Consider the following 115,343-nt stretch of genomic DNA (forward strand, 5'->3'; position numbering starts at 1 on the left):
AATAAAAGCATTTTTTTATGATTTAGCTTCTCAGTATCCATCAGGGTTAAATACTCAAAATTTACTGGCAGGTAAAATGTTTGGTATTGAGTCAGAAAATATATTAGTTGGCAATGGTGCTGCAGAGATAATTAAAGTAATTGGAGATGTTATCGAAGGGTCTTTTGGTATGATGTTTCCAACTTTTAATGAGTATCCAGAAAGCTTAAGCCTTGATAGAATAGTTAAGTTTATTCCAGATAACCAATCATTTGTTTACGGAATAGATGAACTAAAGTTGTTATCTGATAAGAGCGATAATCTTATTTTAATAAACCCTGATAATCCTAGTGGACATTTTAATAGAAAAGAAGATTTAATTGAACTTATTGACTATATGAAAAAAAGTAATAAGTTATTAATCATAGATGAATCATTTGTTGATTTTACAGATGGTGGTGAAAAAGAAACATTAATTGAACAAAACTTAATTGATAAATATGATAATCTTTTAATTATAAAAAGTATCAGTAAGAGTTATGGAGTTCCAGGGATCAGGCTAGGTGTAGTTGTATCGTCGAATACAGACCTTTTAAAAAAAATTAGAAGAGAAATTTGCATTTGGAACGTTAATTCATTTGGGGAGTATTTTCTTCAAATAATAGGTAAGTATCAAAAAGATTATTTGATGGCGTGTGAACTTATAAGAAAGGAAAGGTCGAGATTTATTAAAAATTTACAACAAATAAGTTTCTTAGAAGTATTTCCATCTGGAGCAAATTATTTTTTATGTGAAGTAAAGGCTAAATTTAGTGCTACAGAATTAACTGAATTGCTAATAGATAAAAATTTTTATATAAAAGACTTAACTTGCAAAATAGGATTTGAAGGTAAAGAGTATGTGAGAATAGCAGTTAGAGATAGTGAAGATAATGATTCTCTCATACTAGTTTTAAAAGGAATGGATTAATATGATGAATAACTGGAAAAGAGTATGGAGTAAACGTGAGATTGATGCAGATAATGATTCTCTCATACTAGTTTTAAAAGGAATGGATTAATATGATGAATAACTGGAAAAGAGTATGGAGTAAACGTGAGATTGATGCAGATAATGATTCTATTTTAGGAAGATTAATAGCTGTAGATGGTTTTGATACTGGATATGGAAATATAAGTGAAATTGATTGGTTAGATTATGTTGATTATATATCAACAAAGTTAAATTTATCCATTAATGATAAAATATATGAAGTTGGTTGTGGCGCAGGTGCTTTTTTATATCCATTATATAAAAAAGGTCATAATGTTGGCGGTATAGATTATTCGATGAATTTAATAAATATTGCAAAGAAATATTTTAATAAAGGCGATTTTATAATATCTGAAGCATCAGAGATTAATGTTGATATAAAATATGATTATGTTATTTCGAATAGCGTATTTTTTTATTTCCCAAATTATGAGTATGCAGAAGAAGTAATAAATAGGATGATTTCTAAGGCAATTAAAGGTATTGCTATTCTAGAAGTAAATGATCTTGATTTTAAAGAAGAATCAATGGTTATAAGAAGAGAGTATCTAAGTAATAAAGAATATGAGGAAAGATATACTGGTTTGGAGCACTTATATTATAGTAAGCAGTGGTTTATAAATATAGCGCATAAAAATAATTTAAGAGTTGAAATTGAACAGCAGAATATTAACAACTATAAAAATAATATTTATAGATTTAATGTTTTTATGTATAAGATTGATTTGTGAACAATTTTAAATATCGTTAAAAGGAGTTAGTGTTTTAATTTCTAAAAATATTTCGTGGATTCATAGCGATGTATTGGTAAAAGAGCCCTTAATGGTTATCTTATTAAAATGCAAATGTGTTTTGTGATGTCGTTAAATCTTGTGGTTTAGTTATCATTTTACTGATGGGACCTGACCGTATTGCAGGAATAATATAGAGAAATTTATCAAACATGATGTAGATATTAATATTTAAAATGCAACAAAAGTACAGATGAAAAATTTAAAAAAGTTACTGAAGATTGAAAATATTTAGAGAAGTTTATTCCAATGGTAAAATTCAACAAATATGAATTAAGAAGTCTACTTATAATAATGTATTTAATTGGTGAAATTGGTTTTGATTGTAAAAAAAGTATGTAAAGATAGTGCAGGTAGTGATTATTAAGATGGATGTTAAAAAAATGGAGAACTAATGTATATGTTAAAAAAATGGAGAACTAATGTATATGTTAAAAAAACTTAGACATTTAATGAAAGATTATTTATTCGTATTGAAGCATGGAAAATTTGTAGAGTTCCATTCATTTCCATTTGATACAAATCAAAAATTACCTAATGGAGCAGAGAAAGTAATGGAAAAATGTTGTAACATTATTAAAAAGTTAGGTGTAGGCTATAGGCTTACTGATGGAACTATATTGGGGCTGTATAGAGATGGTAATTTTATTCCTCATGATAATGACATAGATATTGATATTATTGGTGATAGTAAAGTAAAAGATATAGAAAGAAATTTTACAAAACTTGGAATGAAGCTTGGTAGAAAAGTAATTTATAAGGGCAAGGTGCAACAGTTCATCTACTATACATCAGAACATATTATTATTGATATTGTTGTATGGCGTCAAAAGAATAATTTTATCTATAATTACTGTGAACGCAACTATGAAAGAAAGCAGGATATTAAGTTCTTTGATATAGATAATTTGGATGTTATAGAGTTTAAAGGAAATAAATACCCAATGCCTACTCCAATAGAGGAGTGGTTAGAAATGAGATATGGAAAAGCTTGGAGGATTCCAAAAACCTATAAAGGTGATTGGAAGGAAGAATGTTTTGATATGAAAAGAGTTTAACTATATACTTTTGAAGTATGGTGAAGAAGAGTATCCTAGAAAATTTTAAAATATCTCCTATTGTTGGTTCATTCATGAATGACTATGTGGCATTTCACCTTGAACTTGATGTTGATGATATTTTTCCTTGTGGCATATACCATATGGCAGTTGATTCAAAATATGATTCATTGTTGATGAAAATTCCAAATCGTCTTTTATCTAAAATAAAAACACATGAAGGTGTAAGTGAAGATAGAGTTAATAGAATTCAAGAGGCCACTAGTAAGTCTATGTATGTTTCTATACCAGCGACAATCTTTGTTAAGGATTTTATATTTTCTGTTTTAGAAACATTTGTTGTTGGTGATAAGAAGTTATCAAGAGTTAATGTTAGTGAAAATTTTCTTGATAATGATTTTTATTTGATGGATGGTCATCATAGGTTAGAGGTATGCAAAAGGTTGAATTTAGATCTATTTGTTATGGTGTTTAAAGAGAAAGATGTTTCCATATTGCCAATGCATAGAGTTTTAAACAAGAACTTAATTGATCTGGATGTAAAATGTCGGGATTGTTACGATAAATTAACAATTTGCGATCACGCCACTTTATGTGATCAGAATTATGGTATGGTTAAGATTTATGGTAATAGAGTTGATTTATATAACATAGTAAATACAATGATTGACATTTCTTGCAGAAAAGACGACCAGTTAAATGTGTCGTATGTGGGCAGCAGGCATCTAAGCTTAAATGATTTTCATGATTGTTATTGTTTAAACTCTACTGGTTTTTTTATGCCAAGTATTAGTATGGAAATTTTTTACAAATATGTTCAAGCTGGAATGCATTTTCCTATAAAGTCAACATGTTTTTCACCAAAGGTAGGATATTTAAATATCTTTATTAAAGTGGAGTGATGGAAATTTAGTATTTACCATAAGTGTGGATCTTTAACACTAAAGTTTAGTAGAGCTAGCTATTTTTCTACAGTCAAAGTACAAGCTTAAATATTACTCAAGTCATGTTGCTTCAACATGCTGAAAGCTGTCAATTTGATGGCTTAACTAAGATAAATGTATTTGCTATATGCTAAAAATGGCAAATATAAATACAAAATTATTAACTTATACTTGAATTTAGACAAAATATATAACATTAAGAAAATGGTCTATATAAACTTTAGCTTGTCAGTAATAATTGATGAGGCTATATTTTATCTATGTTTGGAAGGTATAAAAAAACGTTCGTATATTAAAGATGCTAAAATTAGAGAAATTTCAAAGTGTTTTTGCTGAGATTTAACAGTAACAAATCCAAGTAAAATCATATAAACCAGGCTTTTTAAAATAATGTATTTCTAGAGATCATTTTTATTTGTTTTTAAAGGAATGGAATGGAGTTTTAATTATAGTGATTCTAAAGAGCAATTAAAGCTAATTAGACATTGGGTTAGAGAAAGTTTAAAGTAGGATTATCTAGAACAACCACTATTTTAAAAATTTGCGATATTATGTGGCGGTTAGAATAATAAGGATTACATTTATGGTTTTAAATAATGATATGACTGGTTTAATATTAGAAAAAGATATTATTGAAAACTGGCAAAGTGACGATATTTTAGTAAGTGTATGTTGTACAGCATATAATCATAAACTATATATAGAAGATGCACTTAGAGGATTTTTAAGTCAAAAAACAAATTTCGCTTTTGAGATAGTGATTAGTGATGATTGTTCAACAGATGGCACAACTGAGGTAATACAAAGATATTTGGAGATGTTTCCCAATATTATTAAGTTTATATATCAGGAAGAAAATCAATATTCAAAAGGAGCACTACCTATAAGGGACTTTATTTTACCTAATGTGTCAGGTAAATACATAGCACTATGCGAGGGAGACGATTATTGGATAGATTCAACTAAATTACAAAAACAAGTAGATTTTCTAGAGTTAAATCCACAATTTATGGGGTGCGGACATAATACTAGTTTTTTAGAAAGAAATGAGGAGATAACTAAAGCATTCATAGATTTTAAAAATTATAATGAGGTTTATACTTTTGATAATTTTATTGAGTTATCTTATCTTCATACTAGTTCTATTATTTATAGGTACGAATCTAAATTTAAAGAACAGATTAATGAGTATCTGAAATTGTATTCAAATGTTGATAGAAATGATTATTACATGTTGTTAGTATTTTCATATTTTGGGCCAATAAAATATATAAATCAGGTAATGTCTGTATATAGAGTTAACGATGGAGGGATATGGAATGGTGTAAATAAAGAACAACAGCTTTTAATGTTTCTTAAAGGGTGCCTAGATTTTAGTCATATTTTTGACAGAAAATATACAGAAAAATTTGTATATTCATTTATAAATGTTCTTAGTGAGAATTCTGAGAGTTGCTCTAATCACTTTTTTAATAAGTTGCTAGATAGTATTTATAATAAAGATTTAGCATTATTGATAAGTTATTTTGCAAAATTTAGAAATAGTGATATTAAAAAAATTAAAGAAAGTAGATGTTATATTAATGAGTTAGAAAGGCAATTAAATGATAATAGCATTAGGTCACTTTTTACTAAGTTTTTAAAAACTATAAAAGTGTATAGTTTTTTGAAAAATATTAAAAAGTAAAAAAATCTAATTTTTCACAAGATATATTAACTTATGGAAATGACGAGTCATCTTCAAGTTTTAGGATCGTATATATCATTTAACTTTCAAATAGCTTATTTTTCTCATCTATAATTTTAATTGCTTTTTCTAATAAGAACTAGTCCTTTATGGGCTCTAAATTACAAATACCTCAATATTCAATTTTTTAAAAATAATATTGTGGAGATTAAATCAACATCCTTTAAAATGTGGTGAAATTGGGTTAAGTAAAGTCAATAGGTGTAACTTTTACAGCTTTAAAGCTATAAGGTTTTAGGTTGACTATATTTATATAGGTTTAGAATTTTTGCCTATAAAATAATCTTGCTTATGATATACTGTTTCGTTATGTGAGGTTTTAAGGCTTATTTTTATTATGAAAGTAAAGAAATCTAAAGCTTTACTTATTGTTTATGATTATGGTGAATCTGGAGATTTTTTTTTAGAATGTTTAACCGAAGAGTTTGCACGAAAAAAAAACTTAGATCTTCAGGCAATTTCGTTTGAAAAGCTTTTTGAGAGTGTAAAGTCAAATAAGATTAATAAGTATTTTTATGGTTTTATCTCAGTATTAAGGTTACTGCTAACTCTATTGGTTAAAGGTAGGCGGTCAAAACTACTATATAAAATGAGAAATTTGAAATACAAAAAAATAGATGTTGGGGTTTTTATTTTTTCTAGCTACTTGAGGTCTTCAAATTCTGATGGCTTTATGAAAATGTCGCCTGGCTTTATGAAATTTTACTTCGTGGCATTTCTTTCGTTGTTATATAAGTTTAGAGCACTTGATAAAATTATAAAGAAAGCCGAGTATGATGAGATCTACTTTTATAATAGTGAGATTGTTTACCATTATGGTGCTATAAGAGATTTTCTTGTTAGTAGAGGTATTAAAGAGTTAAAATTTGATAAATGCAATCAAAAGTATATTTTATCTTTGAGTAAAAGCTATAGCTCTTTTGATGAAAAGGTAAAAATGTTATGTTTGTCTGATAAGCAAGTGATGGAAGGGCTTAATCATTTGAAATCACTTGTTTATAGAGAAAAAACGTATTTTTATATGAAAGATGTAGATATTAGCATATCTACCGAATTTGATTATTCTGGAATAAGTTTGAGTAAAAATGTTGCAGTAATTTGCATGCATGCTGTTTCAGATGATCAATATGTTTATGGTCCAGATGGCTTCCTAGATTTGCATGATTGGTTAATGTCTTCGATTCAGGTTTTAAGAAAAAACGGTTATACGGTTTTGATAAAACCACACCCTGCATATTTTCCAAGAAATGTTAAGCAGTTTTATATTGCTGATCACAGATATTTGGTTCACCTAATGGCAATTTTTAATACATATATCTCTTTTGATTCAAAAAATATTTTTAGTACAAGTATTGAAGGTGTTTTTTTCTTGCCTGCAAATCTTTCCTTAATTGAGATGCAGGAAAATTTAGGTGACTTCTTGGTGTTGACTCATCATGGTAGTATTGCTGTTGAAGCTGCTTATTTAGGATTGTGGGTATTAGTTAGTACTTCATCACCTTATTCAAAATATGATTCGTTTGTTTCATTTTATAGTGATAGATATACATTAGAGCAACAATTAATTAAACAAAATAGTGAATCCATAAGAGATTCATCAAGTATTATGAGATCACTTGGTACTTATATGTTTATTAAAGATTTACTTGGTGAAGGTCGATCTTCTTCATACTATTTTAGAAAAGCGGCTTTTCATGATGTTGATGGACGAAAAGCTAATTTAGATATGATTTCTGAGTGGTTAAAAAAAATACCTGTTACTGAGAAAAAAATATTGTCGAAGCAAATTAGAGCACTTATCAAAGAAGAAATGGTTGAGGTTTGAGAGTTTAGGTTAAAATTTGTTATAAAAGCTATCACTGCTATTAATTTTAATATATCTTAACAAAGATAATGTGATTTTATATAGAAAATTATTATCTTTTTATTCTATCTAGATACATATTCTTTAAAAACTGAGATGAACTTTATTTTACTCATTAAGTACCTAAAATACCAGATATTAGTGCTTTATTTATAGCTTTACGACTATATTATGTTTATTACTACTCTTTATTCTAAAATATGATTGATTTAGCCTATAATTAGAGCATTTTTGCCATCATATAAATTTATCTATGGTTTTGAAAGACTAAAAGTTTATTTGTGTATGGTGTAAAAATATTGATTTAAGGACCTTGCAATATCTAGATATGATATAGAGTTTAATTGTTAATTATGTTATATTTGTTGGCGTGAGATATCGTTTTACGGGGGTTTATGGTCTACATTAAAGAGTTTTATAGGTTTATAAAACATATAATTAACAGTAGGAAAATGTTATTTGCTTTGGCGTATAATGGTTTTAAAGAAGAGTTTTTAGGCTCTTATTTGGGTATTATTTGGGCTGTTGCAAGACCTGGGATGTTTATTTTCGTTATTTGGGTGATTTTTACTTTCGGTATTAGGCATACAGAAAGTACTGTAGGACCTCCGTTTATATTATATCTTTTGTGTGGAATGATTCCTTGGTTTTTTTTCACAGACTCAATAGTAAAAGCTTGTAGTTGTATAGTTTCTAATGAGTTTTTAGTTAAGAAAGTATCATTTAGTGTTAATATTTTGCCTTTAGTCAGTATACTTTCATGTCTAATTGTCCATTTAATATTGATTCTGTTTTTGATAATAGTAGTAGTATCTAATGGTTTTTATCCTAGTATTTATTGGCTACAATTACCTTACTACATATTTTGTAGTATTATTTTACTTCTTGGTTTAGGGTGGCTCACATCTGCTATACGGGTATTTATTAAAGATGTTAGTGAAGTGGTTGGACTAGTGGTTCAGTTTGGATTTTGGTTTACTCCTATATTTTGGTCACCATATATGATTTCAGAAAAGTATAGGTTTTTACTTAATATAAATCCTATGGTATATATAATTGAAGGGTTTCGAGGTACTTTTCTAAATAAAGTTTGGTTTTGGCAACACACCTTTAGTACTTTTCTATTTTTTGCTCTGGCCTCGTTAATTTTATTCTTTGGGGCAATAGTTTTTAAGAGATTGTCACCACACTTTGGAGATGTGATCTAATGAGAAAAAATTTGGCAATTAAGGTAGACAATGTATCAAAATTTTATAAGATCTACAATCGAGCTAGAGATAGGGTTAAAGAAGCTTTTAATCCTTTAAAGAAAAAGTATTATAATGAGCATTATGTTCTAGAAAACTTAAATTTAGAAATTGAAAAAGGTGATGTTTTAGGTATATTTGGTCTTAATGGTGCTGGTAAATCAACCCTTTTAAAGATAATTGCTGGAGTTGTTACTCCTTCAAAAGGTAGAGTTACTGTTAGTGGTAGTATTAATGCTATGCTTGAGGTAACTGGATCTTTGAATCCTGAGTTAACAGGGACTCAGAACATAAACTTTAATTTGGATTTAAATAGAATTAAGGGAGAAGATAGGGCAAGTATAACTAAAGATATAGTAGATTTTGCAGAAATTGGCTCCTATATTGAGCAGCCTGTCAAGAGCTATAGTAGTGGTATGAAAGCAAGGTTGGGTTTTGGTATTGCAACATCTATAGAGCCAGATATTCTTATTGTCGATGAGGTTTTAGCTGTTGGTGATGCAGTATTTCAGCAAAAGTGCTTTCTTAGAATTAGGAAGCTATTAGAAAAAAATAAGACGGTTGTTTTTGTGTCGCATAGTGTTGAACTTATGGTAGAGTTTTGTAATAGAGCAATTTTTTTGTATGATAGGAATATAGTTTTTGATGGGCCCGCTGTAGATGTGGCTAATTATTATAGAAGAGTTTTACTCAGTGAAGATAAGCATAAAGAAATTTTGTCTATCCAAAATAAATTGAATATAGGCTTGGAAGCACAAAAAAATATTTTTACGAAAAGAGTCATAGGAGATATTCCAGACAATTTTGTAGGTTATAAAGATGCTAATATTGTAATTCATAATGTTATGATATGTGACGCTCATGGTAATGAAAAAAGTTATCTTAGTTCATTTCAAGAATATTTCTTTAAATTTGCAATAGATTTTAAACAAGATTTTAATAATGTTGAAATATTTTGTATCATGATGGATGTTACAGGTAAAAAATTGCCATGGGTAAGTCATGGTGATTGTAATGTTATACCTAGCGTTAGAGCAGGCGATAAATATATAATAAAGAATAGCTTTAAGTGTAATGTTTATAACGGATTTTATACTTTGAGCATAGTAATAAAAAGTATTGATTTAGAAAATAATCATATAGTTTTAGTTGATACTTCTGATAAATATAAGTATAAATTTGAGGTGGCTAATATAGTCAAACCAGAGTCACGTTTGAGCTTTCAGAAAATATAAAGTTTACTATCGAGTTGTAATGTTGAAGAAGAAAATATCAATAATTACTATAGTATGTGAAGATAGTCTTAATATTGATAAGACCTTAAAGAGTGTTTTTTCTCAGAAATTATTTCATGAGATTGAATATATAGTTGTAGATATTAGTATGGCTAAGTCTGCTTTAAATATTCTTAACAATGATATTGATAAAATTGATAGTCTTTTGCTTTTAGAAAATGCAAATAAGGTAGATGCTATAAAAAAAGCTATTGAAATTGCTAGTGGAGAATGGTTGAATGTCCATTTTTCTGGAGATATTTTTGTTGGAAGCAACTTAGTAGAGAATATTTTATCTAATATATCAAGTTTGCAAAATATAAGTATTATTTCTAATTTACCTTTTGAAAGTAATAAAGAGAAAATAAGTATTCTTGGGCTGGAGGAGCTTCAAGTACAGTTAACTTTTTTTCGAAAAACGATAGTGGAAAGATATGGTTTGAATTATTTGTATTCTGAACAAGCTATTTATGACCTAATAATTAAGTGTTATAAGGAGAACTCTAATATATTTAAGATATATAACGAAACTATAGGTGATGACTTAGAAAAGAGTACTTTTCGATCAGAGATTGAAAGATTACATATCTTGTTAAGAAGTTTTGGTGAGAGTTTTTTATGTGATAGTCTCAGATTTGGATGGATATACCAAGAAGGTTTAAAAAATCAAAAAGCTAAAATAAAAGTTAAATCACAACTTCTAGAGTTAAGGAAGAGAGAATTAGAAGAAATACGTAGTACTAATGTATATAAGTTAGGTTTATTTTTTGAGAGATTTTTTTTAAAAAAAAAAGAAAAAAAGTATAGATTTTAATGAAGAAATTAATAAGTGTTGTAACAGTCGTATATAATTCTGAGAATTTAATAGAAAGAACTATAAAAAGTGTAATTGGACAGTCTTCCTTATCTAATATCGAGTTTATAATAATTGATGGTAATTCTTCTGATAGGACCTTAGATATTATAGATAAGTATAAAAACAAAATAGATATTGTTGTTTCAGAGCCTGATAATGGTATATATGATGCCATGAACAAAGCTATAAGGCTTGCTTCGGGAGTTTGGATAAATTTTATGAATGCAGGAGATACTTTCTTTAGTAATAAAACAGTAGAGTTAGTAATAAAAAAAGTGAATTTAGATATCGATATTTTTTATGGTTCAAGGTATATTGTTGATGAAGAAATAGGTGATAGTAAAGTTGAATTAGCTGATAAAATAGAAACAATTAGTAAAAAGATGCCATTTGGACATCAAGCAGCATTTGCAAAAACAGAATTGTTAAGAATGTATAAGTTCAATACTTTTTATAGGCTTTCTGCTGACTACGATTTTTTTATAAAATGTTATGAAAAAAAACACAAATTTTTAAAGTTAGATTTGCCTGTATGTTATTTCTATGAAGGAGGATTAACAACTACTAAACAGATATTCTCCTTTGTAGAAACTCTTAAGGTATTGCTTGATTATTTTGATGAGAATCTTGTTAAGAATAATGTTGCATATACTGATTTACTAAATTCAGGAAGTGTTCAAAATAGGAATCAAATAAAGTTACTAGAATATGAAATTCATAAGAGAGATAAGCAAATAACATCTTTTTATAGTGATTTCCCATACAGGGTTGCTAGATTTTTAACATATCCTATAAATAAGTATAGATTAATAAAGAGAAAAAAATGAAATTTTCTATAGTGACAGTATCATATAATTCCGAGAAATATATTGAAGAAACTATTTTAAGCGTAATCTCTCAGAGGGGCGATTTTGATATTGAGTATATTCTTGTTGATGGTAAGTCAAAAGATAGTACTTGTGATATTATCCAAAAGTATGTTGATAGGCATGAGAAAGGTGAGCTTGACATATATTGTAATAATTTAGATATCAAGTTTATATGTGAGCCTGATCATGGTATGTATGATGCTTTATCAAAGGGTCTTTCTCTAGTTACAGGTGATATTGTTGCATATATAAATTCAGATGATTTTTATTTACCAAATGCTTTTAAGGCAATAGTAGCTGAAATGAAGAAGTATGGTGATAAAGCTCAGTGGATAAATGCTAAAAATACTTGGTATAATAAAGATGGTGTTATTGAAAATTGTATGTTGCCTTTGGTGCCTTCAAGAAAAAGAATTTTGAAAGGTATTCATGGGACTAGTTTGCCATCAATACAACAAGAGTCAACTTTTTGGACAAAATCATTACAAGATAAAATGGATATGAGGAAATTTGCTGAGTATAAATTGGCAGGTGACTTTTTCATGTGGCATGAGTTCGCAAAGCACGCAAATTTACATATATGTAATAGTAATGTTTCAGGTTTTAGACATCATGAAACTAACAAAAGCCACGATCTAAGTGGCTATATGAATGAATTCTATAATATTGTTGGTGGTAAGCCAAGAAGAAATATTTTTGATTTATGGCATATCTTTATATATAAATTTTATGTTAAATATACATCTGATAACATGATCAGAAGACATAATGAGTATGTAAGGATATTTAGGCATATAGTTTTTAAACTTAGAGAAAAGCTTGGTAAAAAGAATCATTAATATCTTAGGAGTTATTTTTGTCAAATTCTCAAACTCAAAATAAAAAAGCTAATTATCCATTAGTAACGATTGTAACTGTTGTATATAATGCCAAAGAACTTTTAGAAGAGACTATTCTAAGTATATTAAACCAATCATATCAAAATATTGAATATATTATTATCGATGGTGGTTCTATAGATGGTACTTTAGATGTTATCAAAAAATATCAAAATCATATTAGTCAGTATATAAGTGAGTCAGACAAAGGTATTTATGACGCTATGAATAAAGGTATAGCTTTAGCTAAAGGTCAATGGCTAAACTTTATGAATGCTGGGGATAGCTTTTATTCTAATGATGTTTTACAAGATGTCTTTAGTCAAGAATTCAATCAAAATATAAGTGTCGTTTATGGCAATACTTATATTGGACACAAAATCTTAACATATAAGCCTAATTTAGATTTAAAAGATATGGCACAGGGGATGATGTTATGTCATCAGTCAACTTTTTATAAATTAAGTAGCTCAATAAAGTACAATCTTAAATATAGAATATGTGGTGATCAAGATTTTACAATGCAATATTTTAAGCTTGGTAGAAAATCTAAATATTTAGATATTACTATTTCTAAATATGACCTTGATGGTATTTCATATAAAAGCTTAAATAAAATTCTAAAAGAAAAGATTCAAATAAATAAATCTTATGGTCTTTCATATATCCCCGTAATAAAAAGTTACATCATTTCTATATTAGTTAAGTTAAGAAGATACTTTAAGGGTTACTAAAGGCTTGTATTGCTATATTATATTATTTATAAGTCTAAGTTTGATAAAAGGCAGCATAGAATATTATGTATGATTATGTCATAGTTACTCACATTCCAGCTTTTTATAAAGTTAACTTGTATAATCAATTGGCAAAGAAACTAAATATCTTTATTATTTTTTTAGCTGCAAATACTAATGAAAAAAGGGCCAATGATTTTGTTGGTTTAGATAATGCCTGTTTTGAGTATAAAGTTCTGTACTCTGGTAACCTACAGGAGAGAAGTTCTTCAGCAAATATCAGATGTTTAAAGAATATTTTTAAAAGCCTAAAATATAAAAAAGTATTAATAAGTGGCTGGGATTTACGTGAATTTTGGTATCTTATTTTTGCGAATCGCAAGAGTAAAAATTGTTTGGCTCTTGAGTCAACTATTAATGAAAGTAAGACAACAGGTCTGCAAGGTATAATAAAAAAAATATTTTTATCAAGAATCTCCACAGTTTTTGCTTCAGGAACACTTCATCGACAATTGCTAATGAAGCTTGGATATAGCGGAGATATCAAAATTACTAAAGGAGTTGGTATTATTAATAAGCCGAGTTTTAATAAAGAGGCTAAAGTGTATAATAAAAAAATTCTTTATGTGGGAAGATTGTCTGTAATTAAAAACTTAGAAAGATTAGTCCAAGTATTTAATCGTTTAGAAGACCTTAGCCTAACTATAATTGGTGTAGGTGAGCAAAAAGAATATTTACAAAAAATTTCTAATAAGAATATTATAATCAAGCCTGCTATTGAGAATAAAAAACTTAAAGAAGAATTTATTAGTCACGATGTTTTTATTTTGCCTAGTCTAGTCGAGCCATGGGGATTAGTAGTTGAAGAAGCACTTTATTTTGGTTTACCTGTGATCATAAGTCAAAATTGTGGTGCTAGAGATATTATTAATAATGGTATAAATGGATATTGGATAGACCCAGAGAATGTGGACGAGTTAACTTCAGTAATACAAAAAATTGATTCAAATAAATATTATGAGCTTATTTCGGGAGTTGAAAAGTTCTCTATAAATGCAAAAGATGTTCAGCAAATTGAGGCTTATTTATGAAAATTTTGATTGTTCATAATAGATATCAATCGAATAATATTGGCGGTGAAGATATAGTCTATGAAAATGAGTTAAAGTCTCTACAAAATCTTCGTGGCAAAGATAATGTTTTAGCTTATGAAGCTTCTAATGATAATATTAGCAAGTTTAGTCTATTATTGTGGATATGGTTTTCGTGTAAGCATTATAAGAATATTAAAAAAATAGTCAAAGATAATAGTATTGATATAGTTCACGTACATAATTTTTTCCCCTTGTTGACACCAAGTATTTTTAAGGCTGCAAAGATAGCCGGAGCTAAAGTGGTGCATACACTCCATAACTATAGATTATGGTGTATATCTGGGATATTTTATAGAGATAGTTATGGCATATGTGAGTTATGTACTAAAAATAAATTGCCTTTTTTCGGTATAAAAAATAAATGCTATAGAAAGTCTACGTTACAAAGCTTTGTAGCTCAGTTGGCATTTAGTTTTTATAAGTTTTTGAAAATGTTTAAAAATATTGATTACTTTTTTGTATTGACTGATTTTCAAAATCAAAAAGTTAAAGAACTTGGAATTCCGGCTGAAAAAATTATTTTAAAACCTAATAGTATGCCTTTGATTACTCAACAGCATATTTCAAGAGAAAAGCAAAATTATATTTATGTTGGTAGACTTGAAGAGTCTAAGGGTATATTTGAGCTTTTAGATACTTGGAGTTCTTTAGATGATAAGTTTGTACTAATAGTCGTAGGTGATAGTCTTGATAGTGATAAGATAATTAGTAAATACTCATCAAAAAATATCATTTTTAAGGGAAAGTGTTCGAGAGAAGAGACTTTATTACTTATATTCCAATCAAAATATTTGATCCAACCAGCTCTGTTATATGAAACATTTGGTTTAACAATAATAGAGGCTATGAGTTTAGGTGTTCCTGTTATTGGTTTTGATATAGGCACACGCAAAGATTTCATCAAAAATGAACAAAATGGTTTTTTAACTACTAAACAAGATTTACAAAAAACTATAGAAAAATCATATTATTATAGTAATTATAAGCAGATGAGTGAAAATGCAAAAAATACTGCAAAGCAATATCAGAATGATTATATAATAGCTAAGCAGTTAGAGATTTATAAAAAGATTTTAGAAGGCTTATAGTTTGAAAGTGTCAATAATTACAGTTTGTTATAATTCTGTGGAAACTATTGAAAATACTATAAATTCAGTATTATCACAAACTTATCAAAATATTGAATATATTATAATAGATGGTGGTAGTGATGATGGTACTTTAGATCTTTTAGCTAAGTATGGTTCTAAGCTATCAAAAATTATTAGTGAACGAGATAATGGCATATATGATGCTATGAATAAGGGTATTAGTTTAGCTACTGGAGATATTATTGGAATTTTAAATAGTGATGATTGCTATAGTGATATTGATATTATAAATATTATTGTAGATGAGTTTAAGTACAATGATAAAGATATGCTTTTTGCTGATCTAATGTTTGTAAATAAAGATAATAGAATTCTTCGTTATTATTCTGCTAAGAGATTCTCTCCAAATAAATTAAAGTTTGGTATTATGCCACCACATCCAACACTTTTTGTCAAAAAAAATATCTATGATAAGTATGGTGTATACCGATTGGATTTTAAGATTGCTGCAGACTATGAAATATTTGTAAGATTTTTATTGGTAAATAGACTTTCGTATATATATTTAGATAAATGTATAATAAAGATGTTAGTAGGTGGTCTAAGTACGAGTAGCTTAGAGAGTAAAAAAATTATTAACCAAGAGGCAATAAAAGCACTTGAGTCAAATGGAATTAAAGCTAATTACTGGTGTATTTCAACTAAATATGTGACTAAGCTACTAGAAATATTTAAAGGCCGGCTATTAAACTACTACAAGGAAAAATAAATTTGTAGATATGCAAAACTGATCTGGGAGATTTGTATGGAAAAAGTAGTAATTAAGGATGTTATTACGTCTAGTGGTGTAAAGTTTGGTACTAGCGGAGTTAGAGGTTTAGTAGTAGCTATGACTGATAAGATTTGTTGGTTATATACTAAGGCATTTATTCAGTTTTTAGAGCAGAAATACTCTATGTCAAAAGGTGTTAAAGTTGCAATTGCTCATGATTTGCGTGAAAGTAGTCCTAGAATAACAAAAGCGGTTATTAAAGCAGTTATAGATAGTGACTATGAACCTGTATATTGTGGTGAGATACCATCGCCGGCGGTGATGCTGTATGGTATATCTAATGAAATTCCTTCGGTTATGGTTACAGGTAGTCATATTCCAGAAGATAGAAATGGTATTAAATTTAATACTCCTTATGGTGAAGTCCTCAAAGAGGATGAGGAAATGATAGTCAGTCAAGCTATTATACTTGGTGAAGGTATTTTTGATAAAAATGATATGTTCTTACAAAAAACAGAACTTCCTAAAGTTTGTAACCAAGCACATTTTCAGTATGTGGAGCGATACATAGACTTTTTTCCTAAAAATTGCCTAACAGGTAAAGCTATAGGACTCTATGAACATTCTTCTGTAGGGCGTAAGATAGTAAAAGAGATTCTTGAGAAATTAGGTGCTAAGGTTATCTTGTTAGGATTCTCAGAAAAATTTGTATCTGTTGATACTGAGGCAATTAGACAAGAAGATGTAAGGCTTGCAAAGCAGTGGGCGAGTGAGTATAAAATTGATAGTATAGTTTCTACTGATGGTGATGCTGATAGACCTCTAGTGAGTGATGAGTCTGGTAATTGGCTAAAAGGTGATATTTTAGGTGTATTAACAGCTAAATATTTACAAGCTAATGTTGTCGCAACACCTGTTAGTAGTAATACTATGGCTGAAAAGATAGGCTATTTTAATAATGTAATTAGAACTAAAATAGGTTCTCCATACGTTATTGCTGCAATGAATGAATTACTTTCAAATAATCAAAATACTGTAGTTGGCTATGAGGCAAATGGTGGATTTATGTTAGCTAGTGATATATCTAGAGATGGAAAAGAGTTAAAGGCATTGGTAACAAGAGATGCTGTGATTCCTATTCTTGCTGTAATTATGTTGTCTATTGACTCTAATAAAACAATATCAGAGCTTTTATTTGACTTACCACCACGATATACGGCAAGTAGTAAGATAGATGATTTTACAACCGATAAAAACCAAGAAATTTTGAAATCAATACTAGTTAGTGAATCTGGCTTGTTGAATAAGTTTATATTAGAGTATTTTGATGGTAATAACAGTATAGAAAGTATAGATACTACTGACGGTGTGAGAGTAACTCTGGCAAATCAAGATATTGTTCATCTAAGACCTTCAGGTAATGCTCCAGAATTAAGATGCTATACAGAAGCGGCTAATGAAGAATGTGCAAAGAAGCTTAATCAATGTTGTGTAGATTTAATTAATAATTACTTAAATAAGAAGAGATCTAATTTTGTTAATAGTTACAAGTAATTACTTCTCCATGGACTTTAATTTCATGAATTAATTTATATTCTCTTAGTGTATCTTTATCATTTTTAATTGTTTGTGGGCGATATATCAATATTATTCGTAATAAATATAGTCTGGTTTACCTGAAAGTAGATATATTACTTATTATTCTTTGTTGCTCAGGATTACTTAGCATAAAAGTAGAAATATTATCTATCCAGAAGCCTTGAAGCACCAATAGAAATTTTGCTGTGATTGTCATGTATTAATATAGATGTTTTAATATATTATTTCAAGGCGCGGCTTGATAAACCTCAGTAGTCAACGTTACATCTTTCTTTACAATTCTTTCCTACTAATATACTGCTAATATATTGAAGTATACATTTGATAGAGGGTGCGATAATGCTATCTCAATAAGCATTCTAAGTAAAGGAACAGATTACTGCAATATATAGTAACATAGTAAATTTCTTAACTTTTGTTTCAAGTTGTTAAATAAATACATAAAAGCCTTTAAAAGCTATTAAAACAAATGCTTGCTAAATAAAGTATAATTGTCTCCGGCCATTATATAGTGTTGAAGATAAAACAATAATCCTAACTATAAGAGTGATAAGTAATGCTAGATAAATTAAATTATGTATCTCTATTTTATTTGGCCATAAAAATCTATTTTATAAACTCCTTAGCTTGTTGTATTAACTTAAATAATCATTAGTAGAGTATACATTATTGGGGTTGTTATAGTTATCAAGTTATTGAGTAATACCAAGGTATCCTTTTGTTATACCATACTTCGGTTAAAGAATGAGTAACACTGCCATCTAGTGAAGTATGACATGTCATCTGAAAACACATAGTAATGAATAGGGAAATACCATAGTGATGTGACCATGGCGGTAACTAATAGCTATGTTAGTATGAAGTATCCGATTATAAAAACTTACGTTCTTAAGGAACGGTCATTTTTGAATATGTTAATAGTAATTGTTAGCATAGTCGAAAAGATAACTATGACTTCCATTATTCTTACATAAATGCTATATATGCGGATGCGAAAGAGTGTATTAATAGCTATTAAATTACATTTTTCTAATAAATTGTGGTGTACATATGTACAGCAATTGTGGCCATAAAAACGATATCTTTATTCAGCAAAAAGTCTTGGTGATAGAATCAATAAATAAAGCGGCTAAAAGTCCTGCTAGATAATCGGAATAAATACTTTTAGCAATGGCGTAGATAGCTAATACAATATAAAAAATAAATTTTAAAAGTCATTAGGTGTCTTAATTGATATAACTTCTTAGAAGTCTTAGGGGGTAATAGCTTGTTCAGCTATTACTCAAGGTATTTCAAATACTGGTCTATAATCTTTATCATTTAGACTAATGTATTTCATTATTGTGTTGAGCTAAAAAAGTTTATCTTTTATATCTTGCACATTAACAACATCAATCCATCGTTTACTCATCAAGAGAAATTCCATAATCTTTTATAAAAGAAGAGTCCAATAAATAAATTGCAAAGAAACAAAAAACTATTGCTCGCTATTTTTTTACGGCACTAAAAATAATGTCATGATAATCCATAACAGTGATGTATATCTTTTACTTGTTCCAATTGTAATGTTTTTGTTTGGAGTTATCTAGAGTTACACTTGCTTTATGATATTTAAAGTCTATAAGCTGTAATGATTATAGATAATTTATATATAACTAGTTACAATTTGTTGGTGGAGCTATATAAAAGCAAGTAATTAGTAGTTGAACGGTTATGGTATTTTTAAATTACTTTTTCTAAAAAAATAATGAAATTGCTGATAAAACCTAGTAGTAGGATTGAAGATTGTTTAAATTAGGTGCTATTTGTAATAGCAACTATAAATAACTACATTGAAGTATTATATAACAGAGAATTTTAAAGAAGCTAGATAGCGCCTCTTTTCATAGTTTCAAAGAATTCTTCATTGGTTAATGATCCTTTCATCTTCTCTGTTAAGAATTCCATAGCTTGGACATCTTCCATACCACCAAGAATCTTACGCAGCACCCAAAGTTTTTGTAGTACTTCTGGGGTAGTAAGTAACTCTTCTCTACGCGTACCAGATCTATCAAAGCTAATAGCAGGGAAGACGCGACGCTCAGCAATTTTACGATCAAGATGAAGTTCCATATTACCTGTACCTTTGAATTCCTCAAAGATAACTTCATCCATCTTTGAACCGGTCTCGACAAGAGCAGTAGCGATAATTGTCAAGCTACCACCTTCAGCAGTGTTACGCGCAGCACCAAAGAATCTTTTTGGCTTTTGTAAAGCGTTTGCCTCAACACCACCAGATAATACACGACCAGAAGCAGGTGATACCGTATTGTATGCGCGAGCAAGTCTTGTGATAGAGTCAAGTAGGATTATAACATCTTGTTTGTGCTCAACAAGCCTTTTAGCTTTTTCAATTACAATCTCAGCAAGTTGTACATGGCGTGCTGCTGGTTCATCAAAGGTGCTAGCTACTACTTCACCGCGTACTGAGCGTTGCATTTCAGTAACTTCCTCAGGACGTTCATCAATTAGTAGCATGATTAGGTTACATTCTGGATGGTTTTTGGCAATAGATGTGGCAATATTTTGCATCATGATTGTTTTACCAGTTTTAGGTGGTGCCACAATCAAACCACGCTGACCTTTACCAAATGGTGCAGCTAAATCTATAACTCTAGCAGTAATATCTTCATTTGAGCCGTTACCAATTTCCATAGTTAGTCTTTCTTTGGCATATTCTGGAGTTAGATTCTCAAATAAAATTTTCTTTCTAGCTAATTCTGGCGAGTCAAAGTTAACGCTATCGATGTGCTTAACAGCAAAGTATTTCTCATTTTCACGCGGAGGGCGAATTTTACCTACGATGCTATCACCAGTACGCAGATTTAATTTTCTAATAAAAGCAGGTGAAACATAAATATCATCTGGAGATGCGAAGTATGAGCTATCGGAAGATCTTAGAAAGCCATAGCCATCTTGGAGAACTTCTAAAATACCTTCACCATAAATGTCTTCGCCTTTATCAGCATGATATTTTAGGATTGAAAAGATCAACTCTTGCTTTCTTGCGCGAAGTGATTCAAGATCTAGACTTTGAGCTATGTCCATTAGCTCATTAACAGATTTATACTTTAATTCATTTAAGTTCATTGGGTTCTCTATTTTTTTTAAAAAAATCAATATGTTGATATAATTAATTATAGATATTTGTCTACGATTGAGATTAACTGAGTCTTTTGTATTACACCAACTTTAGTTTCTTTATTTTCACCATCTTTGAAAACCATAAGTGTAGGTACACCACGCACACCAAATTTCATTGCTGTCTCTTCATTATCATCGATATTTATTTTGCAGACTTTGATTTTGTCATAGTAGTGCTCTGCAACTTGGTCAAGTATTGGAGAAAGCATTTTGCAAGGACCGCACCATGGTGCCCAAAAGTCTAATAACACTGGGATATCACTATTTACTACTTCATTCTCAAATTGACTATCTGATATATCGATACATTTTGACATGCTTTGACTTTCCTTTAAGTTTTTTGATTTTAAAATTGATTAAGCAGAATCTACTGCTGTATAATATTAGATAATTTTATAAGAAGTTAAACTAATTGCTAGTTATTATAAACAAAAAAACTTCTTAGACAAATTTTATTTAGCTATTTTACAGATATTTTTTTATAATGGTGAGTAGTTAAGAAATGAGCTTTTGTTTTATATGTCAAAGATAGTAGCAACGATAGATTTAGGTTCAAATAGTTTTCATATGCTTATAAGTGAAATCAAGCCTGATGGCGAGGTTGTTACATTATCTAAGCAGAAGCAGAAAGTGCAACTAAGAGCTGGTCTTAATAATAATCTAACAATTAGTAAGGATGCCCAAGAAAGAGCTATTGAATGTCTTGAGTTCTTTGCACAAGAAATCAAAAAATACAAAGTTGAGTATGTCCGTGCTGTAGGGACATATACTCTTAGAAAATCAAAAAATAAAATAAAAGGTTTTAAAAAGAAGTTAGATAAAGCTCTTGGCACTAAGATTAAGATTATTTCAGGTCAGGAGGAAGCTAGGCTTGTCTATGTTGGAGCTAGAGATAATCATGATATTAAACAAAAAACATTAGTTATAGATATTGGTGGCGGCTCGACAGAATTTGTAGTTGGTAGAGGTGATAAGATATTAATTGCGCGCAGTTTAGATATAGGCTGTGTCGGTATGCAGAAGGACTTTTTTGCGAATGAAAAGCTTGATTTTGCTAATTTTCATGCAGCAGCAACTAAAGCTAGAGAAATAATTGCACCAATCCTATATAAATATAGGAGAATAGGCTGGAGTACTGTTTTGGGTTCTTCTGGAACAATTATTTCTGTTACAAATATTTGTCAAGAACTTACTGGTGACACTAATATTACTAGAGAGTTTCTTAATAATCTGATAACGATGATGATGGATAAGCGTCAAGTCGAAAATATCAGTTTTGAAGGTCTTAGAGAAGATCGTGAAAGTGTCCTTGCTGGTGGTGTTGTTATTTTATATACAATATTTGACTGTTTAAACATTTCGCAAATGAAGCTTTCAAATGGTGCTGTGCGCGAGGGTATGCTTTACGAGCTTGTTAAAAGTAAATATAAGATTGTGATTAAATAAACTATCTTGCTGTATCTCTTAGTGAGAGATAGTTAAGATGAAATACTCCTTTATCGTAGAGGAGGTTTTAGGCAGAATTTATTACCTAAAGGATTTAAATGAAATACATCCCATTAGCAGCAAGAATAAGACCTCAAACTATTGATGAAATAGTAGGTCAAGAACATTTATTATCACAAGATGGTATTTTAACAAAAATACTTGCTAGTGATGGAATTTGTTCTTTAGTACTGTTTGGAAAACCAGGAGTTGGTAAGACAAGCTTGGCTAGAATTATTGCAAGCTCAAAAAAACTAGAGTTTTTTGAGTTATCAGCGGTTGATTCTGGTGTTAAAGATGTTAAAAAAATAATAGCAGATAATCAATATTTAGATAGTTTTGTGTTATTTCTAGATGAGATTCATCGCTTTAATAAATCACAACAAGATTTACTTTTGCCTTATGTTGAATCAGGTAAAATTATTTTAATTGGTGCTACTACAGAGAATCCAACATATTACTTAAACGATGCTTTAGTTTCGCGGCTATTTATTTTACGCCTTAAAAGATTAAACATAGCAGCTACTCAAAAACTTATCCAAAAAGCATTATCACAAGATGAGGTGCTAGTGAAACATAAATTCAAAATTGATGATAGTTTATATAATGCTATCCATAATTATAGTGAAGGTGATTGCCGTAAGATTTTAAATCTACTTGAGAGAATGTTTTTGATTAGCGCTAGAGACGATGAAATTTATCTAACTAAAGAGCTTTTTAATCAAGCAGTAGGTGAGGCTTCACGATATTTTCATCGTGAGGGTAAGGATTTTTATGAGCATTTATCGGCTTTTCATAAATCTGTGCGAGGAACAGATCCTAATGCAGCTATTTTTTGGTTAAGTGTGATGTTAGATAATGGTGTTGATCCATTAGTTATTGCTAGAAGAATGCTATGTATTGCTTCTGAAGATATTGGTAATGCCGATCTGCAAGCGCTAAGAGTAGCTATAGACGCTTGGAATGCCTATGAAAAGCTAGGTTTACCAGAGGGAAGTTTAGTATTAGCACAAGCAGCTATTTATTTAGCAGTAGCACCAAAGAGTAATGCTTGTTATAAAGCATTAGTACAAGCTCAACAGCTTGTTAAAAGCTTAGGTAACATAGAAGTGCCACAGCATCTTAAAAACTATAAGGATAGTAACTACCTTTACCCACATAACTACCAAAACTCATATGTTATTCAACAATATATGCCAGATAATATCACACAGAATTTTTATCAACCTTCAGTAAGTGGGTTTGAAGCAAAGATAAAAACTAAGCTTGATAGTATAGACAAAATCAAGAAGTTATAAAATTAAGTTATTAAATTTTTACATTTTTTTACATTTGTATGTTATAATTCTCGGAGTTAAGTTTTACTTATAATAATATAACTAGGTTTTAAATTGCTATGGCATTAGAAAATTTACTACATCCTACTAATATTAAAATTGATGAATATGCTAAAAATGCTACTAAGTTTTCTTTTGAAGCCTTAGAAAGAGGAGTGGGTTATACACTTGGGTTTGCTATTAAGCAAACTATGCTTTACTCTATTGCCGGTGCATGTGTTACTAGTATAAAAATTAATGATGGTAAAGTTACTTCTTTAGAAGATGTTATTCCATGTTATGAGACAGTTGCTGATATTATTCTAAATGTCAAATCTCTTCCTGTGACTTTAGCAGATGGAGTTGATTCAGGTACGATAACTTTTGAATTATCAGGCTCAGAAGAAGAAATTTTCTCAGAGGAAGCAAAATTATCTGAAGGTTTAACTATAACAGAAGAAGTATTTATCTGTAGTTATAATGGTGGTAAAAAGCTAAAAATCAAAGCTAAGGTTGAAAAAGGGGTAGGCTTTAGACCTGCACAGGATAATTTTAAAGACGGTGAATTCCTTCTAGATGCGACTTTCTCACCAGTTACTTTTTGTGATTTTGAGATTAAAGATGCTCGTGTCGGTAGACGTACAGACCTTGATAAACTTGAGCTTAATATTAAGACTAATGGTAATTTAAGCTGTGAAGAAGCATTAAGGCTAGCAGCTACTAAAATCCAAAATCAGTTAAGAAATATCGTAGATGTTGAAGAGATTAATAAGGGTATTTTTGTAGAGGATCCTACTAAAGATATAAATCCTTTACTATTAAAACATGTCGAGGAATTAAATCTAACGGCTAGGTCTTCTAACTGCTTGAAAGCAGTAAATATTAGATTAATCGGTGAGCTAGTACAGAAGACAGAAAATGAGCTTCTTAAAGCGCCAAATTTTGGTAAAAAATCATTAACAGAAATCAAAGACAAGTTATCTGAGCTTGGCTTGTTTTTGGGTACGGCAATTGATAACTGGCCTGAAGATTTATAAATAACTTACTGCCGGAGTGGTGAAATTGGTAGACGCGCCGGATTCAAAATCCGGTTCTGGCAACAGAGTGCCGGTTCGAGTCCGGCTTCCGGCACCATTTTTTTCAATTTTAAAATGCCAGTGATACAGAACCAAATATGATAGGCTATCTCTAAAGTTGATAAAAATAATAACAAAATAGTTTATATTTATATAGGCTTTCTTAACATTTTTTCTACTTCGCCAATGTGAGTTTCTTCATCAACTATTAATTTTTTAGCATATTCTTCTAATATTATTGATTTTCCATTTACAAGCTTCAGAAGCTCATAGTATGCTAAAACAGCTTTTTTCTCATGTTCTAGACTTTCAATTAATATATCATTAATATTGTGCTGATAAGTCTCTGTTAAGTCTGCTATTTTAAGAGATGGGTGTGCGCCAAAATGAGTTATCATTTCTCCAGCAGCTGTTGCATGAGTTAAACTTTCCTTTGCTTGAGATTGCATCCAACTAATTATAGGAATTCTATTATGGCCTATAATCATTAAAGAATAGTGAGTATAACGTACAACACCAGACATTTCGAGTTCTAAAATTTTATTTAACTGATCAATAATTTCTTGCTTATTTTCTAATTGAAGTTCCATATAATCTATTTCCTTTATCTAAAATTTTAATCTATTGCAAGTAAAATAGTAACATAATAGTATTTACATTAGCAATATAGTTATCATGCAAAACGAAATTTAATTTATATACGGCTTGATAATGTTTTTAAATGATCATAAATTTCTTAATATAGTACTGAGTTATTTCATAAGTCATGTAGAGTAAAATTCTTAAGTATGCTTTTAATATCAATTTTATTTAGTTTTATCTATCATATATTTATGGCTTAGTTTATCAAATGCTTAGAATGATCTTTCTAGTAGTCTGTATTTTAAACAGGAGTAGTTAGTTTAATATCAAAGTATTTAAGGATTAAGCTTAGATATTTTAATAAAAATGATATTATGTTATTTTATTAAATAATTTAAATTTAGAGAAAATTGATTTTGTTGATTACTTGGGTTATCGATATAAACACTTTTTATACTAAGTGAAGTACTTATAAAAGATGTGGCTATAACAACAAAACTTGTTTTAACTATGCTTATAATAATTTTCATATCTTTATATGCTTTTAGTTACAACAAAATAAAAAATCCAATAATCGATCTTAGTATATTTTAAAATAAGGACTTTATAGTCTATTTTATGACAAACTTTTTTTGTCGATTAACTATATCATAATTGGATATTTTTTACTTGGTCTGTAGTTTTGAAGTATTACTAAAAAGCTAGTTTATATATGGTTATAAGATTTGTATTAAACAGTAGTGATATTAATATCTATAATTTTTGATACTCACTATATAGTTATATAACTTTTTGTATCGTTGCTATGGAATATTGTTTTGTATTAGGAATGTATCAAACCTCATGAAATGCGGTATATACTCAGTAATTAATAATAAGAAATTAGATAGTGTTAATACAATAAACAATTCTGGCAATGTGACTTCTTCGGCTTTTGCATTTAACTATTTTTACATTAGTTTATGATATTCATAACTATGGAATCTATCATCATTGGTTACAAATATTTGAGCAGGCATATTTCTGTATAGTATCTACTAGTGCTGTAGTTTAGATTATAATTGTAGTATGGATAGCTTTGAGAATGGATAATATTAGAGAAAAATCCTATTTATCTAATAACTTTGCAAATAGTTTTTATACTAAAAAAAAATTATAATACTCTAAATATGATATATTTGATAAATTATGATAATAGATTCACATTGTCACCTTAATTATCTAAAGCTTGAGGATATAACTCTTGAGCAAGTTATTAATAATGCAAAAAATGTCGGTATTGATAAAATTCTCTCAATAGCAGTAGCATGGCATGAAATTGAGGATATACAGAAAATAACTGAAGATTATAGTGACGTTTATTTTTCTGTAGGGGTGCATCCTAGCGAATTAGATACACATCAGCCAAGTGTTGATGAGATTATAGCACGATCACAACCTCAAAAATGTGTTGCTATTGGCGAGACAGGCTTAGATTATTACTATAATGCTAGCGATAGTAAAAAAGCACAAATAAATAAATTTGCTAGACATATCCAAGCAGCTAATCAAGTAAATAAGCCTGTAATTGTACATACTCGGGCGGCAAAACAAGATACATTAACTATTTTAAAAGCTGAAGGTATCGAAAAATGTGGTGGTATTTTGCATTGTTTCACGGAAGACTACGATATGGCAAAAAAAGCTCTAGATATGGGGATGTATATATCTTTTTCAGGGATTTTGACTTTCAAAAATGCTAAAGCTATTCAAGAAACAGCAAAAAAAATACCACTAGACAGAATCTTGATCGAGACAGATGCTCCGTATCTAACACCGGTACCGTTGCGTGGAAGACCAAACTATCCAGAATATGTCAAATATGTAGCACAGTTTTTGGCTGATTTAAAATCTATATCTTACCAGCAAGTAGCAACACAGACTTATCAAAATACTTGTGAAATTTTCAAATTTTAAGATTAGGCTCTTAAGTATCAAACAGATTTTGTGCTAATACATAGTTGAGTTGCTAGCAGTTTTTTCAGTATTCTTATTAATATTACTGATGATTGTTAGCATAGTGATGGTAAACCATATAAGTATCTGAGTATAACTAAACAAACTAGCATTAGTATCTATATATTTAGAACCTAAATCTAATCAAGAAGTATTTGCTGATTTACTTTAAAGTGGTGATCTATATTGAAAAAATAATTTCCTATGTGCAAGTAACTCCAGTCGACCAGCCATATATTACAAGATCATGATGAATGGGTTGTGGTATTAAGAGGTCAAGCGCAACTTAAACTAGAAGATGAGCACTATAATTTCAAACAAGAACAACATTTATTTATTGCTAAAAACACAAGGCATTGAGTTACTTTTATAACTAATCATACTATCTAGTTTACTGTTATTTTGGGAGATTATGATGCAACATTTCTTTGCGGATCATTTTTATATCTTATGTATCTTTATTATATCAATTGACTTTTTGGCAAGTTTTATCGATACCATATCAGGTGGTGGAGGTTTAATTAGTATTACAGCATTAAGTTTGACATATTTACCAATTGTTACTGTCTTAGGAACAAATAAGTTTCAAGCTAGCATTGGTACAGGTATGGCAGTTCTTAAATACTATAAAAGTGGTCTTATTGATATCAAAACAGTAATAAGAGGTTTGGTGGTAAGTTTTATAGGTGCTTATTGTGGGGCACTGCTGACTTTACTGATAAACAATGATTTTATTAATAATATTGTGCTGATATTGCTAATTATTGTTTTTATTTTTAGTATAGTTAACAAAAATCTTGGAGTGGCTTAGGGCAAAAAAAAAGAATGTAAGAAGTATTTTTACTCTATTTGGTTTTGTTTTAGGTGCTTATTATGGTTTTTTTGGACCTGGTACGGGTAATTTCTGGATTATTGCAATTGTATATTTTATTGGCTATATATTTTTGCGAGCTTCAGGTTATGCTAATAAGGCTTAATTTGAAAAATAATGTTTTTGCTCTGACTGTTTTTGCGTTAGGATAGGTTAATATCGCTTTTGGACTTTTAATGGTATTAGAAAGTTTCTTTGGTGGTATCACTGGCTCAAGAATGGTTATTTTAAAGGGTTCAAAATTAGTTAGATCAATATTTATAATTGTTGTTGGTGCCAAGCATTTTGCTTATAATCAAAATTATATATTTTGTATAGTTGCATTTTGTGCTCAAATTATTTAAATAAATCTTAATGTTAATGATTATCTAGTAATGTTATAATGTGTCAATATATTTATAACATATGTTAATTGCTATGGATAATCAAAAAGCATTAGAAATAAAAAATCTTACCAAAATTTATAAAGATGGTTTTAAGGCTGTTGATGATATCAGTTTTGAAGTCAAAAAAGGTGATTTTTTTGCACTTTTGGGACCAAATGGTGCTGGTAAGTCGACAACCCTAGGAATGATATCCTCACTTGTAAATAAAACATCTGGTCAAATCAAGATTTTTGGTCACGATATAGATACTAATTATATCCAAGCTAGGAAGTACCTAGGTGTAATGACTCAAGAAATAAACCTTAATATCTTTGAAAAACCAATAGATGTACTCATTACCCAAGCAGGATTTTTTGGGATTGCTAAAAAAGAAGCAATTGTGTATGCTGAAGAGTTATTAAAAAAGTTGATCTTTATGATAAGCATAATACCCAAGTAAGATTCCTATCTGGAGGGATGAAAAGAAGGTTAATGGTGGTGCGTGCGCTAATTCACAAACCAAAGCTATTAATCTTAGATGAGCCAACTGCAGGAGTTGATGTTGAGCTTAGAAATTCATTGTGGGAGATGATTTCAGAATTTCATAGAGAAGGTTTGACAATAATTTTGACAACTCACTATCTAGAAGAGGCTGAATCGATGTGTAAACATGTCGCGCTTATTAACAAGGGTAAGTTATGTGTTAATACAGATATGAGGACTTTCTTAAAATCAGCAGATAAGTATACTTATATCTTTGACCTTAAAGATAAATGTCAGCAAGAGATAAAACTAGACTTAGGTGAGGTTAAGCGTGTTGATGATTATACAATCGAGGTTGAAGTTTCAAAAGGAGTAGTACTTAATCAAATATTTGCTGAACTAACTAGCAAGTATGATTTAGATGTTTTATATGTGCGTACAAAATCAGCTAAGTTAGAGAAGTTATTTATTGAATTAGCAAGAAATAAATAGGTAAATTTATGAATTTAAGAGATTATTGGATAACATACATAACGATTTTTAATCGTGAGTGTAAAAGGGTCTTTAGAATATGGCCACAAACTTTACTTCCTTCGGTGGTAACAATAGTTTTATATTTTTTGATTTTTGGTAAGGTTGTCGGGTCGCGTATAGGTAGTATGGGAGATGGGGTTACTTATATGCATTTTATTACTCCAGGCCTTATAATTATGGCAGTAATTCAAAACTCATATGGTAATGTTGTTAGCTCTTTCTTTGGTATTCGTTTTAGTAAAGCTATAGAAGAATTGTTAGTGTCACCTGTTAGTAATCATGTAATAGTGCTAGGATATATTTCTGGTGGTATATTTAGAGGTTTTATTGTTGGAATGTTTGTTAGTATAGTAGCATTTCTATTAGGTGGCTTTACTACTATACACAACGTAACTTTGGTTTTATCTGGCTTTATATTTTGTGGTGCTTTATTTTCTCTAGGTGGCTTGATAAATGCGATATTTTCACAAAAGTTTGATGATACTACAATATTTCCTACATTTATACTTACACCACTTATCTATTTAGGCGGAGTATTTTATAATATAAATAATTTAACTAGCTTTTGGCATTTTTTATCATCTTGTAATCCATTATTTTATATAGTTGATTTCGTGAGATATGGTTTTATAGGTGTCTCTACAGTTAATCCATATTTTGCATTTTCAGCAATAGTTATTTTCACATTTTTATTATACTATCTATGTTGGTATTTACTTGAGAAAGGTATTAGATTGAAAGCTTAGTTTAGAGCTCTTATTTATCTTTTACTCTATGTACTTGACGAATAATATATAGTGGTCTGTGCTTTGTTTCGATAAATATTCTTCCTATATAACTACCTAGCATCCCAATACCTATCATTTGTAAACCACTAAAGAATAATATAAAGGTCACTAATGATGGGTAACCTGGAACATCAGCACCGAATAATAATGATTTTAGAACTATTATAGAACCATAGATAAAGCTTATAAGTGCGACAAAAACACCAATATATGACCATATCTCTAGAGGAGCACGACTAAAACTAGTGATGCCATCTATAGAAAACTTAAAGAGCTTCCAATAATTCCATTTAGTTTGCCCAGCAGCTCTTTCTTCTCTGGCGTGGTAAACTATTTTTTCTTTAAAACCTATCCAAGTAAGTAGCCCTTTATTAAAGCGTATTTTCTCTTTGAGTTCTAAAAAAGCATTAACAGCAGCTCTATTTAACAATCTATAGTCACCAGCATTAGGAGTTAGTTTAGTGTCACTAATTCTATTCATAACTCTATAAAAAAGCCCAGCAGTGTGTTTTTTAGTTGAAGTATCTGTATCACGATTTTCTCTAACAGCGGTTACAACCTCATAGCCATCTAACCAATGATGTACCATTTCTAAAATAAGCTCTGGTGGATCCTGTAGATCAGCATCTATTGATATTGCAGCATCACCTTTACAGTTTGCAAAACCAGCAAACAAGGCTGCTTCTTTACCAAAATTGCGTGATAAATCAACTACAGCAATCTCAGGAATGTTTTTTTGTTTTTCTAAAAGTAGTTCAAGAGTATTATCATTACTACCATCGTTTACAAATACAAGTTCGTACTTGGTTGGAAGTTTTTCAAGGATTGGCATAAGTCTAGTAAACAAATGTTCTATGCCTTCTGATTCATCTTTTACGGGTATTATTATACTTGTTAGCTTATCTTTATTATCCATAGAATTAATGTACTTATAACTATTTTGTTAGTTATTTTAAATGTATCAGTAGCGTTGGGCAACTTTATTTGTTTAATAAAACTATAATTTATTTTTGTTTGTAAATATAAGTCAAACGATTATTATGCTAACAAGTCTTTTTGCTATAATACAATTCAAGTTTGTTTTAAAGTATATAAAAGATGGTTTTCAAATATAATAAGGTTGCAATTATTGGTAAGCATTATAAAAAAGAAGTAAGTCAAATGATTGAAATCTTATATGTTTTTTTACAGCAACAAAACTTAGAAATAACTATAGAAAATGATACAGCAGCTGATACTTCACTTGTAAATATTGCCACTGCAAGCCTAAAAGAGATTGCGTTAAGGTGTGATGTTGCAATAGTGGTTGGTGGAGATGGTAATTTTCTTAAAGCATCTAGAGTTTTAGCTTTGTATAGTAATATTCCAATTATAGGTATAAATAAAGGCAAACTAGGTTTTTTGACAACCCTTGCTGCAAATGATAATACATTAAAAAATGACCTTTATGCAATATTAAAGGGTGATAGCTCAGTGACAAAGATAAGTATGCTAAAGTGCCGTGTTGATAATAATTTACGCGCACCATTAGAGGCATCTATCGCCTTAAATGAAATAGCAATAACAGCTAGCAGAGGTTTGATGTTTGGCCTGAAAGTGTTTATCGATGGTCGGTATGCTTTTGATCAAAAAGGTGATGGACTTATTGTATCTACACCTACTGGTTCAACAGCACATGCAATGTCAGCTGGTGGACCAATTTTAAATCCTAATCAAAATAGTGTAGTTTTGGTACCAATATGTTCACATTCATTAAATAGTAGGCCTTTAGTTATCTCAGATGAAAGTATTATTGATATTTATATAACAGAATATAATGACCCTGAACCAGTTTTGAGTATTGATGGTAGACATGATACTATCCTCAAATCTCATCAGAAAGTAACTATCCAGAAAGCGCGGAAGAAAGTTACAGTCTTGCATACAAAAGATTATAGCTATTATGACACTCTAAGAGAAAAATTAGGTTGGAGTAAGGTACTGTTCTAAAAAAGTTTAACTAATATAATTACTACAAAAATAGTGATAAAAATAGCTGAAGTAAATTTATATCTTTAAAATATTTTTTAAAAAATACTTGTCTAAGCTTAAACAACAATAGCAAACCAAATAAATGTACTAAGAACTATGGATATCCCGATGGCTAATCAGATTATGCGACCCTTTTGATTATGAATGGCAAATTTTTTAGAGAAAGAGCTACTAGATAATGGTATTGCTATTACTTGGTGAAAAAGTTGTCTGCTTTGAATCTGATAAAGTCTTATTTGAGTCTTGTAAAGAGATAAAAACAAATTTGGCTGTTTTTAGCTATAAGTAGGTATTGATTTAAACTGATCATATTATTATAAATAATAATTATCAAACATTTGATAAAAATATTTATGCTGCTGGTGATGCTATTTTGGTTAAAAATGCTCTTACAGCTTATGATTTTAACTCGCCTTTGACAGGTCCTGCTAACAGGTCATCTGATAGCAGATCATATCAATAGCCATAATAGTAAATAAAAAGGCTATATTACTCATCTATTATTATAATATACTAGTGCTGCAACAGGTCTAAACAAGGCTTGGATTAAGTTTTATAACTTAGATATTGACTATAAGGTCGCTTATACTGCACCATTTGATAGAGTCAGCATTATGCCAAATGCAGTAAATGCTTTTACAAAAATATTATTTGAGAAAAATATAGGTAAGCTGCTAGGAGCACGAGTTATAGTTAGAGAAATTGTTGATAAAAGAGCAGATGTATTTGCTACAGCTATCAAAGCAGGGATGAAAGTTGAGGATTTACAAGATTTTTAGTATACTATGCACTAGGTGCTTAAATAGTAAAGACATAGTCAACCATGCATGTTATGTTGCCAATAACTTGCTTAAAGGTGATTTTAAGCAAGTTGCTTTTACCCAAGTTGAAGAATTATTAGCACAAAGTGCACAAATTATCGATGTAAGAGTAAGAGAGAGTAGCGAAACTCGTCGAGGTATGCTAACAAAATGTAACATATCTTTGTCTGAAATAAGAACTAGACTATCAGAATTTGATAAAATAAGCCTGTATATGTGCATTGTAAAACATGGAGAGAGATCATATAATGTCGTTTTAATGCTACAACAACACGGCTACAATGCATATAATATTGCCAGTGGCTATAATTATGATCTTAACATTTAATAATGTTAAGATCATAATTGATACTATTGAGCGTATGACAGGTAAAAAAATCCTTTACTAAATCAAAAAAGTATTTTAAAGTAATGTGGTGGTTACATACTAAGGAGAATTATGATTTTCAGACAACTAATCAACAGAGATACTTATACTTTAGCACTAGATAAGCAGTAATGATTAATGTATCTTAGCTGCTAAAAAAGCTAGACCTTAAACTGGTCTACGTAATAGAACTTATGTTCGCGCTGAGCGCATGTTACTGTCGGTGGTGAAGGGTATGCAACCAAAAAAAGTATAAAAAGTATTTGATGGAGATATCCTAGAGTTTGGTAACTATCAACTAAAAGCTTTATATGCTCTAGGTCATATGATGGCTCGTATGCAGCATATGATAGCATTATTAATAAGATAATGACTTCCAGGTAGTACAATTATTTGTCCTGGTCATGACTATATGGTATAACTGTAGTAATGTTGCGGAAGAGAGACAAAAATAATCTAAGATTAAAGGCCTAAATCACTAGATGAGTACGCTAGGTTAATGGCTTATTTAAAGCTGCCACTGCCAAACTATATAGATATTGCAAGTTCTAGCAAATTTAAAATGTGGTAAGGAAGAATAAAATGTTTTTGATAATTTTTGGCTTTATTTGTGTAATTGCACTAGGACTGACAGGCGGCGGCTCAATTTTAGCAGTTCTTTTACTTACTATGGTGTTTAGATTTTCATAGCGCTGTTTTACAATATCTTTGCTTGTGGTTGGTTTTAAGCAATTTTTAGTCTTGTAGTAAATTATAAGCAGTATGATATACACACTAAATAGCGGCGGCTATAATGATTATTACATGGGTTATTTTTACACCAATAGGTAGTTATATCTCTCAAGGTTTGTCAGATAAACTATTAATATTAAGCTTTTCGATACTTATGATTTTTATATGTGTTTGGAACTTAATAAAAATGTAAGTAATGTTAGGATCAGAGAAATCAGTTTGTAAGAATATAGGTCCAAGATTTATAGTAGCATTATTTTAATTAGGTGGTGTTTTATTGGTACATTAACTGGTTTTTTTGCGTTGGTGACGGTTTTAAATCGTGCCTACATTAGTTTTTTATAACAGTACTGCCATTTAAAGAGCTTTTTAGTGATATTTGTTGTATCAATATATCTGATTTGTATCTCATTATGATGAGACTATTATGAACTGGTATATCTTGACTATGTTTGTAGTTTAGTGGTACTATTGGGATGCTTTTAGCAACTAAAGTCAAAAAAAAGTCTCAATTATAAAGTTTTATAAACAATATTCGCTATTATTTTAGTGATATTAGGTGTAATAATTTATTTAATTTAATTAGTTTTTAGCCAACCCGTAATACTAAATCTTTTATTCTCGGTAAGTACTGGTAAGACTTCATGTTCAATACTTTTACTATCAAAAAGAATTATTTTGCCATCAGTTGGAAATATCTCTAGTGTTTGATCTTTAAAGTATAGTTTTAGTTGTCCACCAAAACAATCTTGCCAATCTTTATTAAGGTAGCAAACTATTGATATGGTGCGACAATCATCGTTTTGAAAAGTATCAATGTGTTTTTTGTAAAATGATCCTTGAGGATAAATAGCATAATGAAACTCTTTAGTAACAATTCCAGCAAAGCAGGTTTTATTAATATACTCAATAAAGCTATTTATTTTTTCAAAAAATACTTGCGCATATTTTGTCTCGTCTAGCCAAAAAATAAAATCATTTCGTATTGATCTTTCGAGATTTTCATTTAAACGATTACCGACAGCAGATTTTTTGAAATAATCTTCCTGATAAAGCTTTTCTAGCTGTTGTCTTAATTTACTGGTTTCATAAGTTGTTAGCCAGTTATCAATGATGCAGAAACCATTGTTGAGATAATCATTAATTATTTTTTCATAGAAAGGATTAATAGCAAGTAAATCAGACATTACTATGCCTAATAATATAGAGTAAGCGAATTATATACTAGAAATATTAACTTAGTTATCTATTTTTATTATAAAGTCTTCTAAATACTCATCGACATATAATTCATATTAAGAAATAGCTAAATGCTTTACTGATTTTTTCTGCTTGTGCATTTCTTCAGTTTAACAAGTATTTAGATGATGCCAGTCAGGTTAAATATTTACCTTCAAATAAAAATTTATAGCTACAGCTGTTAGGCAACCATTTGTGAGTATGATTTTTAGTTGTTTGTAGGTTAGATTTACACACTCATGTAAGCTGTTTTCTTTTGATACATGTTTCATTGACATTTGTCAATATAAAGAAAGTTTACAACTAACTCTAGTGTAGTAAACTTCATCTGTTTAATCATCTTTAAGTTTGTTTAAACAACAAAGTCAGCATCTATCACAGATTGACTCCCATTTGTTCACTAGACATATCTTTTAAATCAATTTATTGCCACTATTTACTCATCTGTAGACTCTTTTTTAGCTAAAATTTAAAAATTTAGAACTAATTTTTTAATAATTAATAATTTCTAAACTATTTTATAAGACTTCTTGAACTGGTTGGCTTAATACAGGATATATTCCAGTTTCAACAAAGACTTGCTGTTGGATTTTTGCAAAAGCATTTTTGTATGCTTGTGGATCAAGTATTGCTGAAGAAGTATTTATCAGAGCTCCACCTAGATTTTATCAGATTGTTTATATAGTATGAATAAAGGCAGTAAACTCTGCATATTGAGTATCTCCCCAAAAAAATGCAGTTTGAGTACTCTTTGCAGTAATTATTCCAGTGCTAAAATTAGCATCCTGAATTATATAATCAAGGTTTTGTATAAATGTTACATTGCATTGAAAGCTGTAAGCTTGCTTATCAACATTAAATACTTTTGTTTGCATTAGCTGGATTTACAGATGAGTAAGGCTTGATGCTTGATTTGTAGCGCACCCAGATAAAAATATAATCATTAGCAAGATTACAGGGTTAAAGATTTTTTTTAACATTTCTAAGCTCCATCTTTAGAACTTGTTGATAATGATTTTAATTAGAAACTACATCACCTTTGAATATAATTAATTGTCATGTTTTTTGTGATTGCAATTTTGCTGAGAACTGTCAGCAAGGATAAGAGTTAATAATTCTTCATTTTGTGAAATATTCTCAATAGTTGTGTTTGTTTGATATGTCCAAACTGAATCACTTTCTGCATTTTGTGTCACAATATCCGGTGTGCCCAAAGCTTGTATTACTTACTCTTTAGTAATTTCACCTTTTAAAAAAATTATAGAAACATTACCAGATGTGTATAAGGTTTGGAAATTATTGTGAATTTGTATTATTGCTACATGCTGCTAGTACTATCGCTATAAGCGCTAATATGATAATTTGGATATTCTTTTTCATCGATCTATTTTAAACAATATTATTTGGGTAGTATTTTATTACAGAATTTAATAATTGGTATCAAAAAATTTGCCATTCAAATGAATTAATCAATCATAATAGCTATATATATTATTGCTAATATGGTATAATTCAATGTCTGTAAGACTCAGTTAAGAAATTATATTATAAAGACCTATGAAAACTACAGTAAGAGCTCGAAATAATGCTCGTTTATATACTGTACAAGCTTTGTACCAAAAGAAAGTTGCTAATAATACATTTGCTGAGCTTAAGACTCAGTATTATGCTGATAATGCTGATAGACACTCTACAGATTGGGATCTTTTTTATAGACTTGTGGATGCGGTTAAGTCAAATCAAGACTCTATAAACAAATACATTCAAGAAAACTCAAATAATGGTATAGAGTCAATTAATTATGTCGATTATGCAGTTTTACAAGCAGCTATAGCAGAATTGATAGAGTGTCTTGAAAACCCGTATCAGGTTATTATAAAAGAGTATGTTGGTATATGTTATAGTATGGGTACTGAAGAAGGCTATAAGTTTGTTAATGCAGTATTACAAAAACTAGCCAAAAGTATTAGAGGTGAAGAGTAAATTTATCTTGAGATGCAAGAAAATTAAATTTACTGAGATGTTGTTTACTGTTTATCTTTATCTAAATTCGTTCTTAAGGTTGCTTATTTTAATTCTTGATGAGCTAGTATACGTCAACATTATAATCAATAATCATGCTGTTATCAGCATAACTGAAATTAGGATAATTACCACTCTATTACATACTATGATAAAAGCTGGTTTTCTATAGCTCGAGCTTTTAGTAATGCTTACCAATGTTGATGGCGAGATTATGGCCAGCATGCGACATTAATAAGGATATCATAATCGTTATTATTGCAATTAAAGATTGGGAATATATAAATCAAAGCAGACTATTACAAGGATATTAAAACATTTATAATTGATAATTTGACGTTTATTACCTGCTGTATACTTTTTGTCTTAGCCTGCATGGGGACAGAGGTGGTTTTATTGTATGTATAAACCTGTTTATCAAGCGTTACAAATAATAGAGTCGATTGAAATTTTATCATCACTATAAGTAGCAAGCACTGCCGACTATCACATAGTTTTGCCTTTTACTTGATTGTAATCCAATTAAGATGTCTTATTGCGTGCTTATTTCATTAGTTTAATTCATTATAAAACCAGTATTAAACATCCCACATACATCACATAACATAGTATATCGGTCAATATCTGCAATTGTATTTTCTAGATTACATTAGTTGGCTTGTTTATTATCCCAAATAATATCTGATTGGATTATACTAACTTTTAGTTTTGACATAGTTATTATCCTTATATAAAAAGATGATCGATGTATTTTTATAAAGAGTTTAGAAAATTATTGTAAGTAAATTTATGTTACTGTAAAGGTATGTTGACAAATAATTAAGGCAATAAGATAATAGCATTTAGTTAAAATATATATAAAAAAATACTATGAAAGGAATAAAAACAAAGATATATATAATTTTTTTGGTTGTAACATTAGCTGTTATTTCAGGTTGTGCTAATGACAAAGGAACTCAATATGAAAATGGTTATTACATCACTACCCTTAACTATAATTTTGATACAGTTTATAATGCTGCTCTTCAAGCAATACAAAATGGTCAAACATTTGATTACAAAGGTAATCCATATAACATATTAGTTAACAAAAATAATGATACTGATGCTGAGATAGACTCTGCTAGCGATAGTGATCCTACTGACTCACTAAAAGTAGCAATGAAGAAATTATCTGATAATACTACAAGAATTTTGATTAAATATAGTAGTCAAGGAAATTCAATTAGATCATCAGCTCTAGTAAGTATAATAGAAGGAAATATTCGCTACGGCTAATACTTAGCATTCTATTAAGCTATGATTCTATTACTAGAAAAATTTAATTTCTTGTTATAATCAAATTTAGTTAACTATGTTTACTTATGGCTATCTATTCTAAATATGTATATCTCTATATAAGTTATGTTGAACTTACTTAGTATAGCTAATAATCAATCTAAGTAAAAATATTGCTGATAGTAATATATTGAATAAATTCAGTATGATATTTTATAGTGGCCTGACTAGATTTAGATACTTGCTAAGATTTTAGCTCCTTTGATTGTGTCATTATCTTTTTTAGCAAAACATAGTTTTGTCCATTTTGAGGAGTCCTAAAAAGTGATTATATGGGTAATAAAATAACGTACTCTTTAATTATGATTTACTATCAATATTTATCATAACCTTGATTGCTTATCTCACGATAATCAAGAATTTGAAAATGTGAGCCTTGCCAATCAACGATTTTAAATCTTTAGTCTTCTAAAGTTCTATCTTAGTAACTGATTTTGCTTTTTGTAGAGTTTATGCAGATTTTTATAATATTCAGGATGTTCTAAGATACCATCAGCTAGGGCTAGTTGCATTGGGTATATCACATAGAATGTTGCAAACTGCTTTATTGCTAGCATATTTTCTATCATTTGCGAAGGTGAAATAGTTACACCTTGGCGTGGCCAGCTAGTGAAATTATAAGTTTTGCCAAAAGATTAAAACACTACTAGCTTATGGTGTAGCTCCGATATTTGTATAGCACTTGTAAATTTCTCTCCAGCATATATATGCTCATAAACCTCATCAGAAATTACAAGTAGATCTTTATCTTTGACGGTCTTTGCGATTTCTTTGAATTGCTCCCATAGGATTGAGGAGAGTTTAGGATTATAAGCTTAGTACGATTTGTAAATAGCATTTACAATAGCGTTTGTATCTATATTACCATTTGGTAGTAGTTTAAGTCTAACACATTTACCTTGATTAAATTTTGTAACTTCGGTGTAAGTATCAAATATTGGATCCAACATGATAACTTCATTACATTGACCAACATAAGCAGAAATTAATATAGAACAAGCCTTACTGTGTACCTGCAGTAATTGTGACATTATCAATATTTATATTCTATGTCTTAGCATTGCTTAGTTTTTGTACTATTGCTTTGCGTAGTGCAGCAATCCACTGGAATTGGAGAGTATGGATTTTTACTTTGCTGCATGTAAAAAAATGTGTATGTTCAATTAGGACATCTTTTTGAGTATCAAAATCAGGAGCTCCTTTAGTGAAATTTACAGTTTTATTGCTCAGAAGCTATCAAAGCAAATTTGCTATATACAGATGGCATGGTGTCAATATTTAAGGTTTTGTTGAATCATATTTTCTTTTGGAAATAAGTACTGATAATTAAAGTATATAAATATTAAAATATAAGTATGTACAGAATTTGTATGAAAAAGTTAGATTAATTGATGTTGATTTAATGTAAAAATTATATTGATTACTTAACAAATTCAAATGGGTTACCATACTTTTCCATATATTTTTCCCCTAACAATTCTGAGCCAATATAATTAAGATGATTAGAATCTGCATATATAGGTATATTATTTATTGCAATATCACAGTATTTATCATTACATATTGCTTTTTGGGGATCTATAACTATTAACTGAGGAAATTCTTTTTTTAGTTTCATTACTAAACTTAAAAAAGAAGTTTTCTGTTGTTTTACAAAACTTATGCTTAGCTGGCATGAGTGTAATTTAAACAAGAACGGTAGTTTAATTTTCTCCAATGGACAAAGGTTCGTCATGTCAGTAGTGAGTGTTGGAGTATCTAAAATTAGTATTGGTGTACTACCATTTTCTATTATTAGTCTTATAGATTCTCCTAATGAATTAATAGAGTTTGAATAAATTGGGTTAGACCATGCACCAGCAAGAATTACATATTTGTATTTTTTTGATTTTATTAATTGTGATATAGCTTTGTTTCTATCAGTAACAGAAACATATTCGACAACATTTTGAAAATCAAGTAAGAAAGGAGTAGTTTTTTGTGTTACAACATAAGCTTTCTGGTTTGCATGTTGAAGCCATGTACTTAACATAGGTATTTCTGATCTTGCATGCGAGTCACCAACTAGAAGGAAGTCAGTTTTTTTAGAGTTTGTATTCCCAATTGAACATTTGCTTAAACTTGGGAGTTGCTTTGATTTAAAGCTAAAAGATTGAATCATAAGAAAGCAGTTGTTTTGATCTATTTTTTCAAAGCCATAATTATAGGTTAGCTTATTTTGGTTAAAAAGATCTAAAGAATTAAAGCCAAACTTATGATTTGTTGAGGCAATGTAAAAACAAAAAGCTAATATTAAAGGTAATAACCATAATGCTATAAAACTTTTAATAAAGCTAAACTTATATTTATATCTAAAGGGTTTTTCAATAAATAGGTATGTTAAAGAAGCAAGTATGATACTAATAATGAATATAATAGCGCAAACAATGCTAGTTTTTTCAATACTTAGGTAATTAATATAAGCAATAATAGGCCAATGCCATAAATATAGAGAATATGAAATTATTCCTATTGCAACAAAAGGCTTTAAACAAAGTATTTTACTTATGATAGGAGTAAAGTTGGTATTATTACTACAGTAGATATAAAGAGTCGCTCCAAAACATGTGGTTATAGTCCAAAAGCTAGGAAAGCTGACATTAATAAAAAATATAGGTATTGTCATCATTATAGTAGCAATTATTGAAAGAATATTAAGAGCTAGTTTGTTGTTTATAGATGTTTTTAAGTTGTCATTTAGAAAAATAGCTAAACAACCTCCAAATAATAATTCAAATGCTCTATGAGTCGGGAAGTAATACCATCTTTGTGAGCTTAAAACATATAGTTTAAATTCTCCTGATAAGAAGATAGTAGCAGAAATTACTAAAAAGATTGATGAAATAATAAAAAGTTTCTTTTTCGTAGCAAATTTTAAATGAAATAATAAGATTAATACTAAAGGCCAAATCATATAAAATTGTTCCTCTGCACCTAAAGACCATGTATTAAGTAGTGGAATTATCTGAGAGTCCTGACCAAAGTATCCAAAATCAAGTTTTAGAAAGAAGAAAATATTAGGTATTGATACAATAGCACTTATAAGTGATTCACAATAGTCTATTAAATCTTGAGGTAGAAGTATTAACCATGCAAAAAATGTTGAGACACTAAGAACAACAATTAAAGCAGGCAATATTCTTCTAATCCTTCTAATATAAAAGTTTTTTAAAGAAAATGAGTTGTTTTGTAAATCTCTAATTATTATTGATGTAATAAGATATCCTGAAATTACGAAGAAAATATCTACACCTAGAAAACCAGATTTAATCCAGCTAACATTAAAATGGAAGAAAATCACAGACAGAACGGCAAAAGCTCTTAAACCATCTATATCTTTTCTGTATTTAATGTTAATCATTAGTTATTTATTTTAAAAACAACGTATTTTTATAATACATTTTTCTTACTTATTAATAAAACATATAGCTTAATATTTTTATATATTTTAAACTTAAACTATTATTTGAAAGTATAAAAGATCTTTAGCTTAGTTTTATATTTTTGTTTGTACTTTAATTTAAGTTTATAAATAATATAAGCTACTTAGAAACTTGTTTGTTTAATGTTACTTATGAAAATCACATGTACAAATATATTAATAGCTATTTTAATAATAACTTTTTTCTTTATCATAAATTATTTACAGCCATTAAGAGCAGATGATTTTGGCAGAGCTTATACGGATGCTCTTAGCAAGGGCTTCATTATGTATATTCGAGGTATTGCGTCAAATTATATTCATTGGACAGGGCGTGTGTCTGCACAAGCATTAATTTATTTATTCTTGAGTAAGAAGTATATTCATTTATCTGTATTTTTGATCAATATAATAAATTCCGTATGCTTTTATTTGTTTATCTTGTATTCATATAAGATAGTAACTTTTAGAAGTATGGTACAATTATTTTCGAGAGATTTCTTAGTATATTTATTCTTTTTTATTTTTATTTTTTATCAGACAGGATTTATTGCTAATGTTGTATGGAAGACCGCTGCAGTACAATATTTTTGGGGGATAACTTTATTAACTATTTTCTATTATCTATCAATAATAAAAAACAAACAAACTATTTGTTTTAGTTTATTTGTAGGTTTCTTTATTGGTTTATATAATGAAATATTCATGGGTGTGGCAATTATTTTATCTTTAGCTTATTTTTTAGATAAGAAAGTTTCTCGAGAAACTATAAATAAGAATATTTTATACTTTTTTGTAGCATGTACGTTAGGAGGAGTTATCTTAATACTAGCTCCTGGTAATTATGTCAGACTAGATACTATATCATCTGGAAGGTTTGATGCTACTATTTTTGGTAATATTATATATTTAATAATTGAAATTATAACAAAACCAAGTGATACAGTAATCCTTTTAGTTTTGATGTTTATTTTTTTGATTTTAATATTTTCTAATAAAAATATTCCAAAAACGAAGTCTTTTATTTATGGTGGAGCAATTATTTGCTCAATATTTGTATTAACACCAGTTTCAAAATCATATAATTTAAATCAAAGAGTTTTGTTAATATATGATGCTATTTTCTTTATAGCTATGATGCAACAGTTTTATAATCATAGTAGTTATATTGTTAATAGGCTCAATCATCAGCTTACGAAATTAAGCTGGTTATTTTTAATATATCTAGCTATACAGCTTTATTTAATGATAAGTATTTATTTGATGATATATAGATTTGAAGAGTATCGAAATACTTTAGTTACTTATTACCAACGAAATAATGTTTCCGAACCAGTTTTGCCAATGCTCCTAGAGTATAGTCAAATAATGTTTATTGATGACATTACTTTAGATGAAAATACTTATAATAATGATGCGTTTGCTAAATTTTATGATTTTGATAAAGTCTATGGTAGAGAATTAAACTAATATATTTAATAGTTCTTCAATTGTTATTTGCTGTTTTTCTTGAGTTTTACGATTTTTGTATTCAATTAAACCTTGTTCTAGTAGCCTATCACCGATTACTACATGATGAGAGTAGCCTATTAAATCAGCATCGGCGAACATCACACCAGGTCTAGCACCTCGATCATCTAAAAGGACATCGATACCATTTGCAAGCAAATCTTGATAAATTTTATCTGCTACTTTTTTAACCTTATCAGATTTGTTGTAGTTGATAGGTAATACAGCAACCTGGTATGGAGCAATAGCTTCTGGCCATATGATTCCATTATCGTCATGAGATTGTTCAATCGCAGCAGCCATCACCCGAGATACACCAAAACCATAACAACCCATAAGCATAGGTTTACATTTACCATCTTGACCAATTATATTAGCATTCATGGGTCTTGAGTAAATATCATCAAGCTCAAAGATATGACCAACTTCAATACCATTTGTAAGCTCTAGAGTTCCTTTACCATCAGGGGAGATATCACCAGATATTACATTTCTAATGTCAGCAACTTGATAGTTAGCTACATCTCTATCCCAGTTTACATTTGTAAAGTGATAATTATCTTGATTAGCACCACAAACTAGATCTGTAATTGCAACTGCACTATAGTCAGCAATTATACCAATATGGCAGTTATATATACCAAGTGAACCAGGATTTGCATTAAATAGTGAGAAAATCTCTTCTTTAGTTGCTAATTTATACGGTGCAACGATTTGCTCAAGCTTATTAATTTTAGTTTCATTTAGTTCATGATCACCACGTATAACTAAAGCAAAGAAGTTACCTTTAGCATCCTTGATAACCATAGTTTTAACAGTCTGTTTGATATCAAAATTCATTTGATTACAAAGTTTATCAATGGTTTTGATATTAGGTGTATGGATAATTGTAATTGGCTTTTGAGAGTTTTTTTTTTGACTTAAATCAGGTTTTGCATAAGTAGCTAACTCAATATTTGCAGCATAGTCAGAACCATTACTATAACAAATAATATCTTCACCAGAATTTGCTAATACTTGAAACTCGTGACTGTTATCACCGCCTATAGCTCCAGTGTCAGCCTTAATAGGGCGATAAGCTAAGCCTATTTTATCAAGGATGTTGCAATAGGTTGTGTACATGGTATTGTAAGTATTGCGTAAACATTGACTATTTTCATGAAATGAATAAGCATCTTTCATAATAAATTCACGCGCTCGCATTACACCAAAACGAGGGCGAATCTCGTCTCTAAATTTGGTCTGGATTTGGTAGAGATTTAAAGGTAATTGTTTGTAGCTTTTGATAGTATCTCTAGCCATATCAACAATTGGCTCTTCGTGTGTTGGACCATAACAGAAATCTCTATTATGTCTATCGTGTAATTTTAAAAGCTCTGGACCAAATTTGTCCCAGCGATGAGTTTCTTGTAAAAGCTTCGAAGGTAGTACACTTGGTAAGAGTAGCTCACTAGCACCAGCCTTATTCATCTCAGCACGCACGATGCCTTGAATTTTTTGGAGTACCTTGAGACCTAGTGGCATCCATGTATAGATACCAGAGGCTAGTTTTTTTATAAGACCAGCTTTAAGCATATATTGATGACTAATTAGAACCGCTTCTTTTGGAAGTTCTTTTGTCGTAGCAATTAGAGTTTGTGTTGCTTTCATGAGATTTGTAAATGCTAAAAATAAAAATATGAGCTAAATTATAGCAAAAAATAATTATAAAACATAAAAAACGACTCTAGATAGAATGAAGTTAAGGAGATATGAAAAACTAATGAGTACCACCTAGAGTCATTTTTTATAGCTAGTAAATGCATCTTTTTGGCTACTGCTATAACAATTTTCAATGCTGAGTATTGAAATTATACCTAGGAGAAATATTATACGCATATTATTTTTTTTATCAATATTATTTTATAAATTTTTTAGTGATTAAAGAGCCAATAATTATTTGGATCAGATGGACATTAAGTGTGGGCCGTATTCAACAATACATTTAGTGTATTTGCTAATGTTATGATCATATAAGATAAAAATAATACTTACTATGAAATTCTAAGTATACATATGTAGTGAAAACACCGCATCACCATAATTTCCAGTGCCTGGAACAAAATTGTTATAGTTGCATTTAACAACGCAACTAAAAATTATAAGCAGATAGTGTGCTTATAGCTATTACCATGAGTTAGGTTTAGTAACAAGCTAAAAGTTAGTAAACTTAAAGCCATTCTTTGAAAGACACATAATACAAAAGGTAATTCCTGAAGAAATAGCTTATAATAAAAAGCTATAACTAAGCTTGTTTTATATTGATCTCCTTAAACTTGAATATTTATATATCTGATAGTGTAAGGGGTATAAATACCACTAATAATAATCCTAGTGATATAAAAAAGAGTATTTTAGCTATTTTATACTTTACTGTTATCATAAATATTAAGCTAAGTAGTATTATTGAGAATATTAGTAGTACCATATTATTAAAACTAATTGTTTCTAGATAATGCGATTATATTCTAGTTTATCTTAATATATAAGTAAGCACACTTAGGGCTATTTAGAATCATAAATTTATATAGATAAGAAAGGAGGAGAAAAATATAAACTACCAAATAGCCCTAAGTAAAACTTTTTATTTATGAATTTTTTTATGGCTCCCCGAGACGGACTTGAACCGCCGGCCAATTGATTAACAGTCAACTGCTCTACCGACTGAGCTATCGGGGAACTTGTGGAACAGTATATGGGTGATTTTTAAGACTGTCAACTAGTTTTTATATTTTTTTATAATTTTTTCTCTGTAATAGCAATTTTTTAATCTTGCCTAAAAGATTATGATATTCACCAAGTATCAATAGTATTTTTTTGTCTCTTAATATTAAGTTTTTAACAAGTTTATATACTTATATGTATATGGTAAGATATTCTAAATCAAAAAAATACTACTAGTAATACTTAATAAAGTTATGAAAAGTCAAGTTGTTCAAAAACAGCAAGAATTAGTCGAAGAATTATCGTTTTTTGAAAATTGGGAAGATAAGTATGATTATGTCATTTCATTAGCTAAGCAGCTACCAGAATTTCCTGAGGACAAAAAGACTGAAGAAAACTTAGTCAAAGGTTGCCAATCGCAGGTTTGGTTTGATAGTAATATAGATCAAGGTAAGTTAAACTTCATAGCCACAAGTGATGCTTTGATAGTCACTGGTTTAATTGGAATGCTTTTAAGAGTTTATAATAATGCTACTCCTGCAGAAATATTAGCTTCAAATACTGATTTTATCAAACAAATAGGTTTTGGTAATAATTTAAGTGCGACGCGTGCGAATGGCTTAAGCTCGATGCTTGATTATATATATGCTACAGCTAAAAAAAATCAGTAAATGAAAATACTAGTTTGTCGACCTCAGGATGATGCTATTAGTTTAACAGAGCAACTCTGCCTAAATGGTTTTTTAGCTGTAAGTTTACCAACTATCAAAATTTGTTATCAAAAAATTACTAATAATGTTGTTGACGACTACACCAGTTTAATATTCACTAGTAAATATGCTGTTGAAAGTCTATTTGATCAATATCCTGCTGATTTGTTTAAAAACAAAAAAATCTATAGTGTCGGTTCTAGTACTGCTGCCGTGCTGAAAAAATATCGATTTGATGCTATATATCCAGTTAGGCATGGTTCAAAAGAGCTTTTGAATATTATATTAAAGGATGATATTTCAACAGATAAGTTTGCAATTATTTCAGGAGTTTCTGGTAATGATCTTTTGCTTGAAGAGTTATCTAAGTTGACAGATTGTCATAAATTTGAGACATATTCGCGAGTTTTTGTAGATCTTGATGAATTGATAGATGCTTATAATAAAGTTTTTTTGTATCAGCAGCCGAATATCATTATTGTTACAAGTCTTGATGTTTTTAAATCACTAAATAGAGTTTTTGAAAAAATAACTACTCCAAAGGCTGCAACAATTACCATAACAAGCCCAAAGATGCTAAAATTTGTTAATCAACAAGGCTTTAAACACACCTTAAAACTTGAAAAAATAGATAATAATTATATCTGTCAAAGGATTATTAGAATTTACAGGGCAAAAGTATGTTAGTAGAAAAAAACAACCAGCAACAAAATAGCACTCAAGATAAATTAGCTCAAAAAACAATAGTAGCAAATAATAAATCTTCAATAGGAGCATTTGCTAAGATTACTCTAGTAATATCTATAGTAGCGTTAGCTATGTCTAGCTATGCGCTTATTAACTCGATATCTCAGTCTAAAAATTCTAATGCTAATTTTCAGGCGTATACAGCCCTTGATAAACAGTTTAAAGCAATCAAATCAACTCAAGACCAGCAAAAAAATATCTCGGACGACTTAAATGCACAAAATGATACCCTGACACAGAGTGTTAAGGCTCTTCAATTGCAACTCACAACTATTAATAATCAAATGGCTATTCCTGCAAAAGATTTCTATATGCAAATGAGTGTGATAAATATTCAATCAGCTATAAATTATTTAATTTTAGCTAAAGATGTGATGATTTTTGATGGAGAGTCTCAAAAAGCATCTGAGTTAGTAGATAGCGCCTGTGATAAAATACAAGTTAGTAGGGTGGCAACTGTAAGTTTCAGTGAGTGTCAGAATATAAATAGTGCTTTAGAGCAATACTCATCAAGAGATAATACTTTAAAAGAATTTATCTCAATTGAGCAGCAGTTTTCTAAACTTGAGTATTTAACGCCAGAAAATATCTCCACTACAGTTAAGTCACAAGATTCACAAAATAAATATATCAAGCTTTTAAGCGCTATTGTTGAAATTCAAGATATACCAAAAAATCAAAATCTAGTGGCAACTATACAGGCTAAAGAGTTTGTTACTGATAGTTTATACAGATCTTTGATTTCACTACAAAATGCTATGTATATTAACAATCAAGATGCTATAGATCAGGCTAAAAATAATCTTGTTGATATTGTTAAAAAATATTTTGTCCAAAATGATAATGCTAAAAAACTTGAAAATGCTATACAAAGTATTAAGGCTAAAAATCTTGATAGCTTTTATACTAGTATTGATAAGCTTATTAGTCAGTTATCAAAGCAACAAAATCAACTTATAGCTCAACAATCAAATTTAAATAAAACTAATATCAGAAGGAAGTGAAAATGATAAAAGTTTTTAAACTTGTAATAGCTGTTGCTTTAGCTACTTTAGTTGGAATATGGGCGACTAAATATCATGGTTATATCATGCTGGTTTTAGCAGATAAAACTATCAAAATGAACCTAGTTACGTTTGTATTTATAGCTTTTATAGTACTTTTTATGTTAATCCTTGGTGTTAGAATCTTTAGATCAGCTTTTAGGTTTCCATATTTGTTATTTAGCTGGATTATAGGATTATTTAGTGTAGATAAGCAGGAGAAGTTTGTTGATATTGTTGCGGATATGGCTTTAGAGAATAATAGACTGATTAAAAAGTTTAGTATTGGTCATATCTTGAGATTGACTCCTAAACACTTTAAAGATTATGTTCTCTTTAGGAAAATAAATGTAATTGCAGCTACTCAAGGCATCAAAGAATTAGAAAAAGCTCTTAAGCATATTGATTCCAAAACCTTTACATATAAGTTTTTCGAAGTATACAAGCTTTATCTAGTGCAGAAATTTAGTGAAGCTCGAGCAAAAATAGCTGTAATGCTAGAAAAAAATTACCCAAGATTTAGGCCTAATATTGTCAATCTTGCTGGTTATATTGCCTTAGCAGATGGTGATGATGATTTTGCGTTAAAGATTCTAGAAAAGTATGATGCCTACTTAAAAGAGGATCTTGAGGAAAAACTTATAATCCTAGCTTTAACAGCAGCAAAAGATGTTAATAAGCTAGCAGATATTTATAATAAATCTGATACTACCAAGTCTCTAAGTAGAGTGTATTTAGAACAACTGATTAAATTCGGTGAAATGGTTAGTGCAGAGAAGTTTGCAAAGAAACAATTAGCAAGTTTAAATATATCTGCTGAAATGCTTAAGCTTTATATCAATGCCTTTAATATGCCAATTAGCAGACTTTGTTATAAGGTACTTGATAGAGCAAATCATGATTATAACAGTATTCTTACTTTGTTAGATTTTGCGATGCTTAAATCTGATAATTACTGTTTTAAGATGATTTATGATTATATTGAGATATATATTAAGGACTTCTTATCTACTGCAGAATTAGAAAAATACTCTCATACGCTATGTAAGTTTTTTATAAAAAATGGTGAAGTATCAGGCTTAGACTTATCAGTAGCAAGATTAGTTTATGCCAATAACTAGAGAGGTTATCAGTATGCAAATTAAAAGGTGGTTTTTAAATAATAGCTTAAGAAACTATCAGTATCTCTTATATAATAAGAGTCATGCTATTGTTGCAGATCCTTTAAAGTTTAATATCTTTGTCGAATTTATTGCACAGAATAAATTACAGCTTGAGGCTATATTGATTACACACAAACATGGTGATCATATTGCCGGAGTTAAAAAATTATTGACATTATATCCAAATGCAAAAGTCTATGCATATACTGAAAATGAGTTATTTAAGCCAGATATTTATGTCAAGGATGGAAGTTTTATAAATCTTGGTTTTACTAGCTTTAGGGTTATCTATACGCCTGGCCATATAGATGATCATGTATGTTTTTTATTTGAGCAAGAGCGTGCTCTTTTCTGTGGTGATACATTATTTAATGCTGGGGTCGGTGGTACCCAAGCTGAATCAGCGGATGTAAATCAATTATATGACTCGTTAGTAAAAATTACTAAGCTAGATGGTGATATTAAGCCATATCCTGCTCATGATTACTGGCTTGATAATCTCGATTTTGCATTAAGTATCCTTACTGATGATAGTTATTTTAATTATTATAGAAATCTGGTTGCTGAGCTAGCTGCTGAGGATAAACCAGTGGTTAATTTAGCTGAAGAGGCTAAATTAAATATTTTTATCAGGGCGATAACAGATAAGACGCTTTTGAAAGTCTTAAATGATTATAGTTTAGGTAGAGAAATGTTTGTCAAATTAAGAGAATTAAAAAATAATTTTTAAGACTATTGGTTTGATTGTATAAAGAGTACTGAATACTTCGACAAACTCAGCCAACTTATATAAAGTTTTTATTTATTAAATCAACAGTTTTCTTTTAGTTAAGTGATTTATATTTGAGTTATAATCTTTATTGTTATCTTTAGGCTCTATTTTGGTGCGACTAATTTCACGAGGGAAACCACCATTTAGGCCAATTCTTTGTAGCTTGATGATATCCGGAGCCATTGCTCGCTTACTGTCATAAGGACCTATGTACATTCTAATCCAGTTGCCTACATGTTCAAATTGAGGGTTAAGACCATCTTCTTTCATTTTTTTGACATACCAAGTGGCTTCATCCATATTTCTGAAAGAGGCAATTTGATAGATATAAGTGTATTTATATTGTGCTCTTTGCGTTTCTGGTACTACATCTACCTCAACACTATTATGTTTGAGATTGTTATAAAATGTAAACACCATTTTATCATTTGAACCATTTTCTTTAGCAGTTAAATAAGCTGATTGATCACTAGTTGCTTTTGAACTTTGTTTATTATCTAGTATTTTTGATGTTTGGTTTTTTTCTGCTTGTAGTTCTATTTTGGCTTTTTCTTGTTCAGCTTTTACCTTCTTTAAATGCTTATTTGTAAGTTTAGATGCTACAGCTACAACTAAAAGACATACAATTAAGACTATTAAAATCTTTTTTTTCTTAGTATTTTTGTATTGTTGAGGATTTTGTGAGTTGTCTTTGGCTATTTTTTTTGTAATATCAAGTCTTGATAGATCTTTCATAAGTATTATTTTTCAATAAATTTATTAAACTTGGTAAGTGTTTAATATGTTAATGTTATAATAGATAAGATTATAATTAATAGTTATGTAAATATATAGGGTTTTATTATGACTTATAACAAAAATGATAAATTTATTGTTAGAGGTTTTCACACAAATTGTCCGACTGCATTCAAAGATAAAATAATCGCAATGGGCGTGATGGAAGGCCAGCAAATGACTGTGACAAACAAATCAATCTTAGGTGGACCAATAGCTTTTGAAACTAATTGTGGCTCATTTTCACTGCGTAAAAAAGATCTAGAGTTCTTAAAATTAGAAAAAATAAATTAACAAAAAGAGACTATAATATGCGCTTACAAAAAATATTCTTATTAACATTGATATGTACTGCTACACTTGCTACAGTCTTATATGCTGCACCAACTACTAATACTCAGCATTTAAGTAGCCAACAGCAGGATAATATTAAAAGTATACTAAAAAGTAACCTTGATTCTCTATTCCCATATCAAACACAGATAACTATAGGTGAAATTAATCAAGATGATAAGGGTAGTATTGTAGCATCAGATATTCTAATAATGAACAGCGACTCAAAAAATCCAAATATAACTATAAATAAAATTATTTTCAAAGGCTTATATGCTAATCAATCTATCAAAAATAATTTTACTATCAAAGTAGAAGGTTTGAGTATAGCTAATTTAGCAGCAGCTGTGGCTAACAGTAATCTAGTCAGTGCAAAAGTAGATCCTAAACAGTTGTCTGAAAATCAAGGATTATTTAGTATTGCTATGACCAGTTTAGGACAAGCTATCTATAATTTAGAAATTAATTATAATTATAACAATAGTACAATTAACTATAGTCTTGACTCTAAGATAAATAATAAGCCAATGCTAAAAGCAGATGCTAAATTAAGAGATATCGACTTACCTAACACTAATGTTAACACAGACTTTATAGCAACTTTACTTGGTAAATCTATGGATACTAAGATCAAAGCTATTGAGTTTGATGCTAATTTATCAGTAGTTCTAAAAGATATCACTAATAAATATCTTGGTAAAGATTATAAGCAAATGCCTATTTTAGATATTAATGCTAAGTTGGGTAAAAATCCTGGTCAGTTGATATTAAAAGTTGATGGTAAGTTAGGTTCACAAAACTATGCTAAGTATAATATTGTTATTCATGGGGTTGATTTAGCTAATACAACAATCAATGATATTGTTGATGGCTCTAGTAATGCTTTAGATAATGCTTACATACAGTCAAACACTTTTAGCTCTATGATTGAGCTTAATTTTGAAAAAACCTTTTTCCCTAAAGGTTCACCTATAATCGAAGTATTTTCAGCTTTAGATAAAAACAATATAAATTTTACAATAGTTTCACAGCATCAGTTTGAGGGCACTAGTTGTAATACTAACTTTTATCTAAAAGCAGATGGCTTAGCTAGCTTAAGTACAAGCGCTAATGCAGTAGTAGATGGCAAGTTAAATTTACTGCCGTATCTCGGCACAAATGCACAAAATCAAACTAATCTCTATGATTGTACTAATCAGTTATGTTTAAATAATGTCGATATTAAATTTGCTAATTCTGGATTGCTTGAAAAAGTAGCTCGTTATACAAATAAGGATCCAAATACAACACCACAGCAAATCTTAGGATCTTATGGAGCTTTATTACAACTTTTTGCAGTACAACAGCAAGACAAACTCTTACAACAGATATTATCAGCTTTTGCAATATTTTTACAAAATCCAAAAAATATAGCTATTCATATTAAAGCAAATAAGCCAGTTAATGAAACTGCTTTGTTGAATATGTTAATTGCTGATGCTAAAACACTCAAGAAGTACAAGCCAGTCAATAATAATGGTAATGTTGATCTTAATAGTAACCCTAATGTTAAGTTTATAAACAATATTCAAAATATATTCAAAATTAGTTTTTATGTTAATAATTAGTTAAAAATAATTTAGATTTTTTTAAAATAAATTCTTATTAATTAAAAGCGATATCACTATTGACAACTACTCAAAATAAGGTAATATATGACTATAATAAAGCGGGAATAGCTCAGTGGTAGAGCACAACCTTGCCAAGGTTGGGGTCGCGAGTTCGAGCCTCGTTTCCCGCTCCATGCTTTTGAATGTGTGGCTGGGTAGCAAAGTGGTTATGCAGGGGCCTGCAAAGCCTTAGACGCCGGTTCGAGTCCGGCCTCAGCCTCCATACTAGCCCGGGTGGTGAAATTGGTAGACACAAGGGACTTAAAATTCCTCGGAGCTTAACCTCCGTGCCGGTTCGAGTCCGGCCCCGGGCACCATATTATTGTTTTAATAAATATCATCACGTGTTACAAATATAATAAAAATAATCTTTCAAAAGGTTTGTTATGCTATCTTGTATCATAAAATGTCATCTAAACCTAAAAAAAATACATACTATAGTATTTGTACATACTGAGATATTTTATTAATAACAATCATAAGTATTTTTGGATTATGATGGAAAGTTAACAGATACAAAAATCAAAAAGCTTACCTTGTTAAAAATGGTAAGCCATGGAGATGGTAATAGGCTCTATTTAAAAGCAACACCTTCAAATACTAAATCATGGGTATATAGTATAAATTGAATAAAGGATGCTATACTATGTGATTATGGGCCTATTCTGATGTATATCTAAAACAATCTAGATAGAAAGCTTTAAAGTATAATAGCTTACTTAGCTAACAATGAAAACTCTAGAATACATAGAGATCTTACTAAAACTAAAGATGAGTGTCTATTTATGAATATAGCAATAAAAGCTATAGATAAGTTATATATTGGAGATGATAGTAAGAAAATAAAGTTAAGAGTATTAGATATTAAAATCTTAACCTAGAAAGTAGTAGCTAACTGTGATTTTTGCAGCAATCAAAAAATGTCAAAATAGGAGATTACTTTTAACAAAGTACATATTGTAATTATTACTTATGTATTAAGTTGTTGATAATAAGGGTTGTAGTTGTATACATTAATTCCAGCCTCGGTTTCAGCAAGTATCATTACATATCACAATAATAAATTCAATACTTTGAGATATATTGACTTTCTTATACCGTGTCAAATTTGTATTGTCCAATATCTGACTTTGTGGTGCCTTAAGATTTTTTGTTTGTCATTGGGTATGTTAGCTAAACAATTTCATATAAAAAGAAATAAAAAAATTAAAAAAAGATAAAGCTTATATAAATGGTGATGGATTATAGCTATTAGCCAGGCCTTAAGGGCAATCATATTTAGTACTATAGATATTACATATAATTGCACTATGGACAAAATAAACTATTGGACAAATAGCAGAAGCAAGAGAGAAAGTCTCTGAATATAATAACTTGTAGCAAGTTGCAAGAATCATAAAATAGAGAAAGAAAAACAAAAATTACAAGATACAGATATTTAGATGTTAAATACCCAGTCAGAGGATACTTATCAGCAGAATAAAAAGTTACTTGATAAATTATATATACTACCAAGACTTAAATATCGCAAAATAGATGAGAGCCGTGGGAGAGTTAGTATATTTGATAAAGAGACTCCAAATATTTCATGTCAAATATGAAGTTAGATTCTATTAATCAACTTTAGTTATAGTTGAGAATATCCACCAATAGCTTCCTAAGCTCACTACTTATCTCTATCTCTTAATACTAAAATATCTCAATGTACCGTTATGATGCATTAATTTGATCAGGTACTTCAATGCTTGCCAATACGTAAACCAAACACTTTAGCTGTATATATTTTACTATTAATATTTTGTAATTTAAATGCATCACATAAAGAAGCATCTGTCAATATACAAATCACAGATGGTAAGAATTATTCAAATCCAAGTCTAGAAGATCTTTGTAAATATTTTTCATTGTTGTATGTGATAATTTATAGAAAACTTTATATGCTTGATTTATAATATCATCAGACGTCTGAATAAAAGATTCTTCAGTTAATTGCTTTGCATATACTTCTTGATAACCATATCTAATTCAAGTAAATAATACTGCTCTATGAATGATTTTATTTCATTTTAAATTAGTATAGGTGGATCTATCATAATAATGTTTGATACTAGTAATGGCTTTTGGTTAATATTTCTAATGCAACATTACCACCATAGTTTAGGCTCTATTATTGTAGTAGAATAGGTATTTATCTGGATACATACTCGATAATATCATTTGCGTTAGGTACAATAGTTAAAGATTTTTCTTCTAGTATTTCACTTGCCATGGCCTGCAAAATCAAATATAGTGACACAACAAAATTCCATATTCAATAATATTTCAAATTGAGGCTATAAAAGACTATGATCACCTCCTGCATTGTGCAATAAAAGATATTTTTTCCATTATTTTTTGATTGTTTATACTAATTTTATGATTAATATCAAGTAATGACATTAAATAAATCTCAATCTTAATCCACAGAATCTTGACACACATTATAATATATAAGGTTCAAACCCTTCATAACTATAATAATTTAGCTTCTATAGAGATGGTTTTAAGAACAGCTTTTGGGTGAGGCTCTATAAGCTAAAGCAAATTGTAGTATTAAGAAATTACATAAAGTATTTTAACAGAATGCTTTTAGCTACTTATTAATTCTGCATTGGATATCCATTAATTTCATTTTTGCAGCAAATATAGATTGCAGAGCTATAAATATAAGTTTTCAGGTATTCCCATGGCTTAATAATTTACACTTAAGTTAGTACAAGACTACGTTTTTGACCATTATAAAAATAAAGATAAAACTTAAGGTTTTACAAAGAGTTTTTCCAAAATTAAAGAAGTATTGTGAAAAAAATCATAAATTTTAAATGCTTACTCAAAAAAATAGTAACCGTGGGCAATAAAGTAATAATTTATACCTTCCTCCATAAAGAAAATGTAAGCAAATAATGATTTATAATAAAGGTATACTAAGAACCATCAATTAGTTTCTGCTAATTCTTTCATACCTTAAGTATTAAAAATCAGAATTTTAACTGTAAAAATGTCAAAATATAGGAGTCAATTTTGATAAAGTACATAGCTAAAATAGTCTGGCTTTTAAACTTCTTATATTTAAAAGAGTTAACAACTCTGCCAATTATAATCGCCTCATCAAGATTGAATTTCATCATTGTTTTGAAATTTTGAATTTAGCGGCATTAAACATAAACTATTATTTTCTCTGTATAAAAGTTTAACATAGTCCCATCACAGAGTTTCTAGCTACTACAAATTTATCAATTAAATTTTGCGGATTAACTTGATTATGATCGACTAAGATATTCTCTCCTTCATACAGAGTTATATTTTGAGTTAAGTAGCTGAGACCCAGAGGAATCATATAGCATGCTCTCATTTTGTAACCTTTAAAGGAAGCCATTTTTTGGAACAAGAGTATCTGGGATTTACAAATAATCTATGGGATCTATATTTTCTTGGGATTCGGTAAATTTGCCAGCTTGAAAATAACTTAATACTATGACATTAGAGAACAGCTATTACAGCAATATTATTAGGGCAGTAGTTACCCTTTAAACCTAAATTTCATTACTTGTATATGCCCATCATAAGAAGGGCAGTTCGTACCAGCAACCAAACCTTTGATAGTTTGATTACTTTTTCCAAGCTTTTGTGTTAGTTCTATTTGTTTTATACCTATTCTTTTAAAGGCAGGTTTTAGATAATTTTTGTAGTCAAACATACCTAATACTAAAATATAATAACCTATTTATAGGTATCTTCCTTAGAAGATAGTTAATCAATAAATATTTCTAAGAATGGTGTAATACTTCCATTTATAGCAAAAGTGATTAATATTTGAAAGTGTAATAAAACTGCGCTTTATATAAAATGAAGGAGTTAAAAAAATGATAAGAAAAAGTATCTTAGTAGAAAATCAAAAAATCAAAGATTTATTATATGTTATAAAACACTACGTATATGATAATAAATACTGTTCAAGAAGTAAGTTTGAATCATGTAGTTAATAATTTTTATAAACAAGATATAAAGAATAAATATTAGAGAGCGGTGGGTATGCTCTTGAAACTAAAGTTGGACATCAAGTTGCTTCTTTTAGAAAATAACCATAAAAAAGTATTATTAAAATAAGTTATATAAAAAAGCTCGAGACCTTAATTTTGTGATTTAAACTAGACCTGATGACTCATCACAAGAGTTACATGATTCAATTTTTAAAGCATCATATATATAGTAATAAAAGAGTTTTCGTTTTTTATAAAAATATTAACAAACGTTTACGCCTTTTTGTCTTGTTTATTATTTAGCATTTTTTTTACCTAAATAAACTGAAGCTATTATGATAAACATTCCTGCTAGTTGCTGTATTGAGAAAGTCTCTCTAAATAAATAACTATAAAGCAAATGACTAATTAGTAAAACTAAAAGAGCTCATAGCTAATGAAATATGTTAAATACGGCTGATATAAAGTATATTTCCAAGTAGATGACCAATAAAGCTATATATGAAAAGGACTACTGAGCCACTTAAAGATGCAGTAAACATCATTCTAAAAGTAGAGCATTTCTAAGTTGCTTAGAAAATATTATAAAAATTGCGTAAAATACAGCCTGATTCAATAGCAAGCAAATTTTTCAAAAGATGCTAGGCAATTATACCATTTTGGCTCATTAACAGCAGCAAACCCAAAAATGCTAGTAAAATAACAAATAATATTTTAAAGAAACTTTCTCTTTTAGAAAATATAATTGCTATAAAAGTTGTGATAAATGGACATAAATTTGTCAAAAGACTAGCTTCTGCGATAGATGTACATATCAAAGATATACTAAGAAAGCAAGTCTAATGCTAAAAACAAACCAGTCTTAAAAAGATTTTTTTTGAGAGTTTTTCTTCATTTTTTGAAATAGCTAAAATATGAATACAGAAATACACAAGTGATTAATAAATCTATAGACAAAACTTGAGATTGGACCAACTTCAGAATGCCTAATTAATAGAGATGCTACAATAAGGTTAGAAAGAGCAAATACTATTATGAAAAAAGTCTTTATTCATAATGTCCTTAGCAAGCAACTCTTAAGCAGATGATATTATGAAAACAAATAATCTTTATGTTAATTAGTTGAAAAATATTTGATTAAAACTGTATACTAAAAAAATAGATAATTCCTATAAGAGCAGAATTTAGAGATTTTATCTTGTTAAGATACATGCTAAATTACCCAAAATATAATTTATTAAATTTAAGGAATAAGTTAATGTATATTAGTGAGCGTTGCAAATGGTATATAGGCTTTGCTATTATTGTTATAATAGTACTATTATCACTTTCATTACTACATGCTCCAATATGGGTTAGTATTGGTTTTATTACAATTTTATCAGTGATAGCTATATATGATGTCACTCAGAAAAAGCATTCTATTCTAAGAAACTTTCCTATAGTTGGGCATATGCGCTATATACTTGAGTTCTTGCGTCCAGAAATTCAGCAGTTTTTTATAGCTGATAACGAGGGTGAAAAACCTTTTAGTAGAGAGTTGCGTTCAACAATTTATCGTCGTGCTAAGGGTATTAATGATACTATTGCATTTGGTACAGGGAAAGATATTGATAGAGTTGGTTATGAATGGGTAACACATTCACTCATGCCTAAGAAACTTAATGAGATTGAGACACGAGTTAAATTTGGTGGTTCTGATTGTAAACAACCGTATATGGTATCGCATCTGAACATATCAGCAATGAGTTTTGGTGCATTATCTTCAAATGCTGTTATGGCTTTGAATAAAGGTGCTAAGCTTGGTGGTTTCTATCAATGTACAGGTGAGGGTGGCTTGACTAAGTATCATTTACAAGGTGGCGATCTTGTATTTCAAATTGGCACAGGCTATTTTGGTTGTCGAACTGAAGATGGTAAGTTCTCAGCAGAGAAATTTGCTGAAAAAGCAAATTTAGATAGCGTTAAAATGATAGAAATTAAGTTATCTCAAGGGGCTAAACCATCTTATGGTAGGGTTTTACCAGCAGCTAAGATAACTCCAGAAATTGCCGAAATTATGGGTGTTGGAATGGATAAAGATGTACTATCACCACCTGCGCATAGTGCTTTTTCGACGCCACTAGAATTTTGCCATTTTATTAAACAGCTAAGAGATCTTTCTAATGGAAAACCAATTGGCTTTAAGCTATGTATTGGTAGTCATGTCGAGTTTTTGGCCATCTGTAAAGCAATGCTTGAGACAGAGATAAAACCTGATTTTATAACGGTAGATGGAGCTGCTGGCGGAACTGGAGCAGCACCACTTGAGTTTTCTAACCATATCGGCATGCCTTTAGAAGATAGCTTAATCTTTGTACATAATGCTTTAGTTGGTTGTGGCCTACGCAATGAGATTCGTATAATCGCAAGTAGTAAAGTAGCTACAGGTTTTGATATGGTTAGGTTATTTGCTATGGGAGCAGATATTTGTAACTCAGCTAGAGCAATGATGCTTGCTATTGGATGTATTCAGTCACGACAATGTAATAACAACACTTGTCCGGTTGGTGTGGCGACACAAAATCCACGCCTTAAAAAAGCTTTAGTAGTTGAAGACAAAATGTATCGAGTTTATAACTTTCATAAAGCTACAATTCAATCTTGCTTAGAAATTATTGGAGCTATGGGGCTTACTTCAGCTGATGATGTTGGACCTGAAAATCTTAAAAAGCGTATATCTGTTAATGAAATTAAATCATACGCAGATTTGTATGATTTTATTCCAGAGAATTGTTTAGTTGATGGTAACATTCCAGCAAGTTTTGCTAGAGCTTGGCAAAAAGCTTATGCTAACTCTTTTTAGCTTATTCAAACTTTCAAACCTAAAAATTCATTTTTAAGATAAATATTAATCTTTGTAGTGTTGATTTGCTAAAATAGCTTATATAACTATTATGATTGACAAAACATGGCATTATATACTTACCCTTCAAACAAATTAGAGTATCTTGTACAGGTTTTATCCAAGCTTTTAGATGTTGAACAGAAAGATATTTTTACACCGACACAGTTAATTATTGGTAGCCGTGGTATGCAACATTGGCTAAGTATGCAACTAGCGGAAAATCGTAATATTGCAATGAACCTTAAATATGATATGATCAATGGTTATATTTTAGATATTTGTTATAAAATAACTGGCAAAAAAGAATATAAAAAAGCGTATACAAAGGATATTCTTGTTTGGCGAGTCTTTAAAAGCTTAGATAATATAGATATCCTTAAACTTAGAGAATATTATCAAGATAGTGACCTTAAAAAATATAAATTAGCAGTTAAAATAGCCGAGGTTTTTTCAAAATATCTATCGTACCGTACAGACTGGTTAGAAGCTTGGGAGCAAAATAAATTCATAAACTTATCTAACCCTGAAGATGATGAGGATTGGCAGATGCAGTTGTGGCAAAATCTAGTTGCACAAGTGCCTGATACACCTTATAAAGTGAAAACACAAGCAATACAAAAGCTTGGTAAACAAAACCTACGAGAGTTAAATATATCAAATGATATTTATATCTTCGGGGTCAATACAATATCACCCAAAAATCTTAAATTTATATTTGAATTAGCTAAGTATATTAATTTACATATTTTGTATATTAATCCATGCAGTGAGTATTGGTATGACTTACGCAAAGATAAAATCTCAGTATGGCTAGATAATGATGATTACGAAATTCAGCCACTTTTAGCAAACCTTGGTCAGCAAGGGAAAGAATTTTTTAGAGAACTACTTTTAAATGAAGGTAAACAAGAACTAGAAGTTTTTGAACAGTTTGATACGGGTGAATTAGATTTTACAAAACTTGAGAATAATAATCAAAGTCAGTTAGTTAGCTTACAAAGAAATTTACTTGAGTTAGATTGCCAAAATCACACTAAACAAAAAGATTTAACTATAAGTATTAACTCTTGTCATAGCCAACTTAGAGAAGTGCAAGTTTTGCATGATAAGCTTTTGGATATGATAAAAGCCGATCCAAGTATTAAGCCTCGTGACATTTTGGTAATGTGTCCAAATATTGAAGATTATTCACCATATATTGATAGTGTTTTCTCAAGATATCCAACAGATAAAAAGCTCCATTGTTCAATAGCAGATAGGACACTTCTCGATTCAGAACCTTTAGCAGCTAGCTTTATTGAGCTTTTACAGTTACCAGAGAGTAATTTTGAAGTTAATAAAATACTAGATTATTTATCTGTGCCAGCAATTCAACAGAAGTTTAAAATCTTTGATGAGCAGCTAGAAACTATTCGTTATTGGTTAAAGCAGGCATGTATTCACCATAGTAATAATGATCAAACATTTTCATGGAGCTGGGGATTAAAAAGACTGATTTTTGGTTTTAGCTATAGTGATAGTAGCTATATTATTGATGATAAATTAATGACTGTACCAGTTATTGAGGGAAGTGAGATTGCCGAGCTTGGTAGGTTATATGAGTTACTAGAGCTTTTAGGAGAGTACTCTCAAGAGTTACTTAAAACAAGAAGTTTTGCAGCATGGCAAGATTATCTTTTAGAAATGTTTGATAATATTTTTGATATCACCCAAGAAGATCAATATATCACTAAAAAAATAAAAGATATTATCGCAAAGACAATGACAACAGCTAAGAATATATTAGCTGATAAAGAGATTGATTTATATACAATTAGATATTGTTTAATTTCTCAATTATCAGAGCCAATTATAAATAACCATTTCTTAAATGGAAAAGTTACTTTTTGCTCAATGACAGCGATGCGTAGTGTACCGTTTAGGATTATAGCTATGCTAGGACTAAATAGTAGTAAATTCCCACGCCAAGAATCAGCTATTAGTTTTGATCTAATGGCAAGACTTGGTAGAAAAACAGGTGATAGAACTAAACGTGATGATGATAGATATTTATTCTTAGAGTCAATTTTGTCAGCGAGGGATTATTTGTATATAAGTTATATTGGTAGGAGTGTTAAAACAAATACAGAGCAACAGCCAAGCTTGATACTTAAAGAGTTGATTAGCTACTTACAATCAAATTATGATTTTTATACACCAGATGATGAATCTAAATATAAGAAAAAGTCCAAATCTAAAATAAAAAATATAATAAGTGATATAAAGGAATACCCACTACATGCCTTTAGCCCTAAGTGTTATTCAGATGAATATAGAAGTTATGATAAGGCTTGGTTGAAGCTATTACAAGCACAGTCTATAGCTTTTTATGATGACAAAAAACTACTCCATCAGTCTACGACTGTAACCACTTCGTACCAAAGGAGAATAGGTACTAGTATTCTTACGTCAGGCTTGATAACTGAATCCATAAATGATGGTAATTATAGTAAATTATTACAAAATCTTACTATATCAAAATTAGCAAAAATATTTGATAATCCACTTAAAGCTTATGCAAATTATGGTTTAGATCTGTATTTAGAAGATAACTTTGAAGAGCTAGAAGACAGTGAGCCATTTGATGTTGATAGTCTAGCAAAGCATAGTTTAAGACAAGAACTACTTAATGTTTTAAGTAATAATAAAGATAAAAATCTAACAATAAAAACAGCTAAATTAAGTGGTAAGTTTCCAGAATCTGTACTTACTGATACTGAGATTGACTTAGAAGTTGAGAATATCAAAAAGCTATTAGATACTGTCGATTTAGCTAGTTATGAGAGTAAATATTTTCATAAAGAAATATTAGGTTATGAGTTAGAAGCTAATTGTTATATTAATGATAATAAAATCATGTTATTTACACCATCAAGTTTAAGTATAAGAAAGAAATTTGAACTATATTTAACAGCGCTATTAGTAGCATATAGTGAGCAAAGAGATATTTTTGCAGTTTATTATGGGCTAGAAAAAGACCAAATAAAAGAATTTAGATTAAAAAATATCGGCTATACAACAGCTAAAGAAATGCTAGAGCATTATATAAATCAAGCTGAGCAGATAGTAACTAAACCTAAACTAGTATATTTATCTTTGGTTGAAGTTATTTATAATCCTAAAAATAATACTGATAAGAAAAAACAACTAGCTTGGCAAAATGTAATAAAGTCTTCAGAGCATAATTTTAATGCTCTAGAAGATGATAGTTATTTCAAGCTTTTCTATAATGAGTTTCCAACTATAGAAGATTTTGAGGGTGAGGAGTTTTACAGAGAGTTTTTTGAGGTTATTCATGAAAGTTAACAATAAACATTTCTACTACGCCACAACTATACAAAAACATCTATATAAGCTTTGAAATAGCGATAGCTGCTTGTATATTTTTTATTAGGTTTTTATATGTCGAGCTTGTTGCGTCGTGGCCAGTCAATTATTGGAGTCTTTTGGTGTTTGATTACAGTTTCAACAACCTTACAATTAAGTATTAGAGATTCGTATTTAGCTGCTTTAAAAAATATTAGTAGGCTCTGTGATTGGTAGTGTTACAGCATTTATTTTTACATCTATTTTATTACTATTATGTTATGATTTTAGCTGTAGCTATTAGTGTACTCACTACTAGTCTACGCCTTGAGAATGCTATGCAAATGAGTAGTGCTAATGTTAGGGTGATTGTAGCATTAGGGTTATATCAACCTAGTTATTCACCATTTTAAAAGACTGGTTTGAGTTCGGTAGAAACTTTTAGTGGTACAGCAATAGCATTATTTTTATATTTGTTAGTAGGATTTTTAGGATAAGAACAGATAATAGCTAATATATAGGTTTAACTTATTTAATAGGATTAAAAAATAATAATGAAAAACCTAGATGCAAAAACAATACCTTTACAAGGTCGCCACATCATCGAGGCAAGTGCTGGTACGGGTAAGACTTATAATATCACAGAGATATATATTCGCTTGCTACTAGAAAAACAGTTGTTACCAAGCCAAATTCTTGTAATGACATTTACCAAAGATGCTACACAAGAGATTATCGGTAGGGTTGAAGCTAAGATTAGAGATGCATTATATGATGTATCTAAAGATAAGCAAGTTAAAGTTTCGATAGCAGGTCAAGAAACACTAATTCAAAAAGGTGATGAAAATTACAAGCACCTAAAAAGAGCATTGCTTGAGATAGATGAGGCAGCTATTTTCACAATGCATGGTTTTTGTAAAAAGATTCTAAGTGAACAAGCATTTGCTAGTGGTATAGAGATGGATGTATCTATGGAGGTTGATACTTATGATATTTTACAAAAAGTAGTTGAGGATTTTTTTAGAAAAAATATCAATAAAAACCAGACTAATTTTGAGTATCTAAAAGCTTACAGTTTCCATACACCAGAGAAATTTTTGGGTAGGAATGGTTTGCTAAATTTTATTAGGTCTAATTATGAGATTTTGGTCGATAGTTTTGAGCAGGAAGTTAACAAATTAATAAAAGAGAAAAAGCAGGTTTTTGATAATTTAGAAACTAATAAGGCTTTTATTTTTGATAACCTTGTTATTAAGCATAAAGATAAGGTAAAAAGAATTGAAGAATGGCAGACTATAGAAAGCTGGGCTAATGATAGTAAATTAAGCTTGATGCCTAAAGATGTTTATGACTTCATTAATGGTAAAAGATATTCTCGCCATGAACAAAAAGAACAATTAATAGAAACTTTTGAAGAAATTAAAGCTTTAAAAGATAAATATTCAGATATAAAAGATTTAGAAGAATATAAAAAACAGTTTGAAGCAGCTAGATTTATTCAACAAGCCTGCCTACGAATTCGCCAAGATTTTACAAAAGCTAAAGAGCAAAAAGGTGTCTTAGACTTTGATGATTTAATCACTAAGCTTTGCCAAAGTGTCAAAAAATCACCTGATTTAGTCAAAACTCTACGAATTCAATATCCAGTTGCTCTTATAGACGAATTTCAAGATACAGATGCCCAGCAATATGAGATATTAGATACTATTTACCCACAAAGCAATAAACTACCTAGTCAGTCTACGACTGCCACCCTTTCGTACCAAAGGGGAATAGATGAATTATTGTTACTTATGATAGGTGATCCAAAACAGGCTATTTATGGCTTTAGAGGTGGTGATATTTTTACATATCTAAAAGCTAAGAATAGTTGCCCTACAGAGAATCAATGGAGTATGGATACAAACTGGCGATCTACTAGAAAAATGATAAAAGCATACAATCGTCTTTTTTATACCGAAGATTATCAAGAAGAAGGTGTTATTGGTAAAGATATCTTTAGTCAGAGTATTGATTATCAGACTGTCAAAGCCTCATCAAATGCTGATGAAAAAGCACGAGACTTTGAAGATAACCTTAAGCCGATAAATTATTTTTATTATCAAGTTGAAGAAGATGATAACAAAAACGATATTGATACAAAATTATCTGCATGGACAGCAAATGAGATTGTTAGATTATTAAATTTAAAAAAGATAACAGAAAATGATATTGCAATACTTGTAGAGAATAGCACTCAAGCAAAAACTATTCAGCAAGCATTACGCCAGCAAAATCTTAGTTCAGTTTATTTAAGCCAAAGAGATAATGTCTATCATAGTCAAGAGGCTAAAGAGATATTAACCCTTATGGAAGGTATCAATGATCTTGAGAATAAATCTCTTTTAAAAAAGGCTCTATCAACTAGTTTACTTGGTGGTACTGCAGAAAAAATGCTTAAATATCTTGCCGAAGACGATATATCAGCTTGGGGTGAGCAAATAGAAAAAACCAAAGAATTACGCAGCAAATGGCATAAATATGGCTTTATGACATTTATAATACAGGTTATACATGAGAGCTTTACTCAAAGAGATGACTCTAAAGAACGAACTATTACAAACATTTTACATCTAGCGGAGCTTATAAAAGCAGCTGAGAATAAATATAAACATCCAAATCAACTAATTAAATGGTATCGTCAACAACTCAAAAATACTGCTAGTAGTGAAGCTGAGTTAAGATTAGAAAGCGATGATAATCTTATCAAGATAATTACAATTTATAGCTCAAAAGGACTTGAGTATTCGGTTGTATTTATACCATTTGCAAGTTATATAAGTCATGCAAAGTTTAAAATAGATAAATATTATGATAGCAATTTAAAGCAAACTGTTTATAAGCTTGGTAATAATGAAGCTATAAAAAAGGCTGTTGAAAAAGAAACTATTGAAGAGCTAATGAGATTATTTTATGTCGCAGTTACTCGTGCTGAGCATCGATGTTATATAGGAGTGGCAAAATATCGTAATAGTGAAAAGTCACCATTAGCACAATTTTTAGGCTATAAAAAAGATGATAATTGGCTAGAAAAAATACAAAAAATTACATCTAATTCAGATAATGAAAGTTTACTAATAAATGTTGCAGATACTCAAAATATTAGATTAAAAAAATCACATTGCGAAGTCGAAGCGCTTGATTATAACGCTTTGAAAGCAAATTATATTAGCAGTTTAGAAAATGATAATTGGGAGATGTTATCTTTCTCAAAAATATCCAAATCAAAAACTCAAAATGCAGCTTTAGAGAAAGAAAATGATGAATCAGCTGATGATAAAACTCAAGATTTAGATAAAAAATTAGAATTTAGATTTACAGCTTCAAAGGGAGCTGATATTGGTAATATTTTACATAATGTTTTAGAGCATACAGATTTTAGCAGTGGACAAATTGATGATATTCTTTTACAAGAGCAAGTCGCTAGATATAAGGTTGTTGCTGCAGAAGATTTTAGTGCTTTAAAAGCATGGCTAGAAGAATGTTTAGAAGCTCCAGTTAATTATATAGATATAGAGAATGACACAAAGACTAGTTTCTGTCTAAAAGATATTCTAAATTCAAAAACATTAAAAGAAACAGAATTTTACTTCCCAGTGACAAATGAGAAACTTTATAAAACTCATATTATTAAAGTTCTAGAAAAATATCGTAAAACAATACATGTCATTCCATCAGACTTGACTACACAATCTATTAATCTTGATTTAAACAATATATCAAATACTAAAATCTTTGGTATGTTACATGGTTTTATAGACTTAATTTTTGAGCATAACGGTAAATATTATGTTGCTGATTATAAGTCAAACTATCTTGGTGATAAACTAGAAGACTATAATCAACAAGCTATGCAAGAAAAAAATCAAAGTAGTTTATATGACTTGCAATACTTGATATATAGTGTTGCTCTAGATAAATATTTGCAACAAAATATTCAAGATTATAGTTATGAAAAGCATTTTGGTGGAGTATATTATTTTTATCTTCGTGGTATGAAAGAGGGATTTGGAGTCTATCAAGCAAGACCACCCTTAGAGATTATTAACATCTTAATTAACTTGTTTAATGGAGGTGGAAATGTATAAAACCTTCCGTGAAGCTAGTGAGAAACTAGCAAGTATCAAAGCTGTAGATTTTTTCTTTGCTAGAGAGGTCCTAGAGTTAATTAATTTACAAACTAGTTCTAGAAATAGTTCTGTTAGAGATACTCTATTTCACCTTCTAATCGAGCTTATGTCAGCTTATAATCATGGTTATAGTTGTATAAAAATAAGCAACTTGGCTGACAAGGCTATTTTTGCTTGTGACAAATATCAAAATAAAGTAGGCTTTAAGCTACCAAGTTACCAAGAAATTATAACTATTCTAGAGTCTTTGGATTATACAAAACTACCTATTCACTTTGCTAAAAAATATAACTCTTTATATATCAAGAAATTATGGATATATGAGAATGAAATAGCTAAGTTTATTAGGCAAAAGACAGCTATAAATACCGTAGATATTAATCAAATTAATCAACTTGTAGCTCAGCTCTTTGAACCAAGTAATGAGATTGACTGGCAAAAACAAGCGGTTATCAAAAGTCTAAGTTATGATTTTAGTATTATTTTTGGGGGGCCAGGTACTGGTAAAACAACTACAGTTGCCAAACTTTTGCTAGCTACACAAATGCTTAATCAAAATCAACAGAGAATAGCACTTCTAGCTCCTACAGGTAGGGCTGCTCAGCGTATAACAGAATCTTTAAGATCAACCATTAAAAATATTAATGCCAAAGATTTGGATATTGACGATATTATTGATGTTTTATATAAGCTAGAAGGGCAGACTATTCACCGTTTTTTAGGCTTACGACCAAATTCAAACTATATTAAATATAATCAACAGTCAAAAGCTCCTTATGATCTAATTATTATTGATGAAGCTTCGATGCTTGATATTAATATTTTTATCAAATTAATACGTGCTATTGCTGAGAATACTAAGTTGGTTTTAATTGGTGATGCTAATCAGTTACCTTCGGTAGAAGCAGGTAGTCTTCTAGCTAATTTCACAGTTGCTAGTGATACAACTATTACAGCTTATACAACACAACTGCTCAAAAATTATCGTTCACAACAGTATATAAATAACCTTGCTAATGATGTATTATCTGGTTATATAGATCGACAAAAATATCAAAATGATAATAGCATAAGCTTTTATGATCTAAAAAGTTTAACTAGTTGCCTAAAAGTATATGCAGATAAATATAAACAATTAGAGAAATGTCATGACTATAAACAAGCTTTGGTTGAGCTAAGTAAGTTTAGAGTACTTGTAGCAAATAAAAACTTAGAAATCGGCACTGATAAGCTAAATCAAAAGATAGAAAAGCTAATTGGTAAAACAATAGACTCTAATTACAAAGGCAAACCGATTATGATAACTCAGAATAGCTATTCACTTGGTTTGTTTAATGGTGATGTTGGGATTATCTGGCCAGATGCTACTGGTAAGCTTCGCGCATATTTTGATGGTAAACAATATAAAGCTTTTAACCTTAATATATTACCTAAATATGAGAGTGTTTATGCTATGACAATCCATAAAACTCAAGGCTCAGAGTTTGATGAGTTGGTGGTAATACTTCCGGCAGAAGATAATGAGGCTCTAAGTAAACAGCTATTGTATACAGCTATTACACGAGCTAAATATAGGTTAACAATTATTAGTCAGTATCATAATCTAAATGCGATAATACAAAAATCAATTTGTAGATATTCAAATATAGCTGATTTAGTTAATGATTGTGTTGAGCTTGATTATTGTTAATGTACATCTCAGTATTTAGATCTATTTGATATATTTTTTCAAGATACTTTTGTTGAGATATCAGATGATATTGATATACACAGCTTACTTAGTCATCCTGTATTAACGATATAATCATGTAAAACTAGCGCGTATTATTATCATTAAATATTTTCTGGGTTTGGAGGTTCTTAAAAGGGTTATTTGCAGCACTAACAAATATTTTAGTGTTTTATAAGTTTTGCTTGAGATTAAATGTAAAGATGTACTAGGAATTTGATATACAGAGACAACATTAACATTTATATAAGTATTTTGCGTTAATTGGCATCTATAAATAGTGATATCTATAGTATTAAGGTTATACCATTAGGTAATTGTTGTTTGATTAGTTTAAGTAGATTTAGTTCTACTTTACCAAGTCCTTGAATACTAATACAACTATAAGCTAATGAACTAAATTTGTATTTATAACAGCATTTGATTGCTTGAGGTACACCAAGAGCTGTATAGTAGGAAGCCACTATAAATCTCTATAGTTAGAGCTTTGATTACAGACAGGTGACAAATTTAGAATATTCTAGCAATTAGACTCATCTCTTTATAGCTACTACCTGTATATACCTCTGTTACATACTCACCATCAATATTATTAATGGCTAATGCAAAATCATTTTAGAAGTTGTTCTCTATCTTTATTTTTTGGGACATAGATTACTGCTTTATCTCTAGCTATATCAAAAACGATACTATGAGCTTTTTGTTATTAAAATCTTGTTCAAGAATTCTAATTCTAACACCTCATATAGAGATGGATAGCTACCTTATTAGAAAATAACGCAATATAACCTACATTGGATATTTGGATACATTATTTATTCATATCCCAAATTATTCTTAGACCATGTAATAATAGATCAGTGATAATAATGTCAAAGTATTGCTCTTGTTCAAACAAATGAGCATAGCCTCCTGTTGCTATTAATATTGGTTTTTTGTCTGCAAAACTTTCTTGAGAAATTCTACTAATAATTTCTTTAACAGCACCTATCTGACCGTATATTAGCCCTGACTGGATTTGTGTGATAGTTGTCTTACCTAGAGCTGAACTAGGGTGAGAGATAGTCACATTAGATAGTTTTGCAGTTTTTTGTGATAAGCTTTCCATTGAAAGATTAATACCTGGTAAGATCGCACCACCGATATAGACTTTATTTTCTGAAATAGCACAAATAGTTGTTGCTGTACCAAAGTCGACAATAATAATATTTCTCGATGGAAAATGAGAAATAGCTGCAACTGAGTTTGCAACCCTATCTGCACCTAAATCTAGAGGGTTTTTGATATCAAGCTTTAATCCTGTTTTTATCCCAGGTTTAAGCTCAAGTGGAGTTATATCTAAATACTTTTTACACGCTGAGTTAACTGAATATTCTAAGTGTGGAACCACCGATGAAAGCACAACTGCTTCGATAACTTCTACATTAAGTTTTTTTCTCTCAAAAAATGAAAGTAAAAATATACCTAAAGTATCAGAAGTACAAGGTGTAGTTGATGGATACCTAAAATTATATTTGATTTGATCTCCTATAAAGATTCCACCAAATATATGCGTATTACCAATATCTATACATACTATCATTTGTTATTCTCCAGTTTTTAGATCAACAAGTTTAGGTTTTATTACTTTATTAGTAGGATAAATCTGTGTATAAGTGATTATAAAAAATTGATCACCTATTTCACACTTTCTCTTTAATGCAATAGTTTTTACTACTAGTTTGACCTTTTATTACATAGGTTTCAAGACACTCGCCATTGTTTATGTTTACTAATTAGACTTTTTCATCTTCAATAATATTTGCTTGTTTCATTATCTAACTATCAATAGTTATGTTGCCAACATAAAATAAATCTTTGCCAGTAACAGTAGCGTATGAGAGTTTTGATTTTAAAACTGAAATTAACATTATGGTCAGATCTCCTTTAAGAAATTATCAATTAAACGTACTTTGCCAATATAAAAATGCTAAAAATATTCTCTTATCTAAATCATCTGTATACTTCGGTTTTGCCCAGTAGCTTTAATTTTGTCGATAAGATTTTCTAAGTTTGAGAAATCATATTGTTTTAGGATTTTATAAGCTGCTTTAGCAAAATTTTCTATATCTGTTGCTAAGAGATTTTTATTTCTAGAGCTAAGTGGTAAGCCAGATGGTTCTCTTTGTGTAGGACAATTAATAACTTTAGTATCAATAAAAAAATCTTTTATAAGCTGTTTAATTGGAATGAGTTGTTGGTAGTCTTTTTCACCTAAATATAAATTATCAGACTTGGTTATTTGTAGGAGTTTTAACACAACAATCAATATCCTACTAAAGTGTCTAAGTCTAGTTTTACCTTCGAAAATATTAGCTATTGCAAGCTCAGGTTCTATTTTCAGCAGGTTACCATCTGGGTAGATATCTTTTTCACTTGGGTTAAATAATACATCAACATCTAGTGACTCTAGTATTTGTATATCTTGCTGTAACTGATTAGGGTATGTTTGGTAATCATATTGATTATTAAACTGTGTTGGATTTACAAATATACTTACGATAATTACATCATTTTCTGCTTTAGCTTTGTTGATTAAGCTAACATGACCATTATGTAAAGCTCCCATTGTAGGTACAAAACCTATTTTTTGTTGTTTGATAAGACTATTTCTTATTGAACGAAATTGTTGGATATTATTAGTAATAATCATAACTATGCTCCTTAGTAGGGAAGATATTGTCTTTTATTTCTTTAACATATGTATTTATATAGTACCAGAAAATGACTTTGAGGCATCTACATATTTCTTAACAAACTTTGGTTGAAGGCCAGTGGTTCATACTCAGCATACCTTGGAGTACCAAAATCTGACTATATTATCTATACACCAGCACCAATACCTATAAGTCGGGATTTTTATTATCTGATTTTCCTGCTGCACTATCAAATTTGGTAGCATGAGCTCCTGACTGTATCAATGTTGTTACAGTTTCATAGTTGTTTCTCATGATTGACGTTCATAAATGGTCAATCAGCAATTACAAGCTTATCTGTAGCTCCATTAGCTTACTGCTTGAGTCATAAAACTGTATATCAGCTAGAGAGTTGTATATGTGGTATTTTTTACCAAGTAATACTATATCACAACTATTACCAACAAGAATACAATCTATATAAATAGTATTTAATTTTAGCTAAAGTGTAATAATAACATATGATCATTGATATCTTTTCTCGATTAGCTAGCTCTTTTGAAGTTAGAATAGATTTTATCTTTTCTCCTTAAATGATGGTTAACAATCGCTTTAAAAATATCAAACAAAATCATATCATGCTTTGTTTGGACCAATCGCGCGATGGTGATGACATCACACTACAAAAAGATCTCGAGGCTTTAGTTTGTTGGTGATGATTTCTAGATTTTTTTAAAAATGTGGTTTCTAAGAAAGGTGTTAGATAGTCTGCTTTTATATCAAAGCGATTTCTCCATTTCAGAGTAAAATTTTTGCCAAATTAATGTTATTATATTGTTAGCTAAAGTACATAGCTCATGATAATAAGTTTTGTCATATTTACTATAATAGAAATTAGTATCAGGTAGCATAGGTAAAAGCTTACTAAGAGTGATATAAAAGTGATAGATTTATACTTGGCTAACGAATAGAAACACTTGTTTAGAAAACTCTATAAAGGGTGAGCTGAATAAGCATTTTCGATATTCAAAAGTTATGAATGAACTACTATTAACTTACTTAATCTATTTAAGAGATGCTTTTGTATAAAACTTTGTGTCTTAGCACATTTTTGATTAAAACTAAAACATGAGTTGTATTATTTAGTAGATTATCAAGACTAACTAACGAATCATTTCGTGACCACTGTTTAAAATATAATTTTAAGCATTCAAAATAGTAGCACGTATTTGCTGCTACATTGCTGTTGCCAACAATAACATATCTAGGTACCTGTTACATAAATCAAATCCATTTTTATTAAACAAAAAATGTTATTATTGCCTAGCAAACTAGGTCAATATTTTTGCAAAGTACAAGTATTGTTACTAGCTTGTGTATACGGATTTATTTGTGTAATGTCGATTTATAAAATATCACTAAATACTTTTTTTAACAGCAATATCAATAATTTTTAAGATGATTTTATAGTCTTTTAAAAGAAATAATAGTTTGACAAAAGATTGTAATTTTTAAAGGTTTTCTCTTATGCAAAAGCAACTAAATTAGTATAAAATAACTGCTATAAAATAATTATTTAAGACATTCATTTTCATAATGACTCCGAATGATTTTTTTTCTATAAATTATGGTATTTTAGCTAAAGTAGAATTAAAGGCTTACATAGACAAATTAGCTGATTATCTTAGTCAACACAGCCACTTGTACCATACTTTGGATAAGCCAGTTATTTCTGATTCGGAATACGATAAGCTATTTAGATTACTTCAAGATTTAGTAGATGACAATCCTGAATTTAAACCCATAAATTCGGTACTAGATCGTATTGGTGGTGAGGTTTTAGCAGCATTTGAAACTATCACGCATAAAAAGAAAATGACATCTCTAACAAATGTCTTTAGTCTTGATGAGCTGCGTAATTTTTATGACAAAATAGAATATGATGTTGAGCTTGAATGTGAGCCTAAAATGGATGGGCTAGCTATTAGTATTTTTTATAAAAATGGTGAGTTTGCTTATGCTGTAACACGTGGAGATGGTATCAAAGGTGAAAAAGTTTCCGAAAATGTCAAAACTATTCGTAATGTCCCACTTAAACTAAATACTCCAAATCCATCACAAGAACTAGAAGTACGTGGCGAGATTATCTTAGATAAGCAAAGTTTTTTAGAACTTAATGAGTATATGGGGGCACATGAGAATAAGACTTTTGCAAACCCGCGTAATGCTGCTGCTGGTAGTATTCGTATGCTTGATTCTCGAATTGTTGCAAAACGACCACTTAAGCTTTATACCTATGGTATAGGTTATTTTTCAAAAGACTTTTCTTACCCTCAAACTCAGTTTGAGCTAATGCAGCTGTTACAAAGTTTTGGTTTTACAATTAGTGATAATATGTTTTTGGCAAAAAATTTTGCAGAAGTTGAAGAGTATCATCGTAATATGAGTCATCAGCGTGCTGATTTAGCTTATGATATTGATGGTCTGGTTTTTAAAGTCAATAATATTAAGCTACAAGATACTATTGGTTATACAGCTAGGGGACCAAAGTGGGCTGTAGCATATAAATTTCCAGCTGAAGAAGTTGAGTCAGAAGTTCTAAATGTAGAGTTTCAGGTAGGTAGAACTGGGGCTATTACTCCAGTTGCAAGACTTAAACCAGTAGCAGTTGGTGGTGTTATAGTTTCAAATGCTACATTACACAACATTAATGAAATAAGACATAAAGATATCCGTATTGGTGATAGAGTAATAGTGCGTAGGGCAGGAGATGTAATTCCAGAGGTTGTTAAAAGTTTAGCTAAATATCGTAAGCCTGATGCACAGATAGTCGAGATGCCAAAAAGTTGTCCAGTATGTAACTCAGCAATTGAAAATATCAATGATCAAGCTATACATCGTTGTACAGGTGGCTGGCATTGTCAGGCACAGACTACAGAGAGACTTAAGCATTTTGTATCGCGCAAAGCTATGGATATAGATAAGCTTGGTACTAAGCTTATCGAACAGCTCGTTGCTGCAGATTTAATCAAATATCCGGCTGATATTTATAAGCTTAGTTTTGAGCAGTTATTTAATTTAGAGAGGATGGGTGCTAAATCATCGCAAAATGTCCTAGACTCTATCACAAAAAGCAAAACTCCAAGCTTAGCAAAATTTATTTTTGCTATTGGAATCAAAGATATCGGAGAAGTATCATCAGAGGCTTTAGCAAATCACTTCGGTAGTTTACAAATTTTTCGCCAAGCTAGTTTTGCTGAGCTTATAGAAATTAATGATATTGGTGAGATTATGGCTAATAATATTGTTTCATTTTGGCAAAATTGTTTAAATATTAAGATTGTAGAAGAACTTCTAAATATTGGGATTGAGATACAAAACCCTCAACCACTAGATCAAAATCATAATACTAATTTTGCTGGTAAAACAGTAGTAATTACAGGCACTTTTAACAATTATAATCGTACTGAGCTTACACAGCTGCTAAAATCTATGGGAGCAACAGTTACTTCAAGTGTTTCTAAGAAAACTGATATGGTTATTTGTGGTGGTAGTGCTGGTAGCAAACTTACAAAGGCCCAAGACTTAGGTGTAGAAGTTATTCTTGAAGACAATCTACAAGATTTACTATGAATTATTAATAATAAAAAGTGATGTAATCTTTATAGTTGATGATGCTGAAAAGGATATTTCAAGTTTATCTATTGGTTTTGGAGGTTATAGTTATTATCATTGTGCTTTATTATATTGGTGATAGCCAAATTATTTAAGCTGTGACAGTCGCAGGAATTATACAGGCTAAGTTATAATAAATATTAAGTAAAAAAACTCTAGTTGCACGCGTATCAGAAAGTATTATTCTTTTTAGAAACTGTGATTACTAATGCTAAGTAATTTATAGGTTTTGCTTATAATTATTTATTTTTGCTCGATACAAAAGGTGAGCTTTACTGTTCAGAATTAATTCATGTAGCTTTAAATCCTACAAGTAATTCAGAATACTTTACACAATATATAGCTTAAATTGTGGCTGATAATAGTGCACATCTCAGTATTGGCTTGATTTTTATACTGAATATGGTTTAAAAGTTCCTCAGGAACAGTCATGGGTTACACCCAAGTAATTTATCATTAGATGATAAATTTAATTACAAAGCTTTTTAAAAGTGGTGTCTAATAATAGTTTACAACTTTAGTAGTTTGGAATAGAATCTATCAAAGAGATACTTGTATTAAAGCATTTAAACAACTAAAGGATTGATATGGAAATAAGAGAAGCCACAGCTAAAGATTTTGAGGATATAGTATATATATGGTCAGAGTATTTATTGAACAATTGTCAGTTTTTTACTACTAATGAGATAAATAATCAAGGAAAGCTAGTGGTAGATAAATACCTTAATGATCCAGCATTTAAAAGCTTTGTATTAACGGTAGAAGGTCAAGTCATTGGGTTCTCGTGTATAAAAGATAATGAGATATTATTTTCAACTGTTGAGTCGAGGTTTTTAGGTAAAGGTCTTAGAAGCTTTATGCTTAAATATTTGCTAGAGAATTATAGTGTTGATACTGCATATGTATACAGTGCAAATATCCAAACTTTAGCTTTTTATACATCGATTGGATTTATTATCGAAGATAGAATAGAAGATATTATTTTCTCTTCGCAGTATCATATAAATAAGTTAAAGCTTTCCGGTATTCCTCAAGAAATAGCTCAAAAAATTGCTGCTAAGAACAAGAATTTTTCTTAAGTAAACAATAATAAAAGCCATCACTACTTTGTTGAGATGGTAGTATTTGATATCCGCAATTAATTTTATATTTTTCAAGGATGTCTATATCAATAATTTCAGCATCGCTATTTTTAGCTAAAAAGTCTTTTATTTGTTGTTGATTTTCTTCTGCTAATATTGAACAGGTGATATATAGTAAGTAACCATTATTGTTGAGGTTATTATGCCATAAGTTAGCTAAAATTTTACTTTGTAATATTTTGATAGCTTGAATATCCTTTGGCTTTCTTAGTACTTTGATGTCAGGGTTTCGCCTTAAAGTTCCTAGGGCAGAGCATGGAGCATCAAGGATAATTTTATTAAATTTTCCAACTAGAGGTAGAGTCAAATCGTGTTTGAAAACATTAACATTATTATTTTTAGATAACCTAGTTAAGTTTTCTTTAAGAAGCTCTAAACGCTTATCAATAATATCTATAGCAGTAATATCAGCTTGTGGAGCACATTCTAAAATATGTGAAGTTTTACCTCCAGGAGCAGCACAAGCATCAAGAATCTTATCATCATTTTTAGCTTTGATAATATAGCCTGCATACTGTGCAGAGATATCCTGTATTGTAAAATAGCCTTGTTGAAATAGATGATTGTGTTTTATATTGATAGCTTTATCAAGCTTTATACAATCCTTTAGATCTGTAAAAGAGTATATTATTTTATTTTTCTCAAAATAATCTAAGACTTTTTTAGTATCTTTAGCTTGATTTAAACGAATAAACATATCAGCTTTTGTATTAATTGCTTGAGCTATCGCTAGATACTGTTTAGGATACTGCTTTTTAAGCGTATCACTAAGCCATTTGGGCATATCTATTGCTTTATTTTGATTATAGATGTTAGTTATATTCTTGAGATTATAGGTAATTTCTCTTAGTATTCTATTAATGAGTTTCTTTGCCCATATAATTTTGAGATCTTTACTAGCTGTTACAGTCTCATTAATAATTGCGTAGTATGGCTGCTTGATTTCAAATATCTGTAATGCTCCAAGCATTATTAAAACTTTAACTTTTACTTTAGTTTTTTGTTTTAGATATAAACCAGCTATATTTTCTAAAGAGTAGTAGTTTCTGAAAAACTCATAACACAAAAGTTTAACGAAAGATTTATCTTGCTCAGATAAGTTATGGATAAGAAGTTTTTGCTTAACGGTTAGTAGAGAATATTTATTATCAAGAATATCTAAAATAGTCTTAGCTGCAATAGCACGGGTATTCATTATTTTATGTGTTTTGCTAAAATCTTAATAAGCTTTGGTTGGATTTTATTATTACCAGCAATAATCAAACCAGTATTAATATTATTTGTACCATGTATATCTGTAACTATAGCACCTGCCTCTTTCACAATTACATATCCAGCAGCTAGATCCCATACTTTTACATCACCACATGCCCATAGACCATCAATATATCCTGCTGCTAGGTATGCCATATCCATAGCAATACTTCCAGAATATCTATATCCTGATATTACCTGATGAAGCTTAATTAGCTCTGCAACATAGCTATCTTTAAATATTTTACGTGAATATTTTAATGATGCTGAAATCAAAGTGTTTTGTAAATCTTGGCTTTGAGCAACTCTTATCTTTTTACCATTAAGTAGAGCTCCTTGTCCTTTGTAGGCACAAAACATCAGATCTAAAAAAGGATTATAAATAACACCTAGAACTATTTCATCATCTTTTTTAGCAGCAATTGATATACAACAGTGTGGTAAACCATGAACAAAATTATTAGTTCCATCTATTGGATCAATAATCCAAGTAAAACGACTATCTTTGTTACCAAACTCGCCGTTCTCTTCAGATATGAAGTAGTCATTAAAACCAGATTTTTTGATATTATCAATAATAAAGTTCTCAACAGCAACATCAATATTTGATACAGGTGTGTTATCAAGCTTTTGAAAAATTTTGATAGAGCTTAGGTCATTTTGTGCTTGAAGAATAATTTTGCCAGCTTTTCTGGCAATAGTTGTTATAGCATTAAGAATAGGTTTCATTTTTGAAATATTATCAAAATTATTATTTTTAAGATATAATACATTATTTAGTCTCAAAATAGGATAGCTTTGCTTAAATAAGCTATTAGTATTATGCTAGTTATACCATTAAGTGGTAGCTATGCCACTAAAAAGAGTAACTAAGCAAATAAGATTAGTTAGTGCAAGAAGGAGTGATTTATTAATCCTTTAAACTTAGATACATGAGTTTCTATAGTACCGTCATCGCCCATAGTTAGTAAAAATTTAATCAGCTACTCTAATGCGAAAGATCAAGAGAGTTAAATTTCTGCGACTGTTATAAAACCAATTGCAAACCAAGGTAGATAATTTTCGTATGTAGACTTATGGTCCACTACCAGCAGCTACAAAAATTGAGCTATCTTGCGCCCAAATATTTTTATGCCTAAATACCCTATTATTAAAGTAGATATCAGCATGATTATTGATACATAAAGCTCAGCTAAACAGACAGATGTAATTAACTAAAATGTTAGGTTAAAACCATAAAAAAATATTGCAAATCTAAGAATTTTTTTGATACTAAAAGCAATATCTTCTTTCCACTTATGGATAATTTTGCTCATTGGAGGAGTGTGAGTCAAAATCATACCTAAAAATGTTCCTATAAAGGACTAATACTAAGTTCCTTAATAGCAGAAATCTTTGCGATAAAATATGTAATACCAGCAAGAATAGCCACACTAGTAGTACGCCAAAAATTACTGGTTGAGTTAAGTGTTTTAATAGTTATTTATAAGTTTAATTAAAACAATTTTGTATAGCTATCCATTATAGATTTGTAACCTTGTAATAAAAAGAAACTTATATGATTTTTTAGTAAAAATTGATACAAATGCCTAAGCATTCTTTTGCTTTTTTGAGAAAATAACCGCTAAGATAACAAGTATGAAAGATATTATATAAAAGATTACTATAGCATGCATTACACTAGTTAAGCCAAAGTATTGCTTTATAAAAGCTCCAGTAGTAGTAGAAAGAGCTGTTCCAGTTGTACCAAATAGAAGTATAGTTGTAATTAAAGTTGGTGGAGCATTTTCCATTTGAAATGTTCCATAAGCTAGTAGCCCAGCGTAAATATAGCAGTTAAATAGTCCATAAAAAATTGCAGCCTTAAATATGGTATCCATATTTGATATATATAAAATACATAATAATGCAATTAGCCCAACTAGCATGAATGTTGGCAGGATGTATTTTAATGGGATAAATCTAGTTATTATTGGGCTAATAAACAAGCCAACGCATTGTGCTGACCAGAAATAAGAAAGTGGTTTGTTTGCATCAATAGTACCCCACCCAAGTATTTCTTGGAAATATGATTGAGCATAGCTAGTCATAGTTATTTGAGCTAATAAGAATAAGAAGACTGCAAAAGCGATACAATACAAGCTAAGATTCCATGTTGAGAAATTTAAACTTTGTTTTATCTCTTTGGCAATGTTGTGGCGATTAAGTATCGTGAAATCTGAAAATATTACTAAGACTAAGGTAATTGCCGCAGTTATTTGTAATATTAGATAAATAGTATACCATTCAAAGTGTTGGGTGATTAGATAAGCAGTGAATATTGGTATTAAGGCTCCACCAAAACTAAAGAAAAAGTCAGTAAAAATTACATTCATTGCTCTTATTTTATGGTTATTGTACATATGTACAATCATATAGCTAGCAATAGCCATAAAAAGACCACCAGTTATGCCAACGCAAGTAAGTAGTATTTTAAGAGTAAACATCGATGGGATTATAGTAGTGATTAATGATGATACGATCCCTATCGCTACCGCAGCAATTAGTAATAACTTTATAGAGAATCTATTCATTAAAATGCCTATAATCAATATTGCAAACCACATCGCAACATTGATAAATGTGAAAGCGAAGCCAATATTACTGTTATGAAAATATTTTGATAATGGCTGCATCACCGCACCTGTCACTAGCACTACATTTGCAGTGTAGAAATAACAAAAGTAACAGATAAATGTTATAAGAAGCTTATTTTTTAGTGATGATGAATGGTGTACTGTACTTTCCATGTTTAAGTTATGAGTATATGAAAGCACTATTTTTGCATATACAGCTATTTTTAGCAAGATCCTAATTTGTTATTCTTTATGCAAATAAATACTTAATTATAAAAGTTATATAATTATGGAATTTGCTAAAATAATTTGGGAAAAAAATACACCTAAGTCAGTATCTTTTAATGATTTTTATTTTTCAACACAATCTGGTATACATGAGAGTATTTACAATTTTTTAGTACATAATCATTTACAACATAGATTTTCTCAGTTACAAAAAAATCAATTCTTTAGAATTTGTGAAGCAGGTTTTGGTAGTGGTCTTAATTTTATCCTGACAATGAATCTTTGGTATAAATATGCTTGCAAGGATTCTCAACTAGAATTTATCTCATTTGAGAAGTTTCCTTTAGCACTAAATAACCTTGGAGAAATACTTAAGAGTTTTGATGAGTTAGATGGTTATCAAAATTTTCTCGAGCAATATAATCCTCTTGATGGTTTAAATATTTATGAGTTTGATAATATTATCCTTAAGCTAATAATCGACGATGTTAATAATATTAATCACTATAGCCTTCCATTTATAGATGCATGGTTTCTTGATGGTTTTACACCAAATAAAAATAGTTGTATGTGGAGCGATAATCTTTTTGAGAGTATTTCAAAACTTTGCCACAATGGCAGCAGCTTTGCAACTTTTACAGCCAGTTCTAAAGTAAGAAAAACATTACAGAAGTATGGTTTTGAAGTAAAAAAAGATAAAGGCTTTGGTAATAAAAGAGAGATGATGTATGGAGTATTTAAAGCTTAGCAAGTTCTGGGATATGTTTGATAGCATCAAAACTAGTGAAATGGTATTTTTGTCTATTTTTTGATATAAAACGTGTCATCTTCGATAAATTCCTTGATCTCTTTTAAAAGATCCCCACGCGCAATAATAACACTACCTGTTTTTTTATGTTTTAGGTCCAGATGCTAGAAATCATTTCCTTAGTTATAACCAATATCCAAAAAAATCTCTATGTGATGGTCTAATTTTGGCTACCTCTTCTTGTGTAACCAAGTAGTGTAGATCAATGATATGTATGTGCATATATTTTTCCTTATTTTTTACGAAAAAACTACATTTAGTGGCTTATCGAAAATCAGTTAAATATTAAGCTACTAATACTTAGATTTTTTTGAAAATTACAGATCCATTTGTGCCACCAAAGCCAAAAGAATTATTAAGCACATGATCAATTTTCATCTTCTTAGCAGTATTTGCAGCATAATCTAAGTTACAACCATCATCTAAATTATGTAGATTGATTGTAGGTGGAGCTACTTGATCTCTTATTGCCAGTATACTGAATATTGATTCAATAGCGCCAGCTGCACCAAGTAAGTGTCCAGTCATTGATTTTGTTGAACTCATAACTAAATCTTTTTTATATTGGCCAATTACTTTTTCAACAACTTGTGACTCTTGAACATCCCCTAGTGGAGTTGAAGTACCATGTGCGTTGACATAATCTATTGCATCAGGGTTATTTTCAAGCCCAGCATCAGCTAAAGCATTTTGAATACATCTTTCTTGTCCTGGAGCATAAGGCATAGTCATATGATAACCATCTGCAGACATACCAAAACCTATAACTTCTGCATAGATTTTAGCACCACGAGCTTTTGCTCTTTCATATTCTTCAAGGACAATGACACCAGATCCATCACCAAGCACAAAGCCATCTCTGTCTTTATCCCAAGGGCGTGAAGCACCTTGTGGATCGTTATTACGCGTTGATAATGCTCTAGCAGCAGCAAATCCCCCCATACCTATCGCATTACTTGCTTTTTCAGAACCACCAGCAAGCATAGCATCAGCATCACCACTAGCGATTAATCTAGCAGCCATACCAATATTATGAGCACCTGTAGTACAAGCCGTAACGATTGGCACATTCGGACCACGTAAACCATGATTTATTGAAATGATGCCAGATAGCATATTCACGATTGAAGATGGAATACAAAATGGCGAAATTTTTGAAGGTCCTTTTGTATCTATTATAGCTTTAGTAGTTTCTAAAGTCTCGATGCCACCAATACCAGAACTAACACAGACCCCGAACTTATATGAATCTTCTTCAGATACTTTATCAATACCAGCATCTTTAAGAGCTTCATTAGCAGCGGCAATACCATAATAGCAGAAAGGATCCACTCTCTTTGCGTCTTTTTTACCTACCAGTTCATCTACATCAAAATTTTTAATTCTTGCTGCAAATCTAACTTTAAACTCGCTAATATCAGGAGCAGGAGTATCAAAACCAGTTATAGTTTCTACACCACTTTTACCAGCTAGGATATTAGCCCAAGTTGTAGGGACATCATTTCCTAAAGGTGTTACCATACCTAAGCCAGTAACAACTACTCTACGATTAGATTTCATAATTTAAATTAACCTGTTTATAATTCATTGTAGAAAAAAGTATGAAAACGCCATTCATACTGACTTTGAGATTAATTTTGATTAGTTTACTTTAGAGTCGATATAGTCGTAAACATCTTTAACAGTTCTGATTTTCTCAGCATCTTCATCTGGAATCTCAGTATCAAATTCTTCTTCTAGAGCCATTACAAGTTCAACTGTATCTAGAGAGTCAGCACCTAAATCATCGATGAAAGAAGCTTCTGGTTTTAGATCTTCTTCTTTAACACCTAGTTGCTCAACTATGATAGAGTTTACTTTAGCATATACTTCATTCGCGCTCATTTTTTTTTCCTTCTTATTTTTTAGTTTTGAAAATTTAAAAACCTTATCCGTGTCAATAATATTATTTTTTAATCATTTTTGCAATAATTTTGCAAAATTTAAGCCATATACATACCACCATTAACATGAAGAGTTTGTCCTGTTATATATTTAGCCTCCTCAGAAGCTAAGAAAGCTACTGCTGCAGCGATATCTTTTGGTTCACCCATCTGTCCTGAAGGGATCTTAGTAACAATAAAAGATTTCTGCTCATTAGTTAGTTTATTAGTCATATCTGTAGCTATAAATCCAGGAGCTACAACGTTTACTGTTATATTGCGGCTAGCAACTTCGTAAGCAAGAGATTTTGAGAAACCTATTACACCTGCTTTAGCTGCGCAGTAGTTAGTTTGTCCTGGATTACCAGCTGATCCAACCACAGAGCCTATAGAGATAATTCTGCCCCATCTTTTTTTCATCATACCGCGTACACACTCTTTTGATATACGAAAGATTGAGCTTAGGTTAGTATTTATAACTGATTGCCATTCATCTTCTGACATTCTCATCATTAAGTTATCCCTAGTGATACCAGCATTATTGACTAGAATATCTATTACTAGGTTCTCAGCTTTTATTTCAGCAAAGAAATTTTGAATACTTTCAATATTTAAATTTAAGACTAATCCTTTTACTTTAACTCCTTTTCCTTTCATTGAGTTCTCAAATTTTTCCGCAGAAGCTTGACTAGTTGCAGTACCTATTACAGTAACACCTTTGTTTGCTAATGCATGGGCAACTTCAAAACCTATACCTCTACTTGCACCTGTAACCAGAGCAACTTTTTCATTCAAAGACATTTATTAATCTCCTTTTAAATATTTTCTAAGCTATCAACACTATTTGTATCTTTTATAACTAGTGATTTATCTATTCTTTTGATTAGTCCAGATAAAACCTTGTTAGGACCACATTCAATAAATTCTGTGACTCCAAGTTTGACAATCTTTTCGACAGATTGTGTCCAAAGTACTGGCTTATATAGTTGTTTAATAACGGCTGTTTTTATTTCTACTGGATTTGCATGTGATTTAGCATCGAAATTTTGTACAACAGCAGTAGTAGGCTTTTTGAACTCTACATTATTTAACTCGGCTTCAAATTTATCTGCTGCATCTTTCATTAAAGAGCAGTGTGAAGGTACACTAACAGCAAGTATCTGAGCACGTTTTGCACCTTTTTCTTTTGCTATTTTATTAGCTTTCTCTACAGCAGCTTTTTCACCGGAGATAACAACTTGTCCTGTTGAGTTAAAGTTTGCAGCCTCAACAACACCAGCATCAGCTGCTTCTTGACAACATTTAATTACATCATCACTAGATAAACCTAGAATAGCACTCATAGCACATTCTTTGTCAGTAATAGCATTTTGCATTAATTTGCCGCGTTTAGAAACAAGTTGTAAAGCATCTTTGTATGAAATGCACCCAGCTGCCAGTAGAGCAGTATACTCACCTAAGCTATGTCCAGCAAAGTATTCTACTTTTAACATTGGTTTTTGCTCTTTTAAGACTTTATATATAGCGTAACTAGTGGCAAGTAATGCTGGTTGAGTAAACTCAGTTTTATTTAGAGTTTCTTCGTCATTTTGAATAATATTCCATAAGTTATAACTAAGATGTTGTTTAGCTGCATCGACTATGTTTCTAAAAGTCTCAAAATTTTCATAATAATCTTGGAGCATTCCTAGTTTTTGTGAACCTTGACCAGGGAAAACTATAGCTATTTTTGACATAATAATCCTCTTTTTATGCTATTAAAAAATAATAAATTTATAAAAGGTTATATTGTTGCGATAAAACCGCCCCAGACAAATCCAGCTCCGAATGCTTCAGAGATGATTGTATCGCCAGGTTTGATTTGATTTGTTCTTACAGCATGATCTAAAGCCAACGGGATAGAGGCTGCTGATGTGTTACCATGGTCTAGTAGTGTTGTGACTACTTTAGACATTGGCATGTCAATTTTTTTTGCAGTTGAGTTAAGTATTCTATAGTTTGCTTGATGAGGTACAAGCCAATCAATATCACTAGCTTTTATTTTAGCTTCTTGTATTAGTTCATCAGCTAATGAAGATAAGCGTGAAACAGCAAATTTAAAAACTTTATTACCTTCCATTATTAAGTAAGGATCAATATTTATGCTTTGTCCTCTTGAAGTTGGTAAATTATTTGGGACATTCAGCATATCCAAACACGAGCCATCTGTGAAAAGTAAAGATGATAATATCTTTTTTTCTTGGCTTGTTGAAATTACAACAGCACCAGCACCATCACCAAAAAGTACACATGTTGAGCGATCATTCCAATCTAAGACACGCGTCATTTTTTCAGCACCGATTACGAGAATATTTTTTGAGACACCAGTCTCTATGTACTGCTTAGCGATATCTAGAGCATAAACAAATCCACTACAAGCAGCTGAAATATCAAAACAGCGCACCTTGAAATTATCTATTTGTAGGTTCTTATGAATCATCGAGGCTGTTGAAGGCATTATAAAATCAGGGGTACTTGTTGCAACAATTATCGTATCGATATCATTAGCAGTTAGTTGCGCTGCTTCAAGAGCTTTTTTAGCTGATTGTGTAGCCATATAGCTTGTTGTTTCTGTTTCATTAGCGCAATGACGTCTTTCTATACCGACTCTTTGTTTGATCCACTCATTTGAAGTATTAACAAATTTACTTATATCTTCATTAGTTAATATTTTTTCAGGCAAGTAACTTCCAGTACTTAGTATTTGTGCAAACATTATATAGTTATACCTACTTTAAATTATGATTAACAACAAAAAACCATAAGCTTCCGCACTTTCGCTTGATATTTATTGTAGCATGAATAAGAAAGATTAAAGAACTTTTTCTAAAGATTCCTGAATTGTTTTAGGAATATTGTATTTAATTTCTTTGATAGCTTCATAGATCGCAGTCTCAAAAGCATTAGCACTTGCGCCACCATGGCTTTTAACCACTATTCCAGTTAAACCTAGTAGTGATGCACCATTAAAGCTATCAAGATTCATACCTTTTTTCATTTTTTTGAATATTGGTAATGCCATTATTATAGGAACTTTCATTAGCCAGGAGCTTTCTTGTATTGTATTTTTAATAAGAGACTCTATAAGCCTTAAACTTCCTTCCATTGTTTTTAGAGAAACATTGCCAACAAAGCCATCACAGACTATTACATCAGTGGTATCATCAAAAATATATTTACCTTCAATGTAGCCATTATAATTAATAAAATCGCAACCTTGTAATAACTTTGCAGCATTTTTGATATTATCTAGACCTTTCATTTCTTCTTCACCGATGTTTAGTAATGAAACTCTAGGTTCAGCAACACCTTTTGAACTTGCTGCTAATATTGATCCCATGATTGCAAATTGGAAAAGTTGTTCTGATGTACAAACCACATTTGCACCAAGGTCAAGCATATAAGTTTTACTAAGCTGTTTAGTTTCTCTGTTGAATGCGGGTAATGCATAAACAATAGCAGGGCGATCAACGCCATTAATAGTTTTTAATACAAATTTTGATGTAGCCATTAGCGCTCCAGTGTTACCAGCACTGACGCAGGCATCAACAGTGCCATCTTTAACAAGATTAATAGCTACGCGCATAGAAGAATCTTTTTTCTTTCTAACAGCAATAGATGGTGATTCATCCATACTAACTGTCTCGCTAGCATGATGAATAGCTATTCTTTGTAAAACTGGTAGTTTTATTTTCTTAACTTTTGAATATCTGTCTAAAGCTCTTTTAACTTTATGATGATCTCCAACTAATACTATTTGTAAATTAGAGTCTTTTTTTACTGCTTCAAGAGCCGCTGGGATAGTAGTATTAAAACCGTGATCTCCACCCATTGCATCTATAGATATTTTGTAACCCATAATAGATAAAACTTCCTATATCGCTAATTGTCTATTGCTCATCATTAATAAATTAACTTGTTATTTAGATAAGCTGATTAAAAGTGTTGATGGGAAATATTAATCTTCAGATTTAGTTTCTACTACTTTTCTACCTTTATAGAAACCATTAGGTGATATATGATGTCTTAAATGTAGTTCACCTGTTGATTTATCAGTAGATAGAGTAGGAGTAATTAAAGAATCGTGAGATCTTCTCATGTCTCTCTTTGATCTGCTTTTTTTATTTTGTTGTACAGCCATTTTAGATAACCTCTTAGTGTTTTTTATAATTCTAAATAGTCCATGCTACTTGAGTATTTTAAGAATCTCAAAAGTATTCTTTTTCTCTTGTATAACATTTTCTTGCTCGCTATAGTATGAATGTTTTTTTGTATTTTTACAAGTGCTTGTATCTTTTTTTGGTATTAAAGGTAGGTCTAAAAGTATCTCTTCTTTAATTACATCCTTTAGATCGATAATTGCACTTTTACATATAAAAGGTTCATGAAGACTACCTTCTACTAGTCTGTCATCCTCAGCAATTATTATAGTATTTGTTATGTCAAAATCATGGTCAAATACCTCTAAAGACTCTTGACAAATAAGTTGTAATGTGCTTTTGATTGAATATTTAATGCAAGCATGACTTTTTTCTTCAAAAAAAGAAAATGAGCATATAAATGTGTGAGGAGTAGCTATGATGAAATCAGAAATCTGGTCAAGCTGCTCAATAGTTATCTCAATATTTTTCAATTCTCTTTCTTGCTTGGCAAACATTGAGTAATTTATCTGACTATGCTTACCTTTCATCTTCACTATTACTGGGATATTTCGTTAGTAATAATTTTATTGTATATAGATTTCTTGTTTTATGAAAGACTCTATTGTATCATCATACTAGTTTTTTTAAAAAATAACAATCACGTAACTAAGGGTTAAATTACTAATGGCTTTATCTATTCCGCGCGAGTTTTCAAATGCTATAAGGTTTTTGTCTATTGATGCAACACTCAAGGCTAAATCAGGGCATCCTGGAATGCCGATGGGTATGGCTGATATTGCCACAGTGCTTTGGACAAGGTTTCTTAAGCACAATCCTAACAATCCATATTGGGTAAATAGAGATAGATTTGTTCTTTCAAATGGACACGGCTCAATGCTTTTATATTCTTTGTTACATCTAACTGGATACGATGTATCTATTGATGATATTAAAAAATTCAGACAGCTACATTCAAAAACTCCAGGACATCCTGAGTATGGCTATACCCCAGGAGTTGAAACTACAACTGGACCACTAGGTCAAGGAATGGCAAATGCTGTTGGTATGGCTTTAGGTGAAAAACTCTTATCTCAAAGATACAATACGACAGATTTAAAAGTTATAGATCATTACACTTATGTATTTTTAGGTGATGGATGTTTAATGGAGGGTATTTCGCATGAAGCATGCTCATTAGCAGGAACTTTAGGTCTAAACAAATTAGTAGCATTTTGGGATGATAATAATATTTCAATAGATGGTGATACTAGAGGTTGGTTTAGTGACAATACGCCTGGGAGATTTAGGGCTTATGGTTGGCATGTTATAGAAAATGTAGATGGTCATGATTTTGCTGCGATAGAAAAAGCTATAAATGAAGCTCACGCACAGCAGCAAAAGCCAACATTAATTTGTTGTAAAACTGTAATTGGTTTTGGCTCACCTGAGAAGGCTGGGACTGCTTCTGTGCATGGTTCACCTTTAAGTGAACAAGAAAGAGCTTCAGCTGCTAAAGAGCTTAACTGGAATTATCAAGCTTTTGAAATACCTCAAGATGTTTACAAATATTGGGATGCTAAGGAAAAAGGACAAGCTTTAGAGGCAAATTGGCAAAAGCAATGGAATTTATTCAAAGATAGCCCTAAGTTTAAAGAGTTTGAAAGAATTTTAAACAAAGAGTTACCTGTCGAATTAGAAGCCGCTATTAATGACTATATAGCTTCGCAATTAAGCAACACTATCAAAGTGGCAACACGTAAAGCTTCACAAATGGCACTTGAAGTCTTATGTAAGAATATGCCAGAGATGTTTGGTGGGTCAGCTGACTTGACAAGCTCAAATAATACTAAATGGAGTGGTTCAGTCTGGTTAAATAATACTGAAGAAGGTGCAAATTATCTTTCTTATGGTGTTAGAGAATTTGGTATGGCTGCAATAATGAATGGTCTAAGTTTATATGGTGGCATTAAACCTTATGGTGGTACATTCTTAGTATTTAGCGATTACTCAAGAAATGCTATAAGAATGTCAGCATTGATGAAGCTGCCTGTGGTACATGTTATGTCACATGACTCTATTGGTTTAGGTGAGGATGGACCAACACACCAGCCTATAGAACATATTCCAAGCTTAAGACTTATACCTAACCTTAATGTTTGGCGACCTGCTGATACGGTTGAGACAATGATAGCTTGGCATCAAGCGGTAAAATCAAAAGATACTCCAAGCGTAATGGTATTAACGCGTCAAAACTTAATGCCAATAGTGCAATCACAACATCAAGTTGCAAATATTGCTAAAGGTGGCTATCTAGTTAAACACTATGCTGACACTAAATTAACTCTTGTTGCGACAGGATCTGAAGTTGAGCTTGCTGTCAATGTGGCTAGTGAATTTGAAAAGAAAGGTATAAAGATAAATGTTGCTTCTATACCTTGTGTAGAAGTTTTTGCTGCTCAAACTAAAGAGTATAAAAAATCAGTAATAAAAGATGATATTCCCGCAGTTTTTGTTGAAATGGCACAACCTGATATATGGTATAAATATATGCCAAAAGCTGGAGGAGAAGTAAAAGGAATTTATAGATTTGGTGAGTCGGCACCAGCTGAAGATTTATTTAAGCATTTTGGATTTACTGTAGAAAATATTAGCAATATTGTTGCTAAGTATGTGTAATAAAAATTTCGCAAGATAATATCTTAAGGAGGGATAAATGAGAGTTGCAATTAACGGTTTCGGTAGAATTGGTCGTTTAGCATTTCGTCAAATGTTTGGTAAAGATAACATTGAGATTGTAGCGATTAATGATTTAACAAATCCAAAGATGTTAGCACACTTATTAAAATATGATTCTGCTCAAGGTAGATTTTCAAAATCATCTGTAACAGTAGCAAAAGAAAACTCTATAGTTGTAGATGGTAAAGATATTAAAATATATGCTGAAAAAGATGCAGTTAATTTACCTTGGGGTGAGTTAAATGTGGACCTTGTTCTAGAGTGTACAGGTTTCTATGTATCAAAAGCAAAATCACAAGCTCATATTGATGCTGGTGCTAAAAAAGTAGTTATTTCTGCTCCAGCTGGTAATGACCTACCAACTATAGTATTTGGTGTTAACCACGATATCCTAAATGCAGATGACAAGATTATATCTGCTGCTTCTTGTACAACTAACTGTCTGGCTCCTATGGCTAAAGGTCTTCATGATTTAGCAACAATTAAAAGTGGCTTTATGACAACTATTCATGCTTATACAGGTGACCAAAATACTCTAGATGCTCCTCATGCAAAAAATGACTTCCGTCGTGCAAGAGCAGCAGCTATAAATATAGTGCCTAACTCAACTGGGGCAGCTAAGGCTATTGGTCTAGTAATTCCAGAATTAGCTGGTAAATTAGATGGTGCTGCTCAACGTGTTCCTGTACCAACTGGATCGTTAACTGAGCTTATTGCTGTAGTATCTAAGAGTGTAACAGCTGAAGATGTTAACGCTGCGATGAAAGCTGCTGCAAATGAATCTTTTGGTTATACAGAAGAAGAGCTAGTGTCTAGTGATATCATAGGGATCTCTGAAGGTTCATTATTCGATGCAACTCAAACTAAAGTTACTTCACTAGGTGATAAATCTTTAGTTAAAGTGGTATCTTGGTATGACAATGAAATGTCTTATACAAATCAAATGGTTAGAGTAGTAGAGTACTTTGGAGCTCTATAAACACGATAGGTGATATAAATGAGTTTTTTAACATTAAAAGATGTTGATCTAAAAGATAAAAAAGTCTTGGTTCGAGTTGACTTCAATGTACCTATTAAAAGTGGTAGGGTAACAAATAAGGTTAGAATTGAGGCTGCTATTCCAACTATTCAATATATTTTAGATCAGGGTGGTGCTGTGATTTTAATGTCGCATCTTGGTCGCCCTACAGAGGGTGAATATGATCCTCAGTTTTCTCTAGAGCCAGTAGCAGAAGCTTTGACTCAAATTATTGATAAGCCGGTTAAGTTTGCTAAAGACTGGTTAGATGGTGTTGATGTTAAAGCTGGTGAAATAGTTATGTGTGAAAATGTACGCTTTAACAACGGTGAGAAAAAATCAGATAAAGATTTATCTAAAAAGATTGCTAGCTTAGGTGATGTTTTTGTGATGGATGCCTTTGCTACAGCACATAGAGCACAAGCTTCTACTTATGGGGTTGCTAAGTATATACCGTTAGCATGTGCTGGTATATTATTAACTAATGAAATTCAAGCGCTAGAAAAAGCTTTGAAATCGCCTGAAAAACCAATGGCGGCAATAGTTGGAGGATCTAAAGTCTCAACTAAGCTATCAGTGCTATATAATCTTCTTGATAAGGTTGAGATTCTTATCGTTGGTGGTGGTATTGCTAATACTTTTATAAAAGCAGAAGGTTATAATGTTGGTAATTCATTATATGAACAAGACCTTGTAGCTGAAGCAAGAGATATATTAGCTAAAGCTAAAACTCTAGCAGTTAATATTCCTATGCCAGTTGATATAAGAGTAGCTAAAGAGTTTAGTAAAAATGCACAAGCAATCATTAAAAAAATATCTGATATTACTGCTGATGAGATGATTTTAGATATAGGTCCAGAATCTGAAAAAGAAATTATTGAACTACTAAAATCAGCAAATACTATCTTATGGAATGGTCCTATTGGAGTATTTGAGTTTGATAATTTTGCCGCAGGAACAAAAGCTTTATCTTTGGCTATAGCACAGTCGGTTGCTTTTTCAGTAGCTGGTGGTGGTGATACTATTGCCGCGATAGAAAAATTTGGCATCAAAGATCAAGTTTCTTATATATCAACAGCTGGTGGGGCGTTCCTAGAATTTTTTGAAGGTAAAAAATTACCAGCTGTAGAGATACTTAAAGAAAAAGCAACTAGGTAATTTAGGATAATTATATGAGAAGAACAAAAATTTTAGCTACTCTTGGTCCTGCAAGTGAATCAAGAGAAGCTATAACAGAAATGATTAAATCAGGTGTTAATGCAGTCAGATGTAATTTCTCGCATGGCTCTGCTGAAGATCATCGTAAGCGAATAGAGATGATTCGTCAGATTGCTAAAGAGCAAGATACTTATGTTGGTATTTTAGCTGATCTACAGGGACCAAAAATTAGATTATCAAAATTTAAAAATGGCTGTGTAGAGATTAAAAAGGGTCAAAAGTTTACGCTTGATGCTGAACTTGGCGTTGGTGATGGTGATGAGAATGCTGTAGGCATTGACTATAAAGAGCTTATTCAAGATGTGAAAAAAGGCGATATACTACTTGTAGATGATGGCAAAATTGTCTTAGAGGTCGACTCTGTAAAAGGAAATAAAGCAGTCACTAAAGTTGTCATTGGTGGTAAAGTTTCTAATAATAAAGGTATTAATAAGAAAGGCGGTGGACTTACAGCGCCTGCACTTACTGAGAAAGATAAAGAGGATATAAAAATAGCAGCGATGCTACAAGTGGATTTCTTAGCAGTATCATTTGTTAGGGATGGTAAGGATATGGAATATGCACGTCAACTTGTCCACGAAGCTGGCTGGAGACCTGCAATGGTGGCTAAAATTGAGCGAGCAGAGGCTGTATTAGAAGATAATCTTAATAGTATTGTTGATGCTTCTGACCTTTTGATGGTGGCGCGTGGTGATTTGGCTGTTGAAATTGGTGATGAGAATGTGCCAACTGTACAGAAGCTTATTATTAGTACAGCTAGAAGAAATGAAAAAGGTTCTATTACGGCTACACAAATGATGGAGTCGATGATAGAGAACTCTTCACCAACTCGTGCTGAGGCATCTGATGTTGCTAATGCTGTATTTGATGGTACAGATGCTGTGATGCTATCAGCTGAAACAGCAGTAGGTAAATACCCTGTTGAGACAGTTTCTGCAATGTCAAGGATATGTGAATCAGCAGAGAAAAGTAAGTATACACATGTTTCTAAAAAGCAAAAGATAGCTGACTGTGATAGGATTGATCATGCTGTATCTGTTGCAGCAGTTAAAATTGCCAATGATATTGGTGCTAAAGGATTAATCGTATTGACAGAAGGTGGTAATACTTCACGTTGGATGTCACGTATCAATACTGATTTACCTATCTATGCATTATCACGAAATACTACAACTTTAGGTGCTATGACTTTGTTTAGAGGAGTGGTTCCAATATACTTTGACTCAACTAGGATGTCTAAATTATATGTAAATAGATCAGCATCTATGGAGTTAGAGGACAGAAAGTTGGCTAAAAATGGTGATATTTTTGTCCTTACTAGTGGCGATAGTATGGGTGTTCATGGAAGTACTAATAAGATTAAAGTAATAATTGCAGGTCAGGTAAGATAAGGAGATAATAATGGCTTTAGTTTCATTACGTCAACTATTGGATCATGCTGCTGAGCATGGTTATGGATTACCAGCTTTTAATGTTAATAACCTTGAGCAGGTTAGGGCTGTTATGGAAGCTGCAGATGAGGTTAACTCACCGGTTATTTTACAAGGTTCTGCTGGAGCAAGAAAGTATGCAGGTTCATCTTTTATTAGACATCTAGTTTTAGCTGCGATAGAAGAATATCCATATATACCAGTATGTATGCACCAAGATCATGGTACATCTCCATCAGTTTGTCAAAGATCTATACAATTAGGCTTTTCATCTGTAATGATGGATGGTTCTTTAAAATCAGATGGAAAGACTCCATCGGATTACGAGTACAATGTTAATGTTACAAAAAATGTAGCTGAGATGGCTCATGCTTGTGGGGTATCAGTTGAAGGTGAGCTAGGTTGTCTTGGTTCATTAGAAACATGGCAAGCTGGGGAAGAAGATGGTGTAGGTGCTGAAGGTACTTTATCTATGGATCAGTTACTTACTGACCCTGAAGAAGCAGCTGATTTTGTCAGAAAAACTAAAGTTGATGCTTTGGCTATAGCTATTGGTACTTCTCATGGTGCTTACAAGTTTACTAAACCACCTACAGGTGATGTGTTATCTATCAGAAGAGTAAAAGAAATTCATGCACGAATCCCTCATACTCATTTAGTAATGCATGGCTCATCTTCTGTGCCACAGGACTGGCTAGAAGTTATTAATACTTATGGTGGAGATATGGGAGAGACTTATGGCGTGCCGGTAGAGGAAATCGTCGAGGCTATTAAGTATGGTGTGCGTAAAGTAAATATTGATACAGACCTTCGTATGGCAGCTACTGGCGCTGTGAGAAGATTCTTGGCTGAGAATCCAGCTGAGTTTGATCCACGCAAATATAATGCCGTTGCTAAAGCTGCGATGTCAGAAATTTGCAAAGCTAGATATGAAGCATTTGGGAGTGCTGGCATGGCTAGTAAGATTAAGCCTATTTCACTTGAGACAATGTTACAATACTATGAGAATGGTGAACTAGATCCTGTTGTTAAGTAAATTTTATTTTAAATATTATTGTGACTAAATCGATAAATGATATATATAAATTATAGAGTTATGAATCAAATAGCTAAAACCTCTTCTCTTGTTAAGGATTTTTTTAATAATCACTTAACTTTCTAAGCTTGTTCATCTGTTGGATGTTTAAGAATAAAGGAGTTATTTCCGTTAGACTTGTAATGTCTGTAAGTTCAGTTGTATTATGATTTAGATCATAAAAAAATCTTTTTCACTTTTCCAAAACTTATCTTATTGTATTAAAATCATCTACTTTGGAAAACCGGCGGCTAGCGCAAGCAGCATGAATATTTAGATAAAACCCCAATTTTTATATTTTTTACATGCTAAATGAGTGTAGGAGTCATTCCATCCATTGGTGTTCCTTTTAGAGTTTATCCAAAATGAGTATTCTTTTTCTATTGCTGGTAGATATTTTTCTATAGCAGATATGTTAAGCTCTTGATATAGGATATTCACGATAAAATAAAGTAAAGGAGGTTGAGAGCGTGTTAGATAATATTTTATGTTAGCATTTGGTAAGAAGAGTATATAAGGTATGCAAAGTTATCAGCAATATCTTTAATCGTTTGAATATTGCCATCTACTCTTAAACCTTCACAAGTGAAGTAGCAGTCCAAGTAATAGACTTCTTTGAATCTACCTCATGGTATTATATAAAGTTTTAGTAAAGGTATAAGAGAGCTTAAAGAGTTCTACTTGTCAGATGACTGGTGTAAAAATTCAACATTTGTCTGATGTATTGTGGTAGTGATATTACTTTGTAAATTCTCAGGTTAGCTACTAAGAACATTTGAACATAATGTAGGATATATTGGTGCCGTAAAAAAACAGTCATCGGAAATAGTAGCGCTATAAGTATTGCTATAATACTGTCTGATTCATCAGAGTTTATAAGTTTAGATAGTTGAAGTGTTGATATTATTAGTATTGCACAGTATATAAGTTATATAATAATTTTTCTAGTCAATTTTTCTTCTCATAATAAAACCAAAAGTAATTCTAACAGTAGTAATACTCAAAGCAAAAACACTTACCATAAAGACACTAGTTGATGTAGAAAGATATTAAGCACTCTGGTATTAAATGTTGAAAGCCATGACTGTACCCTTGTTCTATAAAAGAGATAAAAAAATACGCTAACGATAAATAGCATAACTATAGGTAGTTTTATAAGCTTGAGCATACTTAGTGTATCAGTAAGGAAATTAGAGTGTTTAGTTATTTGTACTGCTTGATTCATCAATCTTAGTAAATAAAAGCAAAACAAATGCCACAAAACATAAACTAGCTAGTAGTCAGTATGTGCCAATCCAGTTACTAAAAAGTATAAATATACTAAAAACAAAAAAGCATAAAAATACTACACCCTATTTGAAAGAAACCTTCTAACAATCTCATTAAACTAGCATGTGTTTTTGAATCATATGTAATGAAACTTAATAGTTGAATATACAGAAACTTTGATAAGAGCAAAAGCTACCCATATAACCTACCACCATAAACCTGCCTAATAGTTATCTTGGCAGTTAGAAAGCTATCTAAGCTAGCCATAGCAATACAATCTGTAGCAATAATTGCTAATCAGGAAGCATCGCGTTTTTATAACCAAGTCTTGTAATGAATGAACAAATAGCGAATGAAACGATTGCTATTGTTAGATCTTTGTAAGCCTCAAGAATACTTGCTTGAACTTAGGTTACTTGATATTGAGTAAACGATTGTAATATCACGATACCAACAACTAATTAAGCAAAATAGCACTAACTAATAAAGAAGATGATGAAAAGTGAAAGTTTTAGTTGTAAGTACCTCATATATACTAATAAAGAAATTGTTTCTAATTTTAGGATAAACAAAGTTATATACATAACAAGTTTTAAGGATTGGTTTAGAACTTTTTTAGTATAAAATATACATTATGATATGCTTAAAGACTAGGTATTTGATATGAGTGAGTATAAATATTGTTTAGGAATCATGTCTGGAACATCCCTAGATGGAATAGATGTTGCTTTGTGTAAGATTAGAGGTAGTGGATTAGATATTGATGTTAAATTGATAGATTTTCAAACATATCCGTATTCTGCCAAATTATTATATGATATTAAGCAATCTTTAGATTTATCAACAAGTAATGCTCAGTTATTATGTAGTCTTAATTTTAAACTTGGTATTGAATATGCAAATGCAGTAAAAAAACTAGTAGCAGCCAATAGCTTGAATTTAAAAGATATAGCGTTTATAGCAAGTCATGGCCAAACAATTTATCATCAAGCAAATAGTGATGAACAGTTTGTTAAATCATCATTACAGTTAGGAGACGCTGCGACAATTGCTTATGAATGTCAAACAATCGTAGTATCAAATTTTCGTGCTGGTGATATTGCTGCTGGAGGTAATGGTGCGCCACTTGTTCCTTATGTAGATTACATATTATATAGAGACAAAAATAAATCACGGGCTTTTCATAATATAGGTGGGATAGCAAACACGACAATTATTCGAAAAAATGCAAATATCGATGATATCTATGCTTTTGATACAGGTCCTGGAAACATGATGATAAATAGAGCTATGGAAGTATTATTTAACAGAAATTATGACAAAGATGGTGATATTGCTGCAGCTGGAATAGTTATTGTAGATATGTTACAGGAGCTTTTGGATAATTCATATCTAAAGCAGGAACCCCCTAAATCAACAGGCCGAGAACTTTTTGGAATCGAGTTTACAGATAAGATTATAGCTAAATATAAGCAAAATAGACCTGAGGATATAGTTCATACCTTGACAATGTTTACAGCAAAAAGTATTGCAGTAGCTTATCATGATTTTGTTTTTAACAAACAAAAATTAGATCAAATAATATTTACTGGCGGTGGTGCTTATAATAAGTTTTTGATAAAAACAATTTCTAATTTACTTGATGTGGAAGTTTTAACATTTGAAGATCTTGGTGAGAATAGTAATGCTAAGGAAGCCATAGCATTTGCTGTGCTAGGAAATGAGACCCTTCACCAAAACTATAATAATGTTCCAGTAGCAACTGGTGCTAAAAATAATGTCATATTGGGGCAAATTAATTTATATAAATAGTCATTTTAAATTATATTTTTTTTGGTTGAGTATAAAAAAATCTTAGGAAATTTACATGTGTTTGCAATGTTTATTATGGTTAAAAATGCACCTCATTAGGTGTTAGCTAATTTAAAGATTTTTTGGTCTATTATTCAATTTTGTAACTTTTTTAGATATTTGTGTGAAATATTATTAAAGTCAGTTCCTTTTGGAATAAATTGTCTAATGTATCTATTAATATTTTCATCCTACCTCTTTGCCAAGGACCATATAGGTCAGTAAAGAAAACTTTGATACCTATCTTATTTTATGTTTAGCAAATTATTTTACAATTATCAAATGTCGCTGTGTGCATCTTATATACGTTAGATACTTTGTATAATAGGCTATTAATTGAGTTTGCTATCCTATTAGTATATTTACTCAATGGTAAACTACTCTATATTGTTAACAATATCTGACTTTGGGATATATTTACTCTATTCTTTATTTTGCCTTGCTTTGAGACACTTTCTTTTCTGTAATTATATCGCTTACCTTTGAAAAACAATAAATACCTAAGATTAGATTTATCTCATGAAATTATAGATAGCCTTATGAGTAATGTTTATGATGCCTTTATACTTTAGTCTATCACATATCAGTTCAGGTGATATTTTTTTTAAAGTAGCGATTAATAAGTTTATTAATGTAATAGTTATATTATTATCATCTGGTGATCTATGACTTTTATATAGCTTATGTGTTATTTCAGCATCATATACTTTACCTATAGTATTTCTACTAATTTCATTTATAACTGTAGTTTTGCTATATGAAATATTTTTTACTATTTTTGATTCGTCCGTATCCTAAAGTATAAAGTAGGTTTTCTATACAATATCTATCTAAAAGAGTTTAAATGTTGATATAATATATTTATTCCTTATACTTTATTTAGTATTCTTTAAAACCTAATAAACTATATTTGGAATACTCTTTCAGCTATTTATAAACTTTCAGACTACAATCTAAGAAAGACTGTTGATATAAATCTATAAAATTTCTAATCTCACAGTATTAGGATGTACTTTTTAGTAAAAATTAATATGAACTTGTGTTTTTTATGTTTATATCTGCCATTTTTAGCAGGTATAGATATTATTTATCATAACTAAATCATCATACTGACTGCTTTTAACATGTTTAAATAGCATGTTTTAATAATGCTTGAGGCTTATACTTTGACAGTAGAAAAGTAGCTTGTAAAATTAAATCTTCTTTAAAATCTACCAAAGTATTGCTCAATCTTATATCTAATTTTAAACATAAGAATATCCTTAACTTTATGTCTTTTCGTTATTGGTTTGTTTCTAACAGCTTTTCGCAATATATGATCTTTGATATTTCTACTTTTATATATTATCAGCGGTATCATATGACTTATCAGCTAACTCTCTATCACTTAAACTATACCATTGAACTAATAGTAGTAATCTAAATATCATCACACTATCAAAAACAAAGGTCTACCTTGTCTAGATACCTTTAAGTATTTTTCTAAACTTATTAAAACTTATTTAGCTTAACAAATTTATTATCTTAGCCCATAATCTTTCTTCTAAACCTAAAAAGAAAAAATCCATAACAATAAATATCTTTCATATCTATATTTTATAAATTTTGATAAAAATAACCAAAATTAAGTCAATTGTCTCAAACAATCAGACTAGACTAGTTAAAATCATGAAAAACCATCGTGTAGAGTTGAAATATATTACTTTTGCAGAGTTCATAGTTAGTTTTTTCAGAATGAAGAGTGTATTCTATCGGATAAACCTATAGTATACATTCTCGTATAGCTTCACAGTATATTTTCAAAATTAGTATATGATTTTCAAATCCTTGTTTTTTCATTTCAATAATAATATTTCTTATGTGATGTTCAATTTGAATATAATTTGTAAAAGTCATAGCATTATTAGGATCAATTTTTTTATAATAAGCATTTGCATTATTAATTTGCTTTAAAATATTAGAAATATCGATTTTTTTCTGTAACCCTATAAACTGAACATTATCTCTGATAATATCAAAGTCAAAATTATTTATTATATGAAATATGCATTCAATATAGTTTAATCTTTTGTTATTTTTTATATCATCTAACTTTTTAAATTCATATGCTGGCAAATATTTATTAAATGGTATAATAGTGTAAAAAATTTCATACTCATGAGATTTTGGAAAATCAATTTTTTCTTTATACAATTCTGTAGAGAACTTAAAAAAATTAACACCAAAATGAGCTAATTCTTGATTACGATTTTGAAAAATAGATAATGTTCCCTTGATTTTTACACACATTTTTAAAAGTTTTGCCTTTATTTTATTATCTAAATTTATCATATGAACCAAGTCACTATCTAGGTAACTATGGATAACTTGATATTCATCTAATAAATTTAATTTTACTATAGAAGACTTGGTTAATATAGGAGGAGCTGAAAATGGGAAACAATAAATTTTACAATTACCTATTAATTCTTTTTGATTTAATACACCAAACTTGAAGCACAAATAACATACTTGCGCTAATGCTCCACCAAGACTATGACCTGTTATACTAATAGAACTTATAGCTTTGTACTCATCTTTTATAACTTGAATAATACATTTAATATTTTCCACTGTTGTTGCAAAAGCTTTTGCAAAACCATAAGAAATGTCTATGCCTTTTATTGATGTAAAGATTTTTTTATAAACATTTAAGAAATCTTCTATTTTCAAATTCCATTTTGTATTAAAAATTTCCATATCCGTTACCCAATCAGCATTACCATTAGAGAATAATAAAGCTTTTATCAGAGCTGATACAGGATCACCACTTCGACTACCTCTAAATGAAATCGTTAAATTCTTAGTTTTACGATGAAAAGATATGTATCCAAGAATAGACTTCTGATTTTGGTTTGGATTATTTTTTGCAGCACCTGTAAGACCAGTGAAAGCATATATTTCTAAAACCCCATTATCATTTAAAATATTCTTATTCATTTGAAATTCATCATCAATTATACTAACAAAAGCAATCTGATTTTCTTTAAAATAGAGTGGAAGTCCATATACTTTGATTTGATTATTAACCATGTAAACATGATTTTGTAATAAATCAATCGATGAAATAAAGTTATACTCCATGAAGTCTATATTTGAATGTTTATTACTTCTGTCATTAATTATATGTAAATGCTTTAGAATATCTTTTCTATTTTCAACTTTTGTATAAAAAGGATCTAGAGGATTGTGCAAACTAGATGCAAACAACTTATAAGCCATTAATGAATGATCAATGTGTTTTTTATATAAATAAGATAGTTTTTTATCTTCAAAATTAATTTTACCACTTGACATAGTCAAATATTTTCTTAATATTGTGCGCATAGAAGAAGGGTGATTATTACCTGAATTAAGAATTTTGGTTATTTTTTCTACTGAATATTTCGGAGTAAATCTAATATCATTATTAATTTGTTTGATAAATTCGACAGAAATCGATGAACTAAAATAAGATTTTTTTTTATTTTTTAGAGAAAGTATAGTTTCGATATGATCATAATATCCGCAAAGCAATAAACGCATAACAATTTCTTTAAGTAAATCTGCTCGTTCAATACCAGCTGAGCCATGGTGATGTATCAGCTGAGGATTTATTAAAGACGCTTTTGATTTACTTTTATATTCTTCTATACCTTGGATAAAAAATTTGTACATTTATTAAACTCAAATGTTTGTATACGAAATAATAAAATTATATCTAACTATTTCAGTTTAATGAATAAAAAATCAAAATTTAATTGTAAATATGACTTCAATTTTTATTGTATAGCTAGCACTTTTTTATTTGGTTAAGGTAAATTTTTGTGCATGGCCTATTTATATATTTATATTATTATGATGGACTTTATCATCTAAACGAAATAAAAGTGCTAGCTAAGCATAGAAAGCCAGGAAAGCTTAGCAAGTTTTGTCAAATCTGGAGAATACTCTTTCTAAAACGTTTAATTTTAAAAAATAAATTCTATATAGACAATTGACTTAATTTTGGTTATTTTTATCAAAATTTATAAAATATAGATATGAAAGATATTTATTGTTATGGATTTTTTCTTTTTAGGTTTAGAAGAAAGATTATGGGCTAAGATAATAAATTTGTTAAGCTAAATAAGTTTTAATAAGTTTAGAAAAATACTTAAAGGTATCTAGACAAGGTAGACCTTTGTTTTTGATAGTGTGATGATATTTAGATTACTACTATTAGTTCAATGGTATAGTTTAAGTGATAGAGAGTTAGCTGATAAGTCATATGATACCGCTGATAATATATAAAAGTAGAAATATCAAAGATCATATATTGCGAAAAGCTGTTAGAAACAAACCAATAACGAAAAGACATAAAGTTAAGGATATTCTTATGTTTAAAATTAGATATAAGATTGAGCAATACTTTGGTAGATTTTAAAGAAGATTTAATTTTACAAGCTACTTTTCTACTGTCAAAGTATAAGCCTCAAGCATTATTAAAACATGCTATTTAAACATGTTAAAAGCAGTCAGTATGATGATTTAGTTATGATAAATAATATCTATACCTGCTAAAAATGGCAGATATAAACATAAAAAACACAAGTTCATATTAATTTTTACTAAAAAGTACATCCTAATACTGTGAGATTAGAAATTTTATAGATTTATATCAATAGTCTTTGAGATGTCTTTCTTTATAGTAGATACCAATGAATATTATAATTCTTTGTATAATTGCCTCTAACTAGTATAACTGGTTCATTTTGATTATCACTAAGAAATTTAAGATTTTCTTAAGAAAAGTATGCTTTGTCCGCATTGAGTTTGTAAGACCATTTAACAATTCTTTCGTGTGTAATATTATGAGTATTACTTTAAGTAAGTATGAATTTTAGTAGAGAAAGCCTCCAACATTTTGTCCCAGAGTATGGACCTCATTTCCATTAATTTCATAGCTATTGGCACATACATGAGCTTTTATGATCAACGAATCTAGCATAACTTGTTGTCAATCAGCATCTGAAACGTGAGTCATAAGATCATTACAAATACTTTGCCAATTCTTGTAGTGCTTAAAGCTAGACCTGTTATATACATAGACTTCGTGATATAAAGCCGCTGTATTCCTGTCTTTAAACATAAACAAAGATTCTAAGTCTGGACTGATTTTTTGTATATAATCCCTTTTATGATTGTAAAAATTATAATATAGTTGATCAATTAGAGTCAAATATATGGTATTTCAACAGCACCTCATGTAATAATTTTTCGAAAACCATGATTTAACTATATGTTATGCTTTTTTTAAAAAATTCGTTCTTGGAAACTAATAAAAAATCATTATTTATAAAAAAAATGGTTGTTTCATGATTATTATTAAAATAGAATTGACAATAGAAGGTATCAAAGAAAGGAAGTAAAATGTCAAAAAATAATATTCCAAGTTCAAGGTTGATGATAAATTATGAAACTAATGTCGATGGTGTTCTAAAGAAAAAAGAATTGCCATATAGAGTTTTAGTTGTAGGAGATTTATCAAAGGGGAGATCTATAGATGCAAAGGTAGAGTTTACTGATAGGGAGGTAAGAAGAGTAAAAAACGGTGTTGATAGAGTGCTTGAAGACATGAACATATCTTTTGATTTTGAAGTTCCAAATTTTGTTTCAAAAGATCCTAGTAATCTAAAAGTTAATTATAGAATACAGGGTATGAAAGATTTTAGACCTGATGCAGTTGCAAAAAAGGTTCCAGAGATCAGAGCACTATTAGAAATGAAAGAAATACTGGCTTCTTTTGCTAAAGATATTGAAAATAATAGAAATCTAAAAAAAGTTATCGATATGATCTTCTCTGATAATAATGAGTTAGAAGCTTTAAAAAAGAAAATTCCAGCATTAACTAACTATACTATAAAAGATTCTAGTGACTTTATTGATGTTGATTCTCAGGAGTCTAAATAACTCGGAACAAGTAAAAATAAATAACCAAGGAGTATACATGTCAGAGAATAAATTAAGTCTTGCAGAAGAGCTTCTAAATAATTTTGGCGGATCAGCTGAAGTTGAGAATGTATTAAAGAGTATTGATTTTGATGTTTCAGATGATGCTTCTAAAGTATTATCATTGTCTAGTGACTACAATGCTAGGAATCTTATGGCATTGTCATTAGTATTAGCTAATAATCAAGGTATAAGTAACTACAATCAAAAATATATTCAAAAAGTTATTACAGTTATTGATAAACTAATAGATGTGCAAGTTAATGCAATTATCTCAAACGATGAGTTCAAAGCTCTTGAGCAAGAGTGGTTAAAAGTCCAAGAAGTTTGTAAAGAAGATTACAGTAATGTTGAAGTAAGCATTCTTGATGTTAAGAAGGAAGAGTTGCAGTATGATTTCGAAAGAAATTTATATGATATATCGAGTAGTGACTTTTTCAAGAAGGTATATGTATCAGAATTTGATCAATATGGTGGAGAACCATATGGTTCCATATTAGGACTTTATAACTTTGATAATACAACTAATGACATAATGTGGTTGACTGGTATGGGTATGGTTGCTAAAAATTCACATGCACCTTTCATAGCATCAATTGATAAATCATTTTTTGGTGTTAAGGATATTTCTGAGATAACTCAAATAAAAAGTTTTGAAACTTTGTTAGAACATCCAAGATACAAAGAGTGGAATGATTTTAGAAATCTTGATGTAGCTGCTTATATTGGTTTAACAGTTGGTGATTTTATGTTGCGCCAACCTTACAATCCTGAGAATAATCCTGTTCAGTATAAGCTTATGGAAGGTTTTAATGAGTTTGTCAATTACGAGGATAACAATAGTTATTTATGGGGACCATCTTCTATACAGCTAATTAAAAATATAATGAGATCTTATGATAAGACAAGATGGTTTCAGTATGTTAGAGGTGTCGAAAGTGGTGGATATGTCAGAAATCTAGTTTCTTGTGTTTATGATAACAAGGGAGTTTTAGAGACAAGGTCACCTGTGAATGTTTTATTTGCTGATTATATGGAGCTTTCATTAGCAAATATTGGGTTGATTCCATTTGTGGGTGAAAAAGGTACAAGTAATGCTTGTTTCTTCAGTGTCAATTCGGTTAAAAAAGTAGAAGAATTTGTTGATGATTTTGATTCAGCAAATTCAAGGCTAATAGCTAACCTTTCTTATACTATGTGCATATCGAGAATATCTCATTACATAAAATGTGTAATTAGAGATAAGATAGGTAGTGTGGTGGGAACTGAACAAATTCAAAGTATTCTTTCTGATTGGATATCAGAATTTGTAACCACTGTATACCAGCCAACACCTCTAGAAATGGCAAGATATCCATTTAGAAATGTGTCTATTGAAGTTAAGACTATACCAGGCAAGCCGGGATGGTATTCATGTAAAATAAATGTAATACCACATATCCAGTTTGAAGGTATGGGTACTTCAATGACAATAGATACAAGGCTCGAACCAGAGTTATTTGGTTCTAATAAATAATAAATAAGGAGAATGATTATGAGTGAAATGATAACTAGACAACAAGTAACAAGTGGTGAAAGTATTAATGTAATTACTGATGCTACAGCATGTATAGGTTCTCACCCAGAACGTAGATTGTTTGTAGATTCACTAAGTATAGCAGGTGAATCTTTTGATAAAAATCTTGTTGCTATAGAAGGGGGGGATGATGTCACAAAAGCAGACTCAGCAACTGCAGCAGCTAGCGTTATAAGATTAGATATAACACCAGGTTCTATAAATCCTACAATTAGTATTGTTTTTGGGGCTTTAATTAAATCTAGTTTTAGGGTTAAGCTTCAAGAGAAAGTTTCAAGCATATTGAAAGCTGGAGCAACAGATGTGAAAATAAAGCTTGGCAACTCTAATAAAAAACAAGAATACAAAACTGATGATGCATGGGGTATAATGATAGATCTATCTGGATTGGAATTATATCCAATAAGTGCGGAAGCGTTTAGTATTAACATAGAACCTACAGAGCTTATGGGTGTTTCAAAAGATGGTATGCGTTATCATATTATCTCTATTGAAGGTCTTACAACAACAAAAGGGAGTTTACCTGTATGTTGTGCAGCTAGCACAGATAAAGGTGTTGCTAAGATAGGATATATTGCCACTTCTTAATCTTATTGCTACTTCAATAAAAGAGGTATTATAAATGTTATTGGAGAGAATATATTGGGAAGATGGTTTATTATTAGACAGTGATATTTTAGATAGATCAAATTTAGCTATTCTAGAAAGTTCAGCTTTTTCAAATTATCTTCCATTTAACCTTAATAGGGGAATAATTACTTTTGATATAGATACAGAGAGTTTAAATTCAGGTCTTATTCTTGTAAAAGATTTGAAATTATATTTGCAAGATAAAAAAATTATTTTCTTCAATAAAAAATATCCGTTATCTTTGCAAGTTTCTCTTGATCAAATTTCCGAAGAAATTCCTTTATTTTTAAATGTTAGAGAGAAAGTATTAGAAGAAAAAGGTTTTAAATATATCTATAATCAGTTATCACTTTCTTTAGAATATGACCATAGCATGAAGTATAGTACGCAGATAGCTCTATTTCTATTAGATAACGGTAGATTGGTTGCTAAAGATTATGATTTCCCATTACTGACTTTGGATCACTATTTGATGAATGATGTTTTTGTAAGATTAAATAGATTAGTATCTGAGTTGAAAGCTTTTAACCGATTTGTATTTTCTACTTCGAGGTCATATGCTGCAATTCTACTTACTTTTTTGATAAATAAATTCGAGAAAGATTTGGAGTTTGCTGAGTTTAATCGACTAAATAGTTGTCCTAAACAAATATTTGACCTTCTTCACGATATTTATAGTTTAATTGGATCTAATTTAGATAACATTGAAGATTTTGAAAATATTATATTTGATTTTCAAAAACCTATCATTAAGCTTCGTATTTTAGTTGATAAAGTACTTGCTCTTTGTGAATATAAAAGAATTAATAATTTCGTTAAATTTGAATTACATGGTCAGAAATATATTTGTGATAACTTTCCCGAAGAGTTTTTTGTTGCGACAAAGTACTATATTATCGTTAAGAAGAAAGCATCCGTGTTGTCATCTAGTGTCAAATTTAATAATAAAAATGCTTTAAGAATTACAAGCATAAGTAGAAATAAGAATATTGTAACGTTATCCCTTTCAGGAGTTAGACTTTTAGATGTTGAACATTCAATGATTAACTTTACATTTAAAATTGATAATATTGATGCAATATATGAAATACAGAAAGGATCAGAATTGGATTTTATAATTGCTGATAGAAGTGCTACTTTTTCTGCTTTTGAAGAAAGTAAAAACTTTGATTTTTATATTGCATTTTACTGATTAAATGTAAATTTATTAATATAGTTGAAGTTTATGTAATTAGTTGTAGGCGAGTTTCATTATATTGTTCATTTATTTAGTTTCAGTAGGTCTATGTATTTGATCATTTTACTAAAATAAAAGGGTATTAAAGGTAATTTAACAAATTTATTATCTGAGCCTAATCTTTCTTCTAAACCTAGAAAAAATCCATAAGAATAAATATATTTCATATCTATATTTTATAAATTTTAATAAAAATAACCAAAATTAAATCAATTGTCTTTCTTATATAGAATTTCTTTTCTAAAATTAAACATTTATCCAAATACTGTACTTTCTTTTAAAAATCTTCTGAAAGTAGCAGTCTGTAACTCAAGAGATAGTCTTGCTTGTATGTCTAGTCTATCATATGACTTGATAATCTAGTATTTGTTTTTTGAGTTTATGGAATGCTACATTTCATAAAATTCTATTTCATAGGAGATTATCTGCTATTATAGAATTCTGTATAAACATTACCTAAAGAATACATTATTAACAAACAGTGAATGTTCGTTTTATTGCTGTCTCTGGATTGATTTGGTCCATCATTAAGAACAAAATTATAGCTACATGACTTATATTACATCATTTGTAAATAATCATCATTATAAAAAAGGCTACATAAATTATACACAATAGTATTATCTTAATAGACTATCTATGATTTTATATTTTCAAATAAATACCAGTAAATTTATTGTATAAATCTAAAAAATTCTATCTTGATTATTTATAGCTAATCTGATAATTTTTTGTAAAAGACACAAAATAAACATATATACATCATATAGGAAGAGCTTAACTATGAAGCATAACATTCTGTGAAGCTTATATTATAGTAATTTTCTTCTCATAATAAGGAGGAGTCCAGCCATAAGTTATTCGTTCAATATTTATATCTAAAAAATTGCCTTCGTTATAATTCTTTTGACAAGTTTTATTATTTTCATTTATTAGAATACTTCCTTCATCATCTGATAAATACAATTGTGAAGATACAAACCAATTATAAGTAGCTTTTGAATGGTATGTTTCATATTTATCATTTTTAAATAGACTTAAGCATAAATCTATAACTTCTGGAAGAGTATTTTTTTTATCATATTTATAGGAAATTGTTAAATCTTTAACTGATTCTCCAGTAATTGTGACAGATAAATAATAATTAATACGACTAAGTGGTTCTCTAATTAATTCAGTCATATAAATACAATTATTATCACTCTCATCTTTACATGGTTTTATATTAGTTGGGCATATATCATCTAAGTTTAGCAAAATAGTAGCATCTTGCCGAGAGCTATTTTTTAATTCAAATTCACCGGCTGTTATTACATTACTAAATCCTGATTGACCGATATTGAATACTAGTAAAATTAATAATGATAATTTAAATATTTTTTTACTCATAAATTGTAATCCTTAACCTATTTTGATATTTTTTCAAAAAAGTCTGCTCTATATAGTTCACTTATTTTTTTATATGTTTTTTCAATAGCTATTAGCTTAGTATGAAATACTTTATATATATCACCATTTAGATTTTTATTTTTATAAATAAATAAATCATCAATCAATTTATTTATTAATTTATATTCAGGCTTTCTTAATATGTCATAAAGTAAAGAAGAGGTATTAGTAGTTTTTGATTTTAAAAGTATCCTGTGATGAACGGATATTACTATTAGATTCATAAGAATTTGATAAAAATTTAATTCGTTTTCTCTATTTTCAATTTGTTTATTAATCATATTTCTTTTATATTCACTACACCCAGATTTTAGTTGTTTAACTAACTTCATTATTAAAGTATTACTCCCAATATAATCATTGCATAAGAATGAGTTTTGAATATAAAAAATAGATTCAAACCAAGCGCTAAAATTAATTTCACTTTTATAATCATTGTTTTTATGGCTATGAATATATAACTGTAGAGCTTTTAATTTAAATTGTTGTCCTTCATATTGAAATAATATTATTGGTAAACGGCATATTATTAAATTTAAAGTATTATCATTAATCGTTTTATTATATATATTAAGAATAATTAGAAATCTATCTACCACTGCTTTGGAAGCTTTACTAAGAGCAATTTTAAGATTTTTTTTAAAGTTTAGTTCAGTTGGTAAATAATAGTGCGTATTTATTGAAGGATAATTGATAATTTTACTATCAATCATTAAGAAACTTATATTTCTACCATAATATAATTGCATTAATCTAATATAATATAAGGCATCGATAAAAGTATTAGACAATTCTTGTGTCTCTAAGTCATCTAATACGGAAAAACATGATATAGCTTGATGTGATAGACCGACCCAGACTTCATAGTTAGTACTAGATAAGCTTTTACCAAAATCTTTAACTATATCTTCTTTTTGTTTGTCAAAGCTAATATATTTATATGATGTTATAATATCTTTAGCCACTTTTTTAAAATCATCTTTATTGTTAAGCAACTCAGGTGATAATCTGTATATTTTAGAGTCTGAATTAGGAGTTGCAAAGCTATACTTTTGGTCGTGCAGGTCTATTAAATAGTTTCCTAATCTATCTTTTATTTTATAAAATGTTGTGATTCTATTTTTAACGAAAAAATCATTAAAATATCCATAACAATATCTTGTATTTTGTTTTTTTGCATATACAATACCGTTTTCATTTTCTTCTTTCTTATTTTTTTCTTTATAAACAGCATCAAATTTGCTATCTTTAAAATTATATTTTATATAATCTATATTCTTTTTATCTGTAGAGTATAAATTAAAATCTCTTTCAACCTGTCTGTTATGAGATGAAGTGTATTTTACCCTAGTGTCATACATTCTACCTTGCGCTACAAAAGTTTTGTATTGATTAATTGTTGCATATGTATTATAATTCACCACTTTTTGTTCTTTACCGTTTTCTATAAAACCTCTTCCTGTCTCGGCTTTTTTCTTGCGAGAATATTGTTCTAATAATGTAGAGTGTCTTTCACTGTGCGTTGATAGTAAACCATATAAAGATCCTTCTGAAAGTGAACTGTACAAACAGTTAAAGTTATATAAGTCTTCATATATATCGGATAATGTAGTTACTCTGTTTATATAGGCGTCCTTTAAAATTTTCGAATTTGGTTTCAAACTATCTTCATAGCTTTTGACCAAAGATTTAAACTTATCATTTTTAGATAATCCAAATACTGGTCTAGCAAAAAAATCAGCGATATTAAACATAGGATACTTTTTATCTTTAGAATTTAGTAGGTAAGTATTCGAAGACATTAGTATCTCATCTACAGTATGATCGACACTATGTGCCATGAAAATACAGTAAAGGTATGTCATATATAACATTTGATCTTCATCAAGTACTATATTACCATTTTTTACTGTAGTTGCCATTCCAAGGAGTAATGCCTGAGTCATCGCCTGGTCTAAGTTTCCAGATATACCTACTTTAAAATCAAGATTATATAGTTGAGCTACGTTTAACATAGCTTTTCGTAGGCCAATTTCACTTTCATTTGTTAAATTAAGACTAAATAACGACATTCCATTGTCAATTGAGTGATCTTTTGGTTTGTTAACAGACTTTGGCATAATATTTTTTTCTTTTTCAGAGTATTTATTATGCAACTTTTCAGGTGAGTCATATAATTCAAATTCCATTTTATTAGAAACATTTGCGTTTGATCTTATCAAAGCAGTTGTTGAAGCAAATGCGCCATATCTAAAAACTACTGGTATATAACTTGGTTTAATTTGTGATGATGTTTGTTTTAAAAGTTTAACGACCTCAAGATCCATAAAACTCTTTATATATTTCTCATGTGATTTATTTAAATTATTTAAATAAGGGTTTTTAAGCAAACTTTTACTTTCTACTTTATCAGAATACCAGTCTATAAATTGATCATCTTCGATTACAGAACTCAAGAAACCTGGAAGATAGCATACTATAAACAATTTATTTCTTATATCAGCAAAATACGCTTCTTTTGAGGTTCTACGTTTACCAGTTTCCAGCATACAATTATAGTACGTAAGAGGATTGCTTCCTAAATACCCATAAGGTACTAGATAATTTTTAGTTGAACATAAAAATGCATTTATATAACTAAGAACTCTAAATTTTGGATCTTCTAAAATTTTTGAGAGGTTACTTGCATGTTTCTCTCTTTCTTTATCTGTAACAAAAAGATTATACTTATTTTTATACTTTTCTATACTTAACATTTTTTTTGGATCTTTTTTATAATTTTTTGTATAAACTTCATACTGCTTTTGAAGATTTATAGTATTAATTTTCGGATTAATATTTTCTTCATCTATAAGATCACATAAAGCTTTTGCCTCTTCAATGTCTAATCCATGAAATGTTTCACCAAGCCAAACAATACTGGTGATTTTTCTTGTATCATTTACCAATTGATTTTGAATATCTTTATTTAATAGTCCAGCTTTTAATAATTTACTATATTCAGGTTTGACTGATTTAATACCTTTTTCTATTTCATAAACCGAGTAAACTGCTATTAAATAGAGGTGCCTCACAACTAGTGTGTCTAAAAAAGTCATTAATTTCTCAAGTAATACTTCGTTTTCATACCAAGCATCAGATATCACATAATTGATTATATCATTTTTAATTTTCTCATTATTTTCAATTGCTAGTGAATTAAATAAGTTACTCTTTTTTGTATTTTGTAGTGTTGGAGCTGCTTTTATAGCTTTTGAGAAAAAATCATCATTTGAACTTATTTCAAAGTCTTTTAATTTGGATACCTTTTCCAAATCTTTTTGTATATTTAACAAATCTTCTTCTAAAGGAATATTAATTTTATTTTCTTGCATATCTGATTTTATCCAGAATGGTTCTGGAATTTTTGCCACTAATTCTCTTGCATTCTCCTGATCTATATTATTGAAAAATTCTGGTGTATGATAAATATATAAAAAATCAGAATGGTATGCTAGATGTATGATGTTTTGGTTGCAATAAGTTATTGATGGCATAAAGGATGTAAATTTATGATTAACCCAAGCTTTATCATCTGTATGAACTGCTACAAAATCAACCAATCCCCATAGTTTCTTAAAATCAAAAATAACACTTTTATGTCCAAAAGAGGTGAATTTAGTTTTGTGAATCAGTGTGTCTAAAGAAAAAATTGCGATTATAAAAGAATCTTTTTCCTGTCTAATAGATCTTATTTTGTCCATTGCAATTTTTGAAGGATAAATAACTCTCAATCTCCAAATATTTAATAAATAATTTTCACCAAATTTTAATAGATATACTTTCTTTTTTTTGTCATTACTTATTTTGAGCGCTTTAATATCTTCTTTACTTAGCTTAAAGTCTGCTGAGTTAGTAGGTAATTCTATTTTCTCATAATAGATCCTTAACTTTTTTGTATATTTGTCACTCATGTTCATATCTCCTTTTTATTTTTTTATTTATTAGGTATCTTACATATAAATTTTAATTTTTAAAAATATCTACTATTACTAGTATATAATTAGTTCTTTTTCAAATCAAATTAGGTTATGTGCACAAAAAATATAAATTAGATAAGAAAATAGTTAAACCGCTGTTATTTAAAAGTTGAAAATCATTAAATATCAAAAGTTTAATAGATTAATTATCATGTAAAAGAAGTATTCTGGTCAAGTAAAAAGCACAAAATATATATACCAATGATGAAAATAAGTTGAGATTATTTATTTAAGCTATGTTTTACGTTACGTATAGGATGTCAATGGAGAATGTTACCTTTTACTATGGTAAATATAGAGCAATACATAAACGTTTTAAAGATTGGTTTGATAAGATATATTTTCTAATTATTGTAAACCAGTTCAAGATCCTAATTTACAAGAAGTTATGCTTGACTCAACATTAGCAAGAGTACATGCTTGTGCTATAGAGTATGATAAAAATAAGCTATTGGTAGAGCAGTTGGAGGAATAATTACTAAGATTTACGCTTTTAGGTATCCACTAGAAATAATAGTTTTAGAAGGCAAAACTCGTAACAGTAAAGTGGTTATCAATCTATTATAAAACATAGATAAAATTAAAATTATAGCTGATATGGTATATCATTTAATGAAATTAGGGAACATATTGAAAGTATATCTTACTAAGCTGTTATACCTTGTAAATCAAACACAATAATCCTATACCTTTTAATAAATAAGTTTATAAAGAAAAACAATTGACTTAATTTTGGTTATTTTTATCAAAATTTATAAAATATAGATATGAAAGATATTTATTGTTATGGATTTTTTCTTTTTAGGTTTAGAAGAAAGATTATGGGCTAAGATAATAAATTTGTTAAGCTAAATAAGTTTTAATAAGTTTAGAAAAATACTTAAAGGTATCTAGACAAGGTAGACCTTTGTTTTTGATAGTGTGATGATATTTAGATTACTACTATTAGTTCAATGGTATAGTTTAAGTGATAGAGAGTTAGCTGATAAGTCATATGATACCGCTGATAATATATAAAAGTAGAAATATCAAAGATCATATATTGCGAAAAGCTGTTAGAAACAAACCAATAACGAAAAGACATAAAGTTAAGGATATTCTTATGTTTAAAATTAGATATAAGATTGAGCAATACTTTGGTAGATTTTAAAGAAGATTTAATTTTACAAGCTACTTTTCTACTGTCAAAGTATAAG

74 protein-coding genes, 5 tRNA genes and 26 pseudogenes (1 of these 105 cut by a window edge) are annotated in these 115,343 nt (G+C 29.9%); 64 read left to right on the plus strand and 41 right to left on the minus strand.

The features are described 5' to 3' along the window. From FSC845_RS03680 to FSC845_RS03760, 18 genes and pseudogenes are all read left to right on the plus strand, one after another. On the plus strand, window positions 1–949 hold the 3' portion of the coding sequence (locus FSC845_RS03680; RefSeq protein WP_064460778.1) for an aminotransferase class I/II-fold pyridoxal phosphate-dependent enzyme. The gene continues 857 nt to the left of window position 1, outside the view; 949 of the gene's 1,806 nt are visible here — the last part of the coding sequence; its start codon lies beyond the left edge, outside the window; it ends in the stop codon at window positions 947–949. 92 nt (window positions 950–1,041) lie between these two features. Then, entirely contained in the window at window positions 1,042–1,743 is a 702-nt protein-coding gene (locus FSC845_RS03685) for a class I SAM-dependent methyltransferase (protein WP_064460779.1), read from the plus strand. A 482-nt stretch (window positions 1,744–2,225) separates the two neighbouring features. Continuing rightward, on the plus strand, window positions 2,226–2,861 hold the full coding sequence (locus FSC845_RS03690; protein WP_082897480.1) for a LicD family protein: 636 nt from the start codon (window positions 2,226–2,228) through the stop codon (window positions 2,859–2,861). A gap of 17 nt (window positions 2,862–2,878) precedes the next feature. After that, window positions 2,879–3,763, plus strand: coding sequence for a ParB N-terminal domain-containing protein (locus tag FSC845_RS03695; RefSeq protein WP_064460781.1), 885 nt, complete (start codon window positions 2,879–2,881; stop codon window positions 3,761–3,763). A 302-nt stretch (window positions 3,764–4,065) separates the two neighbouring features. Beyond that, window positions 4,066–4,138, plus strand: a pseudogene (locus FSC845_RS07815) (IS1595 family transposase); the annotation flags it as partial. A 58-nt stretch (window positions 4,139–4,196) separates the two neighbouring features. Next, window positions 4,197–4,315: pseudogene (locus FSC845_RS07190) on the plus strand (IS1595 family transposase); the annotation flags it as partial. Between the two features lie 73 nt (window positions 4,316–4,388). After that, entirely contained in the window at window positions 4,389–5,492 is a 1,104-nt protein-coding gene (locus tag FSC845_RS03705) for a glycosyltransferase family 2 protein (RefSeq protein WP_064460783.1), read from the plus strand. 397 nt (window positions 5,493–5,889) lie between these two features. Further along, window positions 5,890–7,377, plus strand: a complete 1,488-nt coding sequence (locus tag FSC845_RS03710) for a hypothetical protein (protein WP_064460784.1) — start codon at window positions 5,890–5,892, stop codon at window positions 7,375–7,377. A gap of 491 nt (window positions 7,378–7,868) precedes the next feature. Further along, window positions 7,869–8,624, plus strand: coding sequence for an ABC transporter permease (locus tag FSC845_RS03715; protein WP_227806646.1), 756 nt, complete (start codon window positions 7,869–7,871; stop codon window positions 8,622–8,624). Beyond that, window positions 8,624–9,898: an ABC transporter ATP-binding protein gene (locus FSC845_RS03720; protein ID WP_064460786.1), complete on the plus strand. Its 1,275-nt coding sequence runs from the start codon at window positions 8,624–8,626 to the stop codon at window positions 9,896–9,898. The genes FSC845_RS03715 and FSC845_RS03720 overlap by 1 nt, the downstream gene beginning before the upstream one ends. Before the next feature lie 19 nt (window positions 9,899–9,917). Then, window positions 9,918–10,751: a glycosyltransferase family protein gene (locus FSC845_RS03725; RefSeq protein WP_068594361.1), complete on the plus strand. Its 834-nt coding sequence runs from the start codon at window positions 9,918–9,920 to the stop codon at window positions 10,749–10,751. Then, window positions 10,751–11,620, plus strand: a complete 870-nt coding sequence (locus FSC845_RS03730; RefSeq protein ID WP_064460788.1) for a glycosyltransferase family 2 protein — start codon at window positions 10,751–10,753, stop codon at window positions 11,618–11,620. Before FSC845_RS03725 ends, FSC845_RS03730 begins: the two co-directional genes overlap by 1 nt. Next, on the plus strand, window positions 11,617–12,501 hold the full coding sequence (locus tag FSC845_RS03735) for a glycosyltransferase (protein ID WP_064460789.1): 885 nt from the start codon (window positions 11,617–11,619) through the stop codon (window positions 12,499–12,501). Before FSC845_RS03730 ends, FSC845_RS03735 begins: the two co-directional genes overlap by 4 nt. A gap of 17 nt (window positions 12,502–12,518) precedes the next feature. Next, complete coding sequence (locus tag FSC845_RS03740; RefSeq protein ID WP_064460790.1) at window positions 12,519–13,274, plus strand: glycosyltransferase family 2 protein; 756 nt, start codon at window positions 12,519–12,521, stop codon at window positions 13,272–13,274. Window positions 13,275–13,339: 65 nt separating this feature from the next. Continuing rightward, the gene (locus FSC845_RS03745; RefSeq protein WP_064460791.1) at window positions 13,340–14,365 is read left to right on the plus strand and encodes a glycosyltransferase; all 1,026 of its coding nucleotides are present in this window, start codon (window positions 13,340–13,342) and stop codon (window positions 14,363–14,365) included. After that, the gene (locus tag FSC845_RS03750; RefSeq protein ID WP_064460792.1) at window positions 14,362–15,516 is read left to right on the plus strand and encodes a glycosyltransferase family 4 protein; all 1,155 of its coding nucleotides are present in this window, start codon (window positions 14,362–14,364) and stop codon (window positions 15,514–15,516) included. The genes FSC845_RS03745 and FSC845_RS03750 overlap by 4 nt, the downstream gene beginning before the upstream one ends. A 7-nt stretch (window positions 15,517–15,523) precedes the next feature. Further along, on the plus strand, window positions 15,524–16,288 hold the full coding sequence (locus FSC845_RS03755; RefSeq protein WP_227806647.1) for a glycosyltransferase family 2 protein: 765 nt from the start codon (window positions 15,524–15,526) through the stop codon (window positions 16,286–16,288). Window positions 16,289–16,324: 36 nt separating this feature from the next. Further along, window positions 16,325–17,845: a phosphomannomutase gene (locus FSC845_RS03760; RefSeq protein WP_064460794.1), complete on the plus strand. Its 1,521-nt coding sequence runs from the start codon at window positions 16,325–16,327 to the stop codon at window positions 17,843–17,845. A gap of 1,911 nt (window positions 17,846–19,756) precedes the next feature. Here FSC845_RS03760 and rho read toward each other — a convergent pair. After that, entirely contained in the window at window positions 19,757–21,019 is a 1,263-nt protein-coding gene (rho, locus tag FSC845_RS03765) for a transcription termination factor Rho (RefSeq protein ID WP_064460795.1), read from the minus strand. A 47-nt stretch (window positions 21,020–21,066) separates the two neighbouring features. Next, a complete protein-coding gene (gene trxA / locus FSC845_RS03770) occupies window positions 21,067–21,390 on the minus strand; it encodes a thioredoxin (RefSeq protein ID WP_064460796.1) in 324 nt (107 codons plus the stop codon). 202 nt (window positions 21,391–21,592) lie between these two features. Here trxA and FSC845_RS03775 point away from each other — a divergent pair, with 202 nt between their 5' ends. The 4 genes from FSC845_RS03775 (at window position 21,593) to FSC845_RS03790 (ending at window position 25,008) form a co-directional block, all read left to right on the plus strand. Continuing rightward, on the plus strand, window positions 21,593–22,519 hold the full coding sequence (locus tag FSC845_RS03775) for a Ppx/GppA phosphatase family protein (protein WP_064460797.1): 927 nt from the start codon (window positions 21,593–21,595) through the stop codon (window positions 22,517–22,519). A 98-nt stretch (window positions 22,520–22,617) separates the two neighbouring features. Then, complete coding sequence (locus tag FSC845_RS03780; RefSeq protein WP_064460798.1) at window positions 22,618–23,856, plus strand: AAA family ATPase; 1,239 nt, start codon at window positions 22,618–22,620, stop codon at window positions 23,854–23,856. A gap of 98 nt (window positions 23,857–23,954) precedes the next feature. Then, window positions 23,955–24,911, plus strand: a complete 957-nt coding sequence (locus FSC845_RS03785) for a DNA-directed RNA polymerase subunit alpha (protein WP_064460799.1) — start codon at window positions 23,955–23,957, stop codon at window positions 24,909–24,911. A gap of 10 nt (window positions 24,912–24,921) precedes the next feature. Beyond that, window positions 24,922–25,008 (plus strand) — tRNA-Leu (locus FSC845_RS03790). A gap of 91 nt (window positions 25,009–25,099) precedes the next feature. Here FSC845_RS03790 and FSC845_RS03795 read toward each other — a convergent pair. Next, complete coding sequence (locus FSC845_RS03795) at window positions 25,100–25,540, minus strand: ferritin-like domain-containing protein (protein ID WP_064460800.1); 441 nt, start codon at window positions 25,538–25,540, stop codon at window positions 25,100–25,102. 1,180 nt (window positions 25,541–26,720) lie between these two features. On the opposite strand from FSC845_RS03795, the gene FSC845_RS03800 reads away from it, so the two are divergent. From FSC845_RS03800 to FSC845_RS03815, 5 genes and pseudogenes are all read left to right on the plus strand, one after another. Further along, window positions 26,721–27,488, plus strand: a complete 768-nt coding sequence (locus tag FSC845_RS03800; RefSeq protein ID WP_064460801.1) for a TatD family hydrolase — start codon at window positions 26,721–26,723, stop codon at window positions 27,486–27,488. Between the two features lie 132 nt (window positions 27,489–27,620). Next, a pseudogene (locus FSC845_RS09635) lies at window positions 27,621–27,887 on the plus strand (cupin domain-containing protein). A gap of 55 nt (window positions 27,888–27,942) precedes the next feature. Then, window positions 27,943–28,716, plus strand: a pseudogene (locus FSC845_RS03805) (TSUP family transporter). Window positions 28,717–28,815: 99 nt separating this feature from the next. After that, a pseudogene (locus FSC845_RS03810) lies at window positions 28,816–29,738 on the plus strand (ABC transporter ATP-binding protein). Between the two features lie 8 nt (window positions 29,739–29,746). Next, entirely contained in the window at window positions 29,747–30,526 is a 780-nt protein-coding gene (locus tag FSC845_RS03815) for an ABC transporter permease (RefSeq protein ID WP_064460802.1), read from the plus strand. 10 nt (window positions 30,527–30,536) lie between these two features. Here FSC845_RS03815 and FSC845_RS03820 read toward each other — a convergent pair whose 3' ends face one another. Then, entirely contained in the window at window positions 30,537–31,484 is a 948-nt protein-coding gene (locus tag FSC845_RS03820) for a glycosyltransferase family 2 protein (protein WP_064460803.1), read from the minus strand. Window positions 31,485–31,666: 182 nt separating this feature from the next. Between FSC845_RS03820 and FSC845_RS03825 the strand changes: the two genes are divergently transcribed. The 4 genes and pseudogenes from FSC845_RS03825 to FSC845_RS10045 all read left to right on the plus strand — a co-directional run bounded on the left by FSC845_RS03825 (window position 31,667) and on the right by FSC845_RS10045 (window position 35,047). Beyond that, window positions 31,667–32,557, plus strand: coding sequence for an NAD(+)/NADH kinase (locus FSC845_RS03825; protein ID WP_064460804.1), 891 nt, complete (start codon window positions 31,667–31,669; stop codon window positions 32,555–32,557). 144 nt (window positions 32,558–32,701) lie between these two features. Then, a pseudogene (locus FSC845_RS09640) lies at window positions 32,702–33,809 on the plus strand (rhodanese-like domain-containing protein); the annotation flags it as partial. 50 nt (window positions 33,810–33,859) lie between these two features. Continuing rightward, window positions 33,860–34,368 (plus strand): annotated as a pseudogene (locus tag FSC845_RS09645) (MBL fold metallo-hydrolase). 1 nt (window position 34,369) lies between these two features. Then, a pseudogene (locus FSC845_RS10045) lies at window positions 34,370–35,047 on the plus strand (sulfite exporter TauE/SafE family protein). Between the two features lie 50 nt (window positions 35,048–35,097). On the opposite strand, the gene FSC845_RS03840 reads toward FSC845_RS10045, so the two are convergent. From FSC845_RS03840 to FSC845_RS09650, 3 genes and pseudogenes are all read right to left on the minus strand, one after another. Next, window positions 35,098–35,706 carry a 2OG-Fe(II) oxygenase gene (locus FSC845_RS03840; RefSeq protein ID WP_064460805.1) on the minus strand — a complete coding sequence of 203 codons (609 nt, stop codon included), beginning with the start codon at window positions 35,704–35,706 and terminating at the stop codon, window positions 35,098–35,100. A 108-nt stretch (window positions 35,707–35,814) separates the two neighbouring features. After that, window positions 35,815–36,166: pseudogene (locus tag FSC845_RS08810) on the minus strand (YcgN family cysteine cluster protein). A gap of 110 nt (window positions 36,167–36,276) precedes the next feature. Further along, window positions 36,277–36,633: pseudogene (locus FSC845_RS09650) on the minus strand (hypothetical protein). 682 nt (window positions 36,634–37,315) lie between these two features. Between FSC845_RS09650 and nusB the strand changes: the two are divergent. Continuing rightward, window positions 37,316–37,741, plus strand: coding sequence for a transcription antitermination factor NusB (gene nusB / locus FSC845_RS03855; RefSeq protein WP_064460806.1), 426 nt, complete (start codon window positions 37,316–37,318; stop codon window positions 37,739–37,741). On the opposite strand, the pseudogene FSC845_RS08820 reads toward nusB, so the two are convergent. Further along, a pseudogene (locus FSC845_RS08820) lies at window positions 37,725–38,495 on the minus strand (nitrilase-related carbon-nitrogen hydrolase). The gene nusB and the pseudogene FSC845_RS08820 overlap by 17 nt on opposite strands. Before the next feature lie 155 nt (window positions 38,496–38,650). On the opposite strand from FSC845_RS08820, the gene FSC845_RS03860 reads away from it, so the two are divergent. Beyond that, complete coding sequence (locus FSC845_RS03860) at window positions 38,651–39,058, plus strand: DUF3568 family protein (protein ID WP_064460807.1); 408 nt, start codon at window positions 38,651–38,653, stop codon at window positions 39,056–39,058. A gap of 233 nt (window positions 39,059–39,291) precedes the next feature. On the opposite strand, the pseudogene FSC845_RS10050 reads toward FSC845_RS03860, so the two are convergent. Together FSC845_RS10050 and FSC845_RS03870 are read right to left on the minus strand one after the other, a co-directional pair. Continuing rightward, window positions 39,292–40,385: pseudogene (locus tag FSC845_RS10050) on the minus strand (aminotransferase class I/II-fold pyridoxal phosphate-dependent enzyme). A gap of 153 nt (window positions 40,386–40,538) precedes the next feature. Further along, on the minus strand, window positions 40,539–42,518 hold the full coding sequence (locus FSC845_RS03870; RefSeq protein WP_064460808.1) for an acyltransferase family protein: 1,980 nt from the start codon (window positions 42,516–42,518) through the stop codon (window positions 40,539–40,541). A 213-nt stretch (window positions 42,519–42,731) separates the two neighbouring features. On the opposite strand from FSC845_RS03870, the gene FSC845_RS03875 reads away from it, so the two are divergent. Further along, window positions 42,732–44,048: a DUF6056 family protein gene (locus FSC845_RS03875; protein WP_064461725.1), complete on the plus strand. Its 1,317-nt coding sequence runs from the start codon at window positions 42,732–42,734 to the stop codon at window positions 44,046–44,048. Here FSC845_RS03875 and FSC845_RS03880 read toward each other — a convergent pair. From FSC845_RS03880 to FSC845_RS03885, 3 genes and pseudogenes are all read right to left on the minus strand, one after another. Then, complete coding sequence (locus FSC845_RS03880; RefSeq protein ID WP_068594362.1) at window positions 44,040–45,737, minus strand: proline--tRNA ligase; 1,698 nt, start codon at window positions 45,735–45,737, stop codon at window positions 44,040–44,042. The genes FSC845_RS03875 and FSC845_RS03880 overlap by 9 nt on opposite strands. A 263-nt stretch (window positions 45,738–46,000) precedes the next feature. Continuing rightward, window positions 46,001–46,375, minus strand: a pseudogene (locus tag FSC845_RS08835) (disulfide bond formation protein B); the annotation flags it as partial. A 354-nt stretch (window positions 46,376–46,729) separates the two neighbouring features. After that, a tRNA-Asn gene (locus tag FSC845_RS03885) sits at window positions 46,730–46,805 on the minus strand. Between the two features lie 239 nt (window positions 46,806–47,044). Between FSC845_RS03885 and FSC845_RS03890 the strand changes: the two genes are divergently transcribed. The 5 genes and pseudogenes from FSC845_RS03890 (at window position 47,045) to FSC845_RS03910 (ending at window position 51,183) form a co-directional block, all read left to right on the plus strand. Further along, window positions 47,045–47,461 (plus strand): SufE family protein, encoded by a 417-nt coding sequence (locus tag FSC845_RS03890; protein ID WP_064460809.1) that lies wholly within the window; start codon window positions 47,045–47,047, stop codon window positions 47,459–47,461. Next, a pseudogene (locus FSC845_RS03895) lies at window positions 47,462–48,215 on the plus strand (uroporphyrinogen-III synthase). It begins immediately after the preceding gene. Then, the gene (locus tag FSC845_RS03900; protein ID WP_064460810.1) at window positions 48,181–49,251 is read left to right on the plus strand and encodes a hypothetical protein; all 1,071 of its coding nucleotides are present in this window, start codon (window positions 48,181–48,183) and stop codon (window positions 49,249–49,251) included. Before FSC845_RS03895 ends, FSC845_RS03900 begins: the two are co-directional and overlap by 35 nt. A 2-nt stretch (window positions 49,252–49,253) precedes the next feature. Then, the gene (locus tag FSC845_RS03905) at window positions 49,254–50,411 is read left to right on the plus strand and encodes a hypothetical protein (RefSeq protein WP_064460811.1); all 1,158 of its coding nucleotides are present in this window, start codon (window positions 49,254–49,256) and stop codon (window positions 50,409–50,411) included. 13 nt (window positions 50,412–50,424) lie between these two features. After that, window positions 50,425–51,183 carry a hydroxyacylglutathione hydrolase gene (locus FSC845_RS03910; protein WP_064461726.1) on the plus strand — a complete coding sequence of 253 codons (759 nt, stop codon included), beginning with the start codon at window positions 50,425–50,427 and terminating at the stop codon, window positions 51,181–51,183. 75 nt (window positions 51,184–51,258) lie between these two features. On the opposite strand, the gene FSC845_RS03915 is transcribed toward FSC845_RS03910, so the two are convergent. Then, window positions 51,259–51,960, minus strand: a complete 702-nt coding sequence (locus FSC845_RS03915; RefSeq protein WP_064460812.1) for an SPOR domain-containing protein — start codon at window positions 51,958–51,960, stop codon at window positions 51,259–51,261. Between the two features lie 108 nt (window positions 51,961–52,068). Between FSC845_RS03915 and FSC845_RS03920 the strand changes: the two genes are divergently transcribed. From FSC845_RS03920 to FSC845_RS03940, 5 genes are all read left to right on the plus strand, one after another. Then, window positions 52,069–52,293, plus strand: a complete 225-nt coding sequence (locus FSC845_RS03920; RefSeq protein WP_064460813.1) for a FeoA domain-containing protein — start codon at window positions 52,069–52,071, stop codon at window positions 52,291–52,293. A gap of 17 nt (window positions 52,294–52,310) precedes the next feature. Then, window positions 52,311–53,939 carry a hypothetical protein gene (locus FSC845_RS03925; protein WP_064460814.1) on the plus strand — a complete coding sequence of 543 codons (1,629 nt, stop codon included), beginning with the start codon at window positions 52,311–52,313 and terminating at the stop codon, window positions 53,937–53,939. A 101-nt stretch (window positions 53,940–54,040) separates the two neighbouring features. Beyond that, a tRNA-Gly gene (locus FSC845_RS03930) sits at window positions 54,041–54,115 on the plus strand. A 15-nt stretch (window positions 54,116–54,130) separates the two neighbouring features. Then, window positions 54,131–54,204: transfer RNA gene (locus tag FSC845_RS03935), tRNA-Cys, on the plus strand. A 5-nt stretch (window positions 54,205–54,209) separates the two neighbouring features. Then, window positions 54,210–54,298 (plus strand) — tRNA-Leu (locus FSC845_RS03940). A gap of 2,778 nt (window positions 54,299–57,076) precedes the next feature. Here the strand turns inward: FSC845_RS03940 and FSC845_RS03950 are convergent. Further along, a pseudogene (locus tag FSC845_RS03950) lies at window positions 57,077–57,717 on the minus strand (LexA family protein); the annotation flags it as partial. Window positions 57,718–58,273: 556 nt separating this feature from the next. Beyond that, window positions 58,274–59,051: pseudogene (locus tag FSC845_RS08840) on the minus strand (EamA family transporter). 207 nt (window positions 59,052–59,258) lie between these two features. On the opposite strand from FSC845_RS08840, the gene FSC845_RS03955 reads away from it, so the two are divergent. The 5 genes and pseudogenes from FSC845_RS03955 (at window position 59,259) to recD (ending at window position 70,091) form a co-directional block, all read left to right on the plus strand. Then, window positions 59,259–60,845: an FMN-binding glutamate synthase family protein gene (locus tag FSC845_RS03955; protein WP_064460816.1), complete on the plus strand. Its 1,587-nt coding sequence runs from the start codon at window positions 59,259–59,261 to the stop codon at window positions 60,843–60,845. A gap of 105 nt (window positions 60,846–60,950) precedes the next feature. Continuing rightward, window positions 60,951–64,232 carry an exodeoxyribonuclease V subunit gamma gene (gene recC / locus FSC845_RS03960; RefSeq protein WP_064460817.1) on the plus strand — a complete coding sequence of 1,094 codons (3,282 nt, stop codon included), beginning with the start codon at window positions 60,951–60,953 and terminating at the stop codon, window positions 64,230–64,232. Continuing rightward, window positions 64,222–64,746, plus strand: a pseudogene (locus FSC845_RS03965) (FUSC family protein). The gene recC and the pseudogene FSC845_RS03965 overlap by 11 nt, the downstream one beginning before the upstream one ends. A 40-nt stretch (window positions 64,747–64,786) precedes the next feature. Beyond that, window positions 64,787–68,359: an exodeoxyribonuclease V subunit beta gene (gene recB / locus FSC845_RS03970; protein ID WP_064460818.1), complete on the plus strand. Its 3,573-nt coding sequence runs from the start codon at window positions 64,787–64,789 to the stop codon at window positions 68,357–68,359. Continuing rightward, entirely contained in the window at window positions 68,352–70,091 is a 1,740-nt protein-coding gene (gene recD, locus FSC845_RS03975; protein ID WP_064460819.1) for an exodeoxyribonuclease V subunit alpha, read from the plus strand. Before recB ends, recD begins: the two co-directional genes overlap by 8 nt. A gap of 326 nt (window positions 70,092–70,417) precedes the next feature. On the opposite strand, the gene FSC845_RS07820 is transcribed toward recD, so the two are convergent. From FSC845_RS07820 to FSC845_RS09660, 6 genes and pseudogenes are all read right to left on the minus strand, one after another. After that, complete coding sequence (locus FSC845_RS07820; protein WP_156507918.1) at window positions 70,418–70,594, minus strand: Rossmann-fold NAD(P)-binding domain-containing protein; 177 nt, start codon at window positions 70,592–70,594, stop codon at window positions 70,418–70,420. A 347-nt stretch (window positions 70,595–70,941) separates the two neighbouring features. Next, window positions 70,942–71,712 carry a type III pantothenate kinase gene (locus FSC845_RS03980; protein WP_064460820.1) on the minus strand — a complete coding sequence of 257 codons (771 nt, stop codon included), beginning with the start codon at window positions 71,710–71,712 and terminating at the stop codon, window positions 70,942–70,944. A gap of 3 nt (window positions 71,713–71,715) precedes the next feature. Beyond that, window positions 71,716–72,040: pseudogene (locus FSC845_RS03985) on the minus strand (aspartate 1-decarboxylase). Window positions 72,041–72,045: 5 nt separating this feature from the next. After that, window positions 72,046–72,822 (minus strand): annotated as a pseudogene (gene panC, locus FSC845_RS03990) (pantoate--beta-alanine ligase). After that, a pseudogene (locus FSC845_RS07235) lies at window positions 72,809–73,385 on the minus strand (3-methyl-2-oxobutanoate hydroxymethyltransferase). Before FSC845_RS07235 ends, panC begins: the two co-directional pseudogenes overlap by 14 nt. Further along, window positions 73,351–74,062: pseudogene (locus tag FSC845_RS09660) on the minus strand (2-dehydropantoate 2-reductase PanG). The pseudogenes FSC845_RS07235 and FSC845_RS09660 overlap by 35 nt, the downstream one beginning before the upstream one ends. A 339-nt stretch (window positions 74,063–74,401) precedes the next feature. Between FSC845_RS09660 and ligA the strand changes: the two are divergent. The 3 genes and pseudogenes from ligA to FSC845_RS04010 all read left to right on the plus strand — a co-directional run bounded on the left by ligA (window position 74,402) and on the right by FSC845_RS04010 (window position 77,559). Further along, a complete protein-coding gene (ligA, locus tag FSC845_RS04000; RefSeq protein WP_064460821.1) occupies window positions 74,402–76,438 on the plus strand; it encodes an NAD-dependent DNA ligase LigA in 2,037 nt (678 codons plus the stop codon). A gap of 7 nt (window positions 76,439–76,445) precedes the next feature. Further along, window positions 76,446–76,969 (plus strand): annotated as a pseudogene (locus tag FSC845_RS09665) (YiiX/YebB-like N1pC/P60 family cysteine hydrolase). 98 nt (window positions 76,970–77,067) lie between these two features. Then, window positions 77,068–77,559, plus strand: a complete 492-nt coding sequence (locus FSC845_RS04010; protein ID WP_064460822.1) for a GNAT family N-acetyltransferase — start codon at window positions 77,068–77,070, stop codon at window positions 77,557–77,559. Here FSC845_RS04010 and rsmB read toward each other — a convergent pair. The 4 genes and pseudogenes from rsmB to tsgA form a co-directional block, all read right to left on the minus strand. After that, window positions 77,537–78,817, minus strand: a complete 1,281-nt coding sequence (gene rsmB / locus FSC845_RS04015) for a 16S rRNA (cytosine(967)-C(5))-methyltransferase RsmB (protein WP_064460823.1) — start codon at window positions 78,815–78,817, stop codon at window positions 77,537–77,539. The two genes, FSC845_RS04010 and rsmB, sit on opposite strands and share 23 nt — an antisense overlap. Beyond that, window positions 78,817–79,605, minus strand: a complete 789-nt coding sequence (locus FSC845_RS04020; protein ID WP_064461728.1) for an inositol monophosphatase family protein — start codon at window positions 79,603–79,605, stop codon at window positions 78,817–78,819. Before FSC845_RS04020 ends, rsmB begins: the two co-directional genes overlap by 1 nt. 354 nt (window positions 79,606–79,959) lie before the next feature. Further along, a pseudogene (locus tag FSC845_RS09670) lies at window positions 79,960–80,328 on the minus strand (putative sulfate exporter family transporter); the annotation flags it as partial. Window positions 80,329–80,465: 137 nt separating this feature from the next. Further along, window positions 80,466–81,665 carry an MFS transporter TsgA gene (gene tsgA, locus FSC845_RS04025; protein WP_082343481.1) on the minus strand — a complete coding sequence of 400 codons (1,200 nt, stop codon included), beginning with the start codon at window positions 81,663–81,665 and terminating at the stop codon, window positions 80,466–80,468. 115 nt (window positions 81,666–81,780) lie between these two features. On the opposite strand from tsgA, the gene mnmD reads away from it, so the two are divergent. Then, window positions 81,781–82,467, plus strand: coding sequence for a tRNA (5-methylaminomethyl-2-thiouridine)(34)-methyltransferase MnmD (mnmD, locus tag FSC845_RS04030; protein ID WP_064460825.1), 687 nt, complete (start codon window positions 81,781–81,783; stop codon window positions 82,465–82,467). On the opposite strand, the pseudogene FSC845_RS09675 reads toward mnmD, so the two are convergent. From FSC845_RS09675 to FSC845_RS04070, 9 genes and pseudogenes are all read right to left on the minus strand, one after another. Beyond that, window positions 82,457–82,749 (minus strand): annotated as a pseudogene (locus tag FSC845_RS09675) (YciI family protein). The gene mnmD and the pseudogene FSC845_RS09675 sit on opposite strands and share 11 nt — an antisense overlap. A 78-nt stretch (window positions 82,750–82,827) precedes the next feature. Further along, window positions 82,828–84,087, minus strand: a complete 1,260-nt coding sequence (gene fabF, locus FSC845_RS04035) for a beta-ketoacyl-ACP synthase II (protein ID WP_064460826.1) — start codon at window positions 84,085–84,087, stop codon at window positions 82,828–82,830. An 81-nt stretch (window positions 84,088–84,168) separates the two neighbouring features. After that, window positions 84,169–84,411: an acyl carrier protein gene (gene acpP / locus FSC845_RS04040; RefSeq protein WP_004287370.1), complete on the minus strand. Its 243-nt coding sequence runs from the start codon at window positions 84,409–84,411 to the stop codon at window positions 84,169–84,171. A 98-nt stretch (window positions 84,412–84,509) separates the two neighbouring features. Further along, complete coding sequence (fabG, locus tag FSC845_RS04045; protein WP_064460827.1) at window positions 84,510–85,250, minus strand: 3-oxoacyl-ACP reductase FabG; 741 nt, start codon at window positions 85,248–85,250, stop codon at window positions 84,510–84,512. Between the two features lie 14 nt (window positions 85,251–85,264). Beyond that, window positions 85,265–86,185 carry an ACP S-malonyltransferase gene (fabD, locus tag FSC845_RS04050; protein WP_064460828.1) on the minus strand — a complete coding sequence of 307 codons (921 nt, stop codon included), beginning with the start codon at window positions 86,183–86,185 and terminating at the stop codon, window positions 85,265–85,267. A 47-nt stretch (window positions 86,186–86,232) separates the two neighbouring features. Next, window positions 86,233–87,204: a beta-ketoacyl-ACP synthase III gene (locus FSC845_RS04055; protein WP_064460829.1), complete on the minus strand. Its 972-nt coding sequence runs from the start codon at window positions 87,202–87,204 to the stop codon at window positions 86,233–86,235. Between the two features lie 96 nt (window positions 87,205–87,300). Then, complete coding sequence (gene plsX, locus FSC845_RS04060; protein ID WP_064460830.1) at window positions 87,301–88,347, minus strand: phosphate acyltransferase PlsX; 1,047 nt, start codon at window positions 88,345–88,347, stop codon at window positions 87,301–87,303. Between the two features lie 99 nt (window positions 88,348–88,446). Then, window positions 88,447–88,629 carry a 50S ribosomal protein L32 gene (gene rpmF / locus FSC845_RS04065; RefSeq protein WP_064460831.1) on the minus strand — a complete coding sequence of 61 codons (183 nt, stop codon included), beginning with the start codon at window positions 88,627–88,629 and terminating at the stop codon, window positions 88,447–88,449. Window positions 88,630–88,674: 45 nt separating this feature from the next. Further along, complete coding sequence (locus FSC845_RS04070; protein ID WP_064460832.1) at window positions 88,675–89,178, minus strand: YceD family protein; 504 nt, start codon at window positions 89,176–89,178, stop codon at window positions 88,675–88,677. 136 nt (window positions 89,179–89,314) lie between these two features. Here FSC845_RS04070 and tkt point away from each other — a divergent pair, with 136 nt between their 5' ends. From tkt to fba, 5 genes are read left to right on the plus strand one after another with little or no spacing between them, the layout of a single operon-like run. Continuing rightward, window positions 89,315–91,306, plus strand: a complete 1,992-nt coding sequence (gene tkt / locus FSC845_RS04075; protein WP_064460833.1) for a transketolase — start codon at window positions 89,315–89,317, stop codon at window positions 91,304–91,306. 37 nt (window positions 91,307–91,343) lie between these two features. Further along, entirely contained in the window at window positions 91,344–92,345 is a 1,002-nt protein-coding gene (gap, locus tag FSC845_RS04080) for a type I glyceraldehyde-3-phosphate dehydrogenase (RefSeq protein ID WP_064460834.1), read from the plus strand. Window positions 92,346–92,363: 18 nt separating this feature from the next. Next, window positions 92,364–93,542, plus strand: coding sequence for a phosphoglycerate kinase (locus FSC845_RS04085; RefSeq protein WP_064460835.1), 1,179 nt, complete (start codon window positions 92,364–92,366; stop codon window positions 93,540–93,542). A 14-nt stretch (window positions 93,543–93,556) separates the two neighbouring features. After that, entirely contained in the window at window positions 93,557–94,993 is a 1,437-nt protein-coding gene (gene pyk, locus FSC845_RS04090) for a pyruvate kinase (protein WP_064460836.1), read from the plus strand. Window positions 94,994–95,003: 10 nt separating this feature from the next. Further along, complete coding sequence (gene fba / locus FSC845_RS04095; RefSeq protein WP_064460837.1) at window positions 95,004–96,068, plus strand: class II fructose-bisphosphate aldolase; 1,065 nt, start codon at window positions 95,004–95,006, stop codon at window positions 96,066–96,068. A gap of 312 nt (window positions 96,069–96,380) precedes the next feature. On the opposite strand, the gene FSC845_RS08855 is transcribed toward fba, so the two are convergent. Together FSC845_RS08855 and FSC845_RS10055 are read right to left on the minus strand one after the other, a co-directional pair. Continuing rightward, window positions 96,381–96,629 carry a trehalase family glycosidase gene (locus FSC845_RS08855; protein WP_322786751.1) on the minus strand — a complete coding sequence of 83 codons (249 nt, stop codon included), beginning with the start codon at window positions 96,627–96,629 and terminating at the stop codon, window positions 96,381–96,383. Further along, entirely contained in the window at window positions 96,593–96,709 is a 117-nt protein-coding gene (locus tag FSC845_RS10055) for an alpha,alpha-trehalase (RefSeq protein ID WP_250635901.1), read from the minus strand. Before FSC845_RS10055 ends, FSC845_RS08855 begins: the two co-directional genes overlap by 37 nt. Before the next feature lie 1,330 nt (window positions 96,710–98,039). On the opposite strand from FSC845_RS10055, the gene anmK reads away from it, so the two are divergent. Beyond that, the gene (gene anmK / locus FSC845_RS04100; protein WP_064460838.1) at window positions 98,040–99,188 is read left to right on the plus strand and encodes an anhydro-N-acetylmuramic acid kinase AnmK; all 1,149 of its coding nucleotides are present in this window, start codon (window positions 98,040–98,042) and stop codon (window positions 99,186–99,188) included. Between the two features lie 106 nt (window positions 99,189–99,294). Here anmK and FSC845_RS10215 read toward each other — a convergent pair. Both FSC845_RS10215 and FSC845_RS04105 read right to left on the minus strand, forming a co-directional pair. Then, a pseudogene (locus FSC845_RS10215) lies at window positions 99,295–100,046 on the minus strand (IS30 family transposase). A 942-nt stretch (window positions 100,047–100,988) separates the two neighbouring features. Then, window positions 100,989–102,923 carry a lipase family protein gene (locus FSC845_RS04105; protein WP_064460839.1) on the minus strand — a complete coding sequence of 645 codons (1,935 nt, stop codon included), beginning with the start codon at window positions 102,921–102,923 and terminating at the stop codon, window positions 100,989–100,991. 1,734 nt (window positions 102,924–104,657) lie between these two features. On the opposite strand from FSC845_RS04105, the gene tssB reads away from it, so the two are divergent. From tssB to tssK, 4 genes are read left to right on the plus strand one after another with little or no spacing between them, the layout of a single operon-like run. Next, on the plus strand, window positions 104,658–105,197 hold the full coding sequence (tssB, locus tag FSC845_RS04110; protein WP_064460840.1) for a type VI secretion system contractile sheath small subunit: 540 nt from the start codon (window positions 104,658–104,660) through the stop codon (window positions 105,195–105,197). Between the two features lie 37 nt (window positions 105,198–105,234). Continuing rightward, window positions 105,235–106,752, plus strand: coding sequence for a type VI secretion system contractile sheath large subunit (gene tssC / locus FSC845_RS04115; RefSeq protein ID WP_064460841.1), 1,518 nt, complete (start codon window positions 105,235–105,237; stop codon window positions 106,750–106,752). Between the two features lie 18 nt (window positions 106,753–106,770). Then, window positions 106,771–107,400 (plus strand): type VI secretion system tube protein IglC, encoded by a 630-nt coding sequence (gene iglC, locus FSC845_RS04120; protein WP_064460842.1) that lies wholly within the window; start codon window positions 106,771–106,773, stop codon window positions 107,398–107,400. Between the two features lie 34 nt (window positions 107,401–107,434). Beyond that, entirely contained in the window at window positions 107,435–108,634 is a 1,200-nt protein-coding gene (gene tssK / locus FSC845_RS04125; protein ID WP_064460843.1) for a type VI secretion system baseplate subunit TssK, read from the plus strand. Window positions 108,635–109,486: 852 nt separating this feature from the next. On the opposite strand, the gene pdpE is transcribed toward tssK, so the two are convergent. Continuing rightward, window positions 109,487–110,068, minus strand: a complete 582-nt coding sequence (gene pdpE / locus FSC845_RS04130; RefSeq protein WP_064460844.1) for a type VI secretion system protein PdpE — start codon at window positions 110,066–110,068, stop codon at window positions 109,487–109,489. A gap of 17 nt (window positions 110,069–110,085) precedes the next feature. Continuing rightward, complete coding sequence (locus FSC845_RS04135; protein ID WP_064460845.1) at window positions 110,086–114,081, minus strand: hypothetical protein; 3,996 nt, start codon at window positions 114,079–114,081, stop codon at window positions 110,086–110,088. A gap of 207 nt (window positions 114,082–114,288) precedes the next feature. On the opposite strand from FSC845_RS04135, the pseudogene FSC845_RS08860 reads away from it, so the two are divergent. Beyond that, window positions 114,289–114,847 (plus strand): annotated as a pseudogene (locus FSC845_RS08860) (transposase); the annotation flags it as partial. Between the last annotated feature and the right edge of the window lie 496 nt (window positions 114,848–115,343).

The sequence above is a fragment of the Francisella persica ATCC VR-331 genome, from assembly GCF_001653955.1.
GTDB lineage: Bacteria > Pseudomonadota > Gammaproteobacteria > Francisellales > Francisellaceae > Francisella > Francisella persica.

Excerpts from the sequence above, each read along its gene's own strand:
- FSC845_RS04105 (WP_064460839.1), bottom strand. The coding sequence starts at position 102,923 with ATGTACAAATTTTTTATCCAAGGTATAGAAGAATATAAAAGTAAATCA.
- FSC845_RS03720 (WP_064460786.1), top strand. The coding sequence starts at position 8,624 with ATGAGAAAAAATTTGGCAATTAAGGTAGACAATGTATCAAAATTTTAT.
- FSC845_RS03775 (WP_064460797.1), top strand. The coding sequence starts at position 21,593 with ATGTCAAAGATAGTAGCAACGATAGATTTAGGTTCAAATAGTTTTCAT.
- tkt (WP_064460833.1), top strand. The coding sequence starts at position 89,315 with ATGGCTTTATCTATTCCGCGCGAGTTTTCAAATGCTATAAGGTTTTTG.
- FSC845_RS04010 (WP_064460822.1), top strand. The coding sequence starts at position 77,068 with ATGGAAATAAGAGAAGCCACAGCTAAAGATTTTGAGGATATAGTATAT.
- FSC845_RS03890 (WP_064460809.1), top strand. The coding sequence starts at position 47,045 with ATGAAAAGTCAAGTTGTTCAAAAACAGCAAGAATTAGTCGAAGAATTA.
- tssK (WP_064460843.1), top strand. The coding sequence starts at position 107,435 with ATGTTATTGGAGAGAATATATTGGGAAGATGGTTTATTATTAGACAGT.
- pyk (WP_064460836.1), top strand. The coding sequence starts at position 93,557 with ATGAGAAGAACAAAAATTTTAGCTACTCTTGGTCCTGCAAGTGAATCA.
- FSC845_RS04070 (WP_064460832.1), bottom strand. The coding sequence starts at position 89,178 with ATGAAAGGTAAGCATAGTCAGATAAATTACTCAATGTTTGCCAAGCAA.
- FSC845_RS03715 (WP_227806646.1), top strand. The coding sequence starts at position 7,869 with ATGTTATTTGCTTTGGCGTATAATGGTTTTAAAGAAGAGTTTTTAGGC.
- mnmD (WP_064460825.1), top strand. The coding sequence starts at position 81,781 with ATGGAATTTGCTAAAATAATTTGGGAAAAAAATACACCTAAGTCAGTA.
- anmK (WP_064460838.1), top strand. The coding sequence starts at position 98,040 with ATGAGTGAGTATAAATATTGTTTAGGAATCATGTCTGGAACATCCCTA.
- FSC845_RS03875 (WP_064461725.1), top strand. The coding sequence starts at position 42,732 with ATGAAAATCACATGTACAAATATATTAATAGCTATTTTAATAATAACT.
- FSC845_RS03980 (WP_064460820.1), bottom strand. The coding sequence starts at position 71,712 with ATGATAGTATGTATAGATATTGGTAATACGCATATATTTGGTGGAATC.
- FSC845_RS03745 (WP_064460791.1), top strand. The coding sequence starts at position 13,340 with ATGTATGATTATGTCATAGTTACTCACATTCCAGCTTTTTATAAAGTT.
- FSC845_RS03910 (WP_064461726.1), top strand. The coding sequence starts at position 50,425 with ATGCAAATTAAAAGGTGGTTTTTAAATAATAGCTTAAGAAACTATCAG.
- fabF (WP_064460826.1), bottom strand. The coding sequence starts at position 84,087 with ATGAAATCTAATCGTAGAGTAGTTGTTACTGGCTTAGGTATGGTAACA.
- FSC845_RS03820 (WP_064460803.1), bottom strand. The coding sequence starts at position 31,484 with ATGGATAATAAAGATAAGCTAACAAGTATAATAATACCCGTAAAAGAT.
- FSC845_RS03955 (WP_064460816.1), top strand. The coding sequence starts at position 59,259 with ATGTATATTAGTGAGCGTTGCAAATGGTATATAGGCTTTGCTATTATT.
- tssC (WP_064460841.1), top strand. The coding sequence starts at position 105,235 with ATGTCAGAGAATAAATTAAGTCTTGCAGAAGAGCTTCTAAATAATTTT.
- FSC845_RS03825 (WP_064460804.1), top strand. The coding sequence starts at position 31,667 with ATGGTTTTCAAATATAATAAGGTTGCAATTATTGGTAAGCATTATAAA.
- rho (WP_064460795.1), bottom strand. The coding sequence starts at position 21,019 with ATGAACTTAAATGAATTAAAGTATAAATCTGTTAATGAGCTAATGGAC.
- FSC845_RS03705 (WP_064460783.1), top strand. The coding sequence starts at position 4,389 with ATGGTTTTAAATAATGATATGACTGGTTTAATATTAGAAAAAGATATT.
- FSC845_RS03750 (WP_064460792.1), top strand. The coding sequence starts at position 14,362 with ATGAAAATTTTGATTGTTCATAATAGATATCAATCGAATAATATTGGC.
- tsgA (WP_082343481.1), bottom strand. The coding sequence starts at position 81,665 with ATGGAAAGTACAGTACACCATTCATCATCACTAAAAAATAAGCTTCTT.
- FSC845_RS03800 (WP_064460801.1), top strand. The coding sequence starts at position 26,721 with ATGATAATAGATTCACATTGTCACCTTAATTATCTAAAGCTTGAGGAT.
- plsX (WP_064460830.1), bottom strand. The coding sequence starts at position 88,347 with ATGGGTTACAAAATATCTATAGATGCAATGGGTGGAGATCACGGTTTT.
- FSC845_RS04055 (WP_064460829.1), bottom strand. The coding sequence starts at position 87,204 with ATGTTTGCACAAATACTAAGTACTGGAAGTTACTTGCCTGAAAAAATA.
- fabG (WP_064460827.1), bottom strand. The coding sequence starts at position 85,250 with ATGTCTTTGAATGAAAAAGTTGCTCTGGTTACAGGTGCAAGTAGAGGT.
- FSC845_RS03685 (WP_064460779.1), top strand. The coding sequence starts at position 1,042 with ATGATGAATAACTGGAAAAGAGTATGGAGTAAACGTGAGATTGATGCA.
- FSC845_RS03905 (WP_064460811.1), top strand. The coding sequence starts at position 49,254 with ATGATAAAAGTTTTTAAACTTGTAATAGCTGTTGCTTTAGCTACTTTA.
- FSC845_RS03710 (WP_064460784.1), top strand. The coding sequence starts at position 5,890 with ATGAAAGTAAAGAAATCTAAAGCTTTACTTATTGTTTATGATTATGGT.
- gap (WP_064460834.1), top strand. The coding sequence starts at position 91,344 with ATGAGAGTTGCAATTAACGGTTTCGGTAGAATTGGTCGTTTAGCATTT.
- FSC845_RS04085 (WP_064460835.1), top strand. The coding sequence starts at position 92,364 with ATGAGTTTTTTAACATTAAAAGATGTTGATCTAAAAGATAAAAAAGTC.
- rsmB (WP_064460823.1), bottom strand. The coding sequence starts at position 78,817 with ATGAATACCCGTGCTATTGCAGCTAAGACTATTTTAGATATTCTTGAT.
- fabD (WP_064460828.1), bottom strand. The coding sequence starts at position 86,185 with ATGTCAAAAATAGCTATAGTTTTCCCTGGTCAAGGTTCACAAAAACTA.
- FSC845_RS03730 (WP_064460788.1), top strand. The coding sequence starts at position 10,751 with ATGAAGAAATTAATAAGTGTTGTAACAGTCGTATATAATTCTGAGAAT.
- FSC845_RS03880 (WP_068594362.1), bottom strand. The coding sequence starts at position 45,737 with ATGAAAGCAACACAAACTCTAATTGCTACGACAAAAGAACTTCCAAAA.
- FSC845_RS03695 (WP_064460781.1), top strand. The coding sequence starts at position 2,879 with ATGGTGAAGAAGAGTATCCTAGAAAATTTTAAAATATCTCCTATTGTT.
- trxA (WP_064460796.1), bottom strand. The coding sequence starts at position 21,390 with ATGTCAAAATGTATCGATATATCAGATAGTCAATTTGAGAATGAAGTA.
- FSC845_RS03780 (WP_064460798.1), top strand. The coding sequence starts at position 22,618 with ATGAAATACATCCCATTAGCAGCAAGAATAAGACCTCAAACTATTGAT.
- recC (WP_064460817.1), top strand. The coding sequence starts at position 60,951 with ATGGCATTATATACTTACCCTTCAAACAAATTAGAGTATCTTGTACAG.
- FSC845_RS03725 (WP_068594361.1), top strand. The coding sequence starts at position 9,918 with ATGTTGAAGAAGAAAATATCAATAATTACTATAGTATGTGAAGATAGT.
- FSC845_RS03915 (WP_064460812.1), bottom strand. The coding sequence starts at position 51,960 with ATGAAAGATCTATCAAGACTTGATATTACAAAAAAAATAGCCAAAGAC.
- ligA (WP_064460821.1), top strand. The coding sequence starts at position 74,402 with ATGACTCCGAATGATTTTTTTTCTATAAATTATGGTATTTTAGCTAAA.
- nusB (WP_064460806.1), top strand. The coding sequence starts at position 37,316 with ATGAAAACTACAGTAAGAGCTCGAAATAATGCTCGTTTATATACTGTA.
- FSC845_RS03785 (WP_064460799.1), top strand. The coding sequence starts at position 23,955 with ATGGCATTAGAAAATTTACTACATCCTACTAATATTAAAATTGATGAA.
- fba (WP_064460837.1), top strand. The coding sequence starts at position 95,004 with ATGGCTTTAGTTTCATTACGTCAACTATTGGATCATGCTGCTGAGCAT.
- FSC845_RS03925 (WP_064460814.1), top strand. The coding sequence starts at position 52,311 with ATGCGCTTACAAAAAATATTCTTATTAACATTGATATGTACTGCTACA.
- acpP (WP_004287370.1), bottom strand. The coding sequence starts at position 84,411 with ATGAGCGCGAATGAAGTATATGCTAAAGTAAACTCTATCATAGTTGAG.
- FSC845_RS03920 (WP_064460813.1), top strand. The coding sequence starts at position 52,069 with ATGACTTATAACAAAAATGATAAATTTATTGTTAGAGGTTTTCACACA.
- recB (WP_064460818.1), top strand. The coding sequence starts at position 64,787 with ATGAAAAACCTAGATGCAAAAACAATACCTTTACAAGGTCGCCACATC.
- iglC (WP_064460842.1), top strand. The coding sequence starts at position 106,771 with ATGAGTGAAATGATAACTAGACAACAAGTAACAAGTGGTGAAAGTATT.
- FSC845_RS04135 (WP_064460845.1), bottom strand. The coding sequence starts at position 114,081 with ATGAGTGACAAATATACAAAAAAGTTAAGGATCTATTATGAGAAAATA.
- FSC845_RS04020 (WP_064461728.1), bottom strand. The coding sequence starts at position 79,605 with ATGAAACCTATTCTTAATGCTATAACAACTATTGCCAGAAAAGCTGGC.
- FSC845_RS03860 (WP_064460807.1), top strand. The coding sequence starts at position 38,651 with ATGAAAGGAATAAAAACAAAGATATATATAATTTTTTTGGTTGTAACA.
- FSC845_RS03900 (WP_064460810.1), top strand. The coding sequence starts at position 48,181 with ATGTTAGTAGAAAAAAACAACCAGCAACAAAATAGCACTCAAGATAAA.
- rpmF (WP_064460831.1), bottom strand. The coding sequence starts at position 88,629 with ATGGCTGTACAACAAAATAAAAAAAGCAGATCAAAGAGAGACATGAGA.
- FSC845_RS03760 (WP_064460794.1), top strand. The coding sequence starts at position 16,325 with ATGGAAAAAGTAGTAATTAAGGATGTTATTACGTCTAGTGGTGTAAAG.
- pdpE (WP_064460844.1), bottom strand. The coding sequence starts at position 110,068 with ATGAGTAAAAAAATATTTAAATTATCATTATTAATTTTACTAGTATTC.
- FSC845_RS03870 (WP_064460808.1), bottom strand. The coding sequence starts at position 42,518 with ATGATTAACATTAAATACAGAAAAGATATAGATGGTTTAAGAGCTTTT.
- recD (WP_064460819.1), top strand. The coding sequence starts at position 68,352 with ATGTATAAAACCTTCCGTGAAGCTAGTGAGAAACTAGCAAGTATCAAA.
- tssB (WP_064460840.1), top strand. The coding sequence starts at position 104,658 with ATGTCAAAAAATAATATTCCAAGTTCAAGGTTGATGATAAATTATGAA.
- FSC845_RS03795 (WP_064460800.1), bottom strand. The coding sequence starts at position 25,540 with ATGGAACTTCAATTAGAAAATAAGCAAGAAATTATTGATCAGTTAAAT.
- FSC845_RS03690 (WP_082897480.1), top strand. The coding sequence starts at position 2,226 with ATGTATATGTTAAAAAAACTTAGACATTTAATGAAAGATTATTTATTC.
- FSC845_RS03840 (WP_064460805.1), bottom strand. The coding sequence starts at position 35,706 with ATGTCTGATTTACTTGCTATTAATCCTTTCTATGAAAAAATAATTAAT.
- FSC845_RS03735 (WP_064460789.1), top strand. The coding sequence starts at position 11,617 with ATGAAATTTTCTATAGTGACAGTATCATATAATTCCGAGAAATATATT.
- FSC845_RS03815 (WP_064460802.1), top strand. The coding sequence starts at position 29,747 with ATGAATTTAAGAGATTATTGGATAACATACATAACGATTTTTAATCGT.